The 112,380-nt window shown below is 51.7% G+C and carries 121 protein-coding genes and 3 tRNA genes (2 of these 124 running past the window's edge); 69 read left to right on the forward strand and 55 right to left on the reverse strand.

The genetic code is table 11. The annotated features are described in order from the left end of the window. The 9 genes from J2T58_RS04220 to J2T58_RS04260 form a co-directional block, all read right to left on the reverse strand. Positions 1–108 carry the 5' portion of an L-threonylcarbamoyladenylate synthase gene (locus J2T58_RS04220; protein ID WP_253487668.1) on the reverse strand. It extends 471 nt beyond the left edge of the window, so only the first 108 of its 579 coding nucleotides appear in the window; its start codon is at positions 106–108; its stop codon lies off the left edge, out of view. Then, positions 108–782, reverse strand: coding sequence for a DUF5612 domain-containing protein (locus J2T58_RS04225; RefSeq protein WP_253487669.1), 675 nt, complete (start codon positions 780–782; stop codon positions 108–110). The genes J2T58_RS04220 and J2T58_RS04225 overlap by 1 nt, the downstream gene beginning before the upstream one ends. A 5-nt stretch (positions 783–787) precedes the next feature. After that, positions 788–858: transfer RNA gene (locus tag J2T58_RS04230), tRNA-Gly, on the reverse strand. A 138-nt stretch (positions 859–996) separates the two neighbouring features. Beyond that, complete coding sequence (locus tag J2T58_RS04235) at positions 997–2,250, reverse strand: PKD domain-containing protein (RefSeq protein WP_253487670.1); 1,254 nt, start codon at positions 2,248–2,250, stop codon at positions 997–999. Between the two features lie 108 nt (positions 2,251–2,358). Further along, positions 2,359–3,240: a type IV pilin N-terminal domain-containing protein gene (locus tag J2T58_RS04240; RefSeq protein WP_253487671.1), complete on the reverse strand. Its 882-nt coding sequence runs from the start codon at positions 3,238–3,240 to the stop codon at positions 2,359–2,361. A gap of 69 nt (positions 3,241–3,309) precedes the next feature. Further along, a complete protein-coding gene (locus tag J2T58_RS04245) occupies positions 3,310–4,827 on the reverse strand; it encodes a PKD domain-containing protein (RefSeq protein WP_253487672.1) in 1,518 nt (505 codons plus the stop codon). Between the two features lie 564 nt (positions 4,828–5,391). Further along, on the reverse strand, positions 5,392–7,698 hold the full coding sequence (locus J2T58_RS04250; RefSeq protein ID WP_253487673.1) for a PKD domain-containing protein: 2,307 nt from the start codon (positions 7,696–7,698) through the stop codon (positions 5,392–5,394). A gap of 24 nt (positions 7,699–7,722) precedes the next feature. Beyond that, complete coding sequence (locus tag J2T58_RS04255) at positions 7,723–8,832, reverse strand: type IV pilin N-terminal domain-containing protein (RefSeq protein WP_253487674.1); 1,110 nt, start codon at positions 8,830–8,832, stop codon at positions 7,723–7,725. Next, complete coding sequence (locus tag J2T58_RS04260; RefSeq protein WP_253487676.1) at positions 8,833–9,723, reverse strand: hypothetical protein; 891 nt, start codon at positions 9,721–9,723, stop codon at positions 8,833–8,835. It abuts the gene before it with no gap. A gap of 109 nt (positions 9,724–9,832) precedes the next feature. On the opposite strand from J2T58_RS04260, the gene J2T58_RS04265 reads away from it, so the two are divergent. Both J2T58_RS04265 and uppS read left to right on the forward strand, forming a co-directional pair. After that, complete coding sequence (locus tag J2T58_RS04265; RefSeq protein WP_253487678.1) at positions 9,833–10,870, forward strand: radical SAM protein; 1,038 nt, start codon at positions 9,833–9,835, stop codon at positions 10,868–10,870. Next, entirely contained in the window at positions 10,867–11,643 is a 777-nt protein-coding gene (uppS, locus tag J2T58_RS04270) for a polyprenyl diphosphate synthase (RefSeq protein ID WP_253487680.1), read from the forward strand. Before J2T58_RS04265 ends, uppS begins: the two co-directional genes overlap by 4 nt. On the opposite strand, the gene J2T58_RS04275 is transcribed toward uppS, so the two are convergent. Next, positions 11,617–12,210 carry an undecaprenyl diphosphate synthase family protein gene (locus J2T58_RS04275; RefSeq protein WP_253487682.1) on the reverse strand — a complete coding sequence of 198 codons (594 nt, stop codon included), beginning with the start codon at positions 12,208–12,210 and terminating at the stop codon, positions 11,617–11,619. The genes uppS and J2T58_RS04275 overlap by 27 nt on opposite strands. Then, positions 12,207–13,997, reverse strand: coding sequence for a DNA polymerase/3'-5' exonuclease PolX (gene polX, locus J2T58_RS04280; protein WP_253487684.1), 1,791 nt, complete (start codon positions 13,995–13,997; stop codon positions 12,207–12,209). Before polX ends, J2T58_RS04275 begins: the two co-directional genes overlap by 4 nt. Positions 13,998–14,059: 62 nt before the next feature. On the opposite strand from polX, the gene J2T58_RS04285 reads away from it, so the two are divergent. The 6 genes from J2T58_RS04285 to J2T58_RS04310 all read left to right on the forward strand — a co-directional run bounded on the left by J2T58_RS04285 (position 14,060) and on the right by J2T58_RS04310 (position 18,860). Continuing rightward, positions 14,060–14,770: an RAD55 family ATPase gene (locus J2T58_RS04285; protein WP_253487686.1), complete on the forward strand. Its 711-nt coding sequence runs from the start codon at positions 14,060–14,062 to the stop codon at positions 14,768–14,770. Further along, positions 14,767–15,933, forward strand: coding sequence for a GTP-binding protein (locus J2T58_RS04290; RefSeq protein ID WP_253487689.1), 1,167 nt, complete (start codon positions 14,767–14,769; stop codon positions 15,931–15,933). Before J2T58_RS04285 ends, J2T58_RS04290 begins: the two co-directional genes overlap by 4 nt. Positions 15,934–15,941: 8 nt before the next feature. Further along, a complete protein-coding gene (dph5, locus tag J2T58_RS04295) occupies positions 15,942–16,703 on the forward strand; it encodes a diphthine synthase (RefSeq protein ID WP_253487691.1) in 762 nt (253 codons plus the stop codon). Beyond that, positions 16,700–17,278 (forward strand): DUF357 domain-containing protein, encoded by a 579-nt coding sequence (locus J2T58_RS04300; RefSeq protein WP_253487693.1) that lies wholly within the window; start codon positions 16,700–16,702, stop codon positions 17,276–17,278. Before dph5 ends, J2T58_RS04300 begins: the two co-directional genes overlap by 4 nt. A gap of 66 nt (positions 17,279–17,344) precedes the next feature. Further along, positions 17,345–18,394 carry a lysylphosphatidylglycerol synthase transmembrane domain-containing protein gene (locus J2T58_RS04305; RefSeq protein WP_253487695.1) on the forward strand — a complete coding sequence of 350 codons (1,050 nt, stop codon included), beginning with the start codon at positions 17,345–17,347 and terminating at the stop codon, positions 18,392–18,394. A 16-nt stretch (positions 18,395–18,410) separates the two neighbouring features. Beyond that, positions 18,411–18,860, forward strand: coding sequence for a bifunctional nuclease family protein (locus tag J2T58_RS04310; RefSeq protein ID WP_253487697.1), 450 nt, complete (start codon positions 18,411–18,413; stop codon positions 18,858–18,860). A gap of 27 nt (positions 18,861–18,887) precedes the next feature. Here J2T58_RS04310 and hisE read toward each other — a convergent pair whose 3' ends face one another. From hisE to J2T58_RS04325, 3 genes are all read right to left on the reverse strand, one after another. Then, complete coding sequence (gene hisE, locus J2T58_RS04315; RefSeq protein WP_253487866.1) at positions 18,888–19,202, reverse strand: phosphoribosyl-ATP diphosphatase; 315 nt, start codon at positions 19,200–19,202, stop codon at positions 18,888–18,890. Next, complete coding sequence (locus J2T58_RS04320; protein ID WP_253487699.1) at positions 19,189–19,638, reverse strand: NusA-like transcription termination signal-binding factor; 450 nt, start codon at positions 19,636–19,638, stop codon at positions 19,189–19,191. The genes hisE and J2T58_RS04320 overlap by 14 nt, the downstream gene beginning before the upstream one ends. A gap of 161 nt (positions 19,639–19,799) precedes the next feature. Continuing rightward, positions 19,800–20,552: an SIMPL domain-containing protein gene (locus J2T58_RS04325; protein ID WP_253487701.1), complete on the reverse strand. Its 753-nt coding sequence runs from the start codon at positions 20,550–20,552 to the stop codon at positions 19,800–19,802. A 160-nt stretch (positions 20,553–20,712) separates the two neighbouring features. On the opposite strand from J2T58_RS04325, the gene J2T58_RS04330 reads away from it, so the two are divergent. After that, positions 20,713–21,336 (forward strand): LysE family transporter, encoded by a 624-nt coding sequence (locus tag J2T58_RS04330; RefSeq protein ID WP_253487703.1) that lies wholly within the window; start codon positions 20,713–20,715, stop codon positions 21,334–21,336. 35 nt (positions 21,337–21,371) lie between these two features. On the opposite strand, the gene J2T58_RS04335 is transcribed toward J2T58_RS04330, so the two are convergent. Both J2T58_RS04335 and J2T58_RS04340 read right to left on the reverse strand, forming a co-directional pair. Further along, positions 21,372–22,289 carry a putative hemolysin gene (locus tag J2T58_RS04335; RefSeq protein WP_253487705.1) on the reverse strand — a complete coding sequence of 306 codons (918 nt, stop codon included), beginning with the start codon at positions 22,287–22,289 and terminating at the stop codon, positions 21,372–21,374. 100 nt (positions 22,290–22,389) lie between these two features. Beyond that, positions 22,390–23,328 carry a radical SAM protein gene (locus J2T58_RS04340; protein WP_253487707.1) on the reverse strand — a complete coding sequence of 313 codons (939 nt, stop codon included), beginning with the start codon at positions 23,326–23,328 and terminating at the stop codon, positions 22,390–22,392. A 173-nt stretch (positions 23,329–23,501) separates the two neighbouring features. Here J2T58_RS04340 and J2T58_RS04345 point away from each other — a divergent pair, with 173 nt between their 5' ends. From J2T58_RS04345 to J2T58_RS04375, 7 genes are all read left to right on the forward strand, one after another. After that, the gene (locus J2T58_RS04345; RefSeq protein ID WP_253487709.1) at positions 23,502–24,104 is read left to right on the forward strand and encodes a nitroreductase family protein; all 603 of its coding nucleotides are present in this window, start codon (positions 23,502–23,504) and stop codon (positions 24,102–24,104) included. A gap of 50 nt (positions 24,105–24,154) precedes the next feature. Continuing rightward, positions 24,155–24,721 carry a 5-formyltetrahydrofolate cyclo-ligase gene (locus J2T58_RS04350; protein ID WP_253487711.1) on the forward strand — a complete coding sequence of 189 codons (567 nt, stop codon included), beginning with the start codon at positions 24,155–24,157 and terminating at the stop codon, positions 24,719–24,721. A 3-nt stretch (positions 24,722–24,724) separates the two neighbouring features. Then, positions 24,725–25,615: a formylmethanofuran--tetrahydromethanopterin N-formyltransferase gene (gene fhcD, locus J2T58_RS04355; RefSeq protein WP_253487714.1), complete on the forward strand. Its 891-nt coding sequence runs from the start codon at positions 24,725–24,727 to the stop codon at positions 25,613–25,615. A 137-nt stretch (positions 25,616–25,752) separates the two neighbouring features. Further along, the gene (locus J2T58_RS04360; protein WP_253487715.1) at positions 25,753–26,676 is read left to right on the forward strand and encodes an ABC transporter substrate-binding protein; all 924 of its coding nucleotides are present in this window, start codon (positions 25,753–25,755) and stop codon (positions 26,674–26,676) included. Positions 26,677–26,726: 50 nt separating this feature from the next. Next, positions 26,727–27,413, forward strand: a complete 687-nt coding sequence (locus J2T58_RS04365; RefSeq protein WP_253487716.1) for an ABC transporter permease — start codon at positions 26,727–26,729, stop codon at positions 27,411–27,413. Positions 27,414–27,416: 3 nt separating this feature from the next. Next, a complete protein-coding gene (locus J2T58_RS04370) occupies positions 27,417–28,493 on the forward strand; it encodes an ABC transporter ATP-binding protein (protein ID WP_253487717.1) in 1,077 nt (358 codons plus the stop codon). A gap of 247 nt (positions 28,494–28,740) precedes the next feature. Further along, the gene (locus J2T58_RS04375) at positions 28,741–29,832 is read left to right on the forward strand and encodes an ATP-binding response regulator (protein WP_253487718.1); all 1,092 of its coding nucleotides are present in this window, start codon (positions 28,741–28,743) and stop codon (positions 29,830–29,832) included. Positions 29,833–29,995: 163 nt separating this feature from the next. Here the strand turns inward: J2T58_RS04375 and J2T58_RS04380 are convergent. The 11 genes from J2T58_RS04380 to argH form a co-directional block, all read right to left on the reverse strand. Then, a tRNA-Thr gene (locus J2T58_RS04380) sits at positions 29,996–30,069 on the reverse strand. 53 nt (positions 30,070–30,122) lie between these two features. Beyond that, the gene (locus J2T58_RS04385) at positions 30,123–31,865 is read right to left on the reverse strand and encodes a DUF2070 family protein (protein WP_253487719.1); all 1,743 of its coding nucleotides are present in this window, start codon (positions 31,863–31,865) and stop codon (positions 30,123–30,125) included. Between the two features lie 2 nt (positions 31,866–31,867). After that, positions 31,868–32,521, reverse strand: coding sequence for a diphthine--ammonia ligase (locus J2T58_RS04390; protein ID WP_253487720.1), 654 nt, complete (start codon positions 32,519–32,521; stop codon positions 31,868–31,870). 6 nt (positions 32,522–32,527) lie between these two features. Beyond that, positions 32,528–33,397, reverse strand: a complete 870-nt coding sequence (locus J2T58_RS04395) for a carbohydrate kinase family protein (protein WP_253487723.1) — start codon at positions 33,395–33,397, stop codon at positions 32,528–32,530. Then, positions 33,394–33,732 carry a DUF555 domain-containing protein gene (locus J2T58_RS04400; RefSeq protein ID WP_253487725.1) on the reverse strand — a complete coding sequence of 113 codons (339 nt, stop codon included), beginning with the start codon at positions 33,730–33,732 and terminating at the stop codon, positions 33,394–33,396. Before J2T58_RS04400 ends, J2T58_RS04395 begins: the two co-directional genes overlap by 4 nt. 14 nt (positions 33,733–33,746) lie before the next feature. Further along, positions 33,747–34,274: a nitroreductase family protein gene (locus tag J2T58_RS04405; RefSeq protein WP_253487727.1), complete on the reverse strand. Its 528-nt coding sequence runs from the start codon at positions 34,272–34,274 to the stop codon at positions 33,747–33,749. Next, positions 34,261–34,617 carry a hypothetical protein gene (locus J2T58_RS04410; protein ID WP_253487729.1) on the reverse strand — a complete coding sequence of 119 codons (357 nt, stop codon included), beginning with the start codon at positions 34,615–34,617 and terminating at the stop codon, positions 34,261–34,263. The genes J2T58_RS04405 and J2T58_RS04410 overlap by 14 nt, the downstream gene beginning before the upstream one ends. Before the next feature lie 48 nt (positions 34,618–34,665). Continuing rightward, complete coding sequence (locus J2T58_RS04415; RefSeq protein ID WP_253487731.1) at positions 34,666–34,941, reverse strand: DUF5350 domain-containing protein; 276 nt, start codon at positions 34,939–34,941, stop codon at positions 34,666–34,668. Between the two features lie 48 nt (positions 34,942–34,989). Then, complete coding sequence (gene gatE, locus J2T58_RS04420) at positions 34,990–36,819, reverse strand: Glu-tRNA(Gln) amidotransferase subunit GatE (RefSeq protein WP_253487733.1); 1,830 nt, start codon at positions 36,817–36,819, stop codon at positions 34,990–34,992. Continuing rightward, entirely contained in the window at positions 36,809–38,035 is a 1,227-nt protein-coding gene (gene gatD / locus J2T58_RS04425; protein ID WP_253487735.1) for a Glu-tRNA(Gln) amidotransferase subunit GatD, read from the reverse strand. Before gatD ends, gatE begins: the two co-directional genes overlap by 11 nt. Continuing rightward, complete coding sequence (argH, locus tag J2T58_RS04430) at positions 38,032–39,513, reverse strand: argininosuccinate lyase (RefSeq protein ID WP_253487737.1); 1,482 nt, start codon at positions 39,511–39,513, stop codon at positions 38,032–38,034. Before argH ends, gatD begins: the two co-directional genes overlap by 4 nt. Positions 39,514–39,713: 200 nt before the next feature. Between argH and J2T58_RS04435 the strand changes: the two genes are divergently transcribed. From J2T58_RS04435 to hisB, 17 genes are all read left to right on the forward strand, one after another. Then, on the forward strand, positions 39,714–40,928 hold the full coding sequence (locus tag J2T58_RS04435; RefSeq protein WP_253487739.1) for an ABC transporter substrate-binding protein: 1,215 nt from the start codon (positions 39,714–39,716) through the stop codon (positions 40,926–40,928). Next, positions 40,928–41,689 carry an ABC transporter permease gene (locus J2T58_RS04440; protein WP_253487741.1) on the forward strand — a complete coding sequence of 254 codons (762 nt, stop codon included), beginning with the start codon at positions 40,928–40,930 and terminating at the stop codon, positions 41,687–41,689. Before J2T58_RS04435 ends, J2T58_RS04440 begins: the two co-directional genes overlap by 1 nt. Then, complete coding sequence (locus J2T58_RS04445) at positions 41,686–42,444, forward strand: ABC transporter ATP-binding protein (protein WP_253487743.1); 759 nt, start codon at positions 41,686–41,688, stop codon at positions 42,442–42,444. Before J2T58_RS04440 ends, J2T58_RS04445 begins: the two co-directional genes overlap by 4 nt. Before the next feature lie 61 nt (positions 42,445–42,505). Beyond that, positions 42,506–43,006 (forward strand): 50S ribosomal protein L16, encoded by a 501-nt coding sequence (locus J2T58_RS04450; RefSeq protein WP_253487745.1) that lies wholly within the window; start codon positions 42,506–42,508, stop codon positions 43,004–43,006. A 61-nt stretch (positions 43,007–43,067) separates the two neighbouring features. Then, a complete protein-coding gene (locus J2T58_RS04455) occupies positions 43,068–43,907 on the forward strand; it encodes a fumarate hydratase (RefSeq protein ID WP_253487747.1) in 840 nt (279 codons plus the stop codon). Continuing rightward, positions 43,904–44,458: a FumA C-terminus/TtdB family hydratase beta subunit gene (locus tag J2T58_RS04460; protein WP_253487750.1), complete on the forward strand. Its 555-nt coding sequence runs from the start codon at positions 43,904–43,906 to the stop codon at positions 44,456–44,458. The genes J2T58_RS04455 and J2T58_RS04460 overlap by 4 nt, the downstream gene beginning before the upstream one ends. A 61-nt stretch (positions 44,459–44,519) precedes the next feature. Continuing rightward, positions 44,520–44,792 (forward strand): 4Fe-4S dicluster domain-containing protein, encoded by a 273-nt coding sequence (locus J2T58_RS04465; protein WP_253487751.1) that lies wholly within the window; start codon positions 44,520–44,522, stop codon positions 44,790–44,792. Then, positions 44,789–45,889 (forward strand): 2-oxoacid:acceptor oxidoreductase subunit alpha, encoded by a 1,101-nt coding sequence (locus J2T58_RS04470; RefSeq protein WP_253487752.1) that lies wholly within the window; start codon positions 44,789–44,791, stop codon positions 45,887–45,889. Before J2T58_RS04465 ends, J2T58_RS04470 begins: the two co-directional genes overlap by 4 nt. After that, a complete protein-coding gene (locus J2T58_RS04475; RefSeq protein ID WP_253487753.1) occupies positions 45,886–46,674 on the forward strand; it encodes a thiamine pyrophosphate-dependent enzyme in 789 nt (262 codons plus the stop codon). Before J2T58_RS04470 ends, J2T58_RS04475 begins: the two co-directional genes overlap by 4 nt. After that, positions 46,671–47,219, forward strand: a complete 549-nt coding sequence (locus J2T58_RS04480) for a 2-oxoacid:acceptor oxidoreductase family protein (RefSeq protein ID WP_253487754.1) — start codon at positions 46,671–46,673, stop codon at positions 47,217–47,219. The genes J2T58_RS04475 and J2T58_RS04480 overlap by 4 nt, the downstream gene beginning before the upstream one ends. Continuing rightward, entirely contained in the window at positions 47,206–48,294 is a 1,089-nt protein-coding gene (locus tag J2T58_RS04485; protein WP_253487755.1) for a succinate--CoA ligase subunit beta, read from the forward strand. The genes J2T58_RS04480 and J2T58_RS04485 overlap by 14 nt, the downstream gene beginning before the upstream one ends. Further along, positions 48,291–49,166: a succinate--CoA ligase subunit alpha gene (gene sucD, locus J2T58_RS04490; protein ID WP_253487756.1), complete on the forward strand. Its 876-nt coding sequence runs from the start codon at positions 48,291–48,293 to the stop codon at positions 49,164–49,166. The genes J2T58_RS04485 and sucD overlap by 4 nt, the downstream gene beginning before the upstream one ends. Continuing rightward, entirely contained in the window at positions 49,163–49,969 is an 807-nt protein-coding gene (locus tag J2T58_RS04495) for a DNA integrity scanning protein DisA nucleotide-binding domain protein (RefSeq protein WP_253487757.1), read from the forward strand. Before sucD ends, J2T58_RS04495 begins: the two co-directional genes overlap by 4 nt. A 62-nt stretch (positions 49,970–50,031) precedes the next feature. Next, positions 50,032–51,237, forward strand: coding sequence for a methionine adenosyltransferase (locus J2T58_RS04500; protein ID WP_253487760.1), 1,206 nt, complete (start codon positions 50,032–50,034; stop codon positions 51,235–51,237). Next, positions 51,218–52,096, forward strand: coding sequence for an ATP phosphoribosyltransferase (gene hisG, locus J2T58_RS04505; protein ID WP_253487762.1), 879 nt, complete (start codon positions 51,218–51,220; stop codon positions 52,094–52,096). Before J2T58_RS04500 ends, hisG begins: the two co-directional genes overlap by 20 nt. 5 nt (positions 52,097–52,101) lie before the next feature. Then, positions 52,102–52,812, forward strand: coding sequence for a 1-(5-phosphoribosyl)-5-[(5-phosphoribosylamino)methylideneamino]imidazole-4-carboxamide isomerase (gene hisA / locus J2T58_RS04510; RefSeq protein WP_253487764.1), 711 nt, complete (start codon positions 52,102–52,104; stop codon positions 52,810–52,812). Further along, a complete protein-coding gene (hisB, locus tag J2T58_RS04515) occupies positions 52,809–53,387 on the forward strand; it encodes an imidazoleglycerol-phosphate dehydratase HisB (RefSeq protein ID WP_253487766.1) in 579 nt (192 codons plus the stop codon). The genes hisA and hisB overlap by 4 nt, the downstream gene beginning before the upstream one ends. Before the next feature lie 22 nt (positions 53,388–53,409). On the opposite strand, the gene J2T58_RS04520 is transcribed toward hisB, so the two are convergent. From J2T58_RS04520 to J2T58_RS04530, 3 genes are all read right to left on the reverse strand, one after another. After that, positions 53,410–53,619: a histone family protein gene (locus J2T58_RS04520; protein ID WP_211529676.1), complete on the reverse strand. Its 210-nt coding sequence runs from the start codon at positions 53,617–53,619 to the stop codon at positions 53,410–53,412. Positions 53,620–53,797: 178 nt separating this feature from the next. Continuing rightward, complete coding sequence (gene mtxX, locus J2T58_RS04525) at positions 53,798–54,547, reverse strand: methanogenesis marker protein Mmp4/MtxX (protein ID WP_253487768.1); 750 nt, start codon at positions 54,545–54,547, stop codon at positions 53,798–53,800. Beyond that, complete coding sequence (locus J2T58_RS04530; RefSeq protein ID WP_253487770.1) at positions 54,544–55,548, reverse strand: methanogenesis marker 2 protein; 1,005 nt, start codon at positions 55,546–55,548, stop codon at positions 54,544–54,546. The genes mtxX and J2T58_RS04530 overlap by 4 nt, the downstream gene beginning before the upstream one ends. Before the next feature lie 116 nt (positions 55,549–55,664). Here J2T58_RS04530 and J2T58_RS04535 point away from each other — a divergent pair, with 116 nt between their 5' ends. Then, positions 55,665–57,035 carry a replication factor C large subunit gene (locus J2T58_RS04535; protein ID WP_253487772.1) on the forward strand — a complete coding sequence of 457 codons (1,371 nt, stop codon included), beginning with the start codon at positions 55,665–55,667 and terminating at the stop codon, positions 57,033–57,035. Here J2T58_RS04535 and J2T58_RS04540 read toward each other — a convergent pair. Further along, positions 57,011–57,430 carry a UPF0146 family protein gene (locus tag J2T58_RS04540; protein WP_253487774.1) on the reverse strand — a complete coding sequence of 140 codons (420 nt, stop codon included), beginning with the start codon at positions 57,428–57,430 and terminating at the stop codon, positions 57,011–57,013. The genes J2T58_RS04535 and J2T58_RS04540 overlap by 25 nt on opposite strands. A 15-nt stretch (positions 57,431–57,445) precedes the next feature. On the opposite strand from J2T58_RS04540, the gene J2T58_RS04545 reads away from it, so the two are divergent. Together J2T58_RS04545 and cas1 are read left to right on the forward strand one after the other, a co-directional pair. After that, positions 57,446–57,976 (forward strand): archaemetzincin family Zn-dependent metalloprotease, encoded by a 531-nt coding sequence (locus tag J2T58_RS04545; RefSeq protein WP_253487776.1) that lies wholly within the window; start codon positions 57,446–57,448, stop codon positions 57,974–57,976. An 84-nt stretch (positions 57,977–58,060) separates the two neighbouring features. Continuing rightward, entirely contained in the window at positions 58,061–58,996 is a 936-nt protein-coding gene (gene cas1, locus J2T58_RS04550; RefSeq protein WP_253487777.1) for a CRISPR-associated endonuclease Cas1, read from the forward strand. On the opposite strand, the gene J2T58_RS04555 is transcribed toward cas1, so the two are convergent. From J2T58_RS04555 to J2T58_RS04575, 5 genes are all read right to left on the reverse strand, one after another. After that, positions 58,987–59,265 (reverse strand): acylphosphatase, encoded by a 279-nt coding sequence (locus J2T58_RS04555; RefSeq protein ID WP_253487778.1) that lies wholly within the window; start codon positions 59,263–59,265, stop codon positions 58,987–58,989. The genes cas1 and J2T58_RS04555 overlap by 10 nt on opposite strands. Before the next feature lie 57 nt (positions 59,266–59,322). Then, positions 59,323–62,949, reverse strand: a complete 3,627-nt coding sequence (locus J2T58_RS04560) for a hypothetical protein (RefSeq protein ID WP_253487779.1) — start codon at positions 62,947–62,949, stop codon at positions 59,323–59,325. 103 nt (positions 62,950–63,052) lie between these two features. Continuing rightward, on the reverse strand, positions 63,053–64,393 hold the full coding sequence (gene glmM, locus J2T58_RS04565) for a phosphoglucosamine mutase (protein WP_253487780.1): 1,341 nt from the start codon (positions 64,391–64,393) through the stop codon (positions 63,053–63,055). Positions 64,394–64,397: 4 nt separating this feature from the next. After that, positions 64,398–64,988 (reverse strand): DUF5806 family protein, encoded by a 591-nt coding sequence (locus tag J2T58_RS04570; RefSeq protein ID WP_253487781.1) that lies wholly within the window; start codon positions 64,986–64,988, stop codon positions 64,398–64,400. A gap of 326 nt (positions 64,989–65,314) precedes the next feature. Further along, entirely contained in the window at positions 65,315–66,445 is a 1,131-nt protein-coding gene (locus J2T58_RS04575; RefSeq protein WP_253487783.1) for an RNA-guided endonuclease InsQ/TnpB family protein, read from the reverse strand. A 2,282-nt stretch (positions 66,446–68,727) separates the two neighbouring features. On the opposite strand from J2T58_RS04575, the gene xerA reads away from it, so the two are divergent. Beyond that, a complete protein-coding gene (gene xerA / locus J2T58_RS04580; RefSeq protein ID WP_253487785.1) occupies positions 68,728–69,594 on the forward strand; it encodes a site-specific tyrosine recombinase/integron integrase in 867 nt (288 codons plus the stop codon). A 23-nt stretch (positions 69,595–69,617) separates the two neighbouring features. Here xerA and J2T58_RS04585 read toward each other — a convergent pair whose 3' ends face one another. From J2T58_RS04585 to J2T58_RS04605, 5 genes are all read right to left on the reverse strand, one after another. Further along, complete coding sequence (locus J2T58_RS04585; RefSeq protein WP_253487788.1) at positions 69,618–69,803, reverse strand: tautomerase family protein; 186 nt, start codon at positions 69,801–69,803, stop codon at positions 69,618–69,620. A gap of 140 nt (positions 69,804–69,943) precedes the next feature. Continuing rightward, a complete protein-coding gene (locus tag J2T58_RS04590) occupies positions 69,944–71,068 on the reverse strand; it encodes a DUF373 family protein (protein ID WP_253487790.1) in 1,125 nt (374 codons plus the stop codon). 102 nt (positions 71,069–71,170) lie between these two features. Next, positions 71,171–72,031, reverse strand: a complete 861-nt coding sequence (locus tag J2T58_RS04595; protein ID WP_253487791.1) for a coiled-coil protein — start codon at positions 72,029–72,031, stop codon at positions 71,171–71,173. Between the two features lie 310 nt (positions 72,032–72,341). Further along, complete coding sequence (gene ftsZ, locus J2T58_RS04600; RefSeq protein ID WP_253487792.1) at positions 72,342–73,481, reverse strand: cell division protein FtsZ; 1,140 nt, start codon at positions 73,479–73,481, stop codon at positions 72,342–72,344. 1 nt (position 73,482) lies between these two features. After that, positions 73,483–73,677, reverse strand: coding sequence for a ribbon-helix-helix domain-containing protein (locus J2T58_RS04605; RefSeq protein WP_211529692.1), 195 nt, complete (start codon positions 73,675–73,677; stop codon positions 73,483–73,485). Positions 73,678–73,925: 248 nt separating this feature from the next. Between J2T58_RS04605 and J2T58_RS04610 the strand changes: the two genes are divergently transcribed. From J2T58_RS04610 to J2T58_RS04620, 3 genes are read left to right on the forward strand one after another with little or no spacing between them, the layout of a single operon-like run. Continuing rightward, positions 73,926–74,930, forward strand: a complete 1,005-nt coding sequence (locus tag J2T58_RS04610) for a pyridoxal phosphate-dependent aminotransferase (protein WP_253487793.1) — start codon at positions 73,926–73,928, stop codon at positions 74,928–74,930. Then, the gene (locus tag J2T58_RS04615) at positions 74,918–75,517 is read left to right on the forward strand and encodes an NTP transferase domain-containing protein (RefSeq protein WP_253487794.1); all 600 of its coding nucleotides are present in this window, start codon (positions 74,918–74,920) and stop codon (positions 75,515–75,517) included. The genes J2T58_RS04610 and J2T58_RS04615 overlap by 13 nt, the downstream gene beginning before the upstream one ends. Before the next feature lie 48 nt (positions 75,518–75,565). Next, positions 75,566–76,795 carry an ornithine cyclodeaminase, nickel-pincer nucleotide-dependent gene (locus tag J2T58_RS04620; protein WP_253487795.1) on the forward strand — a complete coding sequence of 410 codons (1,230 nt, stop codon included), beginning with the start codon at positions 75,566–75,568 and terminating at the stop codon, positions 76,793–76,795. Here J2T58_RS04620 and J2T58_RS04625 read toward each other — a convergent pair. Continuing rightward, on the reverse strand, positions 76,785–77,771 hold the full coding sequence (locus tag J2T58_RS04625; protein WP_253487796.1) for an archaeosine biosynthesis radical SAM protein RaSEA: 987 nt from the start codon (positions 77,769–77,771) through the stop codon (positions 76,785–76,787). The two genes, J2T58_RS04620 and J2T58_RS04625, sit on opposite strands and share 11 nt — an antisense overlap. Before the next feature lie 29 nt (positions 77,772–77,800). Between J2T58_RS04625 and J2T58_RS04630 the strand changes: the two genes are divergently transcribed. From J2T58_RS04630 to J2T58_RS04670, 9 genes are all read left to right on the forward strand, one after another. Beyond that, positions 77,801–78,901 carry a hypothetical protein gene (locus tag J2T58_RS04630; RefSeq protein ID WP_253487798.1) on the forward strand — a complete coding sequence of 367 codons (1,101 nt, stop codon included), beginning with the start codon at positions 77,801–77,803 and terminating at the stop codon, positions 78,899–78,901. A gap of 33 nt (positions 78,902–78,934) precedes the next feature. Then, positions 78,935–79,020, forward strand: a tRNA-Ser gene (locus tag J2T58_RS04635). 76 nt (positions 79,021–79,096) lie between these two features. Then, positions 79,097–79,321, forward strand: a complete 225-nt coding sequence (locus J2T58_RS04640) for a HypC/HybG/HupF family hydrogenase formation chaperone (protein ID WP_253459739.1) — start codon at positions 79,097–79,099, stop codon at positions 79,319–79,321. Next, positions 79,321–79,659, forward strand: coding sequence for a hydrogenase maturation nickel metallochaperone HypA/HybF (locus J2T58_RS04645; protein WP_253487799.1), 339 nt, complete (start codon positions 79,321–79,323; stop codon positions 79,657–79,659). The genes J2T58_RS04640 and J2T58_RS04645 overlap by 1 nt, the downstream gene beginning before the upstream one ends. Position 79,660: 1 nt before the next feature. Then, on the forward strand, positions 79,661–80,656 hold the full coding sequence (hypE, locus tag J2T58_RS04650; protein ID WP_253487867.1) for a hydrogenase expression/formation protein HypE: 996 nt from the start codon (positions 79,661–79,663) through the stop codon (positions 80,654–80,656). Next, positions 80,650–81,912, forward strand: a complete 1,263-nt coding sequence (gene pyrC / locus J2T58_RS04655) for a dihydroorotase (RefSeq protein WP_253487800.1) — start codon at positions 80,650–80,652, stop codon at positions 81,910–81,912. Before hypE ends, pyrC begins: the two co-directional genes overlap by 7 nt. 187 nt (positions 81,913–82,099) lie before the next feature. After that, positions 82,100–82,417 (forward strand): DUF167 domain-containing protein, encoded by a 318-nt coding sequence (locus J2T58_RS04660; protein WP_253487801.1) that lies wholly within the window; start codon positions 82,100–82,102, stop codon positions 82,415–82,417. A gap of 137 nt (positions 82,418–82,554) precedes the next feature. Further along, positions 82,555–83,799: a DNA primase DnaG gene (gene dnaG / locus J2T58_RS04665; RefSeq protein WP_253487802.1), complete on the forward strand. Its 1,245-nt coding sequence runs from the start codon at positions 82,555–82,557 to the stop codon at positions 83,797–83,799. 74 nt (positions 83,800–83,873) lie between these two features. Beyond that, positions 83,874–84,158 (forward strand): UPF0058 family protein, encoded by a 285-nt coding sequence (locus tag J2T58_RS04670; RefSeq protein ID WP_253487803.1) that lies wholly within the window; start codon positions 83,874–83,876, stop codon positions 84,156–84,158. A 31-nt stretch (positions 84,159–84,189) separates the two neighbouring features. On the opposite strand, the gene J2T58_RS04675 is transcribed toward J2T58_RS04670, so the two are convergent. Further along, positions 84,190–84,981, reverse strand: coding sequence for an ATP-grasp domain-containing protein (locus tag J2T58_RS04675; protein WP_253487804.1), 792 nt, complete (start codon positions 84,979–84,981; stop codon positions 84,190–84,192). A gap of 17 nt (positions 84,982–84,998) precedes the next feature. Next, a complete protein-coding gene (gene tes / locus J2T58_RS04680; RefSeq protein ID WP_253487805.1) occupies positions 84,999–86,459 on the reverse strand; it encodes a tetraether lipid synthase Tes in 1,461 nt (486 codons plus the stop codon). A gap of 133 nt (positions 86,460–86,592) precedes the next feature. On the opposite strand from tes, the gene J2T58_RS04685 reads away from it, so the two are divergent. From J2T58_RS04685 to argF, 4 genes are read left to right on the forward strand one after another with little or no spacing between them, the layout of a single operon-like run. After that, the gene (locus tag J2T58_RS04685) at positions 86,593–87,093 is read left to right on the forward strand and encodes a CDP-2,3-bis-(O-geranylgeranyl)-sn-glycerol synthase (RefSeq protein WP_253487868.1); all 501 of its coding nucleotides are present in this window, start codon (positions 86,593–86,595) and stop codon (positions 87,091–87,093) included. Further along, the gene (gene pyrE, locus J2T58_RS04690) at positions 87,087–87,596 is read left to right on the forward strand and encodes an orotate phosphoribosyltransferase (RefSeq protein ID WP_253487807.1); all 510 of its coding nucleotides are present in this window, start codon (positions 87,087–87,089) and stop codon (positions 87,594–87,596) included. Before J2T58_RS04685 ends, pyrE begins: the two co-directional genes overlap by 7 nt. A 29-nt stretch (positions 87,597–87,625) precedes the next feature. Continuing rightward, positions 87,626–88,918: a phosphoribosylamine--glycine ligase gene (gene purD / locus J2T58_RS04695; protein WP_253487809.1), complete on the forward strand. Its 1,293-nt coding sequence runs from the start codon at positions 87,626–87,628 to the stop codon at positions 88,916–88,918. Further along, positions 88,915–89,829, forward strand: coding sequence for an ornithine carbamoyltransferase (gene argF / locus J2T58_RS04700; RefSeq protein ID WP_253487811.1), 915 nt, complete (start codon positions 88,915–88,917; stop codon positions 89,827–89,829). The genes purD and argF overlap by 4 nt, the downstream gene beginning before the upstream one ends. On the opposite strand, the gene J2T58_RS04705 is transcribed toward argF, so the two are convergent. The 3 genes from J2T58_RS04705 to J2T58_RS04715 are packed head-to-tail and all read right to left on the reverse strand — an operon-like array spanning position 89,826 to position 92,335. Beyond that, complete coding sequence (locus J2T58_RS04705) at positions 89,826–90,056, reverse strand: hypothetical protein (protein ID WP_253487813.1); 231 nt, start codon at positions 90,054–90,056, stop codon at positions 89,826–89,828. The genes argF and J2T58_RS04705 overlap by 4 nt on opposite strands. A gap of 6 nt (positions 90,057–90,062) precedes the next feature. Continuing rightward, positions 90,063–91,562, reverse strand: a complete 1,500-nt coding sequence (locus J2T58_RS04710) for a methanogenesis marker 14 protein (protein WP_253487815.1) — start codon at positions 91,560–91,562, stop codon at positions 90,063–90,065. A gap of 56 nt (positions 91,563–91,618) precedes the next feature. Beyond that, positions 91,619–92,335 (reverse strand): heparan-alpha-glucosaminide N-acetyltransferase, encoded by a 717-nt coding sequence (locus J2T58_RS04715; RefSeq protein ID WP_253487817.1) that lies wholly within the window; start codon positions 92,333–92,335, stop codon positions 91,619–91,621. 113 nt (positions 92,336–92,448) lie between these two features. Here J2T58_RS04715 and J2T58_RS04720 point away from each other — a divergent pair, with 113 nt between their 5' ends. The 7 genes from J2T58_RS04720 (at position 92,449) to J2T58_RS04750 (ending at position 97,330) form a co-directional block, all read left to right on the forward strand. Further along, positions 92,449–93,666 carry a YcaO-related McrA-glycine thioamidation protein gene (locus J2T58_RS04720; RefSeq protein ID WP_253487819.1) on the forward strand — a complete coding sequence of 406 codons (1,218 nt, stop codon included), beginning with the start codon at positions 92,449–92,451 and terminating at the stop codon, positions 93,664–93,666. Then, positions 93,623–94,258: a TfuA-related McrA-glycine thioamidation protein gene (locus tag J2T58_RS04725; protein WP_253487821.1), complete on the forward strand. Its 636-nt coding sequence runs from the start codon at positions 93,623–93,625 to the stop codon at positions 94,256–94,258. The genes J2T58_RS04720 and J2T58_RS04725 overlap by 44 nt, the downstream gene beginning before the upstream one ends. A 34-nt stretch (positions 94,259–94,292) precedes the next feature. Beyond that, positions 94,293–95,183: a class 1 fructose-bisphosphatase gene (locus J2T58_RS04730; protein WP_253487823.1), complete on the forward strand. Its 891-nt coding sequence runs from the start codon at positions 94,293–94,295 to the stop codon at positions 95,181–95,183. A 6-nt stretch (positions 95,184–95,189) separates the two neighbouring features. Then, complete coding sequence (locus J2T58_RS04735) at positions 95,190–96,119, forward strand: fructose 1,6-bisphosphatase (protein WP_253487825.1); 930 nt, start codon at positions 95,190–95,192, stop codon at positions 96,117–96,119. Between the two features lie 46 nt (positions 96,120–96,165). Continuing rightward, positions 96,166–96,402: an LSM domain-containing protein gene (locus J2T58_RS04740; protein ID WP_253487826.1), complete on the forward strand. Its 237-nt coding sequence runs from the start codon at positions 96,166–96,168 to the stop codon at positions 96,400–96,402. A gap of 4 nt (positions 96,403–96,406) precedes the next feature. Further along, on the forward strand, positions 96,407–96,754 hold the full coding sequence (locus tag J2T58_RS04745; protein WP_253487827.1) for a helix-turn-helix transcriptional regulator: 348 nt from the start codon (positions 96,407–96,409) through the stop codon (positions 96,752–96,754). Positions 96,755–96,817: 63 nt separating this feature from the next. Continuing rightward, entirely contained in the window at positions 96,818–97,330 is a 513-nt protein-coding gene (locus J2T58_RS04750) for a type IV pilin (protein ID WP_253487828.1), read from the forward strand. On the opposite strand, the gene J2T58_RS04755 is transcribed toward J2T58_RS04750, so the two are convergent. Continuing rightward, on the reverse strand, positions 97,302–97,871 hold the full coding sequence (locus tag J2T58_RS04755; RefSeq protein ID WP_253487829.1) for an endonuclease dU: 570 nt from the start codon (positions 97,869–97,871) through the stop codon (positions 97,302–97,304). The genes J2T58_RS04750 and J2T58_RS04755 overlap by 29 nt on opposite strands. 39 nt (positions 97,872–97,910) lie before the next feature. Here J2T58_RS04755 and aglJ point away from each other — a divergent pair, with 39 nt between their 5' ends. Beyond that, positions 97,911–98,849 (forward strand): S-layer glycoprotein N-glycosyltransferase AglJ, encoded by a 939-nt coding sequence (gene aglJ, locus J2T58_RS04760; RefSeq protein WP_253487830.1) that lies wholly within the window; start codon positions 97,911–97,913, stop codon positions 98,847–98,849. Here the strand turns inward: aglJ and J2T58_RS04765 are convergent. From J2T58_RS04765 to trxA, 3 genes are read right to left on the reverse strand one after another with little or no spacing between them, the layout of a single operon-like run. Beyond that, positions 98,830–99,375 carry an aldolase gene (locus J2T58_RS04765; protein ID WP_253487831.1) on the reverse strand — a complete coding sequence of 182 codons (546 nt, stop codon included), beginning with the start codon at positions 99,373–99,375 and terminating at the stop codon, positions 98,830–98,832. The two genes, aglJ and J2T58_RS04765, sit on opposite strands and share 20 nt — an antisense overlap. Next, entirely contained in the window at positions 99,348–99,971 is a 624-nt protein-coding gene (locus tag J2T58_RS04770) for an endonuclease III domain-containing protein (RefSeq protein ID WP_253487833.1), read from the reverse strand. The genes J2T58_RS04765 and J2T58_RS04770 overlap by 28 nt, the downstream gene beginning before the upstream one ends. Continuing rightward, complete coding sequence (gene trxA / locus J2T58_RS11290) at positions 99,971–100,240, reverse strand: thioredoxin (protein WP_253487836.1); 270 nt, start codon at positions 100,238–100,240, stop codon at positions 99,971–99,973. Before trxA ends, J2T58_RS04770 begins: the two co-directional genes overlap by 1 nt. Positions 100,241–100,358: 118 nt before the next feature. Between trxA and J2T58_RS04780 the strand changes: the two genes are divergently transcribed. Then, positions 100,359–100,853, forward strand: coding sequence for a ferritin-like domain-containing protein (locus J2T58_RS04780; protein WP_253487838.1), 495 nt, complete (start codon positions 100,359–100,361; stop codon positions 100,851–100,853). A gap of 116 nt (positions 100,854–100,969) precedes the next feature. Here J2T58_RS04780 and J2T58_RS04785 read toward each other — a convergent pair whose 3' ends face one another. After that, the gene (locus J2T58_RS04785; RefSeq protein ID WP_301287478.1) at positions 100,970–101,959 is read right to left on the reverse strand and encodes an Rpn family recombination-promoting nuclease/putative transposase; all 990 of its coding nucleotides are present in this window, start codon (positions 101,957–101,959) and stop codon (positions 100,970–100,972) included. A 441-nt stretch (positions 101,960–102,400) separates the two neighbouring features. After that, entirely contained in the window at positions 102,401–102,940 is a 540-nt protein-coding gene (locus tag J2T58_RS04790; protein WP_253487842.1) for an acylphosphatase, read from the reverse strand. A gap of 274 nt (positions 102,941–103,214) precedes the next feature. Between J2T58_RS04790 and J2T58_RS04795 the strand changes: the two genes are divergently transcribed. The 3 genes from J2T58_RS04795 to J2T58_RS04805 all read left to right on the forward strand — a co-directional run bounded on the left by J2T58_RS04795 (position 103,215) and on the right by J2T58_RS04805 (position 105,335). Beyond that, complete coding sequence (locus J2T58_RS04795) at positions 103,215–103,397, forward strand: hypothetical protein (RefSeq protein WP_253487844.1); 183 nt, start codon at positions 103,215–103,217, stop codon at positions 103,395–103,397. 143 nt (positions 103,398–103,540) lie between these two features. Beyond that, the gene (locus J2T58_RS04800; RefSeq protein WP_253487846.1) at positions 103,541–103,738 is read left to right on the forward strand and encodes a type II toxin-antitoxin system HicB family antitoxin; all 198 of its coding nucleotides are present in this window, start codon (positions 103,541–103,543) and stop codon (positions 103,736–103,738) included. Between the two features lie 493 nt (positions 103,739–104,231). After that, positions 104,232–105,335 carry a DNA topoisomerase IV subunit A gene (locus tag J2T58_RS04805; RefSeq protein ID WP_253487848.1) on the forward strand — a complete coding sequence of 368 codons (1,104 nt, stop codon included), beginning with the start codon at positions 104,232–104,234 and terminating at the stop codon, positions 105,333–105,335. Positions 105,336–105,358: 23 nt separating this feature from the next. Here J2T58_RS04805 and J2T58_RS04810 read toward each other — a convergent pair whose 3' ends face one another. Further along, complete coding sequence (locus tag J2T58_RS04810; protein ID WP_253487850.1) at positions 105,359–106,480, reverse strand: glycosyltransferase family 4 protein; 1,122 nt, start codon at positions 106,478–106,480, stop codon at positions 105,359–105,361. A 174-nt stretch (positions 106,481–106,654) separates the two neighbouring features. Between J2T58_RS04810 and J2T58_RS04815 the strand changes: the two genes are divergently transcribed. The 4 genes from J2T58_RS04815 to J2T58_RS04830 are packed head-to-tail and all read left to right on the forward strand — an operon-like array spanning position 106,655 to position 111,402. Then, entirely contained in the window at positions 106,655–107,749 is a 1,095-nt protein-coding gene (locus J2T58_RS04815) for a DegT/DnrJ/EryC1/StrS family aminotransferase (protein WP_253487852.1), read from the forward strand. A gap of 33 nt (positions 107,750–107,782) precedes the next feature. Further along, complete coding sequence (locus J2T58_RS04820) at positions 107,783–108,700, forward strand: Gfo/Idh/MocA family protein (RefSeq protein WP_253487853.1); 918 nt, start codon at positions 107,783–107,785, stop codon at positions 108,698–108,700. Continuing rightward, on the forward strand, positions 108,697–109,791 hold the full coding sequence (gene wecB / locus J2T58_RS04825) for a non-hydrolyzing UDP-N-acetylglucosamine 2-epimerase (protein WP_253487854.1): 1,095 nt from the start codon (positions 108,697–108,699) through the stop codon (positions 109,789–109,791). The genes J2T58_RS04820 and wecB overlap by 4 nt, the downstream gene beginning before the upstream one ends. Positions 109,792–109,833: 42 nt before the next feature. Continuing rightward, a complete protein-coding gene (locus J2T58_RS04830) occupies positions 109,834–111,402 on the forward strand; it encodes a nucleotide sugar dehydrogenase (RefSeq protein ID WP_253487855.1) in 1,569 nt (522 codons plus the stop codon). A gap of 30 nt (positions 111,403–111,432) precedes the next feature. On the opposite strand, the gene J2T58_RS04835 is transcribed toward J2T58_RS04830, so the two are convergent. Further along, positions 111,433–112,380 carry the 3' portion of a hypothetical protein gene (locus J2T58_RS04835; RefSeq protein ID WP_253487856.1) on the reverse strand. Its footprint extends 354 nt past the window's final position, so the window shows 948 of its 1,302 coding nt (coding positions 355–1,302); its start codon lies beyond the right edge, outside the window; its stop codon occupies positions 111,433–111,435.

The following is a 112,380-nucleotide window of genomic DNA, read 5'->3' on the forward strand; positions in this document are numbered from 1 at the left end:
TATATCAGAGAACGCATCGCCACCAAGACCATAGATGGTATCTGTCGGGTAGACGATGATCCCGTCCCGCCGAAGTACGGTTACAGCACGCTGAATTATATCATCCATCAGAATTCACGCCCTTTTACACGATTTATATCAAAAACTGCCTTCCCAGAGACATGCATTACGGCAAAGACCCCTGCCTGGATCGGATCCGTGACAACGAGATCGGCATGATCAACGACGCTTCCTGCCATCTTCAGGGCTATCACGGGTATCCCTTCTGCCTTCACATTCTCCACCGCCTTGCTGATCTTTCCACCCATGATGGAGCCGGCAAGAACCAGTATCGATGCACGGGGCAGTCTGGTGACGGCATCCACCGCAAGAGCGAGCGTCTCCTCCCCCACAAGAGGGATTGTATCCACCGAGATCCGCTCTCCCCGGATATTATGCCGATCAGCCTCGTTCACAGCACCCATTGCGACCTGGGCGACCTGGGCGCCGCCCCCGATGATGATCACCCGCTGTCCGAATATCTTTGAGAAGGATTCGTGGGTCTCCACCTCCCGGACATAGGGATGGGCGGCAAGGTCTGCAACGATTGCTCCATAATCCTCGACCTCCTCAATCTCGAGATCTGCCCAGGCAAGCCCCGCCTCAGGCCCTCTTTTTATGATCTCCTGCTGAATCGTCAGGATATTGACATTATGGCTTGCAAGAATGATGGCAATATCCCGGAGAACACCCCGTTTGTTCTCTGTAATTATGCTGATGGCGTAGCTCTGAGAAGAGTGCATTCCGATGCGATAACCGGGATTCGAACCCGGGCTAGAGGCTTGGGAAGCCCCTGTCCTACCACTAGACTATTATCGCGTTTCCTCATTCTATCTGCGTTCTGGCATATAGAAGTTTTTGTTTCGGACACAGGGATGCGGAACAGACAGGGGGCGTTGATGGGGAATCAAAGGAATTTCGCCACCCTGTATTCATTGATTAATTTATGTTGTCTCATCAGGGCAGACCGGCATTAAACCTCGTCTGGATCTCAGCCGGGCTTAACGCCCGCTCGTATGTGCTGAGGCCGCGGATCTCGCCGTCGAATTTTCGTTGATTCAGGCTTCCGCCAAAGGTAATGCCATCGGGACCGCCGACCTGATATGCACCTGGTGATGGCCTCAGTCCCACAGTACTCACTCCCAGACTGCGCTCTGGATTGCCGTTCACGTAGATGAGAAGGTGGCCAGTCTCCTGGTTGTACACCCCGGTCAGGTAATACCATATGCCTTCCATGGGCTGTGTATCTGACTGAATATAATCCCCGACGCCTGTTGAATCCGGTGTTCTGATAGCAATCTCAAATCGTGTATTGCCATGGTTATGCAGGAGGTGGTATCGTCGGTTACTATCGGTGTTACCATCAATGACAACTGTTGCCCACCGCTCATTATTTGAACCGGGAGCCGGATTCTTATTCCACTTCACCCACGCCTCGACTGTAAAGCCTGCAATCTCAGAGGTAACCACAATCTCCTTTGCGGTAGAGTTGGATCCGAAACTGTTCGCCACCGTAAGTGTAACGGTGTAGGTCCCCGGATCGGTGAAGGTATGCTCCGGGCTCTGCGCAGTCGATGTCCCCCCGTCCCCAAAGTCCCATATCCAGGATCCGATCACGCCGGTCGAGGTATCGGTGAACTGGACGGTAAGGGGTGCTGGTCCTGAATACTGATCAGCAGCAAAGCCTGCTACAGGCGGATCAGCCGGCCCCGGCCCGCTGCCTGCCATGGCAAGGGTGGATCCAAATACAAGTACCTTGGCATTCGTGTCGATGATGACAAGGTCAAGAGATCCTGCAGGAAAGCCGGTGCCTGCCCCGGCAGCGTTTCTATCCTTTGTGATCTTTGGGCCTTCTGCTGTATTATAGAGGTAGATCGTCTCTCCCGGCTTCCATGTGACGGGATCGTCTGCTCGCGCCAGCACCGATCCGCCCCCGGCCGCCGTTGTCCTGATATCGATCGGGATGCCACGGGCGGCGCCTGATCCATTCAGGAAGACATCGTCGCCGCCCCGGTGGGTGATGGTGAGAAACTCTGTTCCGTTGACTATGTCCACGTCCGTCCCGACGGCGACATACGCTGACTTTTCGAGGCCTCCGGGAATGCCGTAGATGAAGGCGTAGATGATTATCGCGATGAGTGTGGTGAGGAGGACGAGCAGCATGACGCTGATTGCCGGGGTGACTGCATCGTGATGTTTTCTTGCAACCATGTCTGTATCCTCCAAAAACCTCTGAATTATTAAAATAATATATTATAAATCTATACTATTCTACTTTTGTTTCATGTTTCAATAGAACGTTGGTGACGATAATATTGATTATCCGGTCACCTCAACCTCCTGTATCCAGTTCTGGTTGAGTTGCAGGAGTATCCGTAATCTGATCTCTTTTGCTCCGTCAGTTGACTCGATGATGATTGGAGTGACCACAGCAGTTCCGACTCCGGCAAAGTTCCGGTTTGTGTATGTCAGGGTAGCAATGCCATTGCTGTTGATATTTGGATTCCATACGGCATTGGCTGAGATGACGACTGCCTGATCGACAAGTGCATTGCCGGGACGCTCACGAAGTGAGGCAGCACCTGGCAGACTTCCATCATATGGGGTGCCATCCGGGTTATTCACCCTGAAGGTTATCGAGGTCTGTGTATGGGTTACATACTCGACTGCCTCGGGAATTGGTGATGGCGTGGGAACGGGGCCGGGCAGCAATCCTTGAACGGATATATGTTCCATAAAGACCAGCAGCTGGGATGCAATATCAACTGCGGTAATTGATCGTTCACCCGGTGCACATCCAATACCGGAACTGATGGCAATCATCCTGTCCTTTGTGAGGCGGGGTCCCTCAGATGTATTGAACATATAGATGCTTTCTCCCGGGCCCCAGTTCATGGGGGCAAGCGGAACCGCCCGGACTCTTTGGCTTTGCATGGTGACAAAGAGATCAAGTACTTTTCCCTTTTCTGCGCCGGTTGTGTTCAGGAAGATGGTATCCCCGCCTTTATGCCGGAGTTCGATGTAGGGTGTGCCATCGGGATCATGGAGTTCGCTCTCAATGGCGATGAACGGCGGCTGGACAACTGTGGAGGTGAGGCCATAGATAGAGCCATAGATGATGATTGCAAGTATGGAGACGAGGGCGATCATCAGGAATACGCCAATTACCTGAGACACTGCATCATTTGGTTGGGATTTCATGTCTGCTCCTTCCATGGTCCGTTCTGTATGGCGGTTGGTTCTGATTGCCGGGGCTCCAAAAGATAGAGATCAGAATGGATAATCATTCGGATCTCCGATGTACTGGTCAAGGTTCTTGAAGGTGACCTGTGTCCCGCCACTCGTTACATAGAACCCGTCACGGGCAATGACGACACCTTCGAGGATTGCCCCGTTAAAGGTGACCCTGCCGTTTGGTGCAAAGAAGACACCTTTAATCACATTATCATCTCCTGTAATTGTAATATCCCCTGAATGGGCTATGATGATGACATTTTCATATGGGGGAGGATTTGGCCACCAACTTACCGCTCCTGTATAACTTGGTGCATAAATCTTCATGTTACTTATCAAGGGACTCTCTGACACATACCCACGTGCTGCGTACCAGTCAGCAGATTTTGTGGAGGGAATATCCTGATCCGGCATGTCGAATCCGGGGACCGATGAATCTTGTATACATCTATCTAAAATATATTGAACCTCAGGTGGATATGGTTCATTGAAGTGATGTACTAAAGTACCTGTATAATATAATCTGGTATTCTCTGAAAAAATAAAGTCATTGACTCCAGTTTCTCCAAGGATAAGGTTTCCATCGATATAGAATGTTCCATGCAAAATTACTCCTCTGATTGAGGCATCGCCTTTGACATAGACATCACCATAAATATTTCTACTCCCTCCATTAAGGTTCATGTTTCCGTTTACATAGATATTACCTGGCTGAGTAGATGATCCAAGTCCCGCACTCCCAGATAGAAGATTCACGTCTCCATCAAAGTATATGGTTGAAACTGCTACCGCGGCTCCCTGATTAATATCAGCAGTTGTGAACCCACCGGTGATCACCACCGTGGCTCCAGGTCCGGTGACACTATTCCCACTGAAACTGAGCACATTCCCATACACAAAGACGTTCTCATCGATGACGAAATCGACAAAACCCTTTGCGTGTATGAAATTGGTCTTTGTAATTGAATCATTCCCTGCTGCATTTGCCACCGTCAGTGTAACATTATAATACCCGGCCGTGGTGTAAGTATGGATCGGATGTTGTTCAACCGATGTTGTTCCGTCTCCAAAGTCCCAATCCCATGCATCAGGTGTGCCTGTGGAGGTATCGGTAAACTGGATGATTAATGGGATCTCTCCTTCGGTAGCGTTTGCAACAAAGTTAGCTACCGGGAGTGGATCAACCGGGTTTATAACGATGATGAAATTCTCTTTTGTTTTAATACTACTCCCATTCGGGTTTGATGCCGTCAGGGTGACGGTGAAGGAACCGGGACTACTGAATGTATGCATCGGGTTTTGTAGGGCAGATATATTCCCGTCACCGAAGCTCCAGCTCCACGCCGTTGGCAGCCCGGTGGATTGGTCGATGAACTGTACAGTAAGTGGGGGATATCCTGATGTGGTGTTGGCTGTGAAGTTTGCTACCGGCACCTCAGAGGGATCCGGAATCCATCCTCCTCCGGCGATTGTCTTTCCAAACACCAGAACATCAGCATCGGTATCAACGATTATAAGATCTATTGACCGCCCCCCGAATCCAAGGGAGGTCATGGCAGATGTCCGATTGGTTGTGATGACCGGGCCTGTTGATGTGGTATAGATATACAATGTCTGGCCGGCACCCCAGACAATCGGACCATCAGGCTCTGCACGTATCTGCTCTCCACCCGCATGAGTGATCCTGACATCGATCTTCGGGCTCCGTTCAGCACCAGATCCATTCAGGGCTACGGTATCCCCGTTCTTATGATGGAGTGTTATATAATCAGAACCATTCATTGACTCAACATTTGACTCAACTGCAATATAGGCAGTTTTCGTTAAACCCCCGGGGATTCCGTACACGAGGGCAAATACAATAGCACCGAGGGCGAGCACCATGAGTATAATCAGGATGGTACTGACAACCGCTGTCACTGCTTCTTCATTCAATCCTGACGCCATCTTTCTCTCCAGGTTGATTATTGCATTGATAGAGTGATATATGGTAATAATGTTACAGTGAGTTTATTAATATTTTCATCCAACATTTGAAGTATGATATATGTTTGAAATGAACATTGTTAAGAAATAAGGTTTCTTTTTATAATATTGGTGATCTTCATAGTCTTCTCCTCAGAATGGGTAATCATTTGGGTCTCCGATGTATTGGTTGAGGTTTTTAAAGGTGACACGTGTCCCCTCATTTCCAAAGAAGAACCCATCACGGGCGATGACAACACCTTCAAGAAACTCCCCTCCGAAGATAACTTTGCCTTTTGGTGCAAAGAAAACGCCGGTAATCCCCTCGGCCCCTAATCCTGTAATTATGATGTCACCTGAATGTGCAATGATAATGACATTTTCATATGGAGGAGGATTTGGCCACCAACTAAAGGTTCCGGTATAGCTTGGAGCATATATCTTTAATCCATCCCTCAGCTCTCCCCCAGAGACATACCCGCGTGCTGCATACCACTCAGCGGCTTTTGTCGGAGAGATCTCCTGACCCGGCATATCGAATCCGGGGACCGTTGGCTGGTGGATGCATTTGGCAAGAATATTAACATCATAATTTGCTGGATGCGTAATCGCTCGGGTATAGTATATCCGGGCATCATCTGCAAGCCATGGTGTCCATCCCAATTCGAGATCCCCATCGACATAGACGTTCCCATGGATACGGGCATCTTTCAATCTGAAGTCTCCGGCAACAAAGACATCACCGTAGATGTTTCGTGTTCCTGTCCACAAGTCAAGATTTCCATTTACATATATATTCCCAGGGTGGCTCTGGGATCCAAGGCCTGCAGATCCATCGCTTAGCGCTACATCGCCATTGATGTAGATGGTGGTGACATCAATTGAAGCTCCCAGATTTGTATCTCCCGTATCCAGCCCACCGGTTATCACCACAGTCGATCCCGGCCCGGTGACGTCGTCTCCTGCAAAACTGAGCACGTTCCCGTACACAAAGACATTCTCATTAATAATGAAATCAACAAATGACTCTTGACCAGCGACGACAATATAGCCGACTTTCGTTGCGGTCTCCTGGACCCCACTCTTCGTCACCGTCAGGCTCACTGTATACGTCCCTGGTGCCAGATAGGTATGGGTTGGATTCCGGGCTGTGGATGTGCCTCCATCCCCAAAGTCCCATGCCCATGTGGTCGGAGCATGCGTCGTCAGATCGGTAAACTGAACAGTCAGCGGTGCAGTTCCTGTCGTGACATTGGAGGTAAAGTTAACCACAGGAGGGCATCCGGCATTGTACCGGTCGAGGATCTCCTCTGGTGTGAGTGCCCGTTCATGTGTCTGAAGGCAGAGGATGTTGCCGTCGAACTTCCTCCTGTCAGTCTGTGTTGTGAACCAGGTGATCCCGTCCGGGCCTCCGACCTGGTACAGATTCGGTGATGGGATAAGTCCTGCGGTGCTGATCGCACCAAACTGTTGTCCGATATCCGGGACGCCATTGACATAGAGCACAATCTCCCCAAGGGTCTGATTGTAGACACCGGCAACATAATACCAGGTATCACGCTCCGGTGTGGTGGCTGATCGAACAATACTCTGGCTGCCCGGAGCAGCCTCCCCGGTTCTCATGACAAGCTCGAACTTTGTATTATTCTCGATATGCTGCAGGTGATACCGCCTGTTGGTATCATTTGTTCCATCAACGACAATGGTGGCAAAATTGTGCGTCCGGTCCGGAGGTGCTGGATCCCGGTTCCACCTCACCCATGCCTCCACAGTGAATCCGTCGGCCTCCACCTGAACGAAGTTTGCAACAAGGGCTACATCTTCTGCCGGCATCGTGAAGGTGAATGCTGAGGTATTGGCTATCTCCACGCCATTTCGTGTCCAGTTAATGAACTGGTAGCCTGCGCTGGGCTGTGCAGATACGAGAACTTCTTCTCCGGCCTCATACTGGTCTGCACCATTGACGGTTCCACCCTCATCCGGTTCAGAAACCAGCATCAGATTATATTTCTCCGTTGGATCCGGCCACGGACCCGGCGGTACCCCGATATCCCCAATTGTGAAGAGAAGTGCCGGGAGATCCGGTGCGGTATGGACGATCTGCACACTGATATCATTCCGGTGGGGCATTATTGTAGGAGGAAGGACAAGCCAGTCTCCGGCACCATATTCCGTCCATCTCTTACCTTCAGGAGTAGTAAAATTCGGAGTATGATCCACGCCATCCACAAAAAGCCTGGTCTTCTCCCGGAAGAGCGTATCTCCTCCACGATGGATCAGAACCAGCTCTTTTGAGTCATTATGAATATCCACCCGGAGTGCCGGCACCGCCCCTGGAGGTCCCTGGGAGAGGAGACTCACCGCGACGATCCCGATGACAAGGATGATGAGGGATGTGAGGATCAGTGTTCCGACCAGTTCTGAGGCGGCGGTTGTGTGAATATTCTTTCGGCTGACCATAATTTTATCCCTTCTTTAATCAAGCTACGGTCTTGACCAGTAGAGTACGTCATTTCGTTCTATCTTGGATACATTTCCGATGAATTGCAAGTAACCATCAGCATTTTTCCTTGGGAAATTAAATATCAGAAGCGATGGTTTTGCGGGTTCAATATTATAGAATTTCCATCTATTGGTGTCTGGGCCCTCCACTTCCGGGTTTGTCTGGTTTCTAATAAATAACCGTGTAAATGTATTTTGGGGTGTTCCACCCACCTGGAATGTGAGGGTCGAATCATACCCATCAAAGGATAAAATCCAGCTATCAATGAGATTTGTATTTGTGAATGATTCCTCATCTGGTTGACCTGGATTAATGTAAATATTTGTGTTATCCCCGGCAAATGCCCAACCTTTCCCTCCTACGGAGAAGATATTCGCGCTGGCCTGATTGCCATCTACATACTGAATAGCCAGTCTGTCATTTACATTGAGATCTGTTATGACTGGAGGGTTATTTCCCTGACCTGGTGTGACAATATACGAACCTGTGCTATTAATTGTCATATTTACCCAGCCTGAAATTGAGGCTGAATTCCCGATCCTGTATCGTGTAAGGTATATCGCGTCGTTATTCAGCTCTTCAGAAAATTTACTGATATATGTGCGGTTAAGATATTCCTCCAGCTCTTCTGGAGTGCACTCGCCTGGTGTCGGTGTTGGTCCTGGGGTCAGCGTTGGTCCGGGAGTTACAGGTGCACCCCCTCCTGTCACCTGCCCGATACCTGTCTCTCGGATAAGATTCTGTTGCCCCCCGCTTAGGGAGACGATCTGGATACGCTGTGGCTCTTCGTCAACATTGTCGATTGGATACCTCTCTCCAACCTTCCATTCTGCCGTTGGAAAAACTTGTCTCTCATTGTCGATCAGGATATAATACTCCCCTGGCAGCATCAGATCCCCCCCATCGTGGAGGAGGTACAGTGTCCTATTATCTTTATCATATCCTGCAATCACATTCAGACTCTGTGTCTGCACAGGCGGTGGCTGAGAGAGGAACCCGACACCAATAATAGCCACAGCAAGGACGACCAGGGATATTAATAGAATTGAACCAATGACTTCCGATATAGCCTCATATTGCCTCTGCCTCATTTACTCCACCCCTGATGCAATTGACTGGACTGAAACGACCAACTCAACAATGTGATAGCTGACATCATTCTTGTTATCCGGACGAGTGATTGTAATAACCTTATCATTGGGTGGCAGATCTATACTCACATTGCTGGTTGTTAAATCAGCAAGCTCCCGCCGCTCCTTCAGTATGTTTGCCCACCCTTTTGCCGCATTTGCATCCCTTAGTTCAAAAATAATTGGCATCGTACCTTCAGTTAGTATTTTGTCGGCTCTATTCAACTCCGTATCCACCCTGACCGGTCCCTGTCCGGACATCCCCGAAGCCCTCCTTGAGGTAATCTGGACGATCACAATTTCAGTATGATCCTGAGAAAAATGTATCAATGGAGCTACCCGTGCAACCGTTCCCGCGGGCTGTCTGAGGAAAACCCCTCCCATCTGATAGTAATATGACTGTGGTATCCAGTAGTTATTCGTTGTCTCAAATTCCAGAATTGACAATGGATAACGCTCGCCACCAATGACGATGAACTCACTCTTGTTTGTCACCGCAATTCCCCCCGTCGATCCTATCGGGTTCATCACCGGCATAAACAACCCCCCTGCCTGTGTCGCCCCCCCCTGCGACCCGAGCACCAGGGAATTTGAAAAGGTCATCCCGGTCAGCGACTTATCATCCCCATGATTGATCCAGAGCGAATCCGCCGTCACCTTATACTGCGTAAACCAGTCCCGGACATAATTCATATGCTCGATCTCCTGCTGCCGCCCCTCAGCCGGAACGACATATGTCATCCAGATTGAGAGAAATATCGCTATCAGCGCGAGGATCAGGATAAACCCGATAACCTCTGAGAGAGCATCATCTGCGTCTCGTCTTTTGGACCGGTTTGGTCGCTTCGGCATACTGGTAGATGGTATCATTACCATTAATAATCTACGTATCCGGGACATCACCCATTGCCTCTCAGGGTACTGTTTTACTCCCTGCCGCACAATATAGAGAGAGACCTTCATGACGCTATCTCCGACAGACCACTATCCAGAGCATCCATCCGAACCCCTCATCCCCGATCTCCCAAGTGAGGGCTGCATACTCTGCTTTCAGGGTGCCAAGCTCGTCCTCTTCGTCACCGGCCTCTGTGACCGGACCTGCTGGTACTGTCCCCTCTCTGTCGAACGAAAGGACCTCGATGTCATCTTTGCAAATGATCGTGAGGTCTCCTCGGAAGCCGGAATTATTGCCGAAGCAGAGGCGATGGATGCCCTCGGCACCGGCATCACCGGAGGCGAACCGCTCCTTGTCCGGGATCGTGTCGTCTCGTACTGCCGGCTCCTGAAAGGACACTTCGGATCCGATCACCAGATCCATCTCTATACCGGCCGGGCACCAACAGAAGAGGATCTCTCTGCCCTCTCCGGTATTGTCGATGAGATCCGGATGCACCCCCCGTATGAGGTCTGGGATCATATCATGGAGACCGACTACCCACAATCCGCACGCCTCGCAAAAGAGATGGGATTTGCCATCGGGATTGAGGTTCCATCCCTTCAGGGGATCGCCAGTCTCAAACCGATGCTCCCGCTCCTCGACTTCTTCAATATCAATGAACTCGAGTGGGGTGAGACCTGTGCCAATGAGATGCGGAGACGGGGGATGGAGCCGACTGATGACCTGCATAACGCAATCGAGGGTGCTGCCGGGTGGGCAGAAGAGATCACCGGCGATCCAAAGGTTCATTTCTGTTCATCAGGGTTCAAGGACTCCGTCCAGCTGAGGGAACGCCTCATCCGGATCGCAACCATGACCGCCCGCCCCTTCGATGATATCACCGATGATGGCACCATCACCTATGGGATCATCAGATCCGATGGCGACCTGAGAGACATCATCGCCGAGTTCGATGAAGAGAGCTATGAGATGCAGCAGGATGGCAGCTGTGAGTGTGCATGGTGGCTCCTCGATGAACTTACAGAGGTCTCAGGACTTGAACTCTCAATAATCGAACGGTATCCAAACAGAGGAATGATCGTTGAGGTGAACCCGCTGTGAGTTTCAGAACCCTCATCGAACCGGTCTACTATCGGATCCTGAGAAACAGCATCACCCATATCCCCTCCCATATCGCCATCATCCAGGATGGGAACCGGCGGTACGCAAAGGAGCATGGGCTGCATGATGGCTATGGGCATCGGCAGGGTGCCGACACAACCGAGACGATGCTTGACTGGGCACGTGAATTTGGGATTAAGCATATCACCCTCTATGCCTTCTCAACCGAGAACTTCAAGAGGAGTGATGGCGAACTCAAAGAGCTCTTTGCCCTCTTCAAGGATCGATTCATCAAAGTCCTCAGTGACGAACGTGTGCATAACAACAAGATCCGGGTCAGAATGGTTGGTGATCGGTCACTCCTGCCAGAGGATCTCCTCAAATGCATAGAGGATGCAGAAGAAGCAACAAAAGAGTACAGCAATCACTTTCTGAATGTTGCCGTTGCTTATGGTGGGAGAAATGAGATCGTTCATGCTGCCCGTCGGCTGGTCCAAAGGGTGAAGGATGGGGAGCTGACTCCTGGGGAGATCACCCCGGCGATGGTTGAGGCAAACCTCTATGGCGGCCTCGGCCTCCCCCCGGTCGATCTCATCATCAGGACGGGGAATGATTACCGGACATCAAACTTCCTCCCCTGGCTGGCAAATGGCAATGAATCTTCAGTCTACTTCTGTGCCCCCTACTGGCCGCAGTTCCGAAAGATCGATCTCCTCAGGGCAATCAGGGTCTTTGATCAGCGCTGCTCAGGCGCCAAATCTCCGTGTACGTGACTGGTAGTCCCGGAGCGCACGGAGAAAATCTGTCTTTCTGAAGAACTCCCAGTTCATATCAAGGAAGAATAATTCCGAATAGACCGACTGCCAGATGAGAAAGTCGGTCAGGTGACTCCCTCCGGTCTTGATAATGAGATCAGGCGCACACCTGAAGGTGAGATGCTCCTCGATCATCTCCTCGGTAATGTCGCAGGGATCCACCCCCTCTTCTGCTATCCTCCGGATACTCTCGGTCACTTCCCATCTGCCACTCTTCCCGATGACGACCATAACGGAGAGCCCCTTCCCTGCCTCAAGATATTCTTCTCCCTGATGGAGATGAAGATGGGCAATCCCCGACACCTTCCTGATCTCCTCAATATAAGGCTCGCATACTGCAGGATCCTCAGTATCGATATGAAAGGTCACCATCCTGATCCCGGCCACCTCAAGAGACCATGTGACGATATCATAGATACGATCCGGGGCGGATCCGAGATCATCGATCGTCAGCATGAAGCAGATCTCTGCCGGAACTGTTGTAAGATCCCTCAGAAGCAGGTATTCATATATGGTGTGTATCATCGGAAGAAGTCCATCAGCTGACTCAGAGTCTTTGTATTCAGAATAGTATCCGTCCTGCACCATCCCCGGCGTGCCGTCGTCACTCCATATCGCATATGTGCATACTCACCGGGCCGGTGCGCATCGGTTCCGATGGCGATCATCACTCCTAACTCTATTGCATTCTTCAGATAAATATCATCAAGGTCGAGTCTGTAGGGTGATGCATTCAGCTCCAGCGCCGTCCCTGTCTCTTTTGCGGCTGCCAGTATCCTTGGCATATCGATGGCAGACGGCTCCCTCCTCCCGATGAGCCGGCCGGTCGGGTGTCCGATGATATCGACATGCTCGTTCTCCATCGCTGTGATCATCCTCCTTGTGATGGTATCTGTCTCCTGATGGAGCACTGAATGGATTGAGGCGATGACACAGTCGAGATCTGCGAGTACAGCATCCGGGAGCCCCAGACGCCCGTCTGCGAGAATATCAACCTCGATCCCCCTCAGAATCCGGCATGTATGATCCCTGTTGGCGATCTCAATCTGATGTGCCTGCCTCTTCAGCCCATCCTCAGAGAGGCCGCGTGCAACACCGAGAGATGCCGAATGATCTGAACAGAGGATATATTCATAGGAGAGCCGATCCCCAAGCTCAGCCATCTCGCTGATGGTCATTGTCCCATCCGATCCGGTCGAGTGGGCATGAAGATCCCCGCGTATATCTTTCTGCTCGACAAGAGATGGAAGTGTATCGGATTCTGCCCTCGCCACCTCACCCCGGTCCTCGCGGAGTTCCGGAGGGATGAAGGAGAGGCCGAGCTGTCTGAAGATCATCTCCTCGTCAGGGTACCGGATCAGCTCCTTTGTTTTCTGATCAAGGAGGCCGTATTCATTCAGCCGAAGCCCGCGGGCGATTGCCCGTTCCCGAAGCCTGATGTTGAACTCTTTTGATCCGGTGAGGTAGAGGAGTGTCGCACCATACTCTGCTGGGTCAGCAAACCGGATATCGATCCGCTTCCCCTTGAAGAAGAAGGATGTCTTTTTGGTTCCTTCATCGATCATCTCTGAGGCAATGTCTCTCAACCCGGGGTTCACCGATACCGCCGGGTTGGTTGTGACAATGTCAATATCCCCTATTGTACTTCTTCCTCTGCGGAGTGATCCAGCAAAGGAATACCTTCCAGGGGGGAGAACTCCAATAATCTCCTCTCCTATCGCTTCTGCGTCTGAGAGGAGCATCCTTCCGGATCTGTTCTTATGGACCGTGACAGCACGGAGGATCTCTTCCTCCTTCTTTGCCCCAAGCCCCCGGACCGAGCGTATCCGCCGACTTCGCGCCGCGTCCTCCAGCTCCTGGATCGAGGTGATATTCAGATGCCTCCAGAGCTTCTGGACTGTTTTTGGACCAATTCCATCGATCTCCAGGAGCTCCGGGAGATCCGGGGGAATCTTCTCCATCAATGACTCAAGCTCATTGCAGGTGCCTGTCTCAATGATCGAGATGATCGCCTCAGCAATCCCTTTACCAACCCCCCTGATCTCCAGGAGATCCTCCCGTCTCATCTGGCTGATCGGCTGCAATGACTGCCGTACCGCCTCGGCCCCCCTCTGATAGGCCCGGATTTTAAAGGTGTTCTCATCCATGATGAGGAGCAGCTGTGCAATGTGCTCAAGCTGATCTGCAACTCCGGCGTTCTCACCCCATCCCATACGGGGTAATTGGAAGTGGCTATTAATAGAATCATCCATCTGCTCTTCGATCACCAGAAGATGGTAGTGCTGATGGGCGATTCGAAAGTATGTCCCCATGATTATTTTTTGTTCTCTTCAAAAGGTTAGTTAAAGATTGGATGGTATACATTCATCATCAAATGTACAGCTACCAGTTTGGTATCCCGGCACTGGATGAACAACTTGGCGGTCTTGTATCAGGTGCAAATGTCCTGATCCTCGCACCTCCGCTCTCCGGTGCTGAGAGAATAGCATACAATCTCTCTTTCCCCGCAAAGGGTGAATACTGCGTCCTTCTGACTGCCGATGCACGGGCTGCCGAGGTAGCAAACTATTTCAAACTGAATGGGACCGAGAGACGGGCTCTGGCGGTCATTGATGCAATTACAAAAAGTGATGCCCCGAATGTCCCGGATACCGACCGAATGAAGTTCATTGCAAGCCCGGTTGACCTCACCGGGATCAGCATTAAGATGAGCAAGGTCTTCTCAGGCATTGTGGATGAGAGCCTGAAGAACCCGACTCCGGGTGTTTTTCCTCCTCCAATACGATTCTGCGTCAATTCACTCTCGACCTTTCTGATGTACCGAAAGCTTGAGGTGATGTATCAGTTTCTCCATGTCATCTCAGCAAAGCTGAAGAAGAATGAATGGATTGGGTTTTATGTCCTGAATAATGAGTCATTTGATGCACGAACCATCTCAGTCATCAAGCAGCTGATGAATGGTGTTGTTGAGGTCAGGGAAGGAGAGAAGAGTTTTGAGCTTCGGGTGATCGGCCTTGGGGGACGGATGACACCGTGGCTGCCATATACATTTGATCCAAATGGAAGGCTGGTGGTGGAAGGATGATATATACTGGTATAGATGCGCTCGATGGGTTATTGGAAGGCGGCGTCCCTGATGGGAGCCGTGTCCTCTTTGCGATAGAGCCAGAAGCGGATGGCCAGCATTTTATGATCACGATGCTTCACACGGCTGTGGTCGCAGGAAAAAAGATACTCGTCATCACCCCTTTCACTGCAAAAGATGCATATCTTGTCGATGTTGCCGCCCAGAGCCGCTACCACCTCGACTGCTATAAGGATCTCATATGGTACATAGATATGGCCGGGGTTGAAGCGATTACAGCGGACCATCCGGAGCTCCATGAACGGCGGGATGCGTGGGTCTCGCAGATCCAGGAGCTCGTCAACACCGAAAAGATTGATGTAATCTTTGTCTATCTGGATCTCCTCTCGGATCAGTTCGGGTTTGACGGAGCTGTCTCTCTCTTTGATCCCGATACCTTTGATCATTCCGTCACTGTCATCTTCGAATATTTCAACCTCTTCGGGGCAGAGATGCTTGACAGCCTGTTCGAGGAGACTCCCTTCAACCTTGTCGTCACGCTGCATGCAGGCTCCGGTGTCGTCTCCTTCTTTAACTTCTTCTCGATTCATACCGTCTCATGGCTCTCGCTCCCAACCCGTTCCCTCCCCTATGTCGCAACTGACGGCCATATCATTCCATATATTCCAAAGATCGTCGTCACCGGTCCCCCGGACACGGGCAAATCCACTTTTGTCAGGAATGTCTCAGAGGCGGGGATGTCGGTCGATCGCCTCGGTCTCCTCGGAACCCCGACGACGGTTGCCCTTGATATAGGGCATATGGCAAGCAAGGGCTTTGATATCAATATCTATGGCACCCCTGGCCAGGAGCGCTTCGATCCGATCATCCCGCAGCTTGCCAGGAATGCAATGGGTGTCATCCTGATGGTCGATGTCACCCGGCCCGATCTGATGCCACGGGCACGGCAGCTGAAAGGAATTGTCGAAGGAAATACAGTTGTCCCGATCATCGTCGTTGCAAATAAGGCAGATCTCGATTATTCTGTGACTGAAGAGATGATACGCTCAGAGCTACAGGTTCGGGATGACACCCCGGTATTCTTTATCTCCGCGTATGAGCACCATCAGTGCCGCGATGTCATCAATTCAATGGTTGATCAGATAACAAAATTTTCATTTTGAGGTATGAAATGCTGACATTCATCGGACTTGGACTTTATGATGAACATGACATCTCCTGTAAGGGCCTCTCTGCGATCCGTGCAGCTGACGCTGTCTTTCTTGAGTATTATACCTCCCGGCTGATGGGAACTGATATCCCTGCGATGGAGTCACTCTATAGGAAAGAGATCCACCTCCTCTCCCGTGAGGATGTGGAACAGCACCCTGATCCCATCCTCGATGCTGCTGAAGGGGGATCAGCAGTCTTTCTTACCGGGGGAGATACGATGGTCTCAACGACACATGCTGATCTCCGGATTCGTGCTGCCGAACGGGGGATCCCCACACAGATCATCCATGGGGCCTCAATCTCAAGTGCGGTATGCGGCCTCTCCGGTCTTCAGAACTACCGCTTTGGTAAATCCTGTTCTCTCCCCTTCCCTTATGGAAAATGGATGCCCACGACACCTGTTGAGGTGATTGCCGGCAATCTTGCCCAGAATCTTCATACCATCGTCTATCTTGATATCCAGGATACGCGGTACATGCAGGTACCGGAAGCGATCGCGATCATGGAGGAGATAGCTGAAAAGAAAGGTGTCAGGATACCGTTCTATGTCGGGATAGCACGGGCCGGATCTGATGATCCGGTTGTCCTTGCCGGGGAAGCTTCCACCCTCTCCTCTTCAGACTTTGGTCCCCCCCTCCATATCCTGGTTGTTCCGGCCGAGCTGCATATGATGGAGCGGGAGTTTCTCGAACGCTTTGCCGGTCTTGCCCCATCACCATGACATCCCCTCTTCTCCTTCTCTTTGAGAGGTATACGCAGGCACTTGAGCATGCTGTGCCCTCCCTTCCAATTCCGTCTCCATACAGGGCTGTTGCAGATCAGATTCTGGAGATGGCATGGGCATACCAGAGTGATGGAGAGATCTTTTTACAGTCCCGGGATCCGGTCAATGCCCTTGCAGCGTGGTGTTATGGATATGGATGGCTCAATGCAGGCCAGTATCTTGGTATTATATCAGGATCTGCTCTCTTTCCGGAGATCAGCCTCCTGCATGGGATCATCCCCCCATCCGATCATGACAAACTTGGAGAGAAGCGATCACGATATCACCAGATGCTCTCCACTGCACTCACCTCAATTGAGTCTGCCCCGGATGAATCAAGCTTTTTATCGTCCATATCCGCTGATATAAACACAATTGCAATAGAGTGGTTAAAGGCAGGAGAGTTGTGTAGTATTGAAGGAAAATCAGAATCAGCGCTTGCAGCATTCAGCTATGGATACGGCTGGCTGGATACCGGCGTCCGGGCCGGCCTCTTTCGGATCACCAAAGACCGCCATCTCTTTACAGCCTGACTTCAGAAGATGTTTGTACTTTGTCGCCAAATTCCTACAAAAGTAATTCGATCATGGTAATGCACAATGAACCCTCAGCATAAGAAGTGGATCTGGATATCAATCGGCCTCAGCACCGTCTTCCTTCTGGGGCTCCTGTATTTCACCTATGATGAGGCGACGCTCATCGCCCTGCAGAATCTCAGCCCGACGATACTTCTGCTGGCACTCCTCTCTCATATCATCGCTCTGGTTTGCTGGGCACTTCGTATTAAGATGATGAGCTATTCACTTGGATATCGTGTCGGGTTCGTCCATTGCTTCAATCTTGTCTGTGCAAACCTTCTTGTTGCGGCCATCACCCCCTCCCAGGCAGGGGGTGAGCCCGTCCGAATTCATGAACTGTATCGGGCCGATGTGAAGCTTGGAGATGCAACAGCAATTGTGATTATGGAACGGGTCCTTGATGGGATCGTCCTTGGACTGGGGGGTGTCATATCACTCTTCCTCCTTGGGGGTGTCTGGCAGTCAATCAACCTTCCTTCTGCCATTATCACGCTGATATATCTGAGCTGGTTCCTAGTGACGATATGCCTGGTCATCTTTGTTCTCTCTGTCAGGAACCCTCTCTTCCTGAAACGGCTCATCCGCTTCATCTCACGGATTGTGACGAAGAAATGGGATATGGCACGTGTCGAGCGGTTCCTTGATAAGGTTGATCGTGAGGTTGATAACTTTCACTTCAGCCTTGGAAAATTTATTGGAAGAGGAAAAGTGGGTCTCCTTATCGGGCTCATCATGACCTGCTTCTTCTGGTTCTTCCAGTTTATCATCGCCTCAATTCTGCTCATCGGGCTTGGAGTCGGACCGCATTATCTGGAATCGTTTGTATCCCAGCTGATCATTGCTGTGATCATGATGATCCCGCTGACCCCTGGTGGTGCAGGTGTTGCCGAGGTCTCTATCTCAACGGTATATGGTCTCTTCATCAGCACCTCTGTACTCGGGGTTTTCGTCCTGCTCTGGCGTTTGATCCTCTACTATCTCAATATCGCCATCGGTCTTGTTGCAAGCCTGATCATTGTGAGGCGTGAAGTTGGCTCAATCGGGGATGACCAACAACTTGATAATACCTGACCGCATCTGAGACGATATGGAGCTGATCACCTGTCATATCCAGGGAGTTTATTTCGCAACCAGCGATCTTGGGGTGGCTCCGGTCGTTCTTCTTGAGACACCTGATCACCTCTATCTTCCCATCTTCATTGGGCTATATGAGGCAATATCGATCAGTAACGCGCTTAACGGGCCCCGTTCAGCCAGGCCTATGACGCATGATCTCTTTGCTGACACGCTCAATCAGCTTGAGACAACGATCCGTGAGATTACAATTGATACCCTCGAAGACGGGGTCTATTATGCAACCATCTCCCTGGAATCGGCGTCAGCTGTGCTCTCGATAGATTGCCGCCCAAGTGATGGGATCGCCCTTGCCGTCAGGCTGCAATCACCAGTTCGGGTGGATGCCCTGCTTTTACAGGATGCAGCGGTACCCTCGGATCAGCTCCCGGAACTCCATGATATCTCTGCCGGGACAGGATAAGAGACGAGCGTGCATCATGAAGAATAATCAGTCATGGAGATTCATTCCGGCTCTCCGCTTTTCTAACTCTTCTTTCACCTGATCAAAGTGAATCTCCGCTGCCTTCAGGCTCACCATCAGGTGGAAGATGAGATCTGCAGCCTCTGAAACGCTCCGCCCGGTATCCCCGTTTTTAATCGCAAGGATATACTCAACTGCCTCTTCTCCAACCTTCTCAAGAGATTTATCAATACCCTTCTCGTGGAAGAGGAGTGATCGGACATATGATCGCTGCTCATCAGATCCGCCCGCCCTCTCTTCAATGACCTTCCAGAGTTCGTCGAGAATATCAGGCTCCATGATCTTCCTCAATAGAGATCTCTCCCGTTTCATTACCAAAATATCGACGGGTGATAATACGGGCTTTTTCTATCGTACAGCCACCTTTGCCTATGGCGATACCGACGTCGCTTTTACTCCTGACATTGACGCGTATCCCGTTATTGGTATCCTGTGGGAGATGAACGGCTGTCACTTCTGCAGGTTTGAAGATGTTCCGGATGAAATCCACCGGTTCATCTGCATATTCAACCATCTCTATCCGCTTACCAAGTACTTTCTGCATTTTACGGATATTATCGCCATGTTTTCCAATAGCGATCCCCATATCCCCAGGTTTTATGATATATATCACACGATCAAAACGGTCATCGATGATACAGTCGATTGCAGTTGATTTGGTGAGGATACGGAGCTCTTCTATATAACGGCGTTCTTTAAAACTTATTGTACGCTCCATCGTTCTATCCTGAGTTTTCTCTCTTAACTGGTGATCTATTGTAAATCAGACCCATTAAGCATTTGTATTCGTATGATATGCCACCTGGTGGTGGTGCGGCGATATACCTGTGATGGCAGCCTTCTGAAAAAGTGAATGGGGTGTGGAAGACGGGATGATCGTCAACAGAGATATGTTATGGAAACCGTCGCTGTTACCTTCACCTCGCCGGGTTCAATCGGTGTCTCGGCCCTCTCCATTGCTGCCGGAACCATCATACTGTCGTACATCCGGCTTACAACCGGGTAAAACCCTCCTCCAATTGTCACTTCCTTCACATCCCGGACGGTGAGTCCGAGTGCTGCTGCGACAACATCAGCATCTGCACGCGAGTCGGCAACCGCATTCTGAAGGGCTGTTGCCCGTAAGGCTTTCTCCTTCTCGTCACTTAACGTAAATGAGATATAATTAACCTTATTTGCCCCGTTCTCAACGGCAATATCGATGATCTCGCCTGCCCGGGCCGTATCCTTCATTGTCACAAGAAGGGTATTTGTGACCCGGTAGACCTCAATCTGTTCTTCAGCCGGTAGGCGCATCCCTGTTTTGGGGTCAACACTCTTCGTCACCGTGTAGATTGAATACCCGGTTGTTTTCATATCCTCACTTGTCAATCCCGCACGCTTCAGCGCATCCATCGCGCTGCTCATCTGGTTGGCGTTATCACGCTGGGCTGTCCTGACATCAGCATGCTCGGTTACGACTGCAAGGGATATCTCCACACGATCCGGGGTGGTGATCACCTCGCCGTTCCCCTGTGTATGGATAACCCGTTCGTTTGAATCGGCTGCCGCAGATACCGGCAGTGAGATGGTACTGATCACCATGAGGATGATCAGTACTGGAACTAATAACTTCAGCTGCATAGCGATCATACAATCAACTGCTTGCTCAAGAGATATAGGTTCCTTTGACTGCGAAGAAATTAGCAGTTAAATCTTGCAACAGGCTTCAAATAAAGCTTATTCCTCTCTTCATCAACGGATGATGATCTTTATTCATCTGTGTGCAGATGATATCCATACAGAGAGTCATATGCAGGATCTTGTCACTTTCTTCTCTCTTGGTCTCATCATCGGGCTCACCGGTGCACTTGCTCCAGGTCCCACACTGATCGCAACAATCAATGAGTCGGTTACATCAGGGTGGCGCGCAGGACCGCTCGTCAGCATTGGCCATGTAATCGTCGAGATAGGGATTGTTCTGCTTATCGTTGGAGGTCTTGGCTCATTCATCGATTCAGCAACATGGCTTATCAGCCTCTTCGGGGGGCTGGCCCTCATTATATTCGGGTATCTGACCCTGTCCTCTGCACGTGGGGCTGTTATACCCAAAGCCGGTGCCGGGACCAGTACCGGCCGTCCGATCATCGTCGGGATGCTGACGAGCATATCCAATCCCTACTTCTGGATATGGTGGCTCTCTATCGGTGCAGCTCTTCTCTGGAGCTCTCTTGAAGCGGGTATGATAGCCGGTCTCTTGTTAATCGCCGGTCACTGGACAGCCGATGTCGGGTGGCTGACGCTCGTCTCTTCAGGGATACATAAAGGACGGTTCTTCCTCTCAGACAGAGGCTATCGCCTGATCCTCTCTGCGTGTGGAGTATTTCTACTGATCTTCGGATGCTGGTTCCTCTTCAGCCCCCTTCTGTCGCAGTAAACCGGTGACACGCCTGGTATAAAAAAAGTGTGGGATTAATGGTACATCCGGTACAGTTCCCACTCATCGATGACAGTCCCGTTTGGAAGAATGGCAACGCCATACTCACCATCAGGCCCTGATCGGATCTCATACTCATAGCCGAGTTCTTTCACAAAGACTGCGGCAGGATTTGGCATTCCAGGCATATCACCTGCTTTCTCAATGGCGATGATCGTGATTGGCTGGCCCCACTGCTGGATGGTGACGATATCCCGTTCCATCGTGCCGGTAAAAGAGACCTTCAATCCATCCACCTTATGCTCCTCTGCAAGATTCAGTGGGAGATACTGTCCTCCATCATCCCCAATGATTCCATAAAACCCGCCTTCAAGGTCGATGTAGGTGATAGTACCTGTTCCGGCGACGATATCTTCAGTCTCATGAAGGGACATCGCGATGATCTCAACAGGCTGTCCCCACATCTGGATCGTCGCTACATCCTGGGGCTCCGCCTCAAATGAGACTGCCAGCCCGTCAACCTCAAATGCTTCATCAAGGTTTAATGGAAGGTATTGCGTGCCATCTTCAGCGATGATTCCATAGAATCCTCCTTCAAGATCGATGTAGGTGACAACACCACTCGTTCTGATGTACGGCTCTTCCTCCTCTTTGACGATACTTGTGATCCAGAGGGGAGTTCCCCATTGCTGTATCGTTACAACATCATCCCTGATCTCCCCGGCAAAGACGACTTCTGTTCCATCAACTTTAAGCTCTTCAGGGAGGTTCATGGGAAGGTACTCTCTTCCATCATCTGCAATGATTCCGTAGAACCCACCTTCAAGATCGATATATGTCACAACACCGATCCCGCTGACATCAACGGGGGGCTCCTCTGTGACACAGCCTGCACCAAGGAGGCAGCAGGCAGCCAGGACCAAAACTGCTCCGGTAAGTATTTTTCCTCTCATACCTATCATGAGGATGATGGTTCTTCTGATAATAAATATATGCCTTTAACTGCGGTCATTTCCGCAGTTATCTGTTTATATTCAATAGAATGTCGAAATATCATTCAATTTTTGTATTGATCCCTCTCCTCAGCCCGGCCGCTCCTGCACTCCTGATTGCATCCTCATATTCCTTCCCGGTTATCCGACGCTGAAGGGATTGATATCTCTGCTCCAGTCTCCCAACCCTGAATGCCGGCCTGTACTGGGGCATGATGTTCGTATATGTATTCGTTGAGATCTCCTCTGCGATGAACGCAACCACCGCCCGGGTACCGGAGAGATCATCGGGAAGGACGAGGTGCCGGATGATCATACCCCGCTTGGCAATACCATCCCGTATCACAAGATCTCCAACCTGCCGGTGCATCTCTTTCAGCGCATCGTGCATCTTTTCAACATAATCCGGTGCTCCTGAGAGATCGTTGGCAATCTCATCATCTCCATATTTTGCATCCGGCATATAGATGTCAATGACACCATCAAGGAGTTCCAGGGTCGTGACAGCATCATACCCCCCGGTATTATAGACGATGGGGATCGTCAATCCATGACCCGCAGCTATATCGATTGCTTCAAGAATACCAGCCACCTGGTGTGTTGGTGAGACGAGATTGATATTATGGCATCCCATCTCCTGAAGCCTTAGCATTATCATTGCGAGATCATCAGCAGATATTTCGTACCCTCTTCCTTCCTTGCTGATATCATGATTCTGGCAATAGACACAGGCAAGATTACAATGGGTAAAGAATATGGTTCCTGACCCTCTCTTTCCAACGAGTGGCTCCTCCTCCCCATAGTGTGGGGAGAAGCTTGAGACGACCAGTGTATCTCCGGTTCTGCAAACTCCCCTCTCACCAGCAGTTCGGTCAACATGACAGGCATGTGGGCAGAGGGTGCAGTCTCTGAGTATCTCTGCTGCCGCCTCTGCTCTCTTCCTCAGGATACCGTCCTGGTGAAGATCAGGATATCGTTTCTCTGTATGGGTCTGGTTCATCTATATCACCGGATTACCGCCGTCCCTTCTCTGAACTCTTCGTGCAGGGACGCCCCCCTGTGGCTCTGTGTATATCTCCTTTCATCGGTTGCATATATCTTCCTGTGGTGTATGGATGGGATTTGGACGCAGACTGCTGAATGGTTATTGTGGATAAGCGTCAATCACCAGTGATGAACGACTGCATCAGACGCCTCACCCTGAAAAGCAGAAGTACACGTCGGTTCCGTGAGGATCAGCGAATACCAATGGAGACGCTTGTTCACCTCATCGATATCGCCCGTTTCTGCCCGTCTGCAAGAAACCGCCAGCCACTCAGATATATTCTCTCTGTTGAGGAGAAAGAGACGGTGCAGATACGATCCTGCCTTCTCTTTGCCCTTGATCTCCCGGGATGGGATGGCCCGGCAGAAGGAGAGCGTCCGGCCGCATATATAACCATCATCGCCTCAAAGGGGGCAGAGCCTGACCCATCAATCGATCTCGGTGTCGCCGCGCAGACTATTCTCCTGGCTGCTGCCGAGAAGGGTATTGCCGGGTGTATGTTCGGCTCGATCAGGCGGACGGAGCTTGCAACCCTCCTTCAGATCCCGGACGGCTACCAGATCCTCCTTGTTATCGCCCTTGGCTATCCTGGTGAGGAGATCCGAATCGAAGAACCGGGAGAGGACGGGGATACCCGGTACTGGAGAGATGATCAGGATATCCATCACGTTCCAAAACGGTCCCTTCAGGATTGCATTCTTATGGCGGGATCTGGTGATCATGTATCCTGAGCTGTAGCAGCAACTGAAGTCTTATATATAACACCGATTTACTACTCTCCATGAGCGAAGGGAAGAAGGAGATTCGCGACAGGCTCCGCCATATAAAAGAGATGCAGACGCCGGAAGAGCGGTTTGAAAAGAGCAGGGCAATTTGCAGACACCTTATGGGGCTGATTTCATCTGGCGAGACGGTGATGGTCTATACCTCAAAAGAGAAGGAGGTCAATACCGTTCCACTCATAACGATGCTTCTATCATATGGGTATCCGGTTATTGTTCCGATCATCCAGAGCGACGATGTCAGTCTACGGCTCTCATATCTTGAGGATATGATGGTCCTTGTTCCAAGTACGTTCGGGGTTCCCGAACCGATCGGAAATGAGATCCCGGCAGATGGTGTAGATGTCGACACCATCATCCTCCCCATGCTTGGATTTGACCGGAGTGGGGGGCGTATCGGGTATGGTGCCGGATATTATGATCGCTTCCTTGCACAATATCCTGATCTCAGAAAGATCGGGATCGCCTTTGCCTGCCAGGAGGTTGACTCCCTTCCTCTGGATCCCCACGATGTCGTCATGGATGCTATCGTGACCGAGGAGGGTGTCGTCTACCGGAGGGTGTAATGTATGATGCTTGGGGAGACGGTGATCCTTGATACCTTTGCAGAGGCATTCCCCATCTGGGTATCACGCATCATCATCACGGCAGATACCATGGAGTGGGCATATACAGCGGCACAGGAAGCAACCGGCTTTGCAACCTCCAAGATCTACTGTCCCTGTGAAGCCGGGATTGAAGGAGTTGTTCATGATACCCCTGATGGCCGTCCCGGCGTCTCAATCCTCATCTCTGCTGAGAAGAAACAGATGCGATCCAATGTGAGTGACCGCATATCACAATGTATTCTCCCGGCACCGACGGCATCGGCATTCGATGGCCTCCCTGACGCGGTCGATCGCTTCCATACCCGTATGCACTATTTCGGGGATGGTTATGAGGAACGCTGTATCGTCGGTGGGAGAAACTGCTGGCGAATTCCTGTGATGGAGGGGGAGTACATCGGAGAGGAACGATATGGAACGGTGAAGGGGATCGCAGGAGGCAACTTCCTTGTCATGGCAGCGGATCGGTTGACGGCCCTTACCGCAGCCGAGGCCGGGGTCCGGGCTATCGAGCCTCTCCCTGATGTGATCACAGGCTTTGCAGGGGGGATCGTCGGCAGCGGATCAAAAGTCGGATGCAAAAATTATCGTTTCCCGATGCCCGCAAGCACAAACCATGCCTGGTGCCCGACCCTGAGAGGCACAATCCCTGACTCCGAGGTTCCTGATGGAGTCAACTCAATCTATGAGGTGGTCATCAATGGCATCGGTGAGGACGCTGTAAAAACGGCGATGAAGGCAGGGATTGAATCGGCTGTCGAAGCGGGAGGGGTTCTGAATATCGGGGCATCTAACTTCGGCGGGAAGCTTGGGCCGCACCGGTTCATGCTCCGGGAACTCTTCTCTTCAGAATAGTACGCCTCCCCCCTCCTTCTTTCAAGAGAATGTGATGCGATCATTCTGTTCCGATCCCTTGGTTAATTTAAACATATTAACTAAATGGTAAAAGACAACTCATATATTGATCCATCACCCATCTATCTCTGTTGCCTATGAAAAAAATACGGACATTCACTATCATGGGGATTCTGATCCTCACACTCCTTTTCGCCGGATGCACCGGGATTGATGTGTTTGGGTCACCATCAAAGAACGAGCTCCGAATCGCAACGACAACCAGTCTCTATGATACCGGGCTTCTGGATCATCTCCAGCCGATCTTTGAGGAGAGATATGATGCAAGGCTCCTGATCGTATCCGCAGGAACCGGGAAAGCACTTGAGTATGGGCAGAGGGGGGATGTTGATGTGATGATGGTGCATGATCGATCCCGTGAAGATACGTTCATATCAGAAGGCCATGGCGTTGAACGCCGTGTCGTAGCCTATAATTACTTTATTCTTCTCGGGCCTGAATCGGACCCGGCCGGGATTCGTGGAGCAGAACCTGAGGAGGCATTCAGGAGACTCCTTGAATTGGGAACTGCCGGGGATTTGGGTATTGCTTTTATCTCCCGGGGGGATGAGTCAGGTACTCACGCAAAGGAGAAGGCGATCTGGCGGTCTGCCGGATATGATTATGCCAGAGATATTCAGAATTCCGGATTATGGTATGTTGAAGTCGGACGTGGGATGGGTGAGACCCTCGTGATGGCAAATGAGAAGGAGGCATATACCCTTTCGGATATCGGTACCTTCCTTGCATACAAGGGAGACCTTGGGATCGTCCCGATCGTTGCTGAGGGGGATATTCTTCTGAATGTCTACTCCACCATGCTGATCAATCCAAAGACGCATACAGGGATTGATATTGATCTTGGAAAAACATGGATCAACTTCCTCATCTCTGATGAGGCACAAGAGGAGATCGCTACCTTCGGTCTCCCCGAATATGGCGAACCTCTTTTCTTCCCTGCACAAGGCAACTGGGAGATCATGGGTGTTCCCCAGTCTGAAGTGACAGAGCCGGTGCTCTGACAACACCATCTTTTTCTTCGCTATCGGCGTAGTAAACAGGGATTATCTGTATGAATGAGATCGTCAGCGGCTTCCTCACCGCTCTTCACCTGATCATCACCCTTGACCCCGAAGTGATCGAGATCTCGATCCGCAGCATTGTCATCTCCCTCACTGCAACGCTTATCGGCGCCCTGATTGCAATTCCTATCGGGGCGACCATCACCTTCTCAGAATTTCCGGGGAAACGGGGTCTTGTCAGCTTCATTCAGACACTCTATGCCCTCCCTACCGTCCTCGTTGGTCTCTTCGTCTTTTTATTGATCTCCAGAGCAGGCCCGTTCGGTTTCCTTCGCCTCCTCTTTACCCCGGAAGGGATGATAATCGCCCAGACGATCCTGATCCTTCCGATTCTCATAGGGCTTACCATCTCTGCCCTTTCTAATATTGATCCTATGATCAGGGATACCCTCCACTCGCTTGGCGCGACACGGATACAGTTCCTCCGATCTATTGTATCTGAAGCACGATATGCGATCATGGCCGCTGTTGTGCTTGGATTTGGACGTGCCATCTCGGAAGTCGGAGCAGCAATCATGATCGGAGGGAACATCAAGGGGCACACCCGTGTCCTGACGACCGCGATCTCACTTGAGACGTCTATGGGCAACATCTCCGTCTCGATTGCACTTGGTATCATTCTCCTGCTGATTGCACTTGTGATCAATCTCCTCCTTGCGATAGTCCAGAACCGGTGATATATGATGCTCAGAATAGATGGGATATCCAAACGATTTGGTGAGACTGATGTATTGTCCGGCATCTCCGCTGATATTGAACAAGGAGAGTTCTTTACAATCATCGGACCATCCGGGGCAGGGAAATCGACCCTTCTTCGGTTGATCAATCTCCTTGATACTCCCACCGGAGGTTCCATATCCCTTGATGGTATTTCCATTCATTCGGACAGATCCCTTGAGGTTCGCCGCCGGATGGGGATGGTCTTCCAGAAACCTGCAGTCTTTAAAAGTACGGTCTATGAAAACATCGCTCTTGGCCTCAGGTTCAGGCATGAACCCGAATCACGTATAAAGGAAAAAGTCTCTGAATCACTCGATCTCGTTCAACTTGGCGGTTTTGAAGGCCGAAAGGCGGTCACTCTCTCCGGCGGTGAGATGCAGAGGGTTGCCATCGCACGGGTGATGGTGACAGATCCCGATCTTCTTCTCCTTGATGAGCCGACGGCAAACCTTGATCCCGTCTCGGTCGGGGTGATAGAAGATCTCATTATCAGGATTAACCGGGAATTTGGGACGACGATCATCATGTCAACTCATGACATGTTCCAGGGCCAGCGACTCGCCCATCGGATGGGGGTGATGGTTGATGGAACGTTTGCTCAGATCGGTACATCCCGTGAGATCTTTACGACTCCCCATGACCGGTATGTTGCACGCTTCGTCGGGATCGAGAATCTCATTGATGGGATTATCTCATCCACTGATGGCGGGATTGCCACCATCGATGCAGGTGGTGTCAAGGTTCAGGTTGTGACCCCTCTCTCTGCCGGAAACAGGGTTACCGTCTGCCTCAGGCCTGAAGATATTGCTGTTGGATTACACCCTGATCATGCAGAGAGTGTCAGAAATGTTCTGCAAGGAACTGTTGTCTCAATTACAGCGATGGGGCCACTCACCAGACTGACACTGGACTGTGGTATTCGTCTCGTCGCTGTTGTGACATGGAAAGCGGCAGAGGAGCTTGGTATCGAGGATGGATCAACGATTTCTGCATCCTTTAAGGCGACAGCTGCCCATGTTCTCCCTCTGAGCCGGTGAGGGGGTGAGAGTTGATTGATCACGTTATCTGCGTAAAGGAACTTTTATATAATCTACAAATAGACCACCATATATCGAAAGACTGTATCCGGTTCCGGTCGATATGTGTCTGGTATCTGGCTCCTATGACCCAGCTCGTAGAAGAGAAGGTACGAATTCTGTTTCCCTCTTCAGAACCCGGGATTCTGTTTTCCCTGGAGCTGCATGAGATAGAGGGGTATTTCCGGTTTCCTTCAGAAGAGGTTCAATGATGACAGAGAAAAAAGTCTGGATAGTGGAAGATGAAGCGATAATCGCAATGGATCTGAAGAAGCGCCTTCAGGCGATGGGCTATACCGTCCTTGGTATATCCGGGTATGCCGAAGATGCCATCGAAAAGGTACGGCAGTACACACCAGATCTTGTGATGATGGATATTATCCTGAAAGGTGAGATGGATGGTATTACGGCAGCAGAGATCATCAGGCGTGAATTGAATATCCCGGTTGTCTATCTGACAGCATATGATGATGAGAGAACGGTTCAAAGGGCTGAGGAGACCGAACCTTTTGGATATATCGTCAAGCCTTTTGAAGAGCAGAATCTCAGGATGGTCATTGAGATCGCCCTTTATAGAGAGCTCGAAAAAGAACTTGAGTTCTTTGCCCGGGAGGTCAACCAGTATGCACAGGACCTCCAGGATACGGCAGCCCTCCTCTCATTCTCAAACAGGAAACTCACCGTCATATCCGAGATCACCCTGCATGACATTCTCAATAAGATTATGACGATCCAGGGATGTCTGGATCTGGCTTCTGATAAGAAGGTGGATAGCGAGCTTGCCGGATACCTCGATGAGATGCACCAGGCGGTCACCGATATACAGAAGCTGATCAGTTTTACCCGCAAATACGAGAAACTCGGGGCAGAAAAACGTACCTGGGTTCCTGTATCCGGTATCATCACCACAATCTCTGATGATCGGCTCCCTATCCGGAACCACTGTTCATCCCTCTCAATCTATGCAGATCCGATGCTTGCAATGGTCTTTGCAAACCTTATGGACAACACCATCCGGCATGCCGAAGGTGCAACTGAAGTTAACCTCAATTGCGAAACCACTGATGATGGATTGCTGATCATCTGGGAGGATGATGGAACCGGGATTCCGGAGGATCAGAAGGAGAAGATCTTTGAGAAGGGTTCGGGAGAGGGTACTGGATTTGGGCTCTTTCTCGCCCGTGAGATCCTTTCGCTCTCCGGCATCACAACGCATGAGACCGGGATTCCTGGCAAAGGGGCGAGGTTTGAGATTATGGTTCCAAACGGGGCATGGAGGATTGAGAGCGGAAAAGAATAGGGGTTCTCCCCAACGTCCCCTCCAACGACATGGTATCGCCCCCGGCAGCATGTGATGAAAGGGTGTTTTTCATAGAAGACCTGGGGCAGACCATCCGATCTCTTTGAGCATTCGCTCTTTTATCCGGTGCGTCTTAGAATACTATCATGAAGGAAAATAAGGAAGCCTCAGCCGTGATTTGAACACGGGACCTGCTGATTACAAGTCAGCCGCTATGCCGGGCTAAGCCACTGAGGCAGAAGTGCTCATAATAATAGTCCTTCGTCCTTAAAAAGATCTTCGATACGGGACTACCCGATGACCGAGAACATCAGTATCGAGAGGACGAACGCGAGGATGAGCATCCCGAGGCTGAGGGGGGGAATGAAGATGAGCAGCACGTTGACAGTGCTTGCAAACTGGACGATCCGCTGTGATCCAAAGATATTCAGCCTCTCACACCAGGTCGTCGTCCCTGCTACTTCGGCGGGCGCAAGGTCTAAAATTGCCTCCATCACTGCGGCACGGACATGCGGTATCACCAGCTCAGGGAGTACCGCAAGCCCGATCGGGTTCCTTCCACTGATTGTGTTGACGACATGGGAGTCTGTTGTCATGATCTCGGCATCATCCACAAGATCAGAAATCGCGGCCTGAATCTCCTCCCGCGCCCCTTCATGCATATTGTTCCCATCAAAGAGTACATACGCCGTCTTCTGTTCGCCAACTGCTGTTATGAGTACCTGGACACCCAGGTCACCAAACCCTTCGTCCCGGTTAAAAGGGAGTTGCTGGTGCGATACGCCAACGGAGAGTGGCTCAAGTGGCATGCCTGCCGCCTCCTCAAGTGCAGCGAGTGCGGCACGATAATACTCTGTGCCGATGAGGGATGCGGGGAGGACAGGCGAGGAGAGCTCGGTCATACAGTTATGGGCATCCACAAAGACGACGTCCCGGAACCAGCGGTGCCCTTCTGCCATAATTGCAATGCCGATATTATAATCAATATCCTCAGTCCGTTCGGGTGAGCGTGTGCTCACCATCATCACCGAATCGGTGAATCGCTGTGTCAGGATCCCGACACTTCCATGCCTTGAGCGAAATGATCGTGATGCCCCTTCTGCAAAGGTGAGATCACCAAACGAGCTCTTTAGTGCCGTTGCAATCTTGGCAGCCTCATCTTCGGAGACAAGGTTAAAGTCATGGGTGGCGCATCCATGGGTGACGAAGACCTCCTCGCTGAAGCTGTCATGGAGCATCTTTGGGAGGTTTGCACTCCCTATCTCACCCATCGGACCCGGATGGACGTTGGGAGCGGTGAAAACGGTATTGGGACGCCCCTGCCGTGAAAAGACGACACTTACCTGGGGAACCGTCACCTCTTCCCCAATATCACGGAAGAATCCCTCGAGCGTCTTGGATCCATCGGTGATATGTGCAATGAGGGCATTGAGAAAACTGAGCCCCGACACCCCGAATGATCGTTTCAGCGGATGGTCGATGAGCCAGATGAAGATAGAGCTTCCCATGCCGAAGATCAGGAGAAGGCCGATAGCCCACCAGAGGAACTCAGGACCGAAGTAGAGATACCCTGCTCCAAGTCCTGCAAGACTCTGGAGCGCTGAAGGAACAATCATTCTATGAAGCCGGTAATCTGCAATGGCGACGAGGACCGGCATCCTGAGGGAGAGGATCACTCCAAGGCTCGTCGCATAGGTGATAGGGAGGAGAAACCCGGAGTCAGAACCGACTGCGGCAAGAGCCGTCACAATTATCCCCAGAACAACCGCTGAAAATGAGAGAAGCCCCGATCGGTTCCAGCTCAGATCTTTACCGAGGATCCGGACGAGCGGCCGTGTCGTGAGGAATGCGACGAGGGCGGGAACCGTAAACGCACAGGTTCCAAAGAATAAAAGGGGTACTTTCGCCCTCAGGAGGGCGAGATCGATGAACAGCCCAAGAGCGATGATGATGACAAGTGATCGTGGCCATGAGGGGGCGGTGAAGATGAACCGTGATAACCGCTCCATGCGGATGTCGCCCCGCTCACGCATATCTACCACAATCCATCCAGGATAAGTTCACTTCTGCCCGGAGAGACGAGCCGCTCCTCCCCCTTCCAATGGATGGGTTCGGAGTAAAATGGTGCATTCAGGGTGAGTGTCTCATACTCTCCCCCTTCCCCGGCGATATGGATCCTGTTTCTTGATGAAATCCTTTTGAGGCGGTCTATCAGTGCCTCATCGATATGTGCCCCAAGGAGATCGTCACCAAGCCCGTCTGCAGCGCAGACGACGATGATCGCATCCAGCCGTTGTGCGACCTGTTCCATGATCCATTCGGGATCTCTCTCCCAGAGTGGAGCGAAGATCTCAAGGTCGAGGGCTTTTGCGATCTCCCCGACCCGTTCATACTGGTACCTGGATGCTATGGCACCAGCGATCAGGCCGGTGATTGGGAGGCTTTGAAGCCCATTCTTCAGATCAGCAAGCTCCTCCTCTTTCCGTCCATGTGACCGTATCTCGACGTACTCCATCTGACCCCGGCTGGCAATCAACCTGACTGCATCGAGATTGGATGAATGAAACATATACGAATCGGGATTCTCAGGCCTGACACAGACGATATAGCCGACATCAAGCCCTTTGTCCATGGCCATCTGGATCGAGAGGACCGAATCCTTTCCACCTGATGTCAGCGCTGCATACATGGTGCCTCACCTGAAATATGCTCTATACCGCTCTTCCACCTTATCCCAGGTAGGGAGATTCGTCTGGCATCCGACAACTTCTATGACAAACGAAGAGCATATCGTTCCAATCCTGCAACAATCAGTAAGAGAGCGCTTTTTCTGATATGCTGTCAGGAACCCCGCCCGGTATGCATCTCCTGCACCGGTCGGATCGACAAGCTGAACAGGAACTGATGGTACCTCTGTCATCCTGCCATCCTCGTAGAGCCTGCTCCCCTCTTTTCCTCGTGTAAAGATTGCAACAGGAACACGGGCGGCAAGCTCCTCTTCGGAATGGGAGAGCACCTCACCCATAATCTCCGCCTCAAAACGGTTTGCAAAGAGAATATCAATCGAGTTGAGGAGATCCTCAAACTGCTCAGCGGTATACTTGTGAATGTCCTGGCCAGGATCAAAGGATGAAAATCCTGCACGCCGGGCAACCCGGACGTTGTATGAGGGATCAGCGGTTGCCATATGGACGAAGTCAAATGAGGGGGGATCTGCGGTGGTAAAAGCTTCCGATGCACCCCACTCAAAGAAGGTGATCTGATCCTCACTATCGTCAGTGAACATGCAGGCAAGGGGGGTGTGCGCCTCCTCCTGTATATAGAAATACCTGTTGACATGGTGTGAATCAAGCCATTTATCATATTCAGATCCGGCAAAGTCTCCTCCCACTGCCGAGACCAGGGTTGATTCACCACCAAGTTTTGCGATACCCACCGCGATATTTGCTGCTCCCCCACCAAAGAAGATCTGGTGATCAAGGATCTGTGTCGATGTGTTCCTCTCCGGGAGGCGGGGGACACGGAAAATATGATCTGTTGCGGTGTGGCCGACCACATGAATCATATCTCAATCACATCCACCACATGAAGTGGAATCTCTCGAAGTGCCCTTCCGATGGTTGATTTTGCTATCCGCTCGGCATGCTGGCGTGATTCCGCCTTGAAGACCTTCATATCAAGTGTCAGGCCCACAAGTGCGGTATTTGCAACCATAAGGGCGTTATTTAGTTCTTCTTCACAATTTGGACAGGATGTTGCGCCAATCTCGACTTCAACGAACTTTGCCGTCGGATTAAGTCGCTTTCCTGCCTCACTGATGGCAATTCCGATCGCATCGTCGATGGTTTTTACATCCTTCACGATCCATGCCGATTCAAGTATTACATGATAATCTGCCATGTTATTATCTCCATTTACCAATAGTCTTCATGCAGGTGTTCGTGTGGGGGCATCCTTTCTGGAGATCCCGGCTGTTCTTCTGCCTCCCCTACCAGGAGCAATGCGATGGGGCGGGCGTGTTGCGGAATCCCGAGGAGCTCCCGCACCTCATCCTCATCGAATGCCCCTACCCAGCATGTTGCATATCTGAGTGCATGTGCTGCAAGCATCATGTACGTTCCTGCAATTGTTGCATCCTGGACTGCATAGAGGATTCCACGTTCACCATATCGGGACATTGATCTGACGTAGTTGGCACAGATGACAATGACAGTTCCTGCTTCCCTGATGAACTGCTGGTCAAACGCCGCATCTGCCAGCGATTCAAGGAGATCCTCCTGCTGGCAGACGATCATATCCCATGCCTCCCGGTTTCCGGCAGTCGGGCACGTTCCCGCAACTACAAGGAGATACTCTATCTCATCCCGTGAGATCTTCTTTCCGGTATAGCTCCGGACAGAGCTCCTCGCCTTCAAAAAACCAAGAAATTCAGAGGACTCCATGTTCACTGAGAACTTCCCAGGCATTCTGGGCGACCGTCGTGGCAGCTGAGATACCTTCGCCTGCACGCTCGGTGGCAAGACCAAACTGACTGCTCTCGGTGAGGCTGATCATCTCTGAAAGAGCGTTTGATACCTTTGTAAACCCTGCATTGCCGGTTGCTGCTGCTGCAGTCTGGGCATCTGCCCGAAACTCTTCAATCATTGCGATGAGCATTCTGCCTGCGCCTTTTCTTTCTTCCTTCGGATAGTCCGGCATACTCATGAGCATCTTTGAGATCGAGATTATCCCGGCCTTCTGACGCTCAGCATACTGCCATGAGAGAACTGCGTTCCTGAGATCCATATGGATATACAGGTGACAAAAGAATATAAAAAGGTAGGTAATCTAAAATTACCGTCTGGATTTCTGTTTTGCGCCCATCATCGTCTTCTTCGAGCGACGGATGTGGCGACGGACACGTGGATCGGCAAGTTTTGGCCCTCTCCCACGGCGACCCTGCTGTGCGGCATTCTCCATCCGCTGTTCAAGCTTCTTGACGACTGCATTTCTCTTGAACCGCTGGTTTGGCCCTGGCTTCTTTGCCTCACCACTCTTCTGTGGAACCAGCCGAATCTGTCCCTGGTTCCCTTTTATCTGGTGCCAGTTAATACTGCCTGTCTTTCCCATGTGAAACTCCCTATAATCATCGCTTGGTATTTTGATAAAGATATCCCTTTACAATATCTTTTGTATGGATCGTTTCAGGACATCGGCCACAATCTGGCCATCGATCCTTCCGCGAACCTCTTTCATCACCACACCCATCACCGGGCCGAGTGCGGCATCTCCTCGCTCCCGGATGAATGCCTCCCTCTCCCTGACGATCCTCCAAACGATCTCTTCGAGATCGGCAACAGAAAAGAGTGGGCCGACCGAGGCGACCGCCCCTTCCAGATCCGCACCACCGGCACGTGCACGCAGAATATCGGGCATCGCCTCTTTTGCAACGGAACCATCCTCTACGCGCTTCAGGAGATCGAGGATCTCGCTATCCGGGATGCCTCCACAGTCAACGCCATCCCTGGAGAGCTCCCTGAGGGTTCCAAAGAGTGTTCTCGCCACAAGTGATGGTTTTATTCCGGTGCTGACCGCCTCTTCAAAGAGGGTGAAACGCTCAGAGAATGCAATCTGCCGTGCAACCGCTTCATCGATGCCAAACTCATCTGCATACCGTCGTGCCTTCTCTGAAAGAAGCTCTGGAAGGACTATTGTGTCGATCATCTCACTGGTGATCTCCAGTGGCAGGATATCGGTCTCGGGATACATTCTGGCCGCACCGGGGAGTGGCCGCATATACGCAGAACTCCCTTCAGGGAGCATCTTTCGCGTCTCCTCGGGGATGCCTTCGCATGCCATCCGGGCACGCTTCAGAACAAGGCGTATCGCACAGGATGCCTGATCGGGAGAACCCGAGACGATGACGACGCAATCCTCCGGCCCCGCCTGGCACCTCTCCCTGAGGGTTGCCACCTCATCTTCTGTCACACCATACGCCGGCAGCTCGTCGGTATGAAAGATTCCTCCAACACCGCACTTCTTTGCATAATCCGACATCTCACTCCCAAGACGCCGGTCCGGCTGGATCTCCCTACCGACCATGCCTGCAAACCCGGTGAGGGTCGCTCCCATGATACATTGTGCCTTCTTCAGGATGGATGATTTCGTGGCTTGGAAGAGGTCGGTGATATCGATCCCGTCCTCAGGGACTGTTGCTCCACGATCGTTCAACTCATCGCGAATTGCAAGGAGGTGTACCTGCCGCTGCACCTCACGGGATACCACCTCAGGGATGAGATCGAGTTCCTGAACCCCTTTTATCTCAATCCGTGCACCATCACGGATGGATATATTGACATCCTGGCGGATTGTGCCCAACCCCCGTTTCACCCTCCCTGTTGAACGGAGGATCATCCCGATATATGCGGCGACATCCCGAACCTCCTCAGGGGTGTGCATGCAGGGTGCTGTTGTGATCTCGACCAGTGGTATGCCAAGGCGATCGAGGGAGAATGTCGCATCCGTCACCCGCTGTGCCGCCTCTTCCTCAAGGCAGATCGACTCGATCTGACAGTTCTCTCCGACCGCCCCCTCGACTGCGATAAGTGCAGTACGCTGGAATCCGGTTGTATTTGACCCATCAATAACCATCTTCCTCATCGTATGCACCTGCCTGATCGGGGTCATCGAGAGGAGCTTTGCGATGGTGAGTGTTATCCGAAGCGCCTCCGGGTTCATCGGTGCCGGTGGCTCATCATCATCTTCGATGAGGCAGGTACTATCGTATGTGTAATACCGGAAGAAGCGCATCTGCTTCATCTCCTCTTCTGCAGCACGATCGATCGTCCCCATCTCAGAGACGGTCGCTCTCAGATACCGCTGTATCTCCCCGTTTCTCTCTTCAATATTTCGAAGGGTCGTCGGGCAGCGACAGAAGAGCTTCTCCTCTGTGTTCAGCTGCTGATGGATCTCGATCCCGGCTCTCAGGCCCAGAGCTTCATAATCCATGGACCGACCTCCTGTTGATCTCACCTTTCAGATTCGCCTGCATCATCCTCTTTATCTCCTCCTGATCGTCGGTCTGACCGAGAACCCACATCAGCTTGACAAGGGCGATCTCAGGGAGCATATCCTCGCCTCCGATGACGCCTGCTGCCATCAGATCTCTTCCGGTATCATACACGCGGTCACAGACCCGTCCCTGGAGGCACTGTGTTGTCATAATAACTGTTGTTCCGTCCTCAATGAGCTCCCGAATGCCACCGATCAACTCAGTGCTGGTATGCCCAAGCCCGGTCCCGGTGATGACAACGCCCCGGCATCCACGGTACCCTTCAAGGATCGCAGGGGACATTCCGGGGTGGAATGAGATGAGACTGCATCGCTCCTCGAGCCTGTCTGCAAGGGATGGCTCATCTGAAGCACGCCGTATGGCATCGGGGCCTGGTGTCACCTGAAGATCAGGATATGAGACTGTCGCAATCGGAGGGATGCCGATGCTCTGGAATGCATCCCGGCGTGAGGTGTGCATCTTCCTGACGCGTGTTGCACGGTGGATGGCACAGATATCATCACTCTGGGTTGCATGCATACACACAGCAACCTCCCCGAGATCCGAATCCGCAGCAGCAACACTACAGAGTGTATTCATGACATTGTCACTGCTTGGTCGATCCGCCGATCGCTGTGAGCCGACGAAGATGACGGGCACCGGGTTTTTGAGCATGAAACTCAGGGCTGAAGCCGAATATGCCATTGTGTCGGTTCCATGGGTGACGATGATACCACGGGCGCCATTGGTGATCTCCTCATAGACAGAACGCGCAAGATCCATCCACATTGATGGCTGGATATTCTCTGAGAGTGTTATGAATGGCTGCCTGGTACGATACCGGCCCAGTGTTGCCAGCCGCGGAACTGCCCTGATGATCTCCTCAGCAGTTGACTGGCTCGTTACTGCCCCGGTCCGGTAATCGACACGGGATGCAATCGTCCCTCCTGTTGATATAATGGAGAATAACGGAAGGTCCGGGTTCTGGGTCACAGAAGGGGGCTGCATCATCATCTCCTCACCTGAGCTGATGAATTCTATATCTGATGCAGGCACCCCGATGTTGTACCCTGACTTGAGTTTCACCACCGCTATTCCATCTCTCTCTGCGATAAAGACACCCTCGGTCCCCTCTCTCCCGGGAGAGCAGCGAACCCGATCTCCTGCCTTCATTCTCCCGCCAGCCTCCGTAGTACTGTCATCAGATCCTCTTCTGCTCTCTGTAGTGCATGTATGTGTGTGGTGATCATCATCTCACTCTCTTTGAGTGCGTCTCTTCGTCGGAGGATCGCCTCCTGCATGACACCTTTCCCGGGTCCTCCCGCAACCTCCCTGGTATCGATCACCGTATCAGGGTCAAGGGCCTGTTGGATCCTCTCTGCGGAGAGACCTCTTTCGGCCAGGGAGATTCCCCCCATCTCCCGGCCTGCTTCTTCCAGTGTGGCGGTGGTAATCTCCCCCGATCGAACCGCCCGGCCGACGATGTTGTGAGCGGTTCTGAATGGAAGGCCAAACTCCCGCACAAGTGTATCTGCAAGCTCTGTTGCCGTGGAGAAACCCCGGTCGCTCTCCTCCCGCATCCTTTCAGTATTGAAGGCCGCCGTCCCGATCATCCCGGCAAGGATATCAATACTTGCGGCAGCGTCTTCGATCCCTCTCCAGAGGTGGGGGGTCAGCGTCTGGAGATCCCGGTTATAGCTCATTGGAAGGCCCTTGACGGAGACGGCCACCGCCTGAAACGCACCGGCTACTGAGCCTGCGTGGCCTCGCATAATCTCTGCACAGTCCGGATTCTTCTTCTGCGGCATGATGGAGCTCGTCGAGCAGTAGGCATCATCCAGCTCGACAAATCTGACGAAGGCACTGCTCCAGAGGATCAGCTCTTCGCAGAGACGGCTGACATTTGTCATCATTATCGTCAGCGCAGAGAGTATCTCAAGAGCAAAATCCCGTGCAGACACGGCATCCATTGAATTTCCCAGAATATCATCAAAACCGAGCAGATCTGCCGTCATTCTTCGGTCAATCGGAAACCCGGTCGATGCAAAGGCGGCAGATCCAAGGGGGGAACGGTTCACCCGCCGGTATGCATCCAGAAGCCGCTCAGAATCCCTGGAAAAGGCCTCTTCATATGCAAGGAGATGGTGGGCAAGGGTCGTTGGCTGGGCATGCTGGAGATGGGTGAACCCCGGCATTACTGTCCCGATATGTTCTTCTGCACTCCTGATCAGAATGCTCCGAAGTACTGACAGTGAGCCGGCTATTTTCAGTATATCCTGGCGCGACCGAACCCTGAGGCATGTTGCGACCTCATCATTTCGTGAACGTGCCATGTGGAGACGCCCGCCAGCCTCGATCCCTGCATCGGCTATCAGCTCTCCCTCAATACCGGCATGAATATCCTCAAACCGCTCGTCGAATGCCTCTTCCGGAATACCGTTCCTCTTCATCTTCAGAAGAGATCGGGCTATCATTCCGGCCTGCTCCTCTCCAATCAGTTTCTGATCTGATAGCATGGCGAGGTGGGCCATATCAACGAGGAGATCCGCATGAGCGATCTTCCTGTCAGCTTCCATTGACGAGAGATACCGGGCAATCTGATCGTTCCGTTCACCAGAGAGCCTCCCCTCCCGTATCTGGTCCTGTCGCATCCTGTTCCTCCGCTAAAAAGATGGATCCTCGGATCTGATTATCTCTTCGTACGGTACGTCCTCACGGGTTTTAGCATTATATGGACGTACGTAGTCTGTATAATCTCGCTATGTATAAACTCAGGGTATTTTTGTATCGCTTAAGCATGATTATCTACAAATAGCAATATATTATATAGTCCTCTTTACGATTCCTATATATGAAGCAGATTATGCTTGTTTCTCTGGCGGTGCTTCTTGGATTAACACTCCTTGTTGCAGGGTGTGTTGATGAAGCGCCGGTACAACCTCCAAACGGAGTAACCGATGTCGGTATTATGTATACCGCTACAGGGCAGATGCCTGTCCTTCTCTCAACAGGTCAGATCGACGGATATATGGTCTGGCAGCCCTTCGTCTCGGTAGCCGAGGTCTCCGGCATAGGAACTGTCGTCAGCTACTCCCAGGATCTTCCGCCTGCCGGAACCTGGACGGATCACACCTGTGACGCCCTCTCTGCACGCGAGGACTTCATAGCAGCAAACCCGGATCTTGTGAATGCGATTGCTGCCCTCCTTATCCTCTCAGGCGACTATGTTCAGGAGAATCCTGATCGTGCCGCCGAGGTCTCTGCCGACTGGCTCTTTGGCGGTGGAGATATGACCTTTGGCGATGTCAGGGTCAGCTCAAAGGATGTGCTTGCCCACTCCATACCAACGATCCGGTTCTCAACCGAGCCCTCTGAGGAATGGCTGCAGAGCAATGATCGTTTCATCGAGGCTCTTCGGGATATCGGGTATCTGACAGGCGGTCTCAAAGATGCCTCACCTGCTGAAGTCCGCGATTCACTCTATGACTTCTCCCATTATGAAGCCGCCGTGGCTATGGTCGAAGCAGGCGAGATCGTCACTCCTCCGAAGCGTACCAGACCTATGTCGCTTGGGTACCTCCCATCGGATCATGATGCCCCCCTCTTTGTTGCCATCAAGGACTGGGAATACTTCAATGATACCTTCGGCATCGCATTGAAGCCGCGGACCACTGCCCCGGGCAAGGTTGATGTCGCGGATCTCATCGTCAATGGTGAGACGATCACCGAAGTCCGGCTTGTGCAGGGTGAAGGTGGCGCCCAGCTGATGACCCTCATGGGAACAGATGCTATCCAGATGTCATATGCCGGCACTCCACCGACCATCTCAGCGGTTGACAGGGGAATGGCTATTAAGATCCTGCTTCCAACACAGAATGAAGGATCAGGCCTCGTTGTTGCGGCATCTGCTCCGGTCGATGACTGGAATTCATTCATTGCATGGGCTGATGCACGATCCGCAGAGGGTCGGCCACTCAGGATCGCCGCACCAATCCGTGGCTCGATCCAGGATGTGCAGATTAAATACGCACTCCAGGACAGCGGTGTGGTGGTGAAAGAAGTCTGATGAGATGGTATCTGAAATTATTACCCCCCCTTTTTCTTCTCCTTATATGGGAAGTCGCATCGATACTGATTAATAACCCATTTATTCTTCCGACACCTGCATCTGTCATCTCGGTCCTGATGACCCCTTCGGCAGATATTCTGGGAAGCGGGAGTATCATCGATAATGCACTCCTATCCATATGGCGGGTTATTCTCGGGTTTGGTCTTGCTGTTCTCTGCGCGGTACCGGCAGGGATCATCATCGGCCGGTACCGGACGATCGATGAGCTTCTTAATCCGCTCATCCAACTCCTCAGGCCGATCCCCCCCCTTGCCTGGGTTCCGCTCGCCCTTGCCTGGTTCAAGATTGGCCTCGCCTCAATCGTCTTCATCATCTTCATCGGCTCATTCTTCCCGGTCCTGATCAACACAATCGATGGCGTGCGGCGCGTGAACCGGACCTGGATAGAGACAGCCCTGATTTATGGTGCGAAAGGATGGAAACTCCTCGTCTATGTCATCATTCCCGCCGCCGCTCCGGCTGTATGGACCGGTCTCCGGGTCGGGTTTGGTGTTGCGTGGATGTGTGTTGTGGCGGCGGAGATGCTCCCTGGCACCACCTCAGGGCTCGGATACCTGATCATGTACTCATATAACTGGGGGCAGGTTCCGGTGATCATCGCGGGGATGATCGTCATCGGTATCATTGGAATTGGTGCCGATCTCCTCTTCAGAGGTGTTGAAAAGAGAAAATTCCAGTGGCAGGAGATGAACAGATGACTGTTGTTATCCAGAATGTCGGCAAGATATTTGAGACACGCACCCGCGATCCGGTCATCGCGCTTGATGACATCTCTTTTGAGATTCAGAAGGGTGAGTTCATCGCCATCCTCGGCCCCTCCGGCTGTGGGAAGACGACACTCCTTCGTATGATCGCTGGTCTTGATACGCCGACCACTGGCTCAATCCTTGTCGAGGGGAAGCCGGTCACCGGGCCGGACCCCCGGCTTGCAATGATATTCCAGGAGTATTCGCTGTATCCCTGGCGCACCGTCCGCGCTAATGTTGCCTTTGGCCTTCAGATGCGTGGAATGGAGAAGGAAGAACGCAATCGGATTACGGACCGGTTCATCCGGCTTGTTGGCCTTGATGGGTTTGCAGATAGCTATCCATATGAGCTTTCAGGGGGGATGCGGCAGCGTGTTGCCGTGGCACGGGCGCTTGCAACTGATCCGGCTGTTCTCCTGATGGATGAGCCGTTTGGGGCCCTTGATGCCCAGACCCGAAACCGGATGCAGAAGGAGCTGCTGGAGATCTGGGAAAGTGCCAGAAAGACTGTTGTCTTCGTCACCCATAGCGTTGATGAAGCCGTCTATCTGGCGGATCGGATCATTGTCCTCTCTCCCCGGCCCGGACGCCTCTCGGCGATATATGATGTCAGCTTTTCGCGGCCTCGTGACAGGACGAGTGTTGAGTTTGCCTCGCTGCGCCGTGATGTCCTTGAACTGATTGATCACCTCGAGGAGAGTCAATAACTTTTATACCTTATACCATCCATTTTATTAAGCACGTTCTGATAGCGAGGAGTTTTTTAGCATGGTACGAAAGCCAGCAAAGATGTACAGGTCGATCTCAAAGAAGGCATATACGCGAAGGAAATATATGGGTGGTGTCCCAGGTCTCAAGATCGTCCAGTTCGATATGGGCAATCTCAGAGAGGAATTTCCTGTTGCCCTCCACCTTGAGGTGGAGGAGGCATGCCAGATCCGGCACACCGCACTTGAGGCGGCCCGTGTCAACATGAACCGCCGTCTGATGAAAGAAGTGGGAAGGAGCAACTTCCACCTCAAGCTCCGCGTCTATCCGCACCATGTTCTCAGGGAGAACAAGCAGGCGACAGGTGCTGGTGCAGACCGTGTCTCGGAAGGAATGCGGCTTGCTTTTGGAAAAGCTGTTGGAACAGCCGCCCGTGTCCAGGAGAAGCAGCGTGTCTTCACCATCTGGACGTCCCCACAGTACGTGGACAGGGCAAAGTACGCCCTTCTGCACGGCGGACACAAACTCCCCACCCCTGTCAGGGTGGTTATTGACAACTAACCCCAAATCATACTTTTTTGCATCCATTCTGTTTTATCTTCTCTCCCGTTGATAATGGGGTATGGATGCCCATGGTGTGGAAGCGCTCAGAAAGGCAGTAATGGATGCAACTCTTGCCTGTATCCATGATGCCGAGGTCTTTCTGCCACCTGATGTGAAGGAGGCGATTGATGCATCGTATGCGGCAGAGACTGATCCGGTCGCCCGCGGAGAGCTTGCGAATATTCGTGCAAATATCGAAACTGCTGAGAGATTGAACCTTCCTCTCTGCCAGGATACGGGGATCGCCGTCATCTATGTCACTGTTCCGGACAGCTTCACATTATCGAGGACAGATATCTCTTCCGCCATCAGGGAAGCGGTTCGTCTGGCTACCGATGCGGTTCCGCTCCGTCCAAACGCAGTCGATCCGCTGACACGGGAGAATAGTGGCGACAACACCGGAGTTTCGATCCCGACGATTCATTTCAGTGAAGGATCTGAACTATCCATCACCGTCCTTCCAAAAGGGGCAGGCTCGGAAAATGTATCCCGAATCGGAATGCTTCTTCCCTCTGAGGCGGGCAGCGTCGTATCATTTGTTGTTGAGACGGTCCTCCTTGCTGGTGGAAGGCCCTGCCCGCCGGTTGTCGTTGGTGTCGGCATCGGCGGAACCTTTGATCTTGCCGCAACGCTTGCCAAGGAGGCGCTTCTCCTCCCAATCGGAACGATGGATGATTTTGAGTCGGAGATCTGTGAAGCCATCAACAATCTTGGTATCGGCCCGATGGGGCTTGGAGGGGATACGACTGCACTGGCGGTGAAGGTACAGAAGGCTCACTGCCATACAGCCTCTCTCCCGGTTGCGGTGAATATTCAGTGCTGGGCCTGCCGGAGGGCAACACGGGTGGTGACCGTATGAATATCAGGACACCGCTTGGGACCGAGGTCCTCTCACTTCGTGCGGGAGATCGGGTCCTTCTCTCCGGACTCATCTATACAGCACGGGATGAGGCCCATCTGAAAATGATGGAAGCTGGTATTCCCTTTGATCCAGAAGGTGCAGCAATCTATCATTGCGGTCCGGTGATACAGGGGGAGCAGATCATCGCAGCAGGACCGACGACATCCGCACGCATGAACCATCTCACCGGATTCCTTCTTGATTCCGGTGTCCGGTGCCTCATCGGGAAAGGCGGAATGGATAGTGGTGTCCGCGAGGCTCTTCGGGGCCGTGCCGTGTATCTTGCATTCACCGGTGGGTGCGCTGCACTTGCCGCATCCCACATGAAGCTTCAGGGGGTACACTATCCGGACCTCGGCATGGCCGAGGCGGTCTGGATCATCGAGGTGACCGACCTTCCGCTCGTTGTTGGTATTGATTCGCATGGTGGTGATCTCTTCTCAAAGATTAACGATCGGGCGGGTATGCGTTTTGAAGAATGGAAGAAGAGTTCCCGGCTACAGGGATGAGTGTCCGGGGGCAAGTGCTTATTGATAATCATTAACAATATATACAGGAGGATTCCGTCGCATGAAACTGGTCATCGATGATGTACGATGTAAAGGGTGTAACCTCTGCGTGATGGTCTGCCCGTATCATATTTTTCAGGAGGGTCAGCGGCCGAACCGGCGGGGTGTTTTTGTCCCCGATCTCGATCGCCCTGAGCGATGTACGAACTGCCGTCTCTCTCAACTGTACAAACGTCGTCTCTGTGGTGTATGCCAGACGATCTGCCCCGATCAGGCGATCAAATGGGTTCCGGAGGCAAAATATGAACCTCACAAGGTGGTGATTGAGTATTGACACGTGTTGATTTCATGCAAGGGAACATCGCATCTGCAGAAGGTGCAATCGCGGCAGGATGTCGCTTCTTCGCCGGATATCCCATCACACCGTCATCTGAAGTGGCCGAACAGATGGCACGGCGCCTGCCGAAGGTCGGTGGGAAGTTCATCCAGATGGAGGATGAGATCGCGGGTATTGCGGCAACCATCGGTGGTGCCTGGACCGGTGTCCGGTCGATGACAGCGACGAGCGGCCCGGGCTTTTCACTGATGATGGAGAATATCGGATATGCCGCCTTCACCGAGACCCCCTGTGTCGTCGTGAACATCCAGCGTGGTGGCCCGTCGACCGGACAACCGACACTGGCTGCGCAGGGCGATATGCTTCAGTGCCGGTTCGGCTCACATGGTGATTACAGCACCATTGCCCTTGCACCATCGAGTGTTCAGGAGATGTTTGACCTCACCGTCAAGGCATTTAACCTCGCAGATCGCTTCCGTACCCCGACCTTCCTGATGGCAGACGAGATCATCGGCCATCTTCGGGAGCGGGTTGAGTTTCCCGATACCGTCGAGTGCATCCCCCCACGACCGATCCGTGAGGGCAAGCTTCCGTTCGAACCTGAGGAGGATCTCGTGCCTGGTTTCACGCCGTTTGGCCATGGCCACCGGGTCCATGTCACCGGTCTGACACATAACGAAAAAGGATACCCGGCATCGACTGACCCGGATCTCCATGAGAAACTGGTTATGCGGCTTATCGAGAAGGTGGAACGCGCCCGCCATGAGATTGCAGACTATGATATCCAGAACCCTGATGCCGAGGTGGTCTTCATCTCTTACGGTGTTCCGACCCGCTCTGTTCGCCAGGCGCTCCTGGATGCCCCTGAGGGTCTCTATGGTCATCTGAATCTCCGGACAGTCTGGCCGTTCCCTGAGAACCTGTTGAAGAAGTTTCCGAATGCCCGTGTCTTCCTTGTCCCTGAACTGAATATGGGGCAGATGGCACGTGAGATAGTACGCCACTGTGATCAGCCGGTCATCTCTCTCCCCCGACTTGGTGGCGAACTTCATACACCACGCTATCTGCTTGATCGAGCGGAGGAGTACCGATGACCGTTGAGGACTGGTTCAGGCATGATCGCCTCCCGCACATCTTCTGTGCAGGCTGTGGGAATGGCTCGATAATCAACAGCACCCTTGAAGCGGTCGACTCGCTCGACTGGAAGGTTGATGAGACGGTCTTCGTCTCAGGGATCGGCTGCTCATCCAGGGCACCGGGCTATATCGTGACCGATTCACTCCATACGACACATGGCCGGGCCCTTGCATTTGCAACAGGTGTGAAGATGGCCAATCATGATCTGAACGTTGTTGTCTTCACCGGTGATGGTGATCTCTCGGCAATCGGCGGGAACCACTTCATTCATGCCTGCCGGAGAAATATTGATATCACCGTCATCTGTATGAACAATCAGATCTACGGGATGACTGGTGGTCAGGGCAGCCCGTGTACACCAACAGGCGCCCTCTCAACAACGACACCGTACGGAATGGATGAAGCCGCGTTTGATCTCTGTGAACTCGCCACAGCAGCCGGGGCGAACTTCGTCTCCCGCTGGACCTCGTACCATGTCCGGGAACTGACACGGGCCATCAGATACGGTCTTCAGAAGCCGGGCCTCTCCTTCATCGAGGTGATGGTCCAATGCCCCACCAACTATGGCAGAAGAAACCGGCTCCGTGATGTTGAGGCGATGATATCGGTGATGCGGGATAATGCCATCCTCAAAGAGAAGTATGATCGCCTCGTTACAGAAAGAAAACCGATCCCTGAAGGGAGCTTTGTCGTGGGAACGCTGACGGATCGGAACCTCCCGGCCCTGGGGGTGAGACGATGAAACATGAAGTGAAGTTTACTGGCTTTGGGGGGCAGGGAATTGTCCTCTCTGCCGTTGTCGTTGGTCGTGCTGCGACGATGTACGATGGAAAACATGCAATTCAGTCACAGAGCTATGGTCCTGAAGCCCGGGGTGGGACATCTTCAAGCACGGTGATCATCAGTGATGAGCCGATCCAGTATCCGAAGGTTCTTGAACCGACGATCTATGTCATCATGTCAGAGGCAGGCTTTCTGAAGTTTGGGGCTCATGCATCATCCGAAGCTGTGATGATCCTCGATTCGGGAATGGTTCAGTCAAGGCCTGCATTTCCGTGTGTTGAGATCCCAGCCACCATCAAGTCAAAGGAGATTCTGGGTAAACCGATATTCGCCAACATCATCATGCTTGGAGCACTCGTTGCGGCAACCGGTGTCGTCTCAGAGGAGGCGATGCAGAAGGCGGTGCTTGATACCGTTCCAAAGGGAACCGAGGATCTCAATATAAAGGCACTTCGCCTTGGAATTGAGCTGGCATCAGGTGGAGGTAACCATGAAGCTGCTTGAATATGAGGCAAAAGAAGTCTTTTCACACTATGGCATACCAATACCCGTCGGTATCCTGATTCGCTCTCCGGAAGAGGCAGAGGAAGCCTGCCGCTCTGTTGGCGGTTCAGTCGCACTGAAGGCGCAGGTTGATGTCGGAGGAAGGGGGAAAGCCGGCGGTATTCTGATGGCAACAACAGATGATGCCGTTTCGGTTGCCACCGATCTCTTTGGAAAGGAGATTAAGGGAATCCCGGTCAGGGAGGTCCTTGTCGAGGAGCGCCTGACAATCGAGAAAGAATACTTCATCTCAATTGCTATCGATCGGAGCAGCCGATCTCCGATCATCCTCTTTGCAGAAGCAGGGGGGGTCGAGATCGAGACAACTGCCGGTGAACAACCCGGCGCTGTTCGGACGGCCCATGTCTCTCCCCTCTTCACAGAGGTTCCCGGTTTCATCCTGAGATATCTGACAAAAGGATGTGAGAAGGAGATAGCAACTGTTATATCTTCATTATACCGGGCGTTTCGTGAGAAAGACGCTCTTCTTGCAGAGATAAATCCCCTTGCCATCACCGGATCGGGTGTCATCGCAGCTGATGCCAAACTGATCATTGATGATAACGCACTGACGCGTCAGGGGATTACAGAAAATCGTGATCTGACCGAGCGGGAGGCGAAGGCTGAGCAGTATGGCTTCTCATACGTTGAACTTGACGGCGCGATCGGTGTCATCGGCAACGGTGCCGGCCTGACGATGTCAACCCTTGACCTGATTGCCCATCATCAGGGATCCGCTGCCAACTTCCTTGATGTGGGCGGTGGTGCAGGGTCAGAGCGGGTGATGCAGGCAGTTCAGCTTGTGGCATCTGTTCCTTCCGTCAGGGTCATCATTGTCAATCTTCTTGGCGGCATCACGCGGTGTGATGAGGTTGCCCGCGGCATCCTTGCTGCCGGTGTCTCCCAGAAAGTGATTGTACGGCTTGCCGGAACGAATGAGACGGAAGGGCGTGCTCTCCTCGAAGGAGCAGGATATATGATGCTTGATACGATGGAAGATGCCGTTCGTGCAGCGGTTTTGGAGGTATCAGCATGATCTATGGTGATAAGCATACCCGGGTTCTCGTTCAGGGTGCAACCGGAAACCAGGGCGCGTTCCATATCGATCTCATGAACCGGTATGCCCGTGAGGTTGGTGGTGCGGGTGTCGTTGCCGGAGTGACACCGGGAAAAGGCGGTCGTGAAGTACATGGCCTCCCGGTGTATGACACCGTCCGTGAAGCTGTGGCCCTCCATGACACCACGGCCTCGGTCATCTTTGTCCCTGCAGGGGCTGCAGCAGATTCGATCATGGAGGCGGCAGATGCCGGTATCAGTACCATCGTTGCCATCACCGAACATATTCCCGTCCATGATGTGATGCGGGCGGTTGCGTATGCACGGTCCTGCGGTTCGGCAGTAATCGGGCCGAACTGCCCCGGCCTCCTCTCTCCGGGAGAATGTAAACTGGGGATTATGCCGGCGCCACTCTTCAGACGAGGTCCTGTCGGTGTGATATCCCGTAGTGGCACCCTCACGTACGAGGTTGTTGATGAGTTATCGCGTGCAGGCATAGGCCAGAGTACTGTGGTCGGGATTGGTGGTGATCCCGTCATCGGGGAGACCTTCGTCGATTGTATAGAGCGCTTCAGTGCTGATCCTGAGACGAAAGCAGCCATTCTCATCGGGGAGGTAGGCGGTGCACTTGAGATAGAGGGTGCAGAAGCCGCACTCTCGCTTGGCCTCCCTCTTGTCGCATATATTGCAGGTGTTTCCGCACCGAAGGAGAAACGGATGGGCCATGCAGGTGCAATCATTGAAGGGGGTGAAGGGGATGCTGCCTCGAAGATCAGGAGGCTGGAATCAATGGGAATACCTGTGGCTCATCGCCCCTCTGAACTTCCAGGATGTATCTCTGATCTGCTATGAGTACCCGAAAAGATGAAGTCCTGATGGCAGCGGCCGTGGAGCTGGCCGAGTCTGTGGATGCTATCGCCATCCTCTCTTTTCTCGACCCTGTCCCGGTTGAGGCTGATGTTCCTGTTGTCTGGGTCAGGGAATATCAGCCTGATCTGATGATTAAGCGGAACATGCAGGAACTTCTTCTCTTCTGTGAACAGCATGTTCTTGATGCCGTTATCCAGTACCATCTCAGAACCGAGGTCTCATCCGGCAAGATTATTGGTGTATTCCCGTTTGCAATTCTCATTTATGATGTGGGAGAAGGGAAGGACTACCTCGATCTCGCCAGCTATCGTGATATTGTCGCACCTGAGATACTTCACTCAGCTCTCTCCCTCGCCCTTGAGATTGCTCATGAAGGGAGGGAAGGGAGAAATATCGGAACTGCTTTCATCATTGGTGATGGCTCATCCCTGCTCTCACGATCACATCAGGCGATATTGAACCCGTATGCAGGCCATCCCCTCTCTGTCTGTGATGTGAGGAATCGGGAGAACTGGGAGAGCGTGAAGGAGTTTGCCCAGCTTGATGGTGTCTTTATTATCACGAAAGAAGGGTATATCGTCGCTGCTGGCCGGTATATCGATGCGGACGCACGGGGTGTTATCCTTCCGTCAGGCCTCGGTGGCCGTCATATGGCGACTGCTGCCATAACACGGGATGTTCCCTGTGTTGGTATTACGGTATCTGAGAGTGGTGGCCTTGTCCGGGTCTTTCGTGACGGGGTCTGCAGACTGACTCTGCGGTCCGAGGTCTCATTAAAGCGATGAACAGTGTTATATCAAATCCGGTCATTTTTTATGTACGTAATGTATCCTGACAGAGGCATTTTATGAAACGAAACATCAACGTCGTACAACTTACACAGACACCAATTGAAGAACAGCAGATTGAGCTTGTCGAACGGAAATGCATCGGGCATCCGGACAGTATTGCAGATGGTGTTGCCGAAGCTGTCAGCCGTGCACTCTGCTGTGAGTATGAGACATATTGTGATGCAGTGCTTCACCACAACACCGATCAGGGTGAGGTTGTTGCTGGTGCCTCGATACCATCATTTGGCGGGGGGACGATCGTCCGTCCGATATATCTCCTCCTGACCGGCAGGGCAACGAAGCACTTCGAGGGGCATGTCATCCCAACCGATGCGGTCTCGGTCGAGGCCGCACGGCGGTATCTCGCAGAGACCCTGCCAACCCTGAACATGGAGCGGGATGTCATCGTTGACTGCAGAATGGGAGATGGATCAACTGACCTCTGCGATGTCTTCAAAACCTGCGGCCAGAATTTTGTTCCGCGAGCCAATGACACATCATTTGGTGTGGGGCATGCTCCATTCTCCGAGGTCGAACAGATAATCCTTGCAATGGATAAGGAGATTGCAGAGACGCTTCGTCCAAAACATCCGATGATCGGCTATGACATTAAGATCATGGGTCTCAGGAATGGTGATCAGATGACCTTCACCATCGCCTCTGCAATGGTTGACCGGTACTGCTCATCGATTGATGATTATGTTAACATGACTGCTGTCATGTCTGAGGAACTCCGGTCAGTCGCCCGGAAATATACCAGCCGTCAGGTCGAGGTCGCGGTGAACACAGCCGATGACATTGCCAGTAACAGTATCTTCCTGACCGTGAATGGAACCTCGGCAGAGATGGGGGATGACGGTTCCGTCGGCCGTGGCAACCGGGTGAACGGACTCATCACACCCAACAGGCCGATGAGCATGGAAGCCGCAAGCGGGAAGAACCCAATCAACCATATTGGCAAGATCTACAACCTCCTCTCGACCGAGATTGCACAGGAAGCCTGCATGAAGGTCGATGGGATCACCGAGATGTATGTCCGACTCCTCTCCCAGATCGGAAAACCGATCGACCATCCCCTTGTCGCCAGCGTCCAGATCATCCCGGAGAGGGGCGTGGATTTCAAATCGGTCTGTGGTGATGTTGAGGAGATCGTCAATGACAGACTTTCGAATATCACAAATATCACTGAGAGGGTAATCAAAGGTGAGCTCAAAACCTTCTGATCTGATCAGGCTTGCTATCCCGAATAAAGGGAGGATCGCAGATCCGATCGCCGACATTATCGAAAAAAGCGGTCTGCACATTCATAGTGGCGGCGACAGGCAGCTGATAGCAAAGACGGTGGACCCGCATATAGAGATACTCTATGTCCGGCCAATAGACATCCCTGAATATGTTGCCCAGGGTGTCGCTGACATCGGGATCACCGGGCTTGACATGGTTGCTGAACGCGGATCGGATGTTGTCGAACTTCTGGATCTCAGGATGGGAAAAGCCCGGCTCGTCATTGCTGTTCCGGACGAGTCAGAGTATGCGACGCTTCAGGATCTCAGGGGCAGAAAGATCGCCACTGAATTCCCTGGCATAACACGCTCGTTCTTTAGAGAGCATGATGTTGATGTCAGCATTGTTTCCGTGTCAGGGGCATGTGAGGCGGCACCCCACCTTGGAATTGCTGATGCCATCGTTGACCTGACAAGTTCCGGGACGACTCTGAAGACGAATCACCTGCGAATCCTTCAGGATGTCTTTCACAGTTCAACGTGGCTTATTGCAAACAGAAGGTCGCTTGTTGATCATGCAGAGAAGATCGATGAGATATCCCTGGCTCTTGAGAGTGTGTTATCAGCAAAAGGCCAGTGTTACCTGATGATGAATATCCGGCGCGATCAACTCGATGAGATCCGGTCGATCCTTCCCGGCCTCTCCGGCCCGACGGTGATGGAAGTAGCTTCAGATGAAAATCTTGTTGCAGTTCATGCGGTCGTTGCGGAGGAACGGATTTATCAGTTGATCAATCTCGTTAAGCGCGCTGGTGCAAAGGATATCCTTGTCATGGATGTCCAGCGTATGATTCCGTGATGCCTATGAAAATATTTCCAGCGGTCGATATTCTGGAGGGGCGGTGCGTCCAGCTTGTTGGTGGAAAGCGCGAGACCGAGAAGGCGTACGGTAGCCCGCTTGCATCAGCGATCCGATGGATTGATCAGGGAGCAACCGCTCTTCATATCGTCAATCTTGATGGGGCCTTTGGCAATGCTCATGCCAATGCCGATGTGATTCATGATCTCCTCAGATCGACAGATGTGTTTACGCAACTGGGCGGTGGGATCCGGTCCGAATCTGATGCAGCCGGATGGCTGAATATTGGTGTTGACAGGGTCATCATCGGCACAGCCGCAACCGAAGATCCAGGTATTATCAGGAGGCTTTCAGAGGAGTTCGGGTCCGATCGGATTATGGCCGGAGTTGATGCCCGGGGAGGCGAGATTGCGATACACGGTTGGGAGAGAACTGCCGGTGATGTCTCTATCTGGGCTGCACGTTTCGAGGAGGAGGGTGCAGGATCTCTCCTCTTTACCAACGTCGATGTAGAAGGGCTCTGTAGTGGGATTGTACGTGAGCCGATTGAGAGGGTGATCGGATCGGTGAAGATCCCCGTGGTGGTCTCTGGAGGCGTCTCAACACTATCTGATCTTCGAACCCTTCTTGAACTTCGTGCAGAAGGGGCGGTTCTTGGATCAGCATTATATAAGGGGTTGATCTCACTCCCTGACATTCTGAAGGAGATACAATGAGAAGAGCAGATATCAGTCGTAGTACGAAGGAGACCCGCATCTCTGTCAGCTTTGATCCCGATGGCGGGGAGCTATCAGTTAAGACCGGACTTCCATTCCTCGATCATATGCTTGAGTCATTCGGCCGCCACGGCCGGTTTGGCCTCTCAGTTGCAGCTGCCGGGGATCTCCATATCGATCCCCATCATACGGTTGAGGATATCGGAATTGTCCTTGGAATGGCAATACGTGAGGCGATAGGTGATGGAAGAGGAATTGGCCGGTTTGCTGATGCGGCAATTCCCATGGATGAAGCCCGTGCAACCGTCATTCTCGACTGTGGCGGGCGAGGATATCTCGTCTTTGAGGGCCATTTTCGTGGAATCGAGACGGGTGGAATCCCAAATGATCTCTTTGAGCACTTCTTCTCATCACTTGTCCACAAGGCAGGTATAACAGCACATATCTGCTTTACCGGACGATCTGACCACCATATATGCGAGTCGATCTTCAAGGCATTCGGTATTACCCTTCAACGGGCACTTGAAAAGAGTGGCAGCGATTCGGAGATCCCAAGTACAAAGGGAACGTTTTAACTTTTTTTAAAAGAGGGGAGATTTATGCCTCGCTCTTTGCTGCGAGTTCGATATCTTCCTCTTTAATCGTCTTTCTTCCTGCGTGAAGGGCATACTGGTTTGCCTTCTTCGTCAGTTCAGCAATATAGGCTTCAGCCTTCTCGACAAGTGCATCAGCTGCATCGCTTCCGACGCGTTCTGCACCATTTTTCTTTGCAATCCTTACTACGGCTGCGATTGGTAGGTCTGCCATGTAAATTCCACCATTGAAAGAGTATATTGTTAAATATTTATATCTTTCGGAATTTTAGCGACTTTTTAACTTCCAATCCCCGGTTCCTCTGCATTGTAAGGTTATTCGGGATAAAGAATATAAAAAATATAAAAATCCTTAAAAACGCCTTAAAAAGCAAAAAAATCCATAATTAAAGCTATTTTTTTCGGATGAGGTCTTTGGCAAGCCTGATTGCATTTCCAAAACCCTCTGTTGCGCGCGAAGTATCCACGAATGGTACATCGATATTTACGACAGGTGCGCCATGTCCGGTGCCCGATCCCAGGAGGACGAGGGTACGAAAGATCAGGTTGCCGGATATACCATCCGGAGCGATGACAATACCATATTCTCCGACGACCTCTTCGATCAGTATTTCACAATGATCTCCTCCGCTACACCGTGCAATGAGTTCAGCGTCAGCCAGGCTCCTGTCCACATCCGGATTGCGGCCGATATCCTCAAGTCTTCCTCCGGAGAGGATGGCGACTTTTTTGTTCCGTCCAGTCTGCTCTGCCAGTTTTATGGCCTTCTGAATCAGCTCTATCCTGGATTTGATGGTGGATCCCTCGTCGATACCGACTGGTGCAAGCAGAAACTGCCGTCCGTCACCTGTCTCAAGGAGAGCAACACGCTGGAGGTGATCAACTCCGGCAGCCTCCCTGAGATACCTGAGTGTGGAATGTGCTGGCAGTGTTCCTCTGACAGCAGCATCGATCTGACCACCCATCAGGGCATCCACAAGATCACGTTCAGGATTGTCTGAGACCCTGCATGCTATGCCTGAAATCTCAGGGATTGATCTGGGAGCAAATAGTATGGGGGTGATGCCCTCGTTTGCCACCTCCCTGACGGCGTGAACCAGATGATCATTGGGCCTGGCCAGTCCGATACCGATCCGAATCATCTCTGTCTGCACCCATCGAAGATGCCGATGATTCCATCCACCGAAAAGTCAAAGACGCTGGTCTTCTCTCCCTGGTACGTCAGGGTCAGCTCCCTTCCATCGGTCACCGTTCCTATCACCTGTGCAGCCATACCAGCCACCCTGAATCGTCTGCAGACCTCATCGACATGCTCCTGGCTCGCGGTGAGAATAAAGCCCATGCCTGGATACATTCTGACCCAGTGCTCAAAGGTGATGCCATGCTCATGCAGGTCTGGCATCGGTATTGCATGGAGATCCACAAGGGCTCCCTTTTCACTCATCTCAAGGAGCATCCCAAGCGTTCCGATCACACCGGGATTGGAGATGTCCTTGGCAGCGGTGACGAGATTATCTTCTCCAAGACCTTTCATGACACGAATCTGTGATCTGAGCGTCTCTCCGTCTTTCATCGTCACTGAATCCCAGTTCATTGCACATGAGGGGTGAACACGGCCTTTTATGTCTATTGCCGCGATGATTGCATCACCTGTCTGCGCCTTGTCACTGTAGATAATCTCATCTATCCGGGCGGTTCCGAGGATCGCAATATCGATGACATTATAGGGTGTATTTGGGTGAAGATGCCCACCAACGATCGGTACATTGAATCGTACAGCTGCATCGGCCATACCACGTGTCACCTCAGCCATCAGCTGATCGTCGGTGAAGGAGAGGATATCGACCATTGCCAGGGGCTCACCCCCCATAGCTGCAATATCATGGATATTCACCAGAACAGCGCAGAACCCGGCCCAGTATGGGTCTGCCTCCATTAATTTATTCCATATTCCGTCTGCTGCGAGAAGAAGGCCGTTTTCTCCCTGACGGATAACCGCCGCATCCTCCCCAAAAGATGCGACCACATCAGGTCTGTCGAGTCGTAATGAGCGAATAATCTCACCGATAGCATGCTTTCGTGTCACACCTTCGTATTCTCTTACCGCTGTTGCTACTGATTGAGTGGAGCAGTTCTTTGCCACAATAAACACCAATATCTGATTAGTGACTATGGTTTCTGCTTCATCTGAGATAATGTATTTGTTCTTATTATTCTGATAATCTCAGAAGCTATTTTTTATCAGACCCTCAATAGATCATGATTATGGACTGGGCAGAGAAGTACAGGCCGAAGGAACTTGCGGATATTGTCGGCAACAGATCCGCAGTTCATCAACTCCTTGACTGGGCGAAGGACTGGACATCGGAGCACAAGCCTGTTCTTCTCTATGGCAAGCCCGGTATCGGGAAGACATCGACTGCGTATGCTCTGGCCCGGGATCTCGGATGGGAGATTATTGAACTGAATGCGAGTGATCAGCGGACAAAAGGTGCAATTGAGCGGATAGCGGGGAGCTCAAGTGTGACTGCCAGCCTCTCTGGTGCCAGGCGGCGGCTGATCCTCCTTGATGAAGCCGATAATCTTGAGGGTAATGCCGACCGCGGGGGGGCAAAGGCGATAGCAGATATCATCCGGCATTCACGCCAGCCGATTATTCTGATCGCAAATGATGCATATGGGGTCGCACCCGAGGTCCGGAAGCTCTGTGAACAGATACAGTTCCGGGCCGTCCCTGCCCGGTCACTTGCCCCGTATCTCAGAGGGATCTGCGCGTCAGAGGGTCTGCACTGTGATGAGGAAGCGATTCGGATGATCGCCGAGGATGCCCGGGGGGATATTCGATCAGCCCTGAATATGCTCTTTGGAACGTCGGTTGGCAGAGATCGAATAACCCCTGCCGATCTTCATGCCCATCAGAAAGATTCCCGCTCCACGATCTTTGATCTCATTGCAAAGACCATCTCAGGGAGCCCGGATGATACACTCATTCGTCTCTCGTATGAGGTTGAGGATACGCCTGATGCTGTTATTCAGTGGCTTGAGGGTGCTGTCGCCCAGCACCGGGAGGGATGGAGGCGGGCGTCCGGACTTTCCATACTTTCTCGTGCCGATCTCTATATTGGCCGGACATTCAGACGCCAGTACTATACCCTCTGGAGGTATGCGTCTGCGATTATGCTGATCGGATCATCCACAATCTCACATGGAAGCGGGCTTCGGCCCCGGCTTGCCCCTCCCGGCCGGTGGCAGAGGATGGGGCAGGCGCGCAGACAGAAACAGGTGCGCCTCTCTCTTGAGAATCGCCTCTCAGAGGCATTTCAGATACCACAGAGGACCATCTCTGAAGAATATCTGACATTTATTTCAAGGATTGCCGATTATAATCCGACACAGGTAGTCCGTCTTCTCAATCTTGATACTGACCAGCTCGGTCTCCTTATTCACGACAAGGTGCGTGCGGGGAAGATCATAAAAGAGATGGAAAAAGAGGCGAAAGACGAAGCGAAACGAAAGAAGGTGGCTCAGAGGGGAAAAGAGGAGCAAAAAACCCTGGAGAAGACGCCATCTTCAGAGAAGAGCGCTCCTGAGAAGAAACAGCCTTCTCAGTCCACCCTCTTCTCCTTCTGAGACCTGACATACCGGCGGAGTATGACGCCACAGTTGATGATCTCACCACCATCTGCATATATCTCGCACCCAAGGTGATAGACGAGAAGATCTGCTCCAACTGTTGTGGCAATCCTGATGAGGTCGGGCATCATCTCAATTCCCGGCCTGACTGCATAGATGCAGTCGGCCTCCTGATAGAGATGCAGGTCAGGGCTATGAATATCATCGATAGCCACATCCAGTCCATTTCTGCTGGATATTGGTTTGATATCAATACAGAGGATTGATCCTCCCATATCTCTGATGATGCTTGCGGAGGTTATATTATCCCCCGATCCGACTTCTACGATGTTTTTGTATCTCTTTCCAATATAGAGCCCGATACATTGCTCAATATGTTTATACCCACGCATTTCCAATCTACAGGTATGGGAATACTGGTTTATTGGGACTTTCGATCACCGGATGGTATTCAGACTCCGGTACACCGGATTATCTCGGGTCTGATCGGTTGTCCTGCTGACCTTATTCCTGGCGATCACTTTCCCCTTGATGGGTATCACCGAATTCGAAGGCAATATGATGCTAGTCGTATACTTGACAGGATCAGTCTCTTCAAACGTATGCATGCCATCGATACCCCGTTTCTTCTGGTGATACCGGATGATATCTACACCGAATCCTCGGACTTTGTCTTTGGTCTGGCACGCTCATCCACCGGATCGGCTGTTGTATCGACTGCCCGCCTTGAGAATGAATACTATGGTCGTGATGAAGATACCGGCCTGCTCATCGAGAGGATCGCAAAAGAAGGCCTGCATGAGATCGGCCATCTGTTTGGTCTGACTCATTGTTCCATACCCGAATGCATCATGTTCCAGCCAGGTACCATGGGTGAACTGGATCGCAAGCAAAAATGGTTCTGCCCGGGATGCCGATCACTCCTTCCGACACTCTGATGGAATCGCATCGGAGTACTTTTCCAAAGTTTAATCTCCAGAACACGGTATAATATACAGTAATTCTGTTGTTGAGGTTTGGTTTTGGTTCAGAAGAAGGTTCCATGGCATGCTATATGGGGGTATGGGGCACATATCAAGTCAACTCCAGGGCTGTTATATGTTCAGAAACGCTCGTTTCAGTCGAGTTATCCTTTGGATGACATAAAGCACCTCCTGCTTGTGGGAGGGCACACAATCCAGACGGCAACGATCAACCGCCTCCTTGAAAAGGGATCATGGTTATCGTTCTTTGATGCACATGGCACCCCTCTGGGTACTCTCAGGCCATTTGGAGGAATTGGGAATGAGGATATATCCTGTCTTCAGACCTCAGTTCCCTCTCATCGGTATGTGGTTGAGTTTGCAGCATCCTCGATGCGCTCACGGCTTCTCTGGCTGGAAGAACTTGATTCCAGACACGAGACAGGTCTCTTCTATCGTGGAGAACAGGATTTCCTTCATCAGGCGCTACATGAGGTGGAATTCCTCGTCAGGATCGAAGAGATTCGTCGGATTCATTCTTTGTCGACGACGATGTATTACGAGATCCTCTCAAGGCTGGTTCCTCCGGAACTGGAGTTTCGGAGAAGAACGCATCGCCCCCACTTTGATCCGATAAACGCGATGCTCTCCTTTGGCTATGCCCTGCTCTTTGGAAATGCCTGTGTAGCTGTTATTGGTGCCCATCTGGATCCTGATCATGGCCTTCTGCATCAGGGGGGAGGAGGCTTTATTTATGATATCATCGATCCACTGAAGCAATCTATGGTTGACTCTGTCGTTCTGGATATTGCGCAGAACGCAAAAGTCTCAGGAAAATTTGAATTAAGCCAGACCCGGTGTGTACTCGGGGATGATCTCATCTCACTCCTTCTGGAGAGGCTTTATTCCACAATCAACCAGAAGATGATCGATGAGAATGTTTATTCATATCTCCAGTCTCTTCATGGTGGAGAGTTTACGATGTATTACCCGTAATTTGCTTTTTTTATCGAGAAGTCGGTAAACGGGGTGTCAATATAGTGGTATACTTCTATATCCCTGATTATGGCCCGTGGACATCCATACAGCATCGATACAAACTTTTCAAGGATGACACCATCGCCTGTTGCAAGTATGCGAACCCTCCCATCGGTCAGGTTTTCAACCTCCCCTGCAACACCAAGATTGGTCGCGATATGTCTGGCACAGGCACGAAATCCGACTCTCTGTACTTTTCCTGAGATAATGACTTCAATCGTCTTCATGATCATACCATAGTATGGTGGTGCTCTTTGCCGTGTTTCTGGCCGATCTATCCTGTCTTATTCAATTCTGTATCCGGGATTTGATATTCCCTCGTCATCCATCTCCTGGATCAGCTGCATCGCCACATATAGTTCGCTGATTACCTCATCACGAACTTCCGGGGTAATAATATTTGTTGCTGTGGCCATTGCCATATCAAAGAGGTTGCCTCCATGCTCGTACTCTCCATTGACAAATGAAACAAGGGCAAGATCACAGAGAATAAATGCACGGCGGGGGAGAGGGCGAATGATGCTCGCCTCCCGTATTGCCTGTTGAATCAGCTGCTCCACCCTTCTGCTCTGTGAACGGCGCTGGATAAGCATGGCTATTCCAAGATAATACTGCGCCCGAACACCCCTGTCATGGATCTTCTGGATTTTTCGTTCGATGAGAGCAACATCTGCTATCCGCCCCCCTTCATTCAGATGTTGTTCAAGGAGAATCCGTGGTATGTCTGTCTTAAGATCTGTTGATCCAAGCATAACCATCAGTCCCAGGTCTTCGGCAATGCTCATCCTGACCGTCTCATCAGATATGCTCTCAAGCAGTTCAATGATCAGTTCGCCAATGTGATTCTCCTGACTGGTACTATATTCATTAACAAGATGTGTGATAATGCGCTTTTTTATTGTTGCAATAATGAAAGGAACCTTAATACTTTCACTTGACTGGATTGCTGATCGGATACAGGCCTCCTTATCCTCCCATGGCATCTGAATCTCAGAAGAGAAGGCAAAGTCAATGAGTAAGGTGGCCCGATCGTAATGAATGGGAATCGCATTCATCTTCTCATATGCTTTTTTAATAAGCTCCCTCTTCTTTGAAAGGCTCGAAATTATTTTAAGCACAGGAATTGTTGCATAGACAAATTCAATTGGATCTGTTATATCCTGAAGGAGTTTCTCGGGATCCGGGAGATCGCTTGCCTCCCCGAACATCTCCGTATATGCGACGATGGCCGTTGCGAGCTGGCGTCGTGCATGATCCTTCGTCTCTGGTGAAATTTTTTGTATACGGTGCAGTGCCTCTACGATACACTCTCTGGAAGAAAGTGAGTTCATCTCTGTCAGAAGAACCGCTGTTCTTGTTAGGATCTCATGCGCCTCTTCGGGATTAAGATCATCAACGCCATACCGGATCTGAAGGAGTATCTCACCGGCTGTATTGAGTTCTCCGATGTCAAGGTGGGCGCGTGCACTATCACAGAGTTTTATACTCCTGATGAATGGATCCTCAATTGCAGTTACTATCTGCCTGATGAGTGCAAGGGTCGTGGTTGACTGTGCTGTTATTGAGAATGACTGGATGATGGTTGCTATGGTTTCATAAGGACTGCTCATATTCATATCAATCTGATTGAGAAGAGGGCGAATCCTTGTGGAGCAGCGAAGGATAATTGCCCTTCTGTTGATTGCATCATCGACTTCAAGGATTAACATCGATATAGGGATGATATATGGGACCGGATCAGTCTTCTGGCTGTAATCCATGATTGTATCAATACCATTTGTGATGGTTCTGTGCCGATCCGGTGAGCTGATCTCATTCCTCAGAATTGATAATGCGGTAAGGAAGGGTTCTATTGCCCATTCAAGGGATTCAACCGATCTCATGATCACCGGCTGTTCGAGGCGCTTACACCCTATGGTTATATAGGTGCTGATGCATGACTCCAGCTGTTCTCTCCTTTTTTTGGTGTCATGTACTGTTTGTATCATCTCATGTGCTTTGGTCAGCGCATCAGTGGATGACATCTCTCTGGCAAACTGTATCATCCCTTCGATGATTGTGTCAATGGCAACTGATTGAAATTCTCCGGTAAGAAGATCTTTCCACCATGTATTTACACGAACCAGAAGATTGAGATCCCCCTGCACAATTGCAAGCGAGGCTATCTCGTATATTATCTGGACAATTGCATCAGATCGGGTCTTCTCATCGGCAATCATGCACCCGATAGCAACAGCATGCTGGATAATATCCCGGTTTGCCTCATTGACCCCTTCCCGTGCAATTTCGATAATAATCTGGGCAATCGACTGGTCCTGCTTCATTGGATGGTGTATCTGCTGAACCAGGTCAAGCAGTGAGGAAGTATGCTGGTGTATGACAATATCACTGTCAATCAGGGAACCAAGGATGTGGATGACGGCATCATCCGGTGATGAATGAAAGGAGGAGAGGTGGAGAAGCGTCTCCCTTCCTTTTTTGAATGAATCTATTCCATCCTCGCTGAGATATGCCTCCTGTGATGTGACGATCAGATCATCCAGGAGATCCTGCTGGCCGGAGAAGAGTGGAAACAGGTTTTGTTCTGCATCTGCAAGATTACCATCCTGAATCGATCGTTTGAGCAGAATTGTTGCTGTCTGCATCCCTTTCCCGATCAATGCCTCTCCCCCGGCAATGATTCGGGCAAAGAGAAGATACGCCTCATGTATGTACCCGGCAGAAGATAACTTTTCGATGAGCTGAAAAATTATGCGCGTGTTTGTATGGATACATGGTTTATCTGCAATAATATGGTAGATTTGCAGCAGCTGATCATTTCGGGGCGGATACTCCTCCTTAGCGACGGCAACCTGAATGAGCCTTCTCAAATGCCCGTCTCCATAGGGGGTTATGTCCTTTTTCATCTCAGAAAGGAGTGTATCAAGGATATATCCGGCAGGATCGTCTTCTATTTCCCTGAGTATACCTGTAATTATCTCCTGATAGTACTCTGGCGCTATCCCGAAGAGTTTTTCCAGATCAGCTTTAAGACTCTCATTCCTTCTCTTTTTTGCAATAAGAACTGTAGTGAAGGCTGATATGTATTCGACTCTGCTTTCCGGGGGTATCTCTTCAAAAGTGTTGTGAATAAACCCGTTAATGTCAACGAGGTATTCGGCTCCTTCCATTGCTGCGATACGGTGAAAAATTGTTTTAAAGGCCTCTTCTCCAAGACCTTTCTGTGGAATTTCTGTGGCCCGATGAAATGCCTCATCAAGGATACCCATATCGTTGTTTGAGATGCCAATTGCTGCGAATGCATCAATAATTTGAAGATTTAAAGTGGATTGTGTGCTCATCTCGCGAATTTCCTGGATAATATCTGAGCATAGTATAAGGAGATCGCGATCCTGGGTGGCTGCTGCATATTGTGTAAGACCTGGGATAATCTTCTTGATCGCCTCGGAACGGTTTTTCTTAAAGTCAATATCACGAATGTATGTAATACCCGTCCTGATAAGGGATGGATCGTCCCGTCTCTTCCCCTCTTCAATGAACCGTTCACCAATGGAAGCAACATAATTGGATCTCTGGCTCTTGCGTTCGATGAGATCCAAAAGCCGATCTGAACGCCTGAGCCACTGGTTGTCATTGGAGCTGAGGTACTCCTCTACACAAAGAAGTGCGATCTCACCAGGATTTTTTACTTTTCCGTCTATTCCAAAATCTATATATTCTGGTTTCTTTCTTTCAAAAGCTGCCTTAAGAAGGGTATCAATAACTTTCTCTATTACCTCGCTCCGCTCACGCTTGACGGATATTGCTTTTATTTCCTTGAGAAAAGCTGAGATACCATCTATATCGTCGGCCTCAATTAAGGAATAAAAAACTTCCGAAGAATTGGCCGGGATTTCTTCATTGGTAAACATTTAACTAACGAGTAATTATGTAAATGTCATCATTATTAAATATATTTATTTAGTTCTGCCCGACCATATAACTTCAATTCGTTTCTTTTAATTTTGGGTTCTATCAATGATTGATTTGGTCAAGGATGGTTTTTTTCTTCTCTTCAGCCTTTATCGGATCCCTGGATTCGACATAGAGCCTCACAAAAGGTTCTGTTCCGGAGGGGCGAAGGAGTGCCCATGCATCTTTCCACCGGATACGAATACCGTCCGTCTCATCAAGAGAGATTCCATCGGCACACTCTTTCATTTTGCTGATGAGTCGTTTGGGGTCACGCGTATGTATCTTCTCCTTCAGCATGGTGTATGACGGGAGCCTCCCTGCAAGGCCGGATATGGGCTCTGCAGTCCCGGCGATCAGGGCAGCCATCGCAGCGGCTGTCATTCCCCCATCACGGCAGAACTGGTGATTTGGGAAGATGAGGCCGCCATTCCCTTCTCCCCCGAATGCAACTGTATGTCCTTCTTCGATATACTTCCGCATTGTTCTGGCGACATATATGCTGCCGACCGGTGTTGTGATGGTTCTGCATCCACATGCGGAGGCGACGTCAGCTATCAGATCTGAGGTGCTGACGGGAGTGATGACAAGTCCGGTCTTTTCTTTACAGGCTGCCTCAGCAAGCAGGGCAAACGTAACGTTCTCATCGACAAAGACTCCCTTCTCATCGACAAAGACTGCCCTGTCGGCATCCCCGTCATGGGCTACACCAAATGCTGCTCCGGTTGCACGCACCATCTCTGAGAGTGGTGCCAAACCTTCAGGTGTGGGTTCAGGGAGGCGTCCTGGGAATGTGCCATCGAACCTGGCGTTGATGGTATGAATGGCTGCACCCATCCTCCTCAATATTTCCGGGGTTGTCGTTGCAGCGGGTCCTGAACCCGGATCAACAACAACGGTCATCCCCTGACATATCTTCTCCGGGAACTGTGTCACGATTGAGGAGATATACTCCTCTACCCTCTGGCTTTCATCGGTCAGTCTCCCGACGGCTCTCCAGTCAGCCACCGTGACGTCCCGTGATTTGATGAGTGCTTCAAGCTGGATGGTCCGATCATCACCCATCTCTGTTCCATCCCCCTCGATCACTTTTACACCATTATATTCAGGGGGGTTATGCGAGGCGGTGATCATTGCCCCTCCGTCATAATGCTCTCTGACGAGGTACTGAAGTGCGGGTGTGGGGAGTATACCAACATCGACGACATCACATCCGGTGGACAAGAGGCCTGCTCGCATCGCTGAAGCGAGCGCCTCACCGGATGTTCGCGTGTCCCGCCCCACGGCGATTCTGCCTTTGATCATTGTCCCGAGTGCAGATCCGATTCTCATAACAAGTTCGGGGTTCATTTCAGTTCCGATAACGCCCCGGACACCATTGGTGCCAAAGAGCTCCTTTGCCATCTTTTTATTCTCCATCTTCCGGCTCCATTGTGGTGGGTGATACCTGATTGTCTGGCGCAGGCCGCTCTGCCCGCTCTCTCAGAAGGACATTTGCAGAGTCGCCAAGTCGCCGCATGATCTCGGTGATTCGATCCTCAATTTCGATCTCGTCATCAATCTCGATTGAGGTGCCTTCGACCTCCAGAAGAAAGCGGGCTATTTCACTTGACTCAAAGAGGATATCATCGAGTTCGTCAAGCGTGAAGAAGCCACACATTGCTCCATAAAAGAACGTGGCTCCCGACTTTCGGACTTTCCGCTTGAAGGCTGTGCGTGCCTGGTTGACTGCCTGCGGTGAGTAGGGTTCCTGCATGAATGGAACGAGCTGTGGGAGGTTTTCACCGATAAAGGTCATCTCTGCCCCCGCCGTCGTCTTGAAGTCCGAGCAGAGGCGTGCGATTGCCCATTCACGTGCGGTGATGTAGGTGTGCTTTCTCAGAAACTGGTTGACCTTCCGGTATGTTGCGCCATCAACCTTGCGGAACTTCCGGTATTTTGAGATCTCCTCGCTCCGATCATCGCCGCCGGGATCACTCCCTCCCTCTGCATAGCTCATTTCGTTACCTCGTTTGTCTTCTTCCCGCATGAAGGTTGTCTGTTCTCCTGATGCAGTTTCTGCCTTTTGTACATCCGGTTTTTCGTATATGGCAGGGTGCTCACTTCTCCTATGTAACATATAGCATCATATGGTTTATAGGTGGTGGTTTCTCTCCCGGGTATGATCGCCAGTTTTAAAAATGGCTCTGATCGCGTGGCTTGGATCACCGCTGGTGCTGATAATCTGCGATATCGGTCGGTCCTTTCTGGTTGTCATAGATGCTGAAGCGCCTGTCTCTGACGATACGAGTCAGAGTGGGGGCTGTCTGCTGATGGTGTCTTTTGTCAACTACCCACGGCTAAAGCCGTGGGCTTGCCCTTCCATCTTCCTGAGCGCTTTGGTTCAGGACGGAGTGCGATAGGCTGGTTGACATCAGCCCTTGATGCAATGTTTTTTGCGGCATTGATATCCGCATTATCCGTATATCCACATTTGATACAGAAGAAGTCAGACTGGGTTTTCCGATTTTCCCTGCTCGTATATCCACAATGGGAACATTCTTGGGATGTATAGTGGGGATCAACGAGGTAGACCGGGAGACCAGCCATATGTGCTTTATATCGGATGTACATTGCTATCTCATAAAACGCCCATTTACCGATTGCCGCTGCTAATGCCTTATAACCGGGTGTCCGATCACGGATACCTGTCAGATCTTCCAACGCGATACCGGATTGTGTGCCTTTGGCTTCAGCGACGATCTGTTTGCTGATACAGTGGTTTGTATCATTCTTGAATCGGCGTTCTTTTCCACTGAGTTTTTTGAGATGTTTTTTTGCGTCCCATGTACCAACGGATTGAAGATCCGCTTTAATACGGGTGTATCTCTTTCTGGATTCAGTACATTTCTGCCCGGAGAAGGTTTCACCTGTCGATGTTGTTGCGATATTGGCGATACCGAGATCGACTCCGATGATCTCCTCAGGCTCAATCTGTGGTTCTTCAGGTACGTCCACCACGATCAGGAGATAGAACTGGTTCTTGATGAGGGCGAGATCAGCCTGACCCTTTACCCGTTTGAGATCGAGAGGCTGGTATCTGCCGTATGACATCGATACCATCTCTCTTCCGTCAAGTGTCAGGATAGAACAGGTATCAGGAGTCTTTATCGTCAGGAGACGTTGATCATAGATGATTGCTCCATGAGGCCTGAACTCATGGTAGCCGGATCGATCCGCAAGGTAACTTTCGGATACTTTGCCAATCGCACGAATTACCATTTGAGATGACAGGGAGAATGTACCGCGAATTTCATAGTACAGGTTCTTTTGAAGTTCGACTTTGTTAAAAACCTTGTTTCTCCAGGCAAATTCTGAAATATAGTTACATGCTTCGTTGAAATGCTCCATTGTACGGAGCAGTTTCTGGTGCTGATCCTCGGTTGGATGGAGCTTCACCTTCATCGTCAGAAGCATTAAATATACATATCCCACAACTATATTTAAATACATCTATGTCGGCATTCATCCCACGACTGAAGTCGTGGGCTTCCTGCCTGTTAGATCGTGATCGAGCGGGGCTTACCGGACCTCTGGATGCGTCAGGTTGCTCCCTCTGGCTATGCCTCAATACCTGGATGGCGTGCCTCTCATGCTCATCATTGTTCTCTTCTTCTGGGGCTGGTTTGACCAACGAGCTTTGTGATGATGGTGAGGGCAACCAAACCTGATTATCTAAGGGGGGCAGCATGGTCTTTGTGCTGGAGGGTCCGGGGGGAGAGCGTATCGGATGTAATCGGGGGAATAAGGAATCGTAACAACCGCTATTCGATATTTTGTGCGGGTCGCATCCAATAACTGCCCATCGTCAATGTCGGTTTCCCTTTTCCCCGGTTTCATCGGGGTAAAAATACCCAAATCCGTCGGGATAAAATTCCCCATTTTGTGTCGGAATAAAAATCCCCAATCTGCAACCAGAGAGTATCTGGTTTTCCTTGTATCGCAGAACGAAAACAATGGGGGTTCAATATCTATAGGGTAGGCCTCAGAGGGGTGTGGGCGACATCAGGGTGGGTTTTTCCCCGCCCTTCACATCATTCTTACATCATTCTTGGCAAAATGAAACTCCTTGTGAGTGGGCGATGATTTGATTGGAATATTTGCCTCCTGGATCCTTTTTTTATGGCATCCGAATAGATTGGAGGTATCTGTCGGTATCCGGACTCATGTTGTCCGGTGGGGTAATTGCACATACCTCCCTGTGGTTCGGGGCGCTCAAACCTGCTATCGGAGGTTGGCTGGATCGCCCGGGGGATTCTGTTCTTCAGGCCGGTGCTCTTGTTTGGAGATCTCTTTTTTTGCAAGCCGGGTTTGGTCAGTCCGGGGTGTTGATCTGATGGCTTCCATGATGGTGGATAACCGTTTGGGGTTATGGGCAATGATGGGCTGCATGGGCTGGAGGGTGTGTTGGATCCTGTTGCCGGTCAGGCGCTGCATGATCGGGTCGGGTCTTCTGGTCTGGGGTTTTGATTTTGGGTATCGACGGAACTGGTGCAACTGCCTCTTCTGACCCTTTTCTGATCTCAAATTGCGCAGAATAGCAATTCTGCGCAAAAATAACCCTATTGTACTGCTGGATAAATAAACCTATATTGCCATCAGATATCGAAAATAACCTTTATTTAAGGTTTTTATGATCGCACTCATCTCTTCATCTCTTCGATGGATTCTGTTCGTTGATCTCCCGGTGGCAAGGTGGCACATGGTACCTGCCTCCAATCCCTTGTGGATCAGATCGGTTGCCGGGTATATAAAGGATCGTTCTATCGTCGATGTAGTGGACTTTTCGGTGCAAAAGGTATTGTCGGTAGGTCTCTCCTGAGAACATGGCTCCAGATGGCGATATGTGGGTGGTCATTTTGGATCCCGGGGTTGGCTGGTCTGCCTCTTCCGGGTCGATATCCTGAATCGGATTGGGCTGATCTTCATCGGAGTTCATCCGGAGGTGCCGCTCTGAACGATCGGTAATTGCAGGGGTGGACTGTGGCGCGGGATATCTCCTGCTCCGTCACGATCCCTGGCTGGGATGATGCCTGGTCTGGTGCTGAAGGTGCAGCGTTGGCGACTTCTGAAGATTGAAGAGATGGTCCTCTATGCTGGTGGTGATGGTCCTTGGCAATGATGTGGTGTCTGGGCACTCTGTGCTCGCCAGATGGCCGGGTGATGGGGGTGGTGCCTCCCTGTCTTTCGGAGGGGTGCCCCTTGGCATCGTGATCTGGATATGGATATTGCAGGCTCTCTTCTCGTACGCTTGAGTCGCTGATACATTCTGATGGTTGGGCTGGTTCTCGGTGGTGGTCGTACTGGCTGATGTGGGATTGGATCTATCGGGGGTGTCGTACCGGTATCGTGTGAGTGGAGTGTAGGAAGACGGGTGGCTGGATCCGGCGTCGTACTCATGTATCCTGGTGTCTTCTGGTCATTGTTCCTGATTGTGTTTGGTGTTGCTTCAATCTCTGCTCGCGTGATCTCCCTGCCTGGTGGTCTTTGGATCGCCCAATCTGCCGGTTATTGGTGGGCTGGATGTTCGTCTATCTACGAAATATCGTTCCTATAAACTATATGATGCTATATATCTGAATGCCTTTCTTTTCTCCATGGACCGGCTCCTTTGGCCCTGATTCTGCACCGTGCATGTACCTGTGCTTCCTCTGACAATTCTGCGCAATATTTTAATCCACGAAGGACCCACTCTTTGTATGGCCCCACGCCAGCGAACATTCTCTCTCTGGATTCCACGGTATATTAACCACCTGACCATGCGAAACTATTCAGAGAAGACGCTGGATACCTATCGGCGAGTGCTCCTTGATTTTTGTGCATATCGCAGCGGTGCTGTGGGGGAGGACGATCCCTCCATTGAGACGGATGGATATGAGATAACTGACTTTCTTGCACAGACTTCTGCGATGCGTGGCCTCTCCGCAACGACGATGAACCGTTATCTTTCTACCCTGAGTTCATTCTTCAAATTCCTCGTCGGGCAGAATATGATCGAGAGCAATCCGGTTCTGGGGGTGGATCGTCCAAAGATCAAGGACAGGGAGCTGCTCTACCTGAAACATAATGATGTCATCGGGCTCTTAGATCAGATTGAGGATGCCAGGGATCGCCTTCTGGTCAGGACGATCTACTCAACAGGGGTCAGGGTCTCTGAGCTCTGCGGGATTAGGATTGATCATATCGACTTTGATGAGGAAACAATACGCATCCGTGGGAAGGGGGGGAAGATCAGGACTGTCTTTATTGATCCCGAGACGCTTCATGAGATCAGGTTGTTCATCAATGGCAGGGATGCCGGCCCGCTCTTCGTTGGACAGAAAGGTGCTCCTCTCTCCTCAAGGACTGTTCAGCATATCTTCCGGAAGTACGCACCCTCCGGGATCACTCCACACAAAATCCGGCATAGCTATGCCAGTGAGCTGTACCGCAGATCAAAGAACCTCAGGGTCGTTCAGGAGAATCTCGGCCACTCCTCCATCAAGACGACCGAGGTCTACCTGCATACCGATCTTGAGGAGCGGCGCAGGGTCTATCAGGAACACTTCCCGTTATCTGAGAGATGAAATCCTGATGAAAAATAATGGTTTTACTGCTGTGATAACAGCTCTCCACCTTTGGCAATACTTTCTCGTGGCATCTCCTGAAAAAAGAGAATAACTGTTGTCGGATCGATGCCGAATGTCTCGGCGATGGTCTTTGTTACATCTGATGCGACCCTCTCTTTTTGTTCGCGGGTCTTTCCTTCCGACATCTGGATAGTGATGACTGGCATTGGGATATTGTTCGCCTTCGATCACAAAAGAGGTTTGTATACCTGCTGCATATCCCAGGCGACTGCCTGCTTCTCTATGTTGTATCGTGGCCGGATTCATCCGACCGGATACTCTTTCAAAAAAAGAGCAATAATTTGCTTTACCACTTTCTACTCCGCCGCCCGTCTTTGACCCACCTGATCGTTGCAGACTGGATATAGAGGCCAAGGAGTGCACAGATGAGCCCGATTACAGTGAAAGCGATGATCGAACGTACACCGGCATCTGCGGCAATCGGGAAGTCGGGGACATTGCTGATTGAGAGGAGGTAACTGCTTGCCCCGTAGATGATCGTCCCGATTGCACCGATGAAGAAGGGGAGAATGACAACCCTGCCGAGGTTTTCCTGGTCATTAATGATGCAATCAATGATCTTCCCACCCATTGCAACAAGTCCTGCCCCGACAAACCACCAGACCGATCCGAATATGAACGCGGCTATAAAGAGGAGTATCCCTGCCTCCTCTGAGAGTGGATAGTAGACGAGGAGGCTTGTAAGACCCATGATCACGCCGACGATCGAGATGAGCACTGCTGATATGTAGGCAACGAAACTGAAGCTTCCCTTCTGAAATGACTGCTGAAGGCTCGAAAAAAGATAGCCAAAGAACTCATCGATACCAAAGCCCTTGAACAGGAGATAGGTTCCGACAGCACCAACCACGATGAAGGTTGCCATATCGGGCCGTCCAACCAGGTATGCAGCGGAGTAAAGCAGCATTGCAAGGCCGATTGGAACCAGGACGACCCGGGAGATCTTCGGATCATCAAGGAATTTCTTCAGGATGTAATAGGTTCCTTCGAGATTGGGCATCTGCGTGACAATGACACGCCGTACACTCTCAACAGGAATCCGTGACTGGATGATCGGGAGGACATAGTCATCCTCTGCGCCATCCGAGACGAGAATGCAGGCATTAACTGCTGTCTGTTTGACGATCTGGGTGATTGCATCACCAATCCGGCGATCCCCCTCCAGCATATTCATATGATCTCCTCCGATGACGGCGATGATGACGTCTTCCCCCCTCTCAAGGAGTTCATCATAGGTCTTCACCGCAGAAAAGATCGCATTGACGTCGGAGTCTTCAGGATCAACGAGTCCCAGCCTTGTTGCTGCCTGTAACGCCGCCTCCCTTCCGACGATCGGGCTTGCTATCTGAGCTTTGTACCCGATGTCATCGTCGCGGTCGATGGCAAGAACAAGTGTCTTTCTCGTCTCCATTACAGATTAGATCAACCTATAAGGATAATAAGGTTATTTTTGCAGGTTTTGTCCATCCCTGTCACAAAGGGGTGTTAGGGGGGATGCTTCAGAAAAAAAATATTAAATGAGTTTTGATCTCTGAAGGAGAAGGAGATCGTCAGTTGTGAGCTTTTCACCGCTCTTGAAGGAGTTGAAGATCTTCTCTGCTTCCATCCTGACAGACTTATTCTCTTTGACTGTCTTGACCTTCTTGGTCTTTGTCCGGACACCGCTGATGACCTTATCATAGTCCCGGAGCTCTTTCTGGCACTCGATGAAGGCTTTGTGTTCTGCATCGGCAGACTCCTGTGCCTCGACAAATGCGCGGTGGCGGGCATCTGCCTCTTCACGTGACTTGTCTGCCTTCCGGTAGCATTCCACCATCAGATCATGGTGTTTCTGAGCAAGATCAGCGCTTTCAGTCACTTTGATATGCAGATCAGAAGCTTCTTTTCTGAGGTCCCTGGCATCCTGCAGCTTACCACGGATCTCTTTGTTCTGCTCCAGCTCGGCTTCCTGCTCCCGGACCTGCTGTTTCATCTGCTTAATCTTTTCAACGAGGTCGCGCTCTTTGTCGGCACTCATCGCCTCGGTCTGCTGCTTGAACTCCAGAAATTCTATCTGCCTCTGGATGTCCTTGACCTGGCCTTTCTTGATGTTGCCATGCTCTTTTTTATATTCCTCAAGTTCCTCAAAGAGCACATTTGCCTTCTCGTTGAGTTCGTTCCGCTGATCCTTCAGTGTAGAGACATCCTTGTTGCTCTTATCCCGAAGCTCTTTATGCTGCTGAGCCTCCTCAACAAACTGGCGCGTCTGGTTGTTCAGCTCATTCCGCTCGCGGGCATACTGGCTCGCGAGAGCATTGAGTTCGTTCCTTCGCTCCTTATGCTGTTCAGATTCAGCGAGAATAGTCTTCCTCTTGTCTATGAGATCATTCAACATGCTCAACAATCCTCAAATGCCATACCAGGAACTCCTGAAGGTTTTGTTCACAGGGCCCTGAAGAAGATCAAACTTTGGTATATAGTGCATGAGAGAAAAAACAGATAAGAACTCGCTTACGTGGCAGTGCAAGTGGTTCGTCATATTCAACCTCCGATACCAAAGTCCCCGGTCTTCACACAGGTGCAAACATCCACCCCTGTCAGAAGCTATGGTACGACTTTCTATAAGAAATGGCTTAGAGTGGTATTAAAGGTTTCGTAAATCCGGATAGGGGACGCTCTTCCCTGAAAAGATGTGTATTTCCGGGTTACATCACCCAGTCAACCAGGCTCCCTGATCGCTCATCTGAACCCCTTCCCGGTCTCCGAAGAGGCATTTCCGCTTTTCTCTTTCCGGTTGACTGGGCGGTAAGGTACGGGCGGCCTCCGAGGATCTGGGGGCTCTGAACACCAGTCATGATCGCCATGACTCGAATCTTACCTTCATAGTCATTCCGGACACGGGCACCCCAGATGACATCGGCATGTGGATCAAGCTCATAGGTTAACTGGCTGGCAATCTCCTCAGCATCATGGAGCGTGAGGTCATTTCCGCCAGTGATGTGAATAAGGCACCCGGTAGCCCCGCGATAATCGATATCAAGAAGTGGGTGGTCAAGACATTCACGGACAACACTCTCTGCCTTATTCTGCTGCTTCGTCTCACCAACGAGCATCACTGCGAGGCCGCCCTTGCTCATGGTTGCGCGGACATCGGCATAATCGATGTTGATGAGAGACGGTTCGGTTATTGTCTCGCTGATTCCTTTGACGGTCTCGGAGATGAGCTGATCCATAACAGAGAACGCCTGTCCGAGCGGGAGGTTTGGAACAAAATTCTTCAGCCTGTTGTTATCAAGAACGATAACGGAGTCTGCGGCATTCCGGATGGCTTCAAGCCCCTCCTCGGCCTTCAGCATGCGCGCTTTCTCTACCTGGAATGGATAGCTGACCATCCCCACGACGATCGCGCCCTGCTCCTTGGCGATCTGTGCGACGACCGGCGCGGATCCTGTGCCTGTTCCTCCCCCCATACCTGCCGTGACAAAGACGAGATCTGCTGACTCAAGGAGTGCCTCAAGTGTCGGGCGGGCCATCTCTGCTGCGCGCTTACCCACGTCCGGAAATCCGCCGGCCCCAAGACCTTTTGTGAGGGATTTCCCGATCAGAACGCGTTTGTCTGCCTGAATCATGTCAAGGTGCTGTTTGTCAGTATTTATTGCGATGGTTTCAGCACCTGCAACCTGCATATGATGAAGTCGGTTGACGGTATTGTTCCCTGCACCTCCGCAACCGATAATGACAATTCTTGGGTTTCCAAGCATCTCATCATCATCAATAATTGAGGACTTTACACGTTCTTTCTCGATCTCAGAATTTTTCAGAGCTTCATTAATTATGGTCTGCATCTTACAACCCCTCTCTCTCGATATTAAATGATGTGACCTGATCGCTCTCCCTCATTACCCGATCTCCATGCCGTGATAAAAGCTCCCGTACCGCATATCGAACCGCTTCTGATACTGTTGGGAATTCGCCAGCTGAAACAAGTTTTTCCAGCATCTCGACCTGTTGTCTTGGTAATCGAATAGTGATCCTGTCCATCTTTCACCTCTATCAGACAATCGTCATACTTATGTATGCCCAATGTCCGACATAAAGTGTACCCTTGTCTGATAACTGAATCAGATGGTTTTAGATATATCGCAACTGTATATATAGTTTGTGAAATTGTTCTAAGCAAGGATTTGAGTAGCTTTTCCGAACTGTTTTATTAGAATCCATACCAACAATCCTATGTATTATTCAGTGATTTTCTCCTAGATTTTTTATATTAACGGGTGTTTTTTCCAATGAAACCAGACAGGCTACCACAGAGACAGAAGCATGGGGGAACCATCAGGCGGCTTCGGGCAGATGGAGCGGGAGAGGGTATCATCGACTTCAGTGCCAGTATGAATCCGTATCCTCCAAATGTACACTGGAAACCTGATCTGTGTGATCTCCGGGAGTATCCGGATGATACCTATATGGAACTGAAAGAGGCGATTGGATCTGCCTTCTCGCGCGACCCGGCAGAGGTGACGGTGGGTAACGGATCGATTGAACTGATCAGAATCTATGCCCAGATCTTTCTTTCACCCGGTTCATCTGCATATATTGAGTCCCCTACCTTTGGGGAGTATGCACAGTCCGTTCTCATAGCTGGCGGGAGGTTGGCAGAAGAGCCGGAAGATGCCACAGTCCGCTACCTCTGCAATCCAAATAATCCGACGGGAGAGCTCCTTGTGCGAGAGGAAGTACAACAGATTCTTCATTCATGCAAGGAGACAGGGTCGCGCCTCTTCCTTGATGAGGCATTCATCGATCTTGCTGATCCGCGTGAGAGCATGGCAGACCACCGGGATTCTGATCTCTTTATTCTCCGCTCTATCACGAAAGCCTTCTCTGTTCCGGGAATCAGATTTGGTTTTGGCTTTTCTGACCCTGATACAATCGAAGCAATTGAGACGGTCCGGCCGCCATGGACGGTCAACCGGTACGCCGAGGCGTATGCGATCGAAGCCCTGCGCCACCTCCCCGACCTTCTACACTCACGACAGATGATCGCTGATGAGCGGCGTTTTCTGACCGAATCAATAACCTCTCTTGGGCTTTTCTGCCATCCATCCCAGGTCAATTATCTTCTCATCGATACCGGCAGGGATGCAGGAGCACTTCAGCATGCGCTCCTCAGGCAAGGCATCCTTGTTCGGGACTGTTCCTCTTTCGGACTCCCTCAGGCGATCAGGGTTGCTGTTCGAACCCATGAAGAAAATACAATGCTTATTGAGGCCCTGTCTGCATGCATGCACTGATTATGGCCGGGGGGGAGGGATCCCGCCTTGGACTGGGAGAGAAACCACTCGTCTGCATACACGGCAGGCCGATGATCCAGTGGGTTATTGAAGCATTTTCAGATGCCGGATGCAGTCCCGTCGTCGTCTTATCCTCAAAGACCCCGTATACTCGGAACTGGTGCCGCGCCAATTCCATCCCCTTCATCCTTGCAGATGGAAATGGCTACCTTGAGGATCTCATCTATGCCGTCACTGCTCTGGAGGAGGGTGGCCCGATCTTTACAAGTGTCTCGGATATTCCATGCATCTCTGCAGACATTATCCGCTCGGTATCTGAGAGCCACCGCAGATCCGGGATGGAGGCATGCTCCACATGGGTTCCTGTTTCACTCTGCCGGGAGGTCGGCACAGAACCGCGCTACCTCTGTGAGATTGACGGTGTTCCTGCAAGCCCGGTCGGGGTCAATATATTGCAGGGATCAAAGATCGGGGAGGTTCAGGAAGAGCTTTGCCTTCTCCTCAACACAAGGGAGCTTGTTTTTAATGTTAATACCCGATCAGAACTTGCACTTCTTGAACAGTACTTTCAATCAGATCATTCATGACAGTCCCCCTCTCGTGTACTATTTAACGAAACCTGCTGAGTACTAGATATGGACCATTCACGGGAGATAGAACTCGAAGGTCATATCATCGATTCAGGGATTATGACACGGGTATTTGATCGTGTCATGGATATGGGCGGTGATTTTGAGATCATCATCTTCGAGGTCGGGAAGAAGAAGGCGGATATCAGCTATGCCAGACTTCAGATACGGGCCGATTCTGAAGACCGGCTCGAGTCGATAACAAGTGAGCTGCATCGGTATGGTGTCCGGCTGATCGATCAGGATAATGTCAGGTTGATCCCTGCCGAAGCCGATCGGGTTGTTCCGAAAGGTTTCTACTCGACAACAAATCATCCGACCTCGATTCGTTACCTGGATGAATGGATACCTGTTGAGCATATCGAGATGGACTGCATCATCGTTGTTGACGAAGCAGCCGGGCGTGCCATCTGTACACCACTGTCCCGCTTAAAGAAGGGGGATTCCGTCGTCATCGGTGAAGCAGGTGTCCGGGTCGTCTATCCTGAGCGGCCGCGTGAGACCGGTATGTTTGAGTTCATGCAGGGACAGGTCTCGTCCGAGCGCCCAAGTGAAACAATCGTGAGAAAGATAGCAAAGGAGCTTCAGAAAGTCAGGGCTGCAGGCCTCAGGATCGGCCTTGTCGGAGGTCCGGCCATTGTACATACCGGGGCTGGTGATGCGCTTGCCGCCCTGATTCGTGAAGGATATATTGATATTCTCTTCAGCGGAAATGCCCTTGCCACGCATGATATTGAATATAATCTCTTTGGAACCTCTCTTGGTATGAACCTCAAGACCGGGGAGCTTATCACAGGGGGCCATAAGCACCATATCTATGCCATCAGTGAGGTGATGCGTGCCGGCTCCATCGCAGCTGCTGTCGAGAAGAAGATCATCACCGGTGGGATCATGTACGAGTGTGTCAAAGCAGGGATCCCCTTTATCCTCGCTGGTTCAATCCGGGATGACGGCCCGCTCCCTGGTGTGATCACCGACACCGTCGAAGCACAGGATCGTATGCGCGAGCATCTGGAGGATTGTGGGATGGTCCTGATGATCGGGACACTGCTCCACTCGGTGGCTGTCGGCAACTGTCTCCCCTCCTATGTGAAGACAATATGTGTTGATATCAACCCTGCATCGGTGACAAAACTGATGGACAGGGGGACGACACAGGCGATAGGTGTCGTCTCGGATGCCGGTACATTTGTACCGGCTCTTCTTGCAGCACTGCGTAGCAATTCTAACGGGTAAGCGGCATACACCAGGGCATCTCATGCTCTCTGATATACTGCCACTCTTCCCTGCATCCGCACTCTTTTTCAAAGGCCCCTCTGATCAGATCACGGTTAAAGGTGAGTGAATACTCATCGATCGCCTTTTTAATATCCCGATCGCAGTCCCCGCAGTTGTGCGGTCCCCGGATATATCCGCCCCCGACGGGATCACAACTGACTGCCTCATTGGTTGAGAGGAGAATTTCGAGTCCACTCCAGAGATAGGGGGGTCTGTATGCTCCCTTTTTCCAGAGATATTCAAGTTCTGTTCGCCTTTGTACTGTGCAGAGGTTCATGGAGATCAGATCGGCATAGGGTGCAACCTCTGCAATGGAGGTCTTCATATCAGCAACAGCCTCACTCTCGGTCAGGAAGAGCGGCTTGAGCATAAGGTATGCCTTGACACCGACCCCTGCATCCCTGGCGATGGAGGACGCATGGATGAAATCTGCAAAGGTGAACCCTTTATCAATGGATTTCTCTCTGATGCTGTCATTGGTCGTTTCGAGGCCTATTGCCACATAGAGGGGCACCTCATGGCTGCCATCATCGATTCGATCAAGAAACGATCTGAGCACTTCAGGGGTGACGTATTCAGGCCGGGTCTCAGCAATGGCGATCTTCCCCCTGATGAGGATACCAAGGCGATCCCGTACTTCAGCTGGAACTTCCACCGGATCAAAGAAACTGCCTGATGTGAATATCTTGACAAGGTCATATGAATCAGATGGATAATTCTCTTCGATCCACTGGATCTGGGCGAGCATCCGGCTGGCGAGCTCATCTTCAGTCATCGCCGGGTACCGTTCAAACCGGTATCCGCACATCCTGCACCTGTTAAACCTGCATCCGCCGGATCGCAGGATGATGGTGAGTGTCTTTCTGATCCCGCCCCCGATGAGGTCTTCCCCCATCCATGAGGCGAGCGGTTTTTCTTCTCCACGGGATACCATTAACACCACATACTGATGATATCTCGATCATGAAAAAGATCGCACTCATGGTCATCCTGCTTCTGCTCTGTGTCACGAGTGTTTCGGCCTACTCTTTCCAGTTTATCGGTGAGCCGAGAGACTCCGGCAGCATAACGAGATACGTTGGGGAGACATTCATTCTGGAAGGGAGATCGCCAAATATCCCTCCCGGTATATCGATGACCCTTCACATCACCGGACCTGGAATCTACTCCCGACAGATTCCTTTTGTAATCCAGTCTGAAGGGTACTTCTCGATTCCTTTTGAGACAGCCGGGCTTCGGGAGGGCATGTACAGGTTTGAGATACAGCAGAACCCGGAGTATCCCCTTGGTTCAGGGCGCAACTGGTTCATCCTTAATCTTGTTGATCGCAGTCTTCTTCTGCGGGCGAACTCGCCCCTTTCACAGGAGTATACGGGACGGCTTGTTGTGGCCGGTGCAGTTCAGGATCTCGGTACCGCGGGGGTTGAGCTGCTGGTAACAGGGCCTTCAGGGCCGGTTTTTGGTCCCGAATGGATTGAAACTGATAGTCAGGGGGCTTTCTCAAGGGATGTTATGATCGATTCCGCCGGGGTGTATACTGCACGGGTCTCCGATCGGAGGGGGCTGATCGGAACAATCAGATATGATGTCCATCGGGAGACGGTTGTAACCCCGGTTCCAACGACCCCGCCAGTCTCGGTCGGGGTTCCTTCAGCCAGTGCCCCCTCCTCACGTGAGAGCCCTGCATATTTTGAGGTCAGGACCGGGAGAGGGCCGGTGACACTCAGCACATCACGTGGCGTTGACTGGGTGGTCGAATATATTGATGAGGCGGGACGGTCGCATGTTGTTAACACCTTCGGAGCGGATCGGGCTGAGAGTGTCACCTTTGAAGGGTCAGGGGGCACTGTTTACATCAGGATATACCCGGCAGGCCCCGACTCTGAGCGGGTCTTCCTGTATGGTGAGAACGTCGCGTCCCTCGCAGTCAGCGATACCATCACGACAAGATTTGGAGATCTCCATGAATCGGGCTTTGTTCCACAAGAGGAATCTCCTGTATCGATGATTCTACCAATTATTGCTCTTGCGGTTATCCTCTTCGTGGCAGTGAAGAAACCATAATCTCTTATTTCACAAGAGCGTATATGTAAGTAGGCCGGGGTAGTCTAGTCCGGAAAGGCGGTGGCCTTGAAAGCCACTGGTGTCTCACCTCGGGAGTTCAAATCTCTCCCCCGGCGCCATTTTCATGATCTCTTCTCAACCGCTTTCGTTCTCTTTATCCCCTCTCAGATACTAAAGAAGTATACGTGAATAATCATGTGTATCGCAGTTCCAGCAGAAGTTATAGAGATCCGTGACGGGAATATAGGTCTCGTTGACTTTGGTGATCTCCAGCACGAAGTCCGCCTGGATCTCGTCGATGTCAAGGTCGGCGAATTTGTCCTTGTCCATGTCGGCTTTGCCATCCAGCGGCTCTCCCGTGAGGAGGGGCTTGAAACGCGTGAGCTGTTCCGACAGGTCTATGAGGCTATGGGATCCTGATGCATGAATACAGCATAGCATACGACATCTATGCGACTGCAAGGAGAACGGCCCTCGATCATCATGCGACTGCGGTTCGCAGAATTACCGTCTCCTTCGGTGAGATGGCGATGATCAATCCTGAGCAGGTCTGCTTTCTTTTTGGAACCATCGCAGAGGATGACCCACTTCTTTCTGGTGCGGAACTTGTTTATGAAAAAGCCCCTCCCCGCACCAGGTGCTCCTGTGGATATGAAGGGAGCGAGATCTATGTCTGCCCTGAGTGTGGAACACTTCCTACGATCGTCTCCGGAAAAGAGATCGTTGTGAAAAATATCGAGATAGATACTGGTGAGTAACGTGAATGTCAATCTGATGCATGGGGCTGGCGGAGAGGTAATGGGTGAACTTCTCAAGACGCTCACCGCCTTTAAAAATAATAATGCCGGTGGTCTGGGTCTGGAATCTCTCGATGATGGCGCTGTCATCCCGGTGAACGGAACGAATATCGTATTAACAACCGACTCGCATGTTGTCCGTCCAATCTTCTTCCCAGGGGGTGATATCGGGAGGATCTCGGTCTGTGGCACGATAAACGATCTTGCAGTGATGGGTGCACGCCCCCTCGCTCTCACCTCTGCGATGGTGATTGAGGAAGGATTTGAGTTTTCAAGTCTTGCCAGAATCGTCGCCTCCATGGATCAGGCCCTCGAAGAGGCAGGAGCCTCAATCGTGACCGGGGATACGAAGGTTGTCGAGCGGGGCTCCCTCGATGGTATTATCATTAATACTGCCGGGATCGGTATCGCCGACCGACCGGTTCGTGATAGTGGTCTGAAAGAGGGAGATCGGATCATCGTCTCCGGAACCCTTGGTGATCATGGCATCTCCATCCTCTCCTATCGTGAAGGGTTTGATCTTGGCGATCAGCTCACATCTGATGTGGCGCCTGTCTGGGGACTGGTGGATCGTGCACTCCGCGCCGGTGAGATTCATGCAATGAAAGACCCGACCCGCGGTGGATTTGCCGCCGCCATCAACGAGATGGCACGGAAGAGCGGTGTTTCGATCCTCCTTGATGAAGAACAGGTGCCGATCCGCCAGAGTGTCCGCTCTGCAGGAGAGCTTATGGGTATCGATCCCCTTCAGGTTGCAAATGAGGGGAAGGTTGTGATGGGGGTTCCGTCAGCGGATGCAGAGGCAGTGCTTGCGGCCATCAGATCACATCCTCTTGGGCGTGAGGCATCGATCATCGGTGAGGTCGTCGCAGGCTCTGATGTTATCATGAGGACGAGCATCGGGGGTGAGCGGTTCATCGAACCCCCGCTTGGTGATCCGGTACCACGGGTATGTTAGACCTTGTCCTGAGAAATGCGACCCTCCCGGATGGCAGGGTTGCTGATCTCGCTTTTCAGAACGGGCGCCTGGTTCATATCGGCAGAGCCGCCAGATCAGATCAGGAGGTCGATTGCACAGCCCTCCTCTGTATCCCGGCTGCGACCGATATACATGTCCATATGCGGGGTGGAATCCAGTCTGCAAAAGAGGACTGGCGAACCGGGTCGATGGCCGCCCTTGCAGGCGGTGTCACGATGGTTGTGGATCAGCCTAACACCATTCCGCCTCTTCTGACCCCCGACCGGTACCTTGAACGGGTTTTGGAGGCAAAGGAGCATGCTCTCTGTGGCTTTGCTATAAATGCCGGCGTATCACCGGGTGTTGATCCCCTCCACCTCTGGAGGGCGGGAGCAATGGCCTTTGGCGAGATCTTCGCCGCCCCTTCAAGTTATGGCGATGCACTGACACCAGAAGAACTGAAGCAGTCCCTCCGTTCGATCCATGCCCTTGGTGCACCTGCAACTATCCATGCAGAGGAGGTCGGATCCGGCATTCCGGATTCTCTCCAGGAACACCATCAGATCAGATCCCCCGAGGGTGAAGTCAGGTCGCTTCAGATGATACGGGATATCCTTCCTCCGGGGATGAAGCCCCATATCTGTCATATCAGTTCATCTGCATCGCTTCCGGTGGCTCCGGGATCAAAGGAGGTGACGCCCCATCACCTCTTCCTCTCGATCGAACAGTTCACTCCCGATGATACCTTCGGGAGGGTGAATCCCCCCCTTCGTCCTGAATCAGAGCGACGGGCCCTTTTTGCTGCCTGGGAATCCATCGATATCATCGCTTCAGATCATGCCCCCCATACGATTGAGGATAAGGCAGTGAGCTTTGCAGAGGCCCCGTCCGGACTGCCGGGTGTCGAGACGATGCTCCCCCTTCTGATGAATGAGGTGCGAAAAGGAACCATCACACTCTCTTCTCTCATCGACAAGACCGCCGTTGCACCATGCAGGGTTCTCGGCATCCCTCCTGCCGGGTTTGCCCCCGATCAACGGCATGACTTTGCCCTCTATCCGATGGAGCCTGTGACGATCAGATCTGATACTCTCCACTCAAAATGTGGGTGGACCCCATATGAGGGGATGGAGGGGGTATTTCCCGACCTGGTCGTTCAGAACGGGGAGATTGTGTATTACGAATCGGAGTACTCCTGCATCCCGGGGATCTACCTTCCGGGGAGGGGTTATCAGGTCGGAGATCCTATACAATAATGTGCCAACATATGCGCATTCATAGGTCCCCGGGTGATCAATATGACGTACGTCATGAGATGAGCCACGGGACAACCCGTCTGCGCGACAGGCACCGCCCGGTGACGGGTTTGATACGGGAGGAACGGCAGAAGCCACCGATGACCTCTATCAGTTATCACCGGGCGACACCTACTAACAGATAGGTATGCCCTCTTTTACCGATGCAATCCGCACGGTCGGCTCCGGTCTTCATATCAGCTGTGAAGTCCAGGCAGGTGCACGGGAGAATGTTTTTCCATCAGGATATAATAGCTGGCGAGAGACAATCGGGATCTCGATCACAGCACCACCCGTCGATGGCAGAGCCAATGCTGCTATCATCCTTCTCATTGCTGAGGTGATGGGAGTGCAACGTTCATCGATCAGTATCATCTCAGGAGTTCACTCAAACCGAAAAGTGATCCGTATCGAAGGGATGAGCCTCTCTGATTGTATTGAAATACTGCATCCATTTTTTTCATAATAATTAACCTTTTAGAATTGTTTAGTATAACCATTTGATTTATCTTCACGGGTTCCTTTAAGTAATCATAACACTTTATAGATATTACCTATGATCAGGAAGACTCATCAGAGCATGATCGATGGGGGTGCGATTCCATGTATTCACCTGATACGACTAAGTATCTTATTCACATTCATCTTGAAACAGAGGGGGTGGTCGAAAAACCCGATGTAGTCGGAGCCATATTTGGTCAGACTGAAGGGTTGCTCGGCGAAGACCTCGATCTCCGGGATCTCCAGAGAACCGGACGGGTTGGACGGATCGATGTCCAGATCATCAGCCGGAGGGGGGAGACCACCGGTGATATCTTCATCGCCTCTTCCCTCGACAGGGCGGAGACTGCTATTCTTGCAGCATCACTTGAGACGATCGACCGGGTTGGTCCATGTGTCTCCCATGTCCGTGTCGAGTGTATCGAGGATATCAGGGTTGCCAAACGAAAGAAGATCATCGAACGGGCAAAGGAACTGCTCCTTGATGCCTTTGATGAAGACTCGATCGATTCACAGGATCTCCTTGATGAGGTACGCGAGTCGATACGGGTTGAGAAGATTCGCCTTATCGGTGATGATCGAGTACCGGCAGGTCCGAATGTCGAAGACTCTGATGCGATCATCATTGTAGAGGGTCGGGCCGATGTCCTCAACCTGTTACGATACGGGATCAAGAACAGTGTCGGGGTAGAGGGGACAAATGTGCCGGATATCATCGTCTCTCTCTGTGAGAAGAAGACAGCAACCGTCTTTCTTGACGGGGATCGGGGAGGGGAGCTGATCCTCAGGGAGCTTCTCCAGATCGCAGACATTGACTTTGTCGCATATCCGCCACGGGGAAAGAGTGTTGAGGATCTCAGCAGAAAAGAGATCGTCAAGGCTCTCCGGAACAAAGTGCCGGTTGAGTATGTTCGCGACAATATTGAGAGGGAGGCACGGAGAAGCGGATCCGGACATGATATTCGTCCCACTCTCTATCCGGATCCCCCCATCTCACGAAACACCATTCCTGCTCAGGAGCCCGATGCGTCATCAGTGCCGGCCCCTCCCTCAGAAGGGGAATCATCCGATCCCTTCGGACTCAACGACCATATCAGGGCGATCAAGGGGAGTGGACTTGTACGTGTTCTTTCCCCGGATTTTTCCAGTCTTGGGGATTATCCTCTTGAGGAGTACAAGGGAATCCTTGATGAGCTGAGTGGGGAGACCGCCGGAATAATCATCGACCAGCCGGTTAATCAGCGAATCCTCGATCTTGCGGCTGAGAAGGGTCTTGATTTCATAGCGGCGCGGGAGTTCTCCGGTATCGTCAAGAGACCTGCCACGGTCCGTATGGTAAAAATATAGAACTATTTAAATCTTGTTTTTTGATCCATAGGCTTTTATTTTTCGCATCCCCATCGTACTACCTGGTGACATGTATGCACAAAGATGAGTTGATCGCCCTCCATCAGATGTTGTCTGAAATTAAGGATCACTTCGAAGAACTCCATAGTACTCTATCTTTTTCAGAATATGATGCTCTTAAGATCAACCCCTCACATGTTCATAAGAGCAAACTGGAACATAAATATGCCATCTTCATCCTTGCCACCGAACTGGCAAATGCGATGAGTGATGTTGATTTTGCTTCATCAGGGAGGATTTCATCGCGTATGAAAGAACTCGCTGAAAGGGCATTAAAAGAGATTGAGTGTGCTCAATGAGCAAACAATCTGGTGAGTGGTGATATCCCCCCTATCTCATTTTCTTCTCTTCCGATACGAAATATTCTGCAAGAAGTTCTGGTATTGGTGCAGCCATACAGTGCCAGTTTGGTGTTCCGTTCACCTCAAGGACGGTATAGCCGTCTTCGGTTTTGAGGAGATCAACACCACAGTAATCTATCCCCACTGCCCGGGCAGCTGCCTCCGAAATCTCACGCATACTGGTATCTATCTCAACCGGTGTCCCGACTCCGCCCTGGTGGATATTATGGGTCAGGTGCGGTGACTGCCGGTAGATGGCACCTGCCGCCTGATACCCGATCACAAAGACCCGGAAGTCCCGGTCGTTTCTGATATATTCCTGGACATAGTAGGGTGGATCTGCGAGATCCCCTACATCAGAGAAGAGGAAGATGCCATCCCCGTCAAACCCGTATACCGGTTTATAAACGGCCTTTCCATGTGTCTGGAGGAATTCATCAACCATATGCCTGGATGCGGTAAAAAGGGTCTCCGGAGTTGGTACACCATGATGTGTGAGCAATGCTGAGGTGAGCACCTTGCTTGCACAGGTTGCGATTGCTTCCGGGGTATTGACCAGGCGGTTTTTGAGTGCAAGGGCCTTGATAAGTTCAAACTCAACACCATCCTGGCGGATCCCACAGATCCAGATGAGATCGCCGCTGTATCTGATGGCGAACGGATTGAGTTCCTGTAATGAGAGGATCTCATACTCTGCGCCCATTACGTCAAGCGCGTCGATGACCATCTGCGTGGAGTTGTCATCCGGGGTATCAGTCGGTTTTCGGACAATTCGAATCATTCTCTCATCCTCAGTCCTTATTCAGGGGTTTGGGCATGTTTCTTCCAGACTTCCTCACGCCAGACAGGCCCGCTGTTATAGGTGCAGAAGGGGATGATCCTCCCGTCCGGGGTGGCATAATGGATACAGCACCGGCTCACCCGGTCAAGGTCATAATTATGATTGTCCATGAAATGCATCGTACCGATGAAGAGTGCATTCCAGTGGAACTTCCGAAGTGCATCGAAGTTCTGGTGGATGAGTGCATCTGCAATAAGTCCGTGGAAATCGAATGTATAATTGCTATCTTTATTCAGGGACCCTTTTAAATTCCGAACTCCCTCAAGAAGTGCCCGGTATTTGTTGATACTTCCCCCTTTCTTCATATTGCCTGCAATCATGTCGATGGATGAGAAGAACGTATCGACATCAACCATTCTGTTGACCGGAACCATTCCCTCCTCAGTGACGAAGAGGTATGTGGCTGCGCCGCAATGGGGGTGTGCCGTAAACTGTATCTGTGGCCGATCTGTATATGCCTTCACCAGATCGATGATCGGTCCGACGCATGGGATTGGATAGAAGTCATCTGCTTTGAGGATACCGCAGGTCTGATTCTCAATACCATGGAGGAGGTCGGGTATCGTAATTCGTTCCTTCAGCATCTCGTCATCTGTTGCCGCACCGGTGAATGCAACAGGCTGGAAGTTGACTCCCCTGACGACATCGACATTATCTGCCGCAAACCTGATGATCGCCCCTGCTTCATGAATATTCTTCCCCCCGATGATCGTAGGGACGAGAACCATGCCGACCTTCTCTCTCCGGCAGTTCTCAATTGCCTTTTTATTCATCTGGAGAAGAGGGTTTGTCTCTTTGGTGACGCCATCAAAATGGAGGTATATTGTTGAAACCCCGGCCCGCTTCAATTTCCCTGCAAGCGATTCGTCCTGCGCGAGTTTGATGCCGTTTGTTGCGACCTGAACCTGTTTGAATCCCAGTTCCTTGGCCATTCTGATGATTTCAGGGAGATCCTCGCGCATCGTCGGCTCTCCTCCGGATAGCTGAACCGCGGGGGGAGGAACAGGCTTCTGATCTCTGAGGCGACGGAAGATAGCAATGATCTCCTCAAATGTCGGCTCGTAGATAAAACCGCATGCACGAGCATTTGCAAAACAGAAGTCACAATTCAGATTACATCTGTTTGTCAGATCAACATTGGCAAGCAGGGTTCCCGAGTGGTGGCTCTCACAGATGCCACAGTCCAGGGGGCACCCCTTCCTCTCATCCGGCTTTTTTGCGGTGGTGATCCCCTCTCCGATGGCGTTATACGTATCAAACCGGCGAAACATCTGGGCATCAGACCAGTACAGCGACCTGAAGGGACCATGTTCCGGGCAGGTGCGGTGGATCCAGATCGCATTCTCCTCTTCGATGAGATCTGCATCAATCACCGTTCTGCAGACAGGGCAGATGCTTTTTGTTCTTTTAATCTCCATTCTTCAATCACCGGTACGTCTCTGCAATGTAGTTAGGGATACAGTATTTTTAAACCTTGCACCATATTACTTGGTTATGAGCAGTATCAGTATCGGTTCCCTTCTTATTATCTTCATTTCCGCGCTCTGGGTGATGTTGCCGGCATATGTTCCAAACCCTGTGGCTGCGGCGGCCGGTGGTGGACGGCCGATCGACGGGGGGCGCTACTGGCGTGATGGACGGCGAATCTTTGGTGATGGGAAGACCCTGCGGGGGCTCTTCATAGGTATTGGTGGCGGCCTCGTCATCGGCTCAGCCCAGATAGCTGCCCAGTCATACCCTGTCTTCTCATCTCTTCCTGAGCATACCCTGCTCTCCGTACTCCTCCTCTCTGCGGGTGCACTCCTTGGCGATCTCGGAAAGAGTTTCTTTAAACGAAGAAGAAATCTCGAGAGGGGGGCACAATGGCCTGTTGCTGATCAGTATGACCTGGTCATCGGGGCTTTTGTACTCCTGGTCATCTTCAATCTTACATGGACGCTCTCGGTCGTCACTCTCCCGATGGCTCTTGCGATTCTGATCATCACCCCGCTTCTTCACCGTGGGGCAAATCTTCTTGGCTATGCACTTGGCATTAAAGAGGTACCATGGTAATCGATCTCCGGGAACTTCTCATCCGGTTCCGCGCAGTTGAATTTGGGGAATTTACCCTCGCATCCGGACAGAAGAGCTCATATTATGTGGATGTCAAGCAGGCGGTGACAGAGCCCGAACTCCTCTCTGCGATCGGCGCGACTGTTGCAGAAGAGTTTGACTTTGATTGTATCGCCGGTGTTGCTGTCGGAGGTGTCCCCCTTGCTGTCGCCGTCTCCCTTGCTTCTGGGAAACCGTACGCGATCATACGTGCAACCGGAAAGGATCACGGCAAGGCAGACACAGTCATCGGCCGTGTATCAGGGAAACGGGTTCTTCTCATCGAGGATGTGACGACCTCAGGTGGATCTGCCGTGTATGGTGTTCTAGAATTACGAAAAGCAGGAGCAATAACTGATCGGGTAGTGACGGTTGTTGATCGGGAACAGGGTGCGGAAGCATCCCTTGCCACATATGGAATCTCACTCTCACCCCTGCTCCGGGTGAGCGCACTCTTTGAGTGATATTATATTAGTAGGGGTGTGTCTAATACATGACCATGAAGTATCTGGTTGTAGGCGGTGGCGGACGGGAGCATGCACTGGCCCAGGTGATCTCATGCGACCCTGAGGCCGTCCTCTACGCCGTAAATTCAAATAATAATCCCGGCATCGCTTCGCTCTCGAGGGAAACCCTGGTAAAAAAAGAGACTGATGTGGATGCCATCGTATCCTATGCAAAGGAGATGGGTATCGACTACGCCGTCATCGGACCTGAAGCGCCGCTCATGGCGGGCCTTGTCGATGCGCTTCTGGAGATCGGTATCGGGTGTCTTGGCCCGACACAGGCGGCAGCGAGGATCGAGACCGATAAGGCATTCTGCCGCAGGTTAATGAAGGAGTATCAAATTGACGGTCTCCCGTTATATCGAATCTTTGATGATCATGATGAAGCCGAGGCATTCATCAGGGATCATGGGGAGGATCTCGTCATCAAGCCGATCGGCCTGACCGGAGGGAAAGGCGTCAAGGTGATGGGTGAGCATGTTGATCAGGCCGGTGCCATCGAGTACCTGCGATCCATCGACGGCGGTGTCGTCATTGAGGAGCGCCTCCTTGGTGAGGAGTTTACGATGATGGCATTTGCTGATGGCCGCTCGCTCTTTCCCATGCCACTTGTTCAGGATCATAAACGGGCATTCGAGGGTGATACCGGGCCAAATACCGGCGGCATGGGGTCCTATTCACTTCCTGATCACAGCCTCCCGTTTGTCACTGATGCCGATTATGCTGCAGCTCTTCGGATCATGCATGATGTTGTCGCTGCACTTGATCATTCGGGCACGACCTATCGGGGTATCCTGTATGGCCAGTTTATGAATACCGCAACCGGCCCGAAGGTTATCGAATTTAATGCGCGATTTGGCGATCCCGAGGCGATGAACGTCCTCTCGATCCTCTCGTCCGGCTTCACTGAGATCATCGCCCGGGTTGCGGATGGGACGCTCCGGCAATCCGATGTCCGGTTTGATCCGAAGGCCACGGTCTGCAAATATGTTGTTCCAGCCGGTTATCCGGATGCGCCTGTTGCAGGAGATCCCATCGGCCTTCCAGCTGCCCATGATGCACGTCTCTACTTTGCCAATGTCCGGCCGGACCATGGGACAATATATACCCAGTCCTCACGCTCTCTTGCATTTGTCGGTGTCGGGGATACCCTTGCAGATGCTGAGCGCTCTGCTGAGTCTGCTGCATCCCGGGTTACCGGAAATGTGCGGTACCGGTCGGATATCGGGAGAGAGGAGATCGTTGCCCGCCGAATCGCTCATATGAAGGAAATACGATGAAACGGACGATACTCTCAATTCTTGATCTCACAGCAGATGAGATCGGCACCCTCCTCGATGATGCGATCCGCCTGAAGAAGGAGCGTTCAGACGGGGTGGCTCACCCCCATCTTGCCGGAAAGACCCTCGGAATGATCTTTGAGAAGTCATCGACGAGGACACGCATCTCTTTTGATGTCGGTATGTATGAGCTTGGGGGCTACGCCCTCTATCTCAACCCCCGTGATATGCAGCTTGACCGGGGTGAGGCGATCCCGGATACCGCCCGGGTCCTCTCACGGTACCTCTCAGCAGCGATGATCCGGGCCAATTCCCACTCATCCATCGAGACCCTCTCGGACAACTCCACAATCCCCGTAATTAACGGGCTGTCTGATAAAGAACACCCCTGCCAGATCCTCGCCGACCTGATGACACTGAAGGAGCGGTTCGGTGATCTCTCAGGGCTCCATCTTGCCTGGGTCGGGGATGGCAATAATGTCTGCAACTCCCTGATTCTTTCAACGATCCTGACCGGGATGAAGGTCTCTGTTGCTGTACCGCCTGGATATGAACCGGATCCGGATTGTATCAGGCGTGCTGAAGCCAGAGGGAATGTTACGTTCCACAGAAGACCGGAAGAGGCTGTGGCAGGGGCGGACGCGGTCTATACGGATACCTGGATCTCTATGGGCAACGAGGATGAGCAGGATGCACGCCTGAAGGCATTTGCGCCGTACAGCGTCACCAGCGCGCTTCTCTCACATGCTTCTGAGGATGCGGTCGTCCTCCACTGCCTCCCGGCACATCGTGGCCTTGAGATTACCGATGAGGTACTTGACGGGCCGCAGAGTGTTGTCTGGGATCAGGCAGAGAACCGGCTGCATGCACAGAAGTCTCTTCTGGTCGCTTTGATTGGAAAAAGAGATTAATTTATAAATTTTTTTAGTTCTTCAAACATATACGCCTCAACGCGTACAATCTCATCTTTTGTACCACGGAATGCAAGGAGATCACGTTCATCTCCTTCCATATTGGCGAAATACAGAGGCTCACGGCGGTTCACAATCTCAACATCAAAGTTGGTTGCAATATCGCGTATGATCGTTCTTGGTACTCCTGGTGGAATGATCAGGTCAAATAATTCTTCTTCTTCCATTGTCGGCTATCTCCCGATTTTTATCCTTTTGCTCATGATACATGGTCCCCCGCGGACTCCGCCGAGAGGATTCTTCGGCTTTCCGAGGGAGTTCATACATCGCCCCATCAATGCTGCGCCTCGTGCAAGACCATCATCGACGAAGACGAGGTGATCGATCGGATCGGAGAAGATCTCACGTTCGGTGATCCCTTCAACGATATAGTCGGGTTTCTTTCCTGATATCACCGCACGGCCGGTAAAGCCGATTGACGCATTCTCAGGCACCATCTTCTGTTCGATACAGATATCGATCATCCGAAGTGCCATTCCGGCACAGACCCGGTCGATCACCTCTGTCACAACAGGCAACTGGTATTTCGCATAGATCTCCGCACCTATCTTTTTTAGGTTGTCGATCCCGTCTCCATCAACACCACAGTCACATCCGATCAATGCGACCCCGGATTTCTCTGCAACATCCGCAAAGACCGGAACTCTTCCAAAACGTTTCCGATCAGATGGTACAACCCTTATGTCGATGTGATCATGGCAGAGATCAACATACTCGTCGATCACTTTCTTATTCCGTCCCAGACTGAACCGGCTGCCGCTGAATCCCTCTCCGAAGATGTCAAGTGCTGTCCCGGTTCTCTCCTGAACAAGACCGGTTCCCCGGATGATCGCATCGGGTATGGCACCGGCGAGACCGCAGAAGTTCCCGATGGTCTTTGCAAAGGGGTTTTCGGCATCCCTTGGGACGTCGCTTGTGATCCTCCCGTCAAGGGTTGTTCCAAAATCAAGGGATAAACAGGGGTTTCTGAAATCAACAGGTGTCCATTTGGCCCCCTCCTTGATACCGGCCATGGCAAGCTCACCCTCCATCTCGTTTGCCACCATCTCAACCCCGGTACTCCCGACCGGGGGGAGGACGCCCGCTACTGCACCGGTGAAGACGAGACGATCTGCATAGCTTGCTTCCCGAAGTTTCTTTGGAAGATTGTCTATCGACATCGGGGGCGTCATCTTCCGGGGTGGGACACCGGCTTCAAGGCATCCGTTTGCAAGAGCGATGATGAAATCGCCTATCTGTTCGGGTGATTCCATCGCAGCGACGACACCGGTACTCCGAACCACAAAGTCGAGATCATCTTTGATGCTCAGATTTGCCTCTTTATGGCACTTGATAAGCGTATCCCGGACGAGTTCTGTGACCGACTCCCGTGTCAGCTTCGTGCCGTCAAGCGTTGCACCAAATATCTCCTCCCCCGGCTTTGGCGGCCGGACATCGCGACTCATACTCACCGTCTTATTGATCACATAACAGGACCCGGTCTCCAGGCTCGTGCCGGTCAGGATACATTTGGTTGTGGTATTCCCCATCTCGATGGATGCGACGATGAAGTACGGCTTGTTCTTGTATTCTGGCATCTGCATGCCGGCACCGTGGGTTATCGACGGTGGGGGCGGGCTATGAACGATGTGTGGTTTCTTCCCAAAGAATCGCTTCAAAAAACCGGCGCACATACTAATCGATACTCAAGGGAGAACAATATATCTTTCTGTTTCACGTTTGGTGCAAGTCAGAAGAGGAGCGGTTTTAATATCAGGATGATCCCGATGATGATCGGCTGATGGATGAGGTAGATGATGAGGGTGTGCCTTCCGATGAAGGCGAGTGCCTGTACCGGTTTATTCACCTCCCTTTGTACAATATTCCCTGTATATAGGATGGATCCGGCCACGAGTCCTAGGAGCATAACTGCAAACCAGGGGATGATTGGGAGATAGTCAAGGCTGTACAAGCCGGGGGTGTGGATGCCGAGGGGGATGAGGTAGTCCGGTCCTGCAATCGGGTAGACAAAGAACCAGATGAGGAGAATAAACGCTGCCGGCAGGATATTCCATCTGCCGAACCTGAGGAAGGGGATGGCAAGAATGGTTCCCGCTCCGATGAGATGGAGGATTCCCCAGATAATGAATCCTTCCCGAGGATAGATCCACGTGGCAACGGTAATGCCTGCACCGATGAGAAGCAGAAAAAGGCCTCTATGGAGGAGTGGTATGGCTATACTGTCAATACGTTTTCTTTTCAGCGATTCTGCCTTCAGGTGAAGCGATATTCCGGCAATGAAGATGAAGGTGCCTGCTATGGGAATTGCCGCATACCAGATATCCGGATGGATGGTATAGATCCCAAAGTACGCGAGATCAAAGAGAATATGGTAGATGATCATCAGGGTGAGGGCGGTTCCGCGTGCCGCATCAAGAGCGCCATCCCGGACTACGCCTGACCCCATACTTGGAAGATCTCTCTGTATGGTGGGATAAAGTACTCTCTCTTCTGGAAATACCACCGATGTTGAGGGGAAAAATAGTAATCATATCAGGAGAGATGTTGTAGAAGAGTCAGATGCATCTGAAATCCTGCCCGAAAGGGTATATGATCGAGACCCATCGTGCGGTCTCCCCGGAGTCGACGCTTGAGAGGGTAGAGCCGCTCCTTCCACAGGCAGGTATTACACGCGTTGCTGATATCACCGGTCTTGACCGCCTTGGTATCCCGGTATTCTCCTGCATCCGCCCGACGGCAGCAGGTGGTGCCATCTCGGTCTATAATGGAAAGGGGGCCACACCGGTTGCCGCGCGGGTCTCAGCGATCATGGAGGGGATAGAACGGTGTTCTGCTGAGATGGAGAAGCCCCCGGTCACTGTCGCGCGGTATTCGGATCTCCTCTCCAGAGAGCCGGCAGTGAACCCGGTGGATCTGATCCTCCCTTCCGGTGCAGATCCGGATGCCCCCCTCCCTTGGGTGGCAGGATATGATATCCTCAGGGAAGAGGAGGTTCTCCTCCCCGCACATGCTGTCTATCACCCGGTTGCGAGAGCCTGCAGCCCCCTCTTCAGGACGAATACAAACGGAATCGCCTCGGGGAACACCCTTGAGGAGGCGATCTTCCATGGCCTGATGGAGGTGATCGAGCGGGATGCGTGGTCGATCGTTGAAGCAACACGGTATACCGGAGAGCGGATCATTGATATTTCTGATCCGATGAGCAGGGAGATTATTGATCGCTTCTCCCATGCCGGCATTGATCTTACGATCCGCAATATCACAAGCGACATCGGGATACCCACCTGTGCGGCTGTCGCTGATGATACCGTCCTCCTGGATCCCTCCCTCCTTGTGACCGGGATGGGGACGCATACAACACCGGAGATCGCCATCCTCCGTGCCCTCACCGAGGTTGCGCAGAGCCGCCTTACCCAGATCCATGGAGCCCGGGAAGATACGGTCGTTGCTGATATGCGCAGACAGATAGGATATGAACGGACGAAGAGGCTCAACGGCTACTGGTTCCGGGAGAACGGGGATGTCGGGTTCTCATCCCTACCGACCTATACAAGTGATGATCTCCTCACCGATATCAGGCATGTCTGTGCGAAACTGGACTCGGCCGGGTACGACCGGGTGATCGTCTCTGACCTGACCCGGCCTGATATGGGTGTTCCGGTTGTGCGGGTTGTCGTCCCGGGCCTTGAGGTCTATGCGATGGATCAGGAACGTATCGGAGAGAGGTGTAAGCATGCCCGGCGTAGTCGTCTTCCTCGGTCCAAGTCTGCCGCATGATGAAGCGCGGGCGATCTGCCCGGGCGCAACGTTTCTCCCCCCTGTCCGGCGGGGTGATCTCCTTGCTGTTTCCGGGTCTGATGTATCTGTCGTCTGTATCATCGACGGGTACTTCTTCCAGGATGCGGCGGTCGGCCATCGTGAGATACTCTCTCTCCTGAAGGCCGGAAAGAGGGTAATCGGTGCGTCAAGTATGGGAGCGCTCAGGGCAGCGGAACTTGACACCCTCGGGATGGAGGGGGTCGGCCTGATCTACTCCCTGTACCGGGATGGGACGCTCGTATCGGATGATGAGGTTGCACTTGTCTTTGATCCCGAATCCTGGCTTCCCCTCTCTGATCCCCTCATTAATATCAGGTGCACCCTCCGCCTTGCAGAGGAGAAGGGGATTCTTACCAGGGATGAGCGGCAGCTGCTCCTTCGTACAGCCATCGATCTCTTCTACCCGGAGCGGACCTTCGACCGACTGGCAGGTATGGTATCACCGGACAGGAGAGGCGCTTTTGTTGCTTTTACCCAACGATCAGCAGTTGATCAGAAACGGAATGACGCTATCGAGGCGTTGGAACGGGTCGCGGCGTTGATCGGATAGCATTAAGTCGGCGTTCCAACAATGATCATCCCGTATGATTACTGTACAGGAGTATCTCAGGGAACATGGGTGTGATGAGGATCTCGGCCGCCTCATCTCTCTCATCGCGGATCAGGCGGATCCGATCCGGGGGGCCTTCATTGCAAACCAGAGCTATGCAACGACCCTCAACTCCTCAGGTGAGGTTCAGGCAGAACTGGATGCATGGGCTGATGACCATCTGATCAGGGTCATGAAGGAATCAGGGCTCGTCTCCAGGATTGCTTCAGAGGAGCAGGATGAGGTTGTTGAATGCCCTGAGAGCTGTTCTGACTATACGGTCGTGATGGATCCTCTGGACGGCTCTTCCCTGATCGCTGTCAATCTCGCGGTTGGTTCGATCTTTGGGATATATAAGGGGCCGGTTCTTCAGCGGGGCCGGGATCTCGCTGCTGCCCTTTACCTCCTCTATGGCCCGATGACGACCCTCACCCTCTCCATTGGATCCGGTGTTGCCACCTTTGCACTCGCAGATGATGGCCGTTTCCTCCTGATGGAGGATGGAATTCGTATGCCCGAGGGGAGTATCTATGGGAGCGGCGGTACCCGGCCTGAGTGGACAGAGAAGCATACCGCGTTCATCACCTCGATTGAGGATGACGGGGGGAAGGTCCGGTACTCCGGATCCTTTGTCGCCGACTTTCATCAGATCCTGAAATACGGGGGCCTGTATGCCTATCCGGCTGCCAGGGGCAAGCCAGAAGGCAAGCTCAGGCTCGTCTTTGAGGCACAGCCGATCGGTTTCCTTGCCATGCAGGCCGGGGGGCGGATCAGCGATGGTTTCACCGATACTCTTGATATTCTTCCCACAGATGTCCACCAGAAGATCCCGATCTATGTCGGAAGCCGGGGGCTCATCGAGCGGCTCGAGTCGATGGGGGAGTAGCCGGTAATGGCTGATCTCCTCTCCTGCACCCTCGTCACCGCCCGTCTCGGAGGCTTTGTGGGGGCTCATCGTGCCCATCCCGGGATGCTTGAGATTGCAACCCGGCTCCTCAGAAAAGAGGAAGGGGGGGTGATCATCGATTCTTTCGTCTTCAGGTGTGGTGATTCGGTCGGTCTTCTCCTGACCCACCGGGATTCAATGGAACATCTTCAGGATCTGATCAGGAGTGTCATCACAGCGTGCAGGGAGTATCTTGACAGGAAAGGGATCTCCTGTGATATCTCCGATCCCCCGTTCGCCTCTGCCAGACTGACTTTTTCTGAGCGGGACCGGGAGACGATCCTCGTCCTCCTCTCGGATCTCCCCTCCATCGACCTCTATAATCTCCATCTCTTCCGGATTTTTGGTGATCCCTTCGGAACTACACGGCTGGTGACGGAGGATGCGCTCCGTGAAGGGTTCGTCTTCCACCTCTCCGGGGATCGTGTCTACAGTCTGCCGGAGGATACATATCGTCTCTTATCTTTGATACGTAAACCCCAGGATGCCAGGGTGCTCAGGATCAGCAGGAGGGACGGGGAGCCTGTAGCATCTGTTACCACTCCTCAGGAAACCGGATCTACCGGGCTGATCATCCGCGCAGGGGGGGTCTTCCCTGATACCGGTGAGATCATCGAACCGTTTTCGGTTCCTTCCATGGCTCGATCACCCGGAAGGCCGATGATGCCTCTTCTCCCGGTCTCTCTCTGCGATGCCCAGGGTTCGCGATCGGGGGGCCCTCCCCGGATCGTCTCACTCGGCTTCTCGATTGCGAATGGAAGGCTAATCGGTCCTGCGGATATCTTCGATGATCCGGCGCTTGATCAGGTGCGGCGGCTCGGCGCTGATATCACCGGATATGCACGATCCCATGGGCCGTTTGATCCGTTTCTCTGAGATAGCATGAAAAGCTTAATCTGTGTACGATCCCATATTATCCACAATGGTCTCAAGTATCGTGTTGCCGATAAAAAAAGTCAATTCTCTGGTTGAATCCCGGATCATCGTTGAAATTAAGGATGATGGTCGGAGATTTCAGGGAAGGCTTATTGCAGTCGATGAATACCTGAACCTCCATCTGGAGGATGCGACCGAGATCGCAGAAGAATCCAGGGAGCGAAACCTCGGCTGTGTCGTGATCCGCGGGAACAACATACTGAGTATCGCACCAGTTCTCTAAGCTTATGACCGACGAACTGTTCGACGAAGCACTCCGGGTGATCCAGTCGAAGAGTGACGGAGTACTCCAGAGTGAACTCTGGAAGCTCCTTGATGTCGATTCAAGGAAATGCTCCCGGATTGTCAAGCGGCTTATTGACCTTGGGATGGTCGAACGTCACGAGTTTCGTAAGAACGGGATTAAGACCTATCTTCTGAAATCCACAAAGAAACGGGTGGTCGATCCCCTGCTCTTACTTGCCGGGGATCATCTCGTCCCCTGTGTCGGATGCGAGCGCGAGTGCGTTGTGGAGAGTTGCGAGCTCCTCCTCGACTGGATGTATGAGCTTGCCGTCTCTGATTTCGAGGAGTAGGCCTCCTCTGTTTTTTCGGATCAATTGATCCTGGATAAATATCCGTATTGAGAATGGTATAGGGTGAATCGACCCCGATCAGAGGAGGGGAGCTGCCAGGTGCATGGTGTGATGCTCCTTGTTGCCATCACCATCATCCTTGCCCTCCTCCTCCTCCTGATGCTCCATATCCCGCTCTGGCCCACATACTCAAAGGGGCCGCCGGAGATATTTGCGATCACCGATCTGAAGCACCATTGTGAGACCGGTAGGCTCAATTACGACAGCAGGGTGACGATCATGCATACCGGCACGGCCATCTACCGGAACGATGATCTCAGGGCAGAGATCTTCGTCAATGATCAGAAGACGCATGCAAATATCGTGACGATGAATGCCCATCGATTCATATCATCATACCATATCGGTGTGCAGCGCCTCTGGGGCATCGGGTCGACGGGGCACTACTGGTATCCGGGAGCCCCCGTCTACCTTGATCTGACGGATGGCACCTTCAGGCCCGGTGATCTCGTCAGGCTTGATGTCTATCATAAGGAGCATGGGCGCATCATATCCCGGTCTGAGATGATCGCATGACCGATCGCGCAATAAGCCGTGCAACCCTGACCGGCTCGGGGACCTTTCCGTCCAGGGTGATCTGGTGTATGATCTCTTCGGCCGTCGTCAGGGGAATGCCGGCTCGCCTGAGATAGACCGTATGGCCTGTATGGAGGCGGACAAAATCCCGTTCCCCGAGTGCTTTATATGCGGCAAGTCTCTCTGAATCGCCGGGGAAATGGTATCTGAGTGTATCGCATAGCCCGTCTGATTGCTCATACGTAATAATAATAACAGGCCGGTCTGTCGTCTGGCTGATGATGTCAGGACTGATGATATTATACCAGGCCATCACAGCACCGGATATGAGGATGAGATTGATGTCAGATCGGTTCAGCGTTTCATAGATCCGGATGATGGCCTCTGTTGCATCCATCCCTCCAACAGTAATGGTCTCCAGTGCGGCGCCATCTATCCGGAGATCCCGCCGCATCACGATCCCGGCCAGGATAGATCGATCCCGTCCCCTGAAGCTCTCTGCAATGCCGAGGATCCGGGTGCCGGATTTTTCCGGATGCATGAAAGCCATTATCAGAGTAGACTTATTAATTATTGTACAATGGCCATCGAAAGAGAGGATGTCTGCATCCTTATTCCCACACTCAATGAAGTTCTCACCATAGGTCCCCTGATCCAGGACTTCAGGGAGATGGGTTTTTCGCATATCTTTGTTATCGATGGGAACAGCACGGATGGAACCGTTCAGGCAGCTGAAGCGGCAGGTGCCCGGGTTGTGCGTCAGACAGGGAAGGGGAAGGGCACCGCCATCATCGAGGCCTTTTCATTGATAGACGATCCCTATATCCTGATGCTGGATGGGGATGGAACCTATGCGCCGGCAGATGCAGACCGGATGCTCGCCCCCCTTGCAGAAGGTGCCGACCATGTCATCGGGGATCGGCTCACCGCCTGTGATGAGGGTGCCCTGACCCGCCTGAACCGCTTTGGCAATCATGTCATCAACGTCCTCTTCAAATGGGCGCATGGCGCGTATCTCCAGGATATCCTCTCCGGGTACCGGGCCTTTACACAGGAGTCCCTTGACCGCCTGAAACTGAAGGAGACCGGATTTGAGATCGAGACTGAGATTGCAGTTGAGGTCGTCAGGAATGATCTGAAGGTCGTCGTCATCCCGGTGAGCTACTGCGAACGGCCCGGCACCCCAACGAAGCTCCATCCGTTCCGTGATGGATATAAGATCATCAGGACGATCTATCGCCTTGCCAAGGTGGCAAACCCCCTCTTCTACTTCGGCCTGATCGGTATGCTTCTTACGGTAGCAGGCGGCCTTCTCGGGGTGTATGTCGTCTATGAGTGGTTCCAGAATATCGAACGGATTCCGATGACGATCCTGACGGTCCTGCTCATCATGGCCGGGCTGATGATCACGATGTTTGGACTCCTCGGCGATCTCTTCCTGGCATTTCACCGTGAGACGACACAGGAGCTGAAAAAAGTGCGGGAAGAGCTTGAGAGCCTCAAAGGGAAGATGGAGTGAGCCTGCCAGCATAGAAGAGGACACGGGTGGCATGTTCTGCCAGTGATGTATAGAGATATGCCTCATCCAGTGTCTTCCCGGCGGCAAAGGTTCCATGGCCTTGTGCAAGGACAAGATTTCTATTTTTCAGGGCGGAAGCGACATTTTTTGCAAGCTCTTCTGTTCCAGGGTCTCCTGAAACGACCGGGATCTCAGGTGCCAGCATCTTCCCTTCGCTGTCCAGCGGGATGATCTGATCCATCAGAAGGGATGCGGCGACGGCACAGGACGGATGGGCATGCACGATGGCCTTATGCGGGGTATCCCTGTAGATCGCCTGATGCACCCGGTACTCGCTTGAGGCGTTTTTTGGAACCTCCTCTCCATTCTGGACGAAGATGAGATCACCTGGTTCGTCCAGATAGGATCCGCTCCGTGTGATCAGGTATCCCTGTTCTGTTCTCTCACTCATATTTCCGAAGTTGCCACCGACCAGACCTTCAAGAAAGAGTCGTCGGCCTATCCGTTCAAAGCTTGTATGCTGCATGATGTACACTTCTTTGCTGTACAATGTTCTTTTGCATATTCGACGATCTGGCCGTGACAGGATCGGAGACGATTGTTGTCATGGTCCAGGAGTTCCAGAAAGAGTCTCCTGAGCTCTCTATCCGGGAGGTCGACTCCGGCACACCGGCAGATCTTCCTGGTATAGGCATCGATGACAAAGGTTGTGCGAAAGAGACCATAACAGAGGATACTGTCTGCGGTCTCCTCACCGACACCGTTTATTGTAAGGAGTGCCTCTCTGAGGTCATCGGTTGGCATCTCTCTGATCGCTTCGCCGAGGTCGTGTATGATGAAATCGGCGAGCCTCCGGAGCCGGGCTGTCTTGATGCGATAAAAGCCGGTGCACCGGATACAGGCTTCGATCTGCTCCGGGTCTGCGGTGCAGATCGCCTGAAGGGTCAGGAGGTCGGCATCTGCCAGTTTTCTACATGCAGATCTGACATTCTCCCATCGTGTCTGCTGGGTGAGGATTGCACCGATGGCGACCTCATCGAATCCGGCGTTCCACCAGTCGATATACCCGTATCTTTTATCAAAAAAAGAGATGAGATTGTGTAATCTGTCTCTCTCACTCATCAGATTAGCGGTTTTAAAAGCTCCATGAGACGGCCTGCATCTGTCACTCCCTCGAGTTTATGCACAACAGCCCCATCTTTTTCGATGATCAGTGTGGGAACGACCTGAATCTGGTATTTCCCTGCGAGATCCATATGCTGATCAACATCGAGCTTTTTGATCTCAACCGCATCTCCGAGTCGCTTTCCAACTTCCTCAATGTACGGAGTCTGCATCTTGCACGGTCCACACCAGGTGGCATAAAAGTCAATAAGAACTGGTCTGCTCATGGAAAATACCTGATCGTACAGTCGATGATAGGAGCAATAAAGATTGCCATTTCCCACTATTTCGTTGAGGTAAATTATATATAAATCAGAATGCGTAAGAGTATTTTTGAGGTGTATCATGGGAACAAAAGGAAGAATGATCGTCGGCATGAATGTTGATGAGCTTATTATGCTCCTCAACCGTGCACTTGCCGACGAATGGCTTGCGTACTACCAGTACTGGATCGGATCGAAGGTGATAACAGGACCGACGAAGGATGCGGTCATCTCGGAGTTGACACTCCATGCGACCGAGGAGCTTGGCCATGCCGACCTCATCGCTACCCGGATTGTGCAGCTGGGGGGTACCCCGATTCTTGAGCCGAAGGCGTGGTATGAGAAGACCAACTGCGGATATGAAGCACCTGTTAATCCATTTGTCAAGGAGGTGCTTAAGCAGAATATTAAAGGAGAGCAGTGCGCGATCGAGACCTATAACAATCTCCTCTCTGTTACGAAGGATTCTGATCCGATCACCTATACGATGGTGTTAGGAATCCTGGCAGATGAGATTGAGCATGAGGAGGATCTTCAGAGTCTGCTTGAGGATCTGGATGCCATTATCCGGGATTGAATAGAGTTCTTCTTTTTTTTGGAGTTCGAAACCTTTTGTCCGGATCTGACCTGAAAAGATGGAGAGGGAATCAGATCCGATTTGTGTACTTTGATCGGCTGATGGGTAGCGGAGATTCAGATCAGATGACGAATCTCATCTTCCGGTAGTCCGGTGATCTCTGCGATCTCACCGATGGACATCCCAAACGCCTTCATCCTTCGGAGAATTGTCCGCCGCTCCTCCACCTTCCCCTCTAATTTCCCTTCAGCCTTCCCCTCCGCCTTCCCTTCAGCTTTCCCTTCAGCTTTCCCTTCAGCTTTCCCTTCGGCTATTGCCTCTGCCTTCAGCTCAGCGGTCCATCGTTTTACCTTTTCTGCTAACATGGTCTCCCCACAAAATGGATTTGGAAGTGGTTTATTTTCATCTGTCTTTAAGGTATTCTCAAAGAATAGCGAGAAATCGCCTCGCAGAGGATCGAGTTTTGGGTCCTTTTTCATCCATGCGTTCAGCCTCTGGCCAAGAAGGAAGAGATCATCATTTCCTGATGACTGCTCAAGGCCAAAGAGGCTTGCAGCAAGATTTCTCGTTTCGACGAGATGATGCAGTGAGAGCCGCAGTTCGTCTACCACGAGATACGGGACCGACGGCCGGAACCTGAGGATGGGATCCGGCATCAGGATGTTTGCACCGATATCATCCGGGACGTTCCAGGGACTCTCCCCATTATAGAGGACGATCGGAAGGATCCCCGGTAATGGTCTTCGTGCTGAGTGCCTCCCTGTTCGTATCAGATCCTGCCAGAGGAGCGCCATGTAGGACATGATCCTGATCGGCATCGTCGGATCAGGCGTGGACTGGAACTCTATTAAGAGATAGATGATCAGAGTCTGGTCATTGTACCTGACACTCCAGATACAATCGTCTTCACGTTCCCTGAGATCATCAGTCACATAGCTGCCATTACACCGCTTCAGTGTTGCAAAGTCACAGGCCGAGGCAAATCCGGGATGAAGAAATCCGGAGATGAGGTCTGCCATCATCTCTTTGTGACTGAAGAGGCGTTTATAAGAATGATCTGAATCTGTGATTGTTCCCAACTCCCTTGATCTCTTCTGTAAGATCATCAATGCCCGGAGAAGACTCCCTTTCCATCCCCTGGTGGCAGCAAGGGTGCGACGCACTGATATTGAGTAATCTGTTAGATCCCCTCATAATGGTCGGGAGCGGGGGGTGAAAGTGAAGATGGTTTTTTTGCCGATCTCCCTTCACCTTCGCAAAAGGAGAACTGTAATGAAATCACCAGCGATCATCGCAAGGGAGGGGACTGCAGGCAGGTACCTCACCTGGATGCGATCGCCATACCGTTTGGGATCAGCACCATCGTCCCGATAGGACGTACAGCAGCTTGATGGATGCTGCACGGGCGACGTTTGATGCAACGCCTGGAAGATTGAGGGGATCGGATTCTGAAGGATGCCGGTATCCTTTGAGAAGAGCATTCTGTTATCAATGAAAAGCTGGATGGCAAGTTTCAGGTATCGGCACGGGTATTGATATGGAAAAAATCAGACCTGTATTCCTGCGCGGATGAGTGCATCCTTAATGGAAGTGAGTTCCTTTCTGATCTCCCTGAATTCGTCATCAAGGTATGAACGGGTGTCTTTCCGGAGGAGTGTGATCTCATCCCGGGTATCTTTTCCGACCTCAAGCATCTGATCCTGTTTATCCAGAGTCTGATCTTGTTTTTGGAGGCTGGTGTCAAGTTTCATATCCATACTATGCAGAACATTCCCGGCATAATCCATCCGCTCAAATGTCTCCAGCTGGATATCGCCCCTGATGATCTCAAAGTCGCTATATGCTCCGGTGGGCTCTTCCCATATGACGGTAAACGATTTGACAGCAATGGGCCGCTGGATAATATTAATCCGGTTGATCAGATCAAGCAGTTCTGACTCTTTCCCTTCTGCAACGATCTCCACCTCGCCAGTGTCCAGGTTTTTTACATATCCGGATATGTCTGTTTCAAATGTCTCATTGTAGACATGCTCGCGATAGCCAACCCGCTGAACCCGTCCCCTCGCAATAGCGACAAACCGCTTCATTATATCTTCATATGGAGACGGGAGGTGAAATAGTTTCTTCTGCGCGGAATGAGGGATACGTAAGATATAACCATATTAGAGCGATTCAGTGTCATCCGGGCCTGAGGCTGCCAGGATAAGAAGAATGTCGTGTGGCTGACCAGGTCATAGGACGAAGCGGGGGATGGCGGTGCCCCCCCGCGGAGTCTGAGTGGGTTAAGGTTCAATGAAGACCTTTATGTGGAAAAAATCACCATTATTGTCAGGCTATGGGAGATGGCTGAGTGGTACTGTGATGAAGTCAGATATCCAGTTCATCAAAGAAGAGCTTTCAGAGATAAAACAGATGCTCCATGAGTTGCTTCTGCGCTATGAAGCGGTAGGAATGATGAAGCTATCGAATCACTCCCTACACCAGTTTCTCCAGGATGAACCGGATATCTATACACTTGATGATGCAAAGATTGTGTGTCGGTGAAAGGAATAATACCAGTGGAGGGGTTGCCTGGATCTTTTCGGATAGGTGCATATCAGAAGATACTGGCTGCAATGACATAATCACGAAGTATTTTTCATCCAGACAAAAGAGTATTACTCTACAGAAAGGAGAGATCAACTACCATGACCAGTTTTGGTGTTGTCATTGAAAAGGACGCTGATGGTTATTATGCTCATATCCCCGCAGTCCAAGGATGTTATGCGCAGGGTGACACCTATGAGGAGGTCCTCACCAATATACATGAAGTGCTACACCTGATTCTTGAAGAGATGGTTGCATCAGGCCAGCAGAACCCATACAAGATTTCACAACATGAGTGATTCGGGATCATATCTGTATTCCTGAACGAACAAGAGCTCCCTTGATAGAGGTTATTTCTCACCGGATATCCTTTTTTTAGATGGGACTTAACCGGGTCTCTTTACACACGCAAAAATGGATAGAAAACTGAGATTGATGGAGAGAGATCAGTAACAAGATGTGGGCGCGATAGCGCCCTAATCCCAATGGCGGGTGCGAACAGCACCCGCTTGGTGACCGATAGGTCGCCCACCCCGAGGACGAAGCGGGGATGGCGGTGCCCCCCGCGAAGTCAGAGTGGGTCTGAGTAGGTTTTGGTCATAGGGAAATATCAATAGGGAAGAAGAGGACATTGAAAGAATGAAAAAAATCCGAGCGGTAAACCATTCAGACAGTTATTTCATAGAAGGCTGCCAATGTATGAGTAGTTCTGTATACTGTAACCACCAATAAATCGATATAACAAACTGCTACCCATCAGAGAAAAGGATCCACACCCCAGAGGAACCCACATTGAAAGAAATATCAGAGAGCGATCAAAAGAAGAACACCCACACAATCGACCGCCTCGTCGGCATTGCCCGGCAGTGGTATGACCAGATTGCAGATGGCGAGATCCCCTCGATCAATCTGCCGATCCGGACGAAGCAGAATATCACGTATGATGATGCGACCGAGGTCTGGAAGTACGGGGAGAAGGAGAGCACCCGTGCCGCATCGACCGCCCGGAGTGCGACACACCTGCTGAAGATGGCCTATACCATCGGTTTTCTTAAAGAACAGCTCCTCCAGAACCGGTCATCGACGCTGAGGGAGATGTACTATATCTCTGAGTCCTGGAAGAAGGCGAAGTTTGCTGCACAGGATGAGAGTAACTATCTCGTCGAGGATCTCGAGATCGTCACGCATGTTGAACGGGAGGCCTTCCATCTCCGGCCCGAGGAGGACGGGGCGTCGATCTTTGGCTCTCTCAGACTGCGTGAGTCGACCCGCCGTGGGATCCGTGAGATCCACTGCCGGGATGATGTGGGGGAGGCCGGGTATTCCATCCCAAATAATGTCGGGAATGTTGATCTGATCGACCATGACGCGAAGTTCGTCATTGCGATGGAGACCGGCGGTATGTATGCCCGTCTCCAGGAGAACGGTTTTGATGAAGAGTTCGGTGCGATCCTCGTCCATCTCAAAGGCCAGCCGGCCCGGTCGACCCGGCGGATGCTGAAGAAGCTGAACGAGGATCTGAAGCTCCCGATCCTCATCTTCACCGATGGCGACCCCTGGAGTTACCGGATCTACGCCTCGGTCGCCTATGGCTCGATCAAGAGCGCCCATATGTCCGAGCTCCTCGCCACCCCGGCGGCGCAGTTTGTGGGTGTCCAGCCCTCGGACATCCGGGACTATGATCTCCCTGCCGACAGCTTAAGCGAGCAGGATATCGCCGCCCTGAAGGCAGAGCTGACCGACCCCCGGTTTGCAACAGACTACTGGCGCGAGCAGATCAATCTTCAGTTGTCGATGGGGCTGAAGTCGGAGCAGCAGGCGTTTGCGGCGAGGGGGCTGGATTTTGTGACGGGGGAGTACCTGCCGAAGCGGTTGAAGGAGATGGGGGTTGTGTGAGAGGAGGATTTTACATAATATGATTATTTCTGAAGCGTTTCGTAAAAATCGATCAGCACCTTTTCCATATTTCCCCAGTTATATTTTTCGATAACTGCCCTTCTTCCATTTTCACCCATCCTTCTTGCCTCCGCAGGGTTACTTAAGAGATAGTCAAGAGCCTCTGCGATGGCCTCCACATCTGCCGGATCAACAAGGATACCACAGTCTGCATCTTCAACCACTCTTCGTATCTCTGGCAAATCACTGGCAATAACCGGGAGCCCCATCAGCATGTAGTCGAAGAGTTTGTTTGGGAGACCTATTGAAATATTATAATAATGTGGCTGAAAGAGGAGAAGGCCGAGGTAACATTTACTCAGTTCTTCATACATTCTGCGATAAGGAAGATGACCTGTTGTCGCTATCCAGCTCCATTTATCATCCATATCAGGTACACAATCCACAAGATCAAACCTGATATTACCAATAAGTTTGAGTGATACATCAGTGTGAAGAGGGATTATTCGTTCAACCGCAAGAATCCCCTCAAGGATTCCATGGAAGAGATGCATATTCCCGGCAACAGATACAATGATTTTTCCTTCATTATCTGAATGACAAACAATGTTATATTCAGGGATTGAAAAGTTTGAGATGATAATTGATCTAATTCCTCTTCTTTCAAACCGCTCAGCAACACTTTCACTGACAGCTATTATACCATCAGATTGTTTCGCCAATACATGTTCAATAATATTTACAATTGATCCTACGACCCTCTGTCGAATGGATCCTTCTTGCATATGAAAGTCGAACGGGATTTCACTAGGCCAATGTTCATGAACATCATACACTACAGGTTTGCGTAAGAGTAACTTCAGAACAAGACCGATCAGAAGAGAGTCAGGCTCATGGCAATGGAATACATCTGTATCCACCTTTCTTGCTGCAAGAAAGATTCGAAAAATGGTTAGCGGATGAAAGAGAAGCGATTTTGATTTTTTTACAGTAATTATTTTGATGCCAGCCTCATCGAACCTATCTGAAATATCACTAGGGGCAATAATCGTCACAGCATGTTTTTTCGCAAGGCTTCGCGCCTCTTTCTGGAAGATTCTTCCATCATTGTATGGATGAGTTGTGGTGAGCATGGAGATTTTCATAAATTGTCCAGATCCAGATAATTTCGAGTAGAGATATTTATTGATAAGCTCAATTTCCTATCTTCAGGATGTTCGACAATAATAGGACGTGGGGCTGATTAATCATTTCCAATGCAAAAATGTATCATACTAACCATCATATTTGTAATGAACTGAGATCTTTTGAGAGATTATATGCAGATCCCAATCGCCCGCCCATCCCTTGGCCCTGAAGAAGCAGAAGCCGTTACTGCCGTCCTTGCATCCGGAATCATCGCCGAAGGACCCGTTACCAGATCATTTGAGCATGAATTTGCCACGTACTGCGGGGTTGCCCATGCCGTTGCCATAAACAATGGGACCGCCGCTCTCCATGCAGCTCTTCTTGCAGCAGGGGTGGGATCTGGTGATGAGGTAATTGTCCCTGCATTCACCTTCTTTGCAACCGCATCATCGGTTGCGATGACCGGGGCAAAACCGGTCTTTGCGGATGTGCTGAGAGATACCTGTTGTATCGATCCGGATTCTGTATGTGATCGGATCACAGAAAAGACGAAAGCGGTGATCGGTGTCCACCTCTATGGCCAGCCCTGCGATGTGTTTCTACTGAGAGAGATCTGCTCAGACCGGGGACTTGTCTTCATTGAGGATGCAGCACAGGCTCATGGAGCGGAGATCAATGGAGCGAAGGTGGGCTCAATCGGGGATCTCGCCTGCTTCTCCTTCTATGCCACCAAGAATATGGCGACCGGAGAAGGGGGGATGGTGACAACCAACTCAGCTGATCTACATGACCGGCTCCGGCGGATCATCAACCACGGGCAGTCCGAGAAGTACATCCATACCGAGATCGGGTACAACTACCGAATGACCGATATTGCCGCTGCCATCGGGCGGGTGCAGCTGTCGAAACTGGATGGATTCATCCAGGCACGGCAGGAGAATGCAACATTCTTCAACGAGCATATCGATGTCACCGGCATCATCACCCCTGTCGTTGCTCAGGGCAGATCCCCTGTCTGGCACCAGTATGTAATACAGGTAACAGAGGATGCCCCGCTCTCCCGTGAGGAACTGATGGCGTACCTGAAGGAGCAGGGGATCGGATCTGCCATCCACTACCCGGTGCCGCTCCACAGGCAGCCGGTCTTTGCATCAATTGGAGCTGATGGTGGGATTGCATGCCCGGTTGCAGATGAACTCGCAGAAAAGGTTCTCTCGCTTCCTGTCCATCCCGGTGTCGGTGCAGCAGAGCGGCAATATATTGTGGATGCTTTGAACAAGCCATAACTTGGGTTTTCAATAAGGAATGGAGAGTATGAGATGAGGGATGCTGGTGTTATCGGGTGTGGGGTTATGGGCAGGAACCATGTCCGGGTCTATAGTGAACTGAAGGAGGTCGGGACAACCTATGTCTTTGACCTTGATACAAAGAGTGCCGAAGAGGTGGCTGCCTATACCGGAGCCGAGGTCTGTTCATCAATTGAGGAACTACTCCGAAAGGTCGATCTCGTCTCGCTTGCTGTCCCCACCCGGTTCCATTTTGAGACAGCAAAACAGGTGATCGGATCCGGAGTGCATACCTTGATTGAAAAACCGATCTGCGGAACCGCAACCGAGGCAGAAAAGCTGATACAGGAAATTCCTGAGGGGATTGTCGTTGGTGTTGGGCATATCGAGCGGTTCAACCCGATCGTCCCTGAGATCAGAAGAATCGCAACCGCCCCCCAGTATGTCGCCTTCCACCGGCACAACCCGGCATCCGGCCGGATCACTGATGCCTCGATCGTCGAGGATCTGATGATCCATGACATCGACATCCTCTTCAATGCCTTCTTCCCGGATCAGGAGTATTCCTTCTCGGCACGCGGGAACGGCGATATCGCCCTCGTCCTCGGATCAGTTGATACCACCTCCTTCTATCTCTCTGCATCCCGGAAATCCGCAAAGAAGATCCGATCGATCTATATCGAGGAGGAAGAGCGGACGATTGAAGGCGACTTCATGACCCAGGAGATCTTTGTGTACCGCAAGCCCGAGACCTATGATCAGACCAATGGCCTGTATAGGCAGGAGAATATCATCGAGAAGGTACTCGTCAATAAGGTCGAGCCCCTGAAGGTCGAGCTCCAGGCATTTGTACGGGCAGCTCACGACGGCAAACCATTTGAGGTGACACCGGAACAGGGGCTCCTGAATCTCCAGATCTGTGAAGAGGTTATGGAGGAGATGAAGAGGTGAAGATCGTCTCAATCGTCGGCGCCCGCCCCCAGTTCATCAAGTGTGCCCCGGTCTCACGGGCACTCCGAAAGGATCATCAGGAGATTCTGGTGCATACCGGCCAGCATTATGATGAGAATATGTCCGGCATCTTCTTTGAGGAACTATCCATTCCAACACCCGACTATCATCTTGGGATCGGATCCGGCTCCCATGGTGCGCAGACCGGCCGGATGCTCGCTGCGATTGAAGAGGTGCTGCTGAAGGAGACCCCGGATATGGTCATCATCTATGGTGACACCAACTCCACCCTCGCCGGTGCGCTGGCCGCTGCAAAACTCCATATTCGGATCGCCCATGTCGAGGCCGGCCTCCGGAGCTTTGACCGCAGCATGCCTGAGGAGATCAACCGTGTCCTCACCGACCATGCATCTGATCTCCTCTTTGTCCCAACCGAAAACGGGGTTGCAAACCTCGCCCGTGAGGGTATTGAAAAGGGTGTGCATCGTGTCGGGGATGTGATGGTCGATGCCCTCCTCTTCAACCGGGAGCTGGCAGCACGATCCGATATTCTGGATCGACTGGATCTCAAAACAGGTGCATATTACCTCGCCACTGTCCACCGTCCCAGCAACACCGATGATGAAAAGAACCTCAGGTCGATCATGGCCGCATTTGCCGCTCTTGATCTGCCCGTGATCTTCCCCGCCCACCCGAGGACGCGGAAGTTCCTTGAGCAGTACGGAATTGCTGGTGACACAATCACAAATGTCCGTCTCATCGAGCCGCTCCCCTACCTCGATATGCTTGCACTGCTCGGCCAGGCAGCCGCTGTCCTCACCGACTCAGGCGGTGTCCAGAAGGAGGCATATATCCTGCAGGTTCCCTGTATCACCCTGCGGGAGAATACCGAGTGGGTTGAGACAGTTGAGGATGGCTGGAACGTGCTTGCAGGTGCGGATACAAACCGTATCATTGCAGCTGTCAATCAGATCACCGGAGAGAGGCGAAATCAGCAGAACGGGCAATTCCGGACCCACTCCGCACACTATGGCGATGGCACCGCCGCAGACGCGATCAGACGGATTATCAGTGCATTTGACAAAGAATAAGAGAGACAACATTATCGATGGATTGAACCAGAGGAGACGAACATGACAGACCGGCACCCAGAGAACCACCAGAATCATCTCGCAACACTGTTCAAAGAACGCGGCCCCATCAGAACCATCGGTGTCATTGGCATGGGCTATGTCGGGATCCCCGCCGCCGTCCTCTTCGCCGATATCCCCGGGATCACCCATGTCTACGGGTTCCAGCGGGACTCAAAGACCTCGGGCTACAAGATCGCGATGCTGAACCGGGGCGAATCCCCCCTCAAAGGCGAGGAGCCGGGGCTTGAGCCGCTCCTCAAAAAGGTTGTTTCTACCGGGACCTTCTCCTGCACACCGGACTTTACAAAAATTGCAGACTGCGATGCGGTGACCCTTGCCATCCAGACCCCATTTCTGAATCATGCAGATCTCCTCCCTGACTTCACCCCGCTCATCGACGGGCTCCGGCATGTCGGTCAGAACCTCCGGCCCGGAATGCTTGTTGTCCTTGAATCGACCATCACTCCCGGTACCACCGCCGGGATGGCCCGGCAGATCCTCGAAGAGGAGTCCGGGCTTGTTGCCGGCCGGGACTTCGCCCTCGCCCATGCCCCTGAGCGGGTGATGGTCGGCCGGCTGCTCAGAAACATCCGCGAGCATGACCGGATCGTCGGCGGGATCGATCCCATCTCAACAGAGCGTGCCGTGGAGCTCTATACCCCGGTTCTGACGACCGGCCGCGTCATCCCGATGACCGCAACCGCCGCCGAGGTGACCAAGACCGCAGAGAACACCTTCCGCGACCTCCAGATTGCCGCCGCGAACCAGCTCGCCCTCTACTGCGAGGCGATGGGCGTGAACTTCTATGATGTCCGGGCCGGGATCGACTCGCTGAAGGGCGAGGGGATCACCCGTGCCATCCTCTGGCCAGGTGCCGGGGTCGGCGGCCACTGCCTGACGAAGGATACCTATCACCTGGAGCGTGGGGTTCAGCTCGCCGCAGAAGCAAGAGATACAACAGAAGCTGAGGACGTGGCAGAAGTAGGGAACGCAGCAGAGTCCGGAAAACCCGGAAAATTCCCGGTGGCAAGAAAAGCCAGAGCCACTGTCCTCGACTATCCCGAAGGGCGGCCCTCGCTCTACACCCTCGCCCGCGAGATCAACGACTTCATGCCCGCCCATATGCTCCACCTCACCGTGGCCGCCCTTGCAGAAGCCGGAAAACCCCTGAAAGGCGCCCGGATCGCCCTCCTCGGCTGGGCCTTCATCAACGATAGCGACGACGCCCGGAACAGCCCGTCTGATCCATTCTATCAGGCTGCAACGGCGGCGGGGGCCGAGGTCCGGGTGCACGACCCCTGGGTCGACCCCGCCACCTCGCCGGATCTCCCGAGCCCCGATCAGCCGGACGGCGGCCTCACCATGGATCTGGAGCAGGCGCTCGCCGGTGCAGATGCCGTGGTGATCTTCACCGGGCATGCGGCGTACCGGGGGCTGGTGCCTGAGGATGTGAAACGATGGTGCGGGTGCGAGCGGCCAGCGATCGTGGATGGAAGGAATGTTGTGGAGCCGGAGGAATGGGTGAAGGCAGGGTTTGTGTATAAAGGGGTTGGGAGAGGGGATTTATAATCGTCCCTAAAAAAAAAAATCAAAACCTTGCTATTCGTGATTGCGATTCTTACACATCTCCACGATTTCATTGATGAAAGCATCCAGTTCTTCACCACTGGTGTCCATTGTTGGTTCAGCACGACCTTTTGCAAGGGTATGTATAATCCATTGTTTGATCAAATCAGAATCTTGAGGGATCACTTCAGCGATGCCGAGGGAGCGTTCGTGTACGTAGTAACTTTCGAAACTATCTGCATCCTTTATTCGTGGGTTTAAAATTCCACTCCGAATACCACCCCATGCTGCTTCGATGACAATCGAACTATCATAAGTAATATGCAAATCTACTTTCCGGAGCACAAGTGGTAATGGCAGAAAACTATCATTAATCCACTTATTAGTGATTTCAGCACCGAAGGTTGAGATTAGATAAGACTTAGCCAGTTCCAACTCATTTTCATCTCGTAATTGAACCGGGTGCAACCTGAGCACCCAATTATATTGATCATATGTTTCAAGAATAACATTTTCAAGGGATTCAATCATAACTCCATTTGGAACATCTTCATAAATATCCATTAATCCCCATTGTAATGACACAAGAATTGAGGGTCTGACTTCATCCCAAGACTCAGAGGCAGGAATTATATCCTGTACCAGTATATCATTCTGATTCGCTATCATAAAACGTAAAAACCAAGGATTCCCGATTCTTACAACTCGAATTCCCTTCTGAACAGCCCACTTGGATAATGTGGCAACACTATGATCATCCCAGCAGAGAAAACCAGTTGGGAGCATTTCGGTGGGGGTGTCTATCCGATATTTCGCTCCATACCATGGATGAACATCTGAAATAACACCGTGCTGGAGATCATATACAGGAATACCCAATCCATTTCCTGCTTGACATAAAAAATCATCTGGTTGAATACTAATTACAATTCCAGGGTTTGCTTTTTTTAAAATTGAACTCCATAAGGTTACACGTTGTTG

The organism is Methanocalculus alkaliphilus, from assembly GCF_024170505.1.
GTDB lineage: Archaea > Halobacteriota > Methanomicrobia > Methanomicrobiales > Methanocorpusculaceae > Methanocalculus > Methanocalculus alkaliphilus.

What these genes read in the sequence shown, in the direction of transcription:
- J2T58_RS04225 (WP_253487669.1), bottom strand. Translation starts at nt 782, where the DNA reads ATGCACTCTTCTCAGAGCTACGCCATCAGCATAATTACAGAGAACAAA.
- J2T58_RS04235 (WP_253487670.1), bottom strand. Translation starts at nt 2,250, where the DNA reads ATGGTTGCAAGAAAACATCACGATGCAGTCACCCCGGCAATCAGCGTC.
- J2T58_RS04240 (WP_253487671.1), bottom strand. Translation starts at nt 3,240, where the DNA reads ATGAAATCCCAACCAAATGATGCAGTGTCTCAGGTAATTGGCGTATTC.
- J2T58_RS04245 (WP_253487672.1), bottom strand. Translation starts at nt 4,827, where the DNA reads ATGACCTCCCTTGGATTCGGGGGGCGGTCAATAGATCTTATAATCGTT.
- J2T58_RS04250 (WP_253487673.1), bottom strand. Translation starts at nt 7,698, where the DNA reads ATGGTCAGCCGAAAGAATATTCACACAACCGCCGCCTCAGAACTGGTC.
- J2T58_RS04255 (WP_253487674.1), bottom strand. Translation starts at nt 8,832, where the DNA reads ATGAGGCAGAGGCAATATGAGGCTATATCGGAAGTCATTGGTTCAATT.
- J2T58_RS04260 (WP_253487676.1), bottom strand. Translation starts at nt 9,723, where the DNA reads ATGCCGAAGCGACCAAACCGGTCCAAAAGACGAGACGCAGATGATGCT.
- J2T58_RS04265 (WP_253487678.1), top strand. Translation starts at nt 9,833, where the DNA reads ATGACGCTATCTCCGACAGACCACTATCCAGAGCATCCATCCGAACCC.
- J2T58_RS04275 (WP_253487682.1), bottom strand. Translation starts at nt 12,210, where the DNA reads ATGATACACACCATATATGAATACCTGCTTCTGAGGGATCTTACAACA.
- polX (WP_253487684.1), bottom strand. Translation starts at nt 13,997, where the DNA reads ATGGGGACATACTTTCGAATCGCCCATCAGCACTACCATCTTCTGGTG.
- J2T58_RS04285 (WP_253487686.1), top strand. Translation starts at nt 14,060, where the DNA reads ATGTACAGCTACCAGTTTGGTATCCCGGCACTGGATGAACAACTTGGC.
- J2T58_RS04290 (WP_253487689.1), top strand. Translation starts at nt 14,767, where the DNA reads ATGATATATACTGGTATAGATGCGCTCGATGGGTTATTGGAAGGCGGC.
- dph5 (WP_253487691.1), top strand. Translation starts at nt 15,942, where the DNA reads ATGCTGACATTCATCGGACTTGGACTTTATGATGAACATGACATCTCC.
- J2T58_RS04300 (WP_253487693.1), top strand. Translation starts at nt 16,700, where the DNA reads ATGACATCCCCTCTTCTCCTTCTCTTTGAGAGGTATACGCAGGCACTT.
- J2T58_RS04305 (WP_253487695.1), top strand. Translation starts at nt 17,345, where the DNA reads ATGAACCCTCAGCATAAGAAGTGGATCTGGATATCAATCGGCCTCAGC.
- J2T58_RS04310 (WP_253487697.1), top strand. Translation starts at nt 18,411, where the DNA reads ATGGAGCTGATCACCTGTCATATCCAGGGAGTTTATTTCGCAACCAGC.
- J2T58_RS04320 (WP_253487699.1), bottom strand. Translation starts at nt 19,638, where the DNA reads ATGGAGCGTACAATAAGTTTTAAAGAACGCCGTTATATAGAAGAGCTC.
- J2T58_RS04325 (WP_253487701.1), bottom strand. Translation starts at nt 20,552, where the DNA reads ATGATCGCTATGCAGCTGAAGTTATTAGTTCCAGTACTGATCATCCTC.
- J2T58_RS04330 (WP_253487703.1), top strand. Translation starts at nt 20,713, where the DNA reads ATGCAGGATCTTGTCACTTTCTTCTCTCTTGGTCTCATCATCGGGCTC.
- J2T58_RS04335 (WP_253487705.1), bottom strand. Translation starts at nt 22,289, where the DNA reads ATGAGAGGAAAAATACTTACCGGAGCAGTTTTGGTCCTGGCTGCCTGC.
- J2T58_RS04340 (WP_253487707.1), bottom strand. Translation starts at nt 23,328, where the DNA reads ATGAACCAGACCCATACAGAGAAACGATATCCTGATCTTCACCAGGAC.
- J2T58_RS04345 (WP_253487709.1), top strand. Translation starts at nt 23,502, where the DNA reads ATGAACGACTGCATCAGACGCCTCACCCTGAAAAGCAGAAGTACACGT.
- J2T58_RS04350 (WP_253487711.1), top strand. Translation starts at nt 24,155, where the DNA reads ATGAGCGAAGGGAAGAAGGAGATTCGCGACAGGCTCCGCCATATAAAA.
- fhcD (WP_253487714.1), top strand. Translation starts at nt 24,725, where the DNA reads ATGATGCTTGGGGAGACGGTGATCCTTGATACCTTTGCAGAGGCATTC.
- J2T58_RS04360 (WP_253487715.1), top strand. Translation starts at nt 25,753, where the DNA reads ATGAAAAAAATACGGACATTCACTATCATGGGGATTCTGATCCTCACA.
- J2T58_RS04365 (WP_253487716.1), top strand. Translation starts at nt 26,727, where the DNA reads ATGAATGAGATCGTCAGCGGCTTCCTCACCGCTCTTCACCTGATCATC.
- J2T58_RS04370 (WP_253487717.1), top strand. Translation starts at nt 27,417, where the DNA reads ATGATGCTCAGAATAGATGGGATATCCAAACGATTTGGTGAGACTGAT.
- J2T58_RS04375 (WP_253487718.1), top strand. Translation starts at nt 28,741, where the DNA reads ATGATGACAGAGAAAAAAGTCTGGATAGTGGAAGATGAAGCGATAATC.
- J2T58_RS04385 (WP_253487719.1), bottom strand. Translation starts at nt 31,865, where the DNA reads ATGCGTGAGCGGGGCGACATCCGCATGGAGCGGTTATCACGGTTCATC.
- J2T58_RS04390 (WP_253487720.1), bottom strand. Translation starts at nt 32,521, where the DNA reads ATGTATGCAGCGCTGACATCAGGTGGAAAGGATTCGGTCCTCTCGATC.
- J2T58_RS04395 (WP_253487723.1), bottom strand. Translation starts at nt 33,397, where the DNA reads ATGATTCATGTGGTCGGCCACACCGCAACAGATCATATTTTCCGTGTC.
- J2T58_RS04400 (WP_253487725.1), bottom strand. Translation starts at nt 33,732, where the DNA reads ATGGCAGATTATCATGTAATACTTGAATCGGCATGGATCGTGAAGGAT.
- J2T58_RS04405 (WP_253487727.1), bottom strand. Translation starts at nt 34,274, where the DNA reads ATGGAGTCCTCTGAATTTCTTGGTTTTTTGAAGGCGAGGAGCTCTGTC.
- J2T58_RS04410 (WP_253487729.1), bottom strand. Translation starts at nt 34,617, where the DNA reads ATGGATCTCAGGAACGCAGTTCTCTCATGGCAGTATGCTGAGCGTCAG.
- J2T58_RS04415 (WP_253487731.1), bottom strand. Translation starts at nt 34,941, where the DNA reads ATGGGAAAGACAGGCAGTATTAACTGGCACCAGATAAAAGGGAACCAG.
- gatE (WP_253487733.1), bottom strand. Translation starts at nt 36,819, where the DNA reads ATGGATTATGAAGCTCTGGGCCTGAGAGCCGGGATCGAGATCCATCAG.
- gatD (WP_253487735.1), bottom strand. Translation starts at nt 38,035, where the DNA reads ATGAAGGCAGGAGATCGGGTTCGCTGCTCTCCCGGGAGAGAGGGGACC.
- argH (WP_253487737.1), bottom strand. Translation starts at nt 39,513, where the DNA reads ATGCGACAGGACCAGATACGGGAGGGGAGGCTCTCTGGTGAACGGAAC.
- J2T58_RS04435 (WP_253487739.1), top strand. Translation starts at nt 39,714, where the DNA reads ATGAAGCAGATTATGCTTGTTTCTCTGGCGGTGCTTCTTGGATTAACA.
- J2T58_RS04440 (WP_253487741.1), top strand. Translation starts at nt 40,928, where the DNA reads ATGAGATGGTATCTGAAATTATTACCCCCCCTTTTTCTTCTCCTTATA.
- J2T58_RS04445 (WP_253487743.1), top strand. Translation starts at nt 41,686, where the DNA reads ATGACTGTTGTTATCCAGAATGTCGGCAAGATATTTGAGACACGCACC.
- J2T58_RS04450 (WP_253487745.1), top strand. Translation starts at nt 42,506, where the DNA reads ATGGTACGAAAGCCAGCAAAGATGTACAGGTCGATCTCAAAGAAGGCA.
- J2T58_RS04455 (WP_253487747.1), top strand. Translation starts at nt 43,068, where the DNA reads ATGGATGCCCATGGTGTGGAAGCGCTCAGAAAGGCAGTAATGGATGCA.
- J2T58_RS04460 (WP_253487750.1), top strand. Translation starts at nt 43,904, where the DNA reads ATGAATATCAGGACACCGCTTGGGACCGAGGTCCTCTCACTTCGTGCG.
- J2T58_RS04465 (WP_253487751.1), top strand. Translation starts at nt 44,520, where the DNA reads ATGAAACTGGTCATCGATGATGTACGATGTAAAGGGTGTAACCTCTGC.
- J2T58_RS04475 (WP_253487753.1), top strand. Translation starts at nt 45,886, where the DNA reads ATGACCGTTGAGGACTGGTTCAGGCATGATCGCCTCCCGCACATCTTC.
- J2T58_RS04480 (WP_253487754.1), top strand. Translation starts at nt 46,671, where the DNA reads ATGAAACATGAAGTGAAGTTTACTGGCTTTGGGGGGCAGGGAATTGTC.
- J2T58_RS04485 (WP_253487755.1), top strand. Translation starts at nt 47,206, where the DNA reads ATGAAGCTGCTTGAATATGAGGCAAAAGAAGTCTTTTCACACTATGGC.
- sucD (WP_253487756.1), top strand. Translation starts at nt 48,291, where the DNA reads ATGATCTATGGTGATAAGCATACCCGGGTTCTCGTTCAGGGTGCAACC.
- J2T58_RS04495 (WP_253487757.1), top strand. Translation starts at nt 49,163, where the DNA reads ATGAGTACCCGAAAAGATGAAGTCCTGATGGCAGCGGCCGTGGAGCTG.
- J2T58_RS04500 (WP_253487760.1), top strand. Translation starts at nt 50,032, where the DNA reads ATGAAACGAAACATCAACGTCGTACAACTTACACAGACACCAATTGAA.
- hisA (WP_253487764.1), top strand. Translation starts at nt 52,102, where the DNA reads ATGAAAATATTTCCAGCGGTCGATATTCTGGAGGGGCGGTGCGTCCAG.
- hisB (WP_253487766.1), top strand. Translation starts at nt 52,809, where the DNA reads ATGAGAAGAGCAGATATCAGTCGTAGTACGAAGGAGACCCGCATCTCT.
- J2T58_RS04520 (WP_211529676.1), bottom strand. Translation starts at nt 53,619, where the DNA reads ATGGCAGACCTACCAATCGCAGCCGTAGTAAGGATTGCAAAGAAAAAT.
- mtxX (WP_253487768.1), bottom strand. Translation starts at nt 54,547, where the DNA reads ATGATTCGGATCGGTATCGGACTGGCCAGGCCCAATGATCATCTGGTT.
- J2T58_RS04535 (WP_253487772.1), top strand. Translation starts at nt 55,665, where the DNA reads ATGATTATGGACTGGGCAGAGAAGTACAGGCCGAAGGAACTTGCGGAT.
- J2T58_RS04540 (WP_253487774.1), bottom strand. Translation starts at nt 57,430, where the DNA reads ATGCGTGGGTATAAACATATTGAGCAATGTATCGGGCTCTATATTGGA.
- J2T58_RS04545 (WP_253487776.1), top strand. Translation starts at nt 57,446, where the DNA reads ATGGGAATACTGGTTTATTGGGACTTTCGATCACCGGATGGTATTCAG.
- J2T58_RS04555 (WP_253487778.1), bottom strand. Translation starts at nt 59,265, where the DNA reads ATGAAGACGATTGAAGTCATTATCTCAGGAAAAGTACAGAGAGTCGGA.
- J2T58_RS04560 (WP_253487779.1), bottom strand. Translation starts at nt 62,949, where the DNA reads ATGTTTACCAATGAAGAAATCCCGGCCAATTCTTCGGAAGTTTTTTAT.
- glmM (WP_253487780.1), bottom strand. Translation starts at nt 64,393, where the DNA reads ATGGCAAAGGAGCTCTTTGGCACCAATGGTGTCCGGGGCGTTATCGGA.
- J2T58_RS04570 (WP_253487781.1), bottom strand. Translation starts at nt 64,988, where the DNA reads ATGAGCTATGCAGAGGGAGGGAGTGATCCCGGCGGCGATGATCGGAGC.
- J2T58_RS04575 (WP_253487783.1), bottom strand. Translation starts at nt 66,445, where the DNA reads ATGCTTCTGACGATGAAGGTGAAGCTCCATCCAACCGAGGATCAGCAC.
- xerA (WP_253487785.1), top strand. Translation starts at nt 68,728, where the DNA reads ATGGCCCCACGCCAGCGAACATTCTCTCTCTGGATTCCACGGTATATT.
- J2T58_RS04585 (WP_253487788.1), bottom strand. Translation starts at nt 69,803, where the DNA reads ATGCCAGTCATCACTATCCAGATGTCGGAAGGAAAGACCCGCGAACAA.
- J2T58_RS04590 (WP_253487790.1), bottom strand. Translation starts at nt 71,068, where the DNA reads ATGGAGACGAGAAAGACACTTGTTCTTGCCATCGACCGCGACGATGAC.
- J2T58_RS04595 (WP_253487791.1), bottom strand. Translation starts at nt 72,031, where the DNA reads ATGTTGAATGATCTCATAGACAAGAGGAAGACTATTCTCGCTGAATCT.
- ftsZ (WP_253487792.1), bottom strand. Translation starts at nt 73,481, where the DNA reads ATGCAGACCATAATTAATGAAGCTCTGAAAAATTCTGAGATCGAGAAA.
- J2T58_RS04605 (WP_211529692.1), bottom strand. Translation starts at nt 73,677, where the DNA reads ATGGACAGGATCACTATTCGATTACCAAGACAACAGGTCGAGATGCTG.
- J2T58_RS04610 (WP_253487793.1), top strand. Translation starts at nt 73,926, where the DNA reads ATGAAACCAGACAGGCTACCACAGAGACAGAAGCATGGGGGAACCATC.
- J2T58_RS04615 (WP_253487794.1), top strand. Translation starts at nt 74,918, where the DNA reads ATGCATGCACTGATTATGGCCGGGGGGGAGGGATCCCGCCTTGGACTG.
- J2T58_RS04620 (WP_253487795.1), top strand. Translation starts at nt 75,566, where the DNA reads ATGGACCATTCACGGGAGATAGAACTCGAAGGTCATATCATCGATTCA.
- J2T58_RS04625 (WP_253487796.1), bottom strand. Translation starts at nt 77,771, where the DNA reads ATGGTATCCCGTGGAGAAGAAAAACCGCTCGCCTCATGGATGGGGGAA.
- J2T58_RS04630 (WP_253487798.1), top strand. Translation starts at nt 77,801, where the DNA reads ATGAAAAAGATCGCACTCATGGTCATCCTGCTTCTGCTCTGTGTCACG.
- J2T58_RS04640 (WP_253459739.1), top strand. Translation starts at nt 79,097, where the DNA reads ATGTGTATCGCAGTTCCAGCAGAAGTTATAGAGATCCGTGACGGGAAT.
- J2T58_RS04645 (WP_253487799.1), top strand. Translation starts at nt 79,321, where the DNA reads ATGCATGAATACAGCATAGCATACGACATCTATGCGACTGCAAGGAGA.
- pyrC (WP_253487800.1), top strand. Translation starts at nt 80,650, where the DNA reads ATGTTAGACCTTGTCCTGAGAAATGCGACCCTCCCGGATGGCAGGGTT.
- J2T58_RS04660 (WP_253487801.1), top strand. Translation starts at nt 82,100, where the DNA reads ATGCCCTCTTTTACCGATGCAATCCGCACGGTCGGCTCCGGTCTTCAT.
- dnaG (WP_253487802.1), top strand. Translation starts at nt 82,555, where the DNA reads ATGTATTCACCTGATACGACTAAGTATCTTATTCACATTCATCTTGAA.
- J2T58_RS04670 (WP_253487803.1), top strand. Translation starts at nt 83,874, where the DNA reads ATGCACAAAGATGAGTTGATCGCCCTCCATCAGATGTTGTCTGAAATT.
- J2T58_RS04675 (WP_253487804.1), bottom strand. Translation starts at nt 84,981, where the DNA reads ATGATTCGAATTGTCCGAAAACCGACTGATACCCCGGATGACAACTCC.
- tes (WP_253487805.1), bottom strand. Translation starts at nt 86,459, where the DNA reads ATGGAGATTAAAAGAACAAAAAGCATCTGCCCTGTCTGCAGAACGGTG.
- J2T58_RS04685 (WP_253487868.1), top strand. Translation starts at nt 86,593, where the DNA reads ATGTTGCCGGCATATGTTCCAAACCCTGTGGCTGCGGCGGCCGGTGGT.
- pyrE (WP_253487807.1), top strand. Translation starts at nt 87,087, where the DNA reads ATGGTAATCGATCTCCGGGAACTTCTCATCCGGTTCCGCGCAGTTGAA.
- purD (WP_253487809.1), top strand. Translation starts at nt 87,626, where the DNA reads ATGACCATGAAGTATCTGGTTGTAGGCGGTGGCGGACGGGAGCATGCA.
- argF (WP_253487811.1), top strand. Translation starts at nt 88,915, where the DNA reads ATGAAACGGACGATACTCTCAATTCTTGATCTCACAGCAGATGAGATC.
- J2T58_RS04705 (WP_253487813.1), bottom strand. Translation starts at nt 90,056, where the DNA reads ATGGAAGAAGAAGAATTATTTGACCTGATCATTCCACCAGGAGTACCA.
- J2T58_RS04710 (WP_253487815.1), bottom strand. Translation starts at nt 91,562, where the DNA reads ATGTGCGCCGGTTTTTTGAAGCGATTCTTTGGGAAGAAACCACACATC.
- J2T58_RS04715 (WP_253487817.1), bottom strand. Translation starts at nt 92,335, where the DNA reads ATGGGGTCAGGCGTAGTCCGGGATGGCGCTCTTGATGCGGCACGCGGA.
- J2T58_RS04720 (WP_253487819.1), top strand. Translation starts at nt 92,449, where the DNA reads ATGCATCTGAAATCCTGCCCGAAAGGGTATATGATCGAGACCCATCGT.
- J2T58_RS04725 (WP_253487821.1), top strand. Translation starts at nt 93,623, where the DNA reads ATGCCCGGCGTAGTCGTCTTCCTCGGTCCAAGTCTGCCGCATGATGAA.
- J2T58_RS04730 (WP_253487823.1), top strand. Translation starts at nt 94,293, where the DNA reads ATGATTACTGTACAGGAGTATCTCAGGGAACATGGGTGTGATGAGGAT.
- J2T58_RS04735 (WP_253487825.1), top strand. Translation starts at nt 95,190, where the DNA reads ATGGCTGATCTCCTCTCCTGCACCCTCGTCACCGCCCGTCTCGGAGGC.
- J2T58_RS04740 (WP_253487826.1), top strand. Translation starts at nt 96,166, where the DNA reads ATGGTCTCAAGTATCGTGTTGCCGATAAAAAAAGTCAATTCTCTGGTT.
- J2T58_RS04745 (WP_253487827.1), top strand. Translation starts at nt 96,407, where the DNA reads ATGACCGACGAACTGTTCGACGAAGCACTCCGGGTGATCCAGTCGAAG.
- J2T58_RS04755 (WP_253487829.1), bottom strand. Translation starts at nt 97,871, where the DNA reads ATGCATCCGGAAAAATCCGGCACCCGGATCCTCGGCATTGCAGAGAGC.
- aglJ (WP_253487830.1), top strand. Translation starts at nt 97,911, where the DNA reads ATGGCCATCGAAAGAGAGGATGTCTGCATCCTTATTCCCACACTCAAT.
- J2T58_RS04765 (WP_253487831.1), bottom strand. Translation starts at nt 99,375, where the DNA reads ATGCAGCATACAAGCTTTGAACGGATAGGCCGACGACTCTTTCTTGAA.
- J2T58_RS04770 (WP_253487833.1), bottom strand. Translation starts at nt 99,971, where the DNA reads ATGAGTGAGAGAGACAGATTACACAATCTCATCTCTTTTTTTGATAAA.
- trxA (WP_253487836.1), bottom strand. Translation starts at nt 100,240, where the DNA reads ATGAGCAGACCAGTTCTTATTGACTTTTATGCCACCTGGTGTGGACCG.
- J2T58_RS04780 (WP_253487838.1), top strand. Translation starts at nt 100,359, where the DNA reads ATGGGAACAAAAGGAAGAATGATCGTCGGCATGAATGTTGATGAGCTT.
- J2T58_RS04785 (WP_301287478.1), bottom strand. Translation starts at nt 101,959, where the DNA reads ATGATCTTACAGAAGAGATCAAGGGAGTTGGGAACAATCACAGATTCA.
- J2T58_RS04790 (WP_253487842.1), bottom strand. Translation starts at nt 102,940, where the DNA reads ATGAAGCGGTTTGTCGCTATTGCGAGGGGACGGGTTCAGCGGGTTGGC.
- J2T58_RS04795 (WP_253487844.1), top strand. Translation starts at nt 103,215, where the DNA reads ATGAAGTCAGATATCCAGTTCATCAAAGAAGAGCTTTCAGAGATAAAA.
- J2T58_RS04800 (WP_253487846.1), top strand. Translation starts at nt 103,541, where the DNA reads ATGACCAGTTTTGGTGTTGTCATTGAAAAGGACGCTGATGGTTATTAT.
- J2T58_RS04810 (WP_253487850.1), bottom strand. Translation starts at nt 106,480, where the DNA reads ATGAAAATCTCCATGCTCACCACAACTCATCCATACAATGATGGAAGA.
- J2T58_RS04815 (WP_253487852.1), top strand. Translation starts at nt 106,655, where the DNA reads ATGCAGATCCCAATCGCCCGCCCATCCCTTGGCCCTGAAGAAGCAGAA.
- J2T58_RS04820 (WP_253487853.1), top strand. Translation starts at nt 107,783, where the DNA reads ATGAGGGATGCTGGTGTTATCGGGTGTGGGGTTATGGGCAGGAACCAT.
- J2T58_RS04830 (WP_253487855.1), top strand. Translation starts at nt 109,834, where the DNA reads ATGACAGACCGGCACCCAGAGAACCACCAGAATCATCTCGCAACACTG.